This window comes from Pelatocladus sp. BLCC-F211 (assembly GCF_041928655.1).
Taxonomy (GTDB): Bacteria; Cyanobacteriota; Cyanobacteriia; order Cyanobacteriales; family Nostocaceae; genus Pelatocladus.
The window spans coordinates 1-115,343 of record NZ_JBHFLM010000123.1; the positions used below are offsets into that span (position 1 = coordinate 1).

The window sequence follows — 115,343 nt, forward strand, 5'->3', positions numbered from 1 at the left end:
GTTACTCTGCGATCAGCCGCGCAGGGCGCGTCTACGTTCCTCAAACGCCAGGTGCTACAACTCTTGGGACCCCCGCAACGCACTGGCTCCCCAACCTACGCTAGTTTTAGTTTTTAGCCTTAACTGAACCGTATTGACTTAACATGGTTTGATTTATTACTACCGACTTACTTAAATATGAATATTTTAATCTAAATCATAAGTGATTAATAGCACATTGTATTTTTTGATTTAAATGAAGATTAATATTTCTAGGTATTTACGGATAGATTTCTAAGAAAAAATTAAACATTATGTTAATTAATGGTTTTAAGATAAAAAACATAGACAGTGTAGGCAACCTTCCCAAATTTTTGTTTCAATATTGTTTGATTTTTTGTTTGTCTAACTGATAGGTTTTTATCCCAAACTTCAATTTTTACAATCATTGGATGTTAATAATACCATCCTTTGTATTGGTTAGTTTTTAGTTTTGTATGTCTGCAAAATTTAATTGCATACCCCAGATAAAGCTTAGTTATACTATCAGCTTTGTTTAGTTTGTGTATCAGGAAAAAGCAGATACTGTGTAGATATATACATGCTACCAAATAATCATCTAATTTGATTTCAAGATACGTATTTAAACGCCTCTAAAAACATATAGCGCGGTTGATTGCAGATACAACCGCCCTTTGTAAACTTTAAGGATGAATTTTAGTCATCACTAGAGGCTTAAACTTGTTGTCTGAGAAATTAAATAAGTTTGCTATAGATATTTGGTAACAAAGTAAATTGTACTCATAGTTAGTACATACCAGTATTTCCTTCAATTTTTATACGCATATTGACTTATGGGGTCAAGTTGATCTGGTGTTTACTTGACTTGCAGAGTTTTTATGAATCAATTTACTTTACCTGAATTGTACTGCCCATTTCCATCTCAAATTAATAAGCATGTTGATGTTCTGGAAGATTATGCTCTCGAATGGGTGTTGCGCTTTAATCTTCTGGCAAATGAATCAAGTTATCAGCGCTTCTCTAAGTCAAAATTTTTTTTGCTAGCCGCAGGTGCTTACCCATATTGTGATTTGGAAGAATTGAAAATAGGAAACGACTGGTTAAGCTGGGTGTTTATTTGGGATGACCAATGTGATATATCAGAGCTAAAAAAACAACCAGAAGTACTCAAGCTTTTTCAGAAGAGATTTATTGAGATATTGAAAGGAAGAAAACTAACAAGCCAGGATATACCCATGAGCCATGCCTTAGCTGATTTACGAGAGCGGACGTTTCAAAGAGCAAGCGATAAATGGTTCAATTACTTTCTTCATTGCTTTATACAATACTGCCACGGTTGTGTAGAGGAAGCAACTATCCGTGCTCAGGGTATTGTGCCTGATATTGATACTTATATGATGTGCAGGAGATTAAGTGTAGGGGGGTATCTTTTTCTCACAGTCAGTGAATTCTGCAACAAGTTTATTCTCTGTAATGATTTACGAAGAAATGAAATCGTAAAAAGCTTACAAATAATGACAATTGATATTCTTGCTTGGTGTAATGATATTTTTTCAACTTTTAGGGAATTAAACAGCGGTGATGTTCACAATTTAGTATTAGTACAGCATTATCTACATCAAATACCTTTACAAACAGCCATTGAACGTGCAGCTAATATGCATGATGAAAAAGTAAAAGCCTTGATGTTTTTAGAATCGTCTATGTCATCTTTTGGACAAGAACTAGATATTGATTTGGCAAAATATATATCAATAATGCATGATTGGATTCAAAGCAACTGTCATTGGTCTTCTCTCACTAATCGTTACGAAAATACAGAAAAACTGGAGTTAGCGAACTATTAATTTATGTTGAAATTGAAATTTTTTACAAATTCATAATCTGATCTGTTCTGTAAGTTTTCTTACTTCTGAGACATCCTCTGAGCATAATTTTATTTTTGAGATGAAAAAGCAAACTCAACTGCCAAATACTCTCACAACTCCCTCTTTTATACAAAAACTTCAGTGGATTGCTGATCCAGTCAAATATATGGAAAATGCTGCACAGCAATATCCTGATATTTTTACCGCTAGAGTTGTTGGTTTTGGAGATACTATAGTATTCGTAAATCATCCGCAGGGAATCCAAGAAATATTCGCGAACGATAGAAAAAAGTTTGCAACTGTGGGTGAGATAAATAAAATTATGCAACCTTTTTTAGGAGACTATTCGCTGCTTATGCTGGATGGCGATCACCACAAAAGTCAGCGACAACTTTTAATGCCTCCTTTTCATGGGGAACGGATACGGGCTTATGGTGAGTTAATCAATAATCTTACCAAAAAAGTATTTAGTAAGTTACAGAAAGATTTACCCTTTTCGGCTCGTAACGTCATGCAGGAAATATCCCTGCTAGTCATCCTACAGGCTATCTTTGGCTTGTATGAGGGGGAACGTTGTCAAAAACTTCAGCATTTGCTGTCGTTATTTTTGGATGCTTTTCGATCTCCTATTATTTCTAGTATCTTCTTTTTCTCTTTTCTACAAAAAGATTTGGGAGCTTGGAGTCCTTGGGGAAATTTTTTGCGTCAAAGAGAACAAATCAATGAGCTACTCTACGCAGAAATAGCTGAACGGCGGGAGCATCCTGAAAAAGATCGCATTGATATTCTCTCATTACTAATGTCAGCTCGAGATGAAACAGGTAAACCAATAACAGACCAACAGTTGCGTGATGAGTTGATAACCCTTATTCTTGCGGGATATGAGACCACGGCATCAGCAATGGCGTGGGGATTATACTGGATTCACCATTTACCTGAAACACGTGAAAAACTGCTTCAAGAACTGGATAGCCTGGGTGATTCACCAGATTCTATGAGTATTTTCCGACTGCCTTATCTAACAGCTGTTTGTAATGAAACATTACGGATTTGCCCCGTAGTAATGTTTTCTTTTCCCAAGATAGTACAAGAAAACGTGAAAATATTGGGGTATCAATTAGAGTCTGGTACAGCAGTAGTCAGTTCTATTTATCTCACCCATCATCGGAAGGATTTATATCCACAACCTAAACAGTTTAAACCAGAACGTTTTCTTGAACGCCAGTTTTCTCCTTATGAATTTCTGCCTTTTGGTGGTGGTGTTCGTCGCTGTCTTGGCGAAGCATTGGCTTTATTTGAAATGAAGCTAGTATTAGCAACAATTTTGTCACGCTATCAACTGGCGCTCGTAGATAATCAACCTGAAAGACTTCAACGTCGAGGTTTTACTCTTGCGCCTGCTAGAGGAGTCAAGATGATGATTACAGGACAGCGTACAGATCGAGAATCTCTAATGACCATGGCAACTACATCCGCCCTGTAAATATAATCTTCTTTACTGTTGCATTGGAATCTCAATCACAAATTCAGTTCCCTCTCCTAGCGTAGAATAACAGACCAAATTACCCTTGTGTTTGTCTACAATAATTTGATAACTAATTGACAACCCTAATCCTGTACCACTTCCAACCGGTTTAGTAGTAAAGAATGGGTCAAAAATTTTCTGTTGCACTTCAGAATTTATGCCAAGGCCGTTATCAGCAATCCGAATTCTCAGAGTATGATCGTCTGCTACCTCAGTACGAATATGAATTGTAGGAATTAGAATTTGTTGGTTTTGGCTATTTCCTATTGCCCATTTCTGATTTCCATCATCCAATGCATCGATCGCATTACTCAAGATATTCATAAACACCTGATTTAACTGACCAGCATAACAAGTGACCTCTGGCAGTTCTCCATATTCTTTGATGACTTGTATCTCAGGACGATCATTATTTGCTTTAAGTTTGTGTTGCAAGATCATCAAAGTATTGTCGATGCCCTGATGGATATCTACAGGTTTCATATCGGCTTCATCTAAGCGAGAGAAGTTGCGTAGACCCAAAACAATATTGCGGATACGCGACGTTCCTACTTTCATAGAATCCAAAACTTTTGGCAAGTCTTGCACCAAGAAATCTAGGTCTATTTCTCCAGCTTTTTCAGCAACTTGAGCAGAGATATGGGGATATTCTTGCTGATAAATAGCAATCAACTCTAACAAATCTTGTACGTACTCTTGTGCATGAGTAATATTGCCATGAATAAAGTTGATGGGGTTATTGATTTCATGAGCAATCCCCGCTACCATTTGCCCCAAGCTAGACATTTTTTCACTTTGAATCAGCTGAGTTTGGGCGTTTTGCAAATCCACTATTGCTTGTTTTAAGCGTTGATTATTCTCGTTTAGTTCCTGTGTTCTGCGTTCAACTTTTTCTTCTAAAGTATGGCTATATTCCTCCAAGCTTTCTTTTGCTTGTGCCAAATTATTGTAGAGGATAGCATTCTCTAGAGAGATTGCGGCTTGGGTAGTAATTATTTGTAGAAGTTCTAGGCGATCGCGTGTAAATGCTCCTGTTGTCAAATTATTTTCTAGATACAAAATGCCAATAAATTTGCCCTGATTAATAATTGGAATACATAACAAGCTTTTGGGTCGCTCACGAAGAATATAGCGATCATTTGCTAGAAAATCTTCCAATTTTGCATCATCAACAACAAATCTTTCCTTTGTACGTTTGACATAATTAATCAAATTAATTGGAAGATCATAGCTACAAGAAAGGCTAATTGTAGGAAATTCTGTGTAAGTAGATGTCAAACTGGAATTAGAACTCATAACAGTAACAGTTAAGTCCAAGTCATCACCTGGATTTAGCATTAAAGCACATTTAGAAGCTCCTGCATTTTCCATTACTACTTTCATTAAAGTAGATAATAACTGCTCTAGTTCAATTTCTCCAGAAAGTGCTTGTGATGCTTTAATCACAGATGTCAAATCTAAAGAATCAGAAACACTTGTACCAGAGCTAATTAAAGTCTGATTACTGCTTTGAGTGGATAAAGTTGTGTGATGAGAAGAAGTACTTTTTTCACTAATGTATGGACTTAGTTTGTCTTGCTGAATAATCGGAGCAAGTAATTGGGGATAACGTTTGATCAAATCTTCAACTTTGGCTTTTGCTCCCCAGCGCATATAGCAATAATAGGCATCAGTGAGGTAGGTTTTAGCAATCTTCTGTTTTCCCCATTCTAAATAAAATCTAGCAGCAAGTTCGTTAGCAAGAGCTTCTTCATTGATATATTTATGTTCTTTGGCAAGAGCAATAGCACGATCATAAGAGTCAATTGCTTCAAGATATTCACCCAAAACCCGATGCTGTTCTGCCTCTACTAGATAAAATTTATGTAGATAATTCATTGGAGCATAATGCCCCCATTTCTGCATTTTTGTCTGATTAACTTTTATTCTATCGAGAATCCATTGTTGCTCCGGTTGGTTTGCGCCAGGATACACTGCTAGCTGAGTCAAGGAATCATAAAAATAGAAAAGAGGAACAACTAGCTGTCCTGTACCACACTCTAAATACTTTTCTACCTGGATAGAATTTTCAACTGCTTGAGAAAAATTCTGAAATATGTAACATAAATGTAATTTACTGAAATATAAATATAAAATTCCGACTCCGTCCTTGGCTTCAAGATGAATCGGCAGCATTTTTTCCTCGTCGTAAACTTCACCGATTAAACAACAGGGATTTTCAACAGTTTTTAGCAAGTTCAAGATAGTCTGCCGATAAATCGCGTTCCAGTTAAATACTGTTTTTTGCTTGATTTGAGAGATGGCATCACTGTAAGTTACCAGGTCTTGCTCAAGTGCTGTAAGTTCTTTACCAATGAAATATGAAAAGTAAGAGTAAGCGTTAAGACAATAGGCCGCAAATTCCAAATCTCCTGTTTCTAGACCCACAGAGTAACCTTCCAGTAAAGGTTTTAAACATTCCCTAGTCTGTTCTTTCCAATGCTGAATAGCTGTATTAGATATCAGCATGATCTTAGATTTAAGTTTTTTAATGTTGAACTTAACTAACAGACTTGAAGCCAGTTCCCCAAATTGATAACCAGACTCAATATCTCCCATTACTCCACAAAGTATTAACCCATAAGTGACATAGGCATAGGTAGAAAAGGGAGCATTGCCATATTTCACTGATAAATTAATCTGTTTAAGAGTCATCAGTAGAAATAGTTCAGGAACGACTTGATAGGTAAGACCCACTGCACTGGATAAAATACGCAAAATTGCCAGTGGTTGAATTTCTGTCATTTCAGGCAGGTCAATTAAATCTTCAATCCGCTTATCAGCTAGATTTAATGCTGTTTCTACCATTACTAGCTGGACATCAGATTGAGTAGCATTATCTGGAAATTCTACTCCCAATTTTTTCAAAACAGTTAACGCAGTATTAACTGCTTCCAATGGTTTGTTTTGCGCTCCATAGGCTTTAATTTTGACTTCATAAACTTTCACTTTTTCCAGCAGTGTTTTAGCTTGTGCTAAAACTATCTGGATAAATTGCTCCATCTTTTCAAAGTCACCAGCCAAGTATGCTACTTCTGCTGCTGTTTCATATAAAGATAGAGTCAGATCATATTTTCTTTCCCAGCTATTATCTTTTAATAATTCGATACCAGTAGTTAAATATTTTATTGCGGTTGCATATGCTGTGGATGCTAAAGCCCTACGTCCAGCAATTAAATTCATAGCAGCGAGTTCATCACTTTCCACCTGGTTGGTGATTAAATCTAGCGCTATATTGAACTGATTGACTAGAGCAAAAATATTTTCTTCTCTATCTTGAAGTGGAAATTTTTTCAATAACAGCTTTCCTATTTTGAGATGAATTGATTTTTTCTTCTCTTCAGGAATTAGTGAATAAGCAGCTTGTTGAACTCGATCATGGACAAATTTATATTTTGGTAATTGATTTTTGTTAATTGCTAATTGAGTCGATTGCCTAACATCATCTATTATTAATGATTTATCAGTATCTTCAATAAATAACTTGTACTCTTCAGTTTCAGGTATAACCAATCCTTCGTGTAAAGACGTCCATAGATCGGAAGCAGTGTCTATTGCATTCTTTTCATATACAATTGATAGTGTTTTAAGGTCAAATTGATTACCAATACACGCTGCTAATTTCAGCACTTCTTGGCTATGTCTCGGCAATTTTTCTAGTTGCATAGCCATAAACTCTACAACGTCATCTGTAAGTGACAACGTCATGATCTTTGAAAGATTATATTGCCAGTAACCAACATCAAAATGAAATTTAATTAGTTGTTCTGCATGTAAAGACTTCAGAAATTGATTGGTAAAGAATGGATTACCTTTAGTTTTGGCAAACACCATTTGAGTCAGAGGAATAGCCATTGCTTCAGTACAGTGCAGAGTATCAGCAATCAAGCGATTTAAATCACTCTGATTTAATGATTTTAGTGTAATGGTATGAATAATACCTCTAGTTTTTTCAATTTCGTTGAGTGTTAAATAGAGCGGATGTGTTCTAGAAACTTCATTATCTCGATATGCACCAATCAGCAATATACTTCCTTCATTAGTGCCTATTTCTTTTGATTCAAAGTCTTGTGTATCCTCTGACTTAGGTGAATACAAAACAGGAGAATGAATTGAAGTTGTCAGTAATTGGAGAAATTTTAAAGATGCAGCATCTGCCCATTGCAAGTCGTCCAAAAATATAACTAAGGGATGCTCTTTACTAGTAAAGACCTGAATAAATCTTTGAAATGATAAATTAAAACGATTTTCAGCAGCATTGCTAGACAGTTCGTCAACTGGAGGTTGCTTGCCAATTATTTGTTCTAGTTGAGGAATAACATTAATAATGACTTGAGCCTGATCCCCCAAAGCTGACAATATCTTCGCTTTCCATTGTTGAATTTCAACATCAGATTCTAACAACAATTGCCTGATTACATCTTGAAAAGCTTCTACCCATCCAGAAAAAGGAATATCGCGTTGAAACTGGTCAAATTTTCCTTTGATGAAGTAGCTACGCTGACGGACAATGGGTTTATGAACTTCGTTAACAACAGCAGTTTTACCCACACCAGGATCACCAACAACTAATATCATCTCTGCCTTTCTAGCAGAGGAAAAAGTCGCAATATCTTCAAAAGCAGCAAGTAAAACTTCCACTTCTCGTTGACGACCGTAGAGTTTTTCGGGAATGAGAAAACAGTTTGATATATCTCTAGTAGCTAATTCAAAGGAATCTATTTTATTAGTCTCTTGCCGCTGTTGTTTACATATTTCTAAGTCGTACTTTAAACCTAAAGCACTCTGATAGCGGTCTTCAGCATTTTTTGCCATTAGCTTGCTGATAATTTCAGACAAGATTGGTGGAATCTTAGAATTAATTTGGTTGGCTTTTGGTGCTTCTTTGGCAATATGAGAGTAAACTAACTCCATCGAGTCAGCAGCTATGAAGGGTAACTGTCCTGTGAGGAGTTCAAAGAAGGTGACACCGAGGGAATAAAAGTCGGTGCGGTAGTCAATCCCCCGATTCATTCGTCCAGTTTGTTCTGGAGAAATATAAGATAGCGTACCTTCTAAAACATTGGGATTGGTAAGACATTGAATCTCTCTTGGCAAAAGAGAGGCAATACTGAAATCAATTATTTTGATCTCTTTTGTGATGGGATTGATCAAAATATTGGCAGGTTTGATGTCTTTATGAATAACACGTTGACGATGTAATTGGTCAAGGATAGAAGCAATTTGAATGCCAATCTCAAGGAAATCAGTTAGAGGTAATTCAAAGTTATTAATATTGACAACCGTAGATATTTCTACGCTGTTTTTGCCTAGCCAATGTTGAAGCGAAATTCCGCCAAAATCTTCCATCACAATGGCATAGCCGTTGTGGTAATTTTCTAAACTATAAGTTTTAACTATGCCCGAAAAATTAAGTTTTTTAGTAATTATATATTGATTGCGAAATTGAGCAATTTCATTGAGGCTAGGGTACTCATTTCGCATCACTTTGATGATGACAGGCTGTTGATCTTGTTCTCTAATACCACGATAAACAATAGTTCTACTACCTAAGTAGATTTGCTCAGTAATGCAATAGCCAGGAAAGGAAATAACTCTATCTAATGGTAATAACATTTTTTAGTTGATTCTGATGATAGGACCCATAAATTTAGTATTCCCACTGGTCTATTACTGCTATCATCTACTTTCATCAAATCATGTATATTTTGTGCAATATATTAAGGAAACTCAGACATCGATTATACATATACAAAATTAAAAATTCTATATATGAATAATAATTATTCAAGCAAAAAAGCCTGCTTAGGCAGGCTAGTGGCTCTAAATAGGAGCATAAAAGTTCAATTAATACTACTTAATTTTCTGTTTTACAAAGGTTACAACCTGAGCTAATTGTTTCTTCAAAGCATCTATTTCCGCTTGCATTTTGACAATTTTTTCATTTAACGCCTGAATCTCATTAGCTGAGGAAGTAATGCTGAGATCAGGACTTGCTGTTACATTGTTTTCAGCAGTAGATGCTGCTACTGGTGTCTGTTCTGGACGCGGCTGTTTAGCTTTTGTCATGGCTGACTTAATTGCGCCAATAAGTTGCTTTTGATCAAAAGGCTTACCGAGAAATTCAAAATTTTCAAATGGTTCTGAGATTTTCTCTGTAACCTCTTCCTTGCGACCAGACATGATCACCAGAGGAATTTTCCTGAGATCGGGTTGAGATTGAATCTGCTGAAAAACTTCCCAGCCACTCATTTTTGGCAACAGGAAATCCAACATAATCAAGCTGAGTTTTTCCTGGCGGATTAAATTCAGTCCTTCTAGACCGTCTTTTGCTTCCAATACATCGAAGTTACCCGGAGGTAACATTTCTCGTACTTTTACCCGGACAACTGTAGTGTCATCGATAACTAGAACTTTGTTACTTACCACGACTGCTTGCTCTAACAGAAACTTTAGGTTTTGATAGTGTTTTTACTGCCTTACGGCTCTGAGTTCTCCCACTATACTCAATATTTATCTTGATTGGGGGATAGTATTTTCATGGAGAAGTATTGACTTTTCAAAGTGTTTTAACTAACTTCGGCTGTTGTGATTTGTAATTTGTGTCATGGTGATAAAAGTAGACTTTTTGCAGAAATCGGGAAAGGGGGAAAGGGTAACGCTTAAAGGGATAAAAACTTCCTTTCTTCATTTACCCTTTATCTTTGCCCCGATTTAACTAAACCTCCTGAATTTTTTGGATGTCATGACCTCATCTAGAACAAATCAACTCAAGTCTGAAATTGCTGCTATGCCAACGTGGTTACGTCGCCCAATTGGCAAAGCTAGTGAACTCTCGACGGTACAACGCATTATCAAGCAGCGTCAGATTCATACTATTTGTGAAGAAGGACGTTGTCCGAATCGAGGGGAGTGTTACGCCCAAAAAACTGCGACTTTTTTACTTATGGGGCCAACTTGCACTAGGTCTTGTGCTTTTTGTCAAGTAGATAAAGGTCATGCACCTATGCCTCTAGACCCAGAGGAACCGAAAAAGGTGGCAGAAGCTGTGCAACTATTGGGACTACGTTATGTAGTGCTGACTTCTGTAGCCCGTGATGATTTACCTGATCAAGGCGCTGGTTGGTTTGTGAAAACAATGGAAGCGATTCACCAAGTCAAGCCAGAGACTCAAATTGAGGTGTTGACTCCAGATTTTTATGGAGAACAGCAACGTATAGCTGCGATCGCCAACAAAAAGCCAGCTTGTTATAACCATAATATCGAGACAGTACGACGGTTAACTGGGCCAGTACGCCGAGGCGCAAAGTACGATCGCTCGCTTTTAGTTTTACAAATTGTCAAAGAAATCGACCCCACTATCCCCACCAAATCCGGTTTGATGCTAGGACACGGAGAAACTGTCCAAGAAATCATCGAAACCATGACAGAACTGCGCCAAGTCGGATGCGATCGCTTGACAATTGGGCAGTATATGCGTCCTTCATTAGAACATTTACCAGTGCAAAAATACTGGACACCAACAGAATTTGACGAATTGGGTGCGATCGCCAAACAAATGGGATTTAGCCACGTTCGTTCCGGTCCTCTGGTTCGTAGTTCCTATCATGCTGGGGAAGAAGAGTAGGGCATCGGGTATTGGGCATTGGTCATGAATCAGTTAACAGTCTAATTTTGATAACTGATAACTGATAACTGATAACTGATAACTGATAACTGATAAGTCCCCCTTGTCTCCCGATCCCCTTTCCCCTTTCCCCGATCTACCCAAAATCACGAAAATATTTTTAACGAAAGTGGCAAATAGGGACATCTGTTTGGTATTTCTGAAGAAGTCCTTAAGTTAGGAGTTCATCCGATGGCTAAAGCAGATACTACAGCAGATTTACCCGTAGCTAAATCAACAGCAGCTAAACCCCCCTACCCATTTCGTACGGGTTGGGCGTTGGCGCTTTTAGCTCTCAATCTCCTTGTAGCTGCCTATTACTTCCATATCATTGAATAATTAAGCGGCTCAACTGGGAAAGGGGATCGGGGATCGGGGAAAGGGAGACAAGGGAGACACGGGGACACGGGGAATATTTTTGATAAATTCTCCCCTCCCTTGTCTTTTACTCTCCCTTGTCACCGCGTCTCTTCCCAATCCCCAATCCCCAATCCCCAATCCCCAAATCAGATCGTGCCTCGGAACAAACCTTTGGGACGAATGAGCAGCACTAAAATCATAATTAACAGGGCTACACCTTGTTTATACTGAGAACCAAGCAAAGGTGTACTTACTTCTTGGACAATGCCGATAATAAAAGCAGCAGCGATCGCACCGTAAGGATTACCAATTCCGCCGAGAATTACTGAAGCAAACAAAGGTAATATTAAAAACCAACCCATGTTAGGTCGTACAGCTTCACTTAGCCCTAACATGCTTCCACCTAAAGAAGTCAAGCTACCTGCTATCACCCAAGTCCACAATACAACCTGGTCAACATTGATACCAGAAACTCGTGCTAAGTCAATATCATCAGCAACGGCTCGCATTGCTTTACCGATTTTCGTATTTTGTAGGAGGTAATGCAGAGCCAAAATGACTAATATTGCTAAAACAACCACCAACAGCTTGACTTGAGGTATCTTGATTCCCCAAAAGTCTAAAGCTTGAGCAATTGGTACATTGTATTTTTGATTGCTACCACCCCAGAAAAAGATAATGCCATTGCGAAGGAATAGAGCTAGCCCAATGGAAATAATAATAAAGGTGGTGGAAGTAGCCCGAATCGAACGCATTCTTGACCACAGCAATTTTTCTGACAATAGCATAGCAGCAACAGTCCCTACTGCTGCTAGTATCATTGACAGCCAAATATTTATGCCAGTGGAATTGACAAGCAATGTTAAATAAGCACCGAGAGTGAGAAAGTCACCATGGGCAAAATTGGACAACCGTAAAATCCCATAAGTGAGAGTAAGTCCGACTGCACCCAAAGCGATAATACTGCCTACCGAGATCCCGTTGACGATTAATTGAATTAGTTGTGCATTCATAGCGTTATTTTTGTTTTAAGCAATTACAGCATAAAAGTTTCATCAAAAAAATCTTGTATTGCTTTCAAACTCGACATTTCCAGTTTTAGTCTGTAAATATAAAAAGAGGAGTGCGTTAATATACATAGCATCCTATTTGCACAAAAGTGCAAAGCTAAACTTCTTAAGCGGTCTAGTTGACCATGCAGCAGTATTCAAGCTTACCAGAACCAAACTCACAAGTAGATGCAACACCAACAGTTTTGACAACTATCCAACAACTGCAAGCTGAGTTGTGGCTGGAACACAGCTTAAGTCGGTTACAAAATCGCCTCAATGATTGTCTGGTAAGTCTGACTAGCAATCAACAAACAGTGGCTGGAGAAGCAGAAATATTTCAAACTGTGGTTAACGAACTAAATAGTGTTTTGAATAACACTAAGGTAGCGATCGCACTTGTAGAAACACAAAAAAATGTTGGCAAAGTTTGTTTTGTTCCGACTTCAACCTCTCGACATTCATCATCATTAGTGATACAAGGGACGCAGAAAAAGAAAAAAAAACTCCGTTTGAAATTAGCAGAAGAAATAGACATTGATGATTTGCAGTTGCTTGCACAACAAGAACCACCCGGTGCTTGGCAATTAACCAATAATATTGATGGCGTAATTGGTTGGTTAATTATTGCTAGAACACCTGTAGAGTCTGATAATAATTCATTCCAAGACGCTTGTGTACAAATCACACCACAACTGCTGACACGCGCTGCTCAACAATGCGTTACTACCATAACCCAATTGCGGAAAGTACAATCTTTACAACGCCACTGTCAACAATTAGAAACTATTAATCAAGAACTAGAACGTACTAATCAACTTAAAAATCAATTTTTAGCAAACACCAGTCACGAAATCCGCACTCCTCTAAGTTCAATTACTGGTTTTACCCACCTACTTATAGCCCAAGGGTATGAACCATCCAAAGAACGTCATCAAGAATATTTAGGCATTATTCAATCTAGTAGTAAGCACCTGTTGGCTTTGATTAACGATATTTTGGATTTGTCTAAAATTGAAGCCAATCAATTAGAAATGCAATGGGAACAAGTTGATTTGCCAATATTATGTCGCAATGTTTTAATTCTCCTGAAAGAAAAAGCTACGAATAAAGGTTTAAAACTATCACTCGAATTAGATCCTAATGTTAATACCTTATTAGCTGATTCCTTGCGACTCAAGCAAATGCTGCTTAACTTGTTGTTTAATGCCGTTAAATTTACCACTAATGGCAGCGTTGGTTTACAAGTTAAACTCAACAATTCTTGGATATATTTTACAGTTTGGGATACTGGTATTGGCATCTCTCAAGAACACCAAGCAGAACTTTTTCAACCTTATTTTCAAATTTATAACAGCGTAGTTAGTCGAAACGAAGGGACTGGTTTAGGATTGGTAGTAACTAGAAAACTCGCTGAACTTCACGGTGGTAGGGTAGAAGTAGAATCAGAACTAGGTTCTGGTTCTCGATTTACGATTGTACTACCCCTCAAACAGCAGGAGAGCGGGGGAGTGGAGGAAATAGAGGAAGACACGGAGATTGAAAGACGCGGTGACGCGGAGAATTCTTCTGTCCCCGTGTCACCGCGTCCCGGCGTCCCCGCGTCCTCTTCTGACTCTCCAAATATTTTGTTAGTAGAAGATAACTCACACAATGCCCGATTAATACAAATTTATCTGCAAAAATTGGGTTATCAGATCAATTTGGTCAATAACGCAGAGCAAATGTGGAAAATATTAGACCAAAACCAGCAAAAGCCAGCCGTAATTTTATTAGATATTAAACTACCAGATGAGAATGGTCTAGCAATCATACAAAAGTTGCGAGAACATCAGCAGTATCGAACCATTCCGATAATTGTGCAAACTGCAATGGCGATGAAAGGCGATCGCGAAATTTGTCTAGCAGCAGGAGTCAATGAATATATTTCTAAACCGATAGATTTGCCATTGTTAGGAAATTTGGTATTAAAATATATATGAACCTGGGCAAGGTATTGGCGGATGATGCACAGTTCTACTTGAATCTTTTGAAAAGGTGGGAGATTAGGGATTTTCAATCGGAATTGCGATCGCAAACTCTGTTCCTTTGCCCAGTTCTGACTTACAAGTCAAGGTTCCACCATGCTTTTCCACAACAATTTGACGGGCAATAGATAATCCTAATCCCGTTCCTTTACCCACAAGCTTAGTTGTAAATAAATGATCAAAGATTTTTTGTTGCACTTCCTCTGACATTCCCGCCCCATTATCTTTAATCCGAATTAAGACAGAATTTTCCTCTACATCCAGAGTAGTCTGAATTGTAATTTGATTGGGATTTGCCTGGAGATCACTAAAATTACGCCCTTGATTGGACTCCTCTAGAGCATCAATAGCATTAGAGAGTAGATTCATAAATACCTGATTGAGTTGTCCAGGAAAGCATTTGACTAGCGGTAAATCACCATAATCTCTCACTACTTCAATTGCGGGATGAGCATCTGACGCTTTCAAGCGGTGTTTGAGAATTAGGATAGTGCTATCGATACCTTCATGGATATTAAAGGGAATCTGGCGATCGCTATCTGTTCTAGAAAAAGTTCGTAAGCTGATACTAATATTTAAAATGCGATCGCTACCGTCTTGCATTGAGGAAATCAGTTTGGGTAAATCCTCTCGGATATACTCAAGGTCAATCGCTTGAATTTCCTTATGAATTTCCACAACCGGGTTGGGATAGTGCTGCTGATAGAGGTCGATGAGATTAAACAAATCCTGAATATAATCCTGCGCTGGTTGCAAGTTTCCTGCAATAAAGCCAACAGGATTGTTAATTTCATGACCAACACCAGCAACGAGATTCCCTAATGTTGACATTTTCTCGCTCTGTACCAACTGTAGCTGCATCTGTTTCAGGTTTTCAAGCGAGTGTTCTAGCTGTTGAGCATACTCTTGAGACTGCTGATAAAGACTAGCATTTTCTAAGGAGATAGCAGCTTGGGAGCAGAGTAGGTTAAGAACGGTGAGGCGATCGCTTGTAAATGCCCCTGTAATCAGATTATTTTCTAAGTAAAGGATACCAATCAATTTCCCTTGTCTGAGAATCGGATTACACAATACGCTCTTGGGTTGCTGTCGGATAATGTAAGGATCAGAGGCAAAAGCAGTCTCCGCCGTTGCATCATCCATTACTAGAGTTTCCCCAGTGCGTTTGACATAGTTGAGAAGGGTAACGGGAACCTCTTGACTGGATTCAACTGGGAGAGATTGCAGGACTGTAGGGACGGATTCATTAACCGAAGAGTCCTGATCTGAAAATTTCATTAAACCTGTCCCTATTGCTTCTATCACCAAATTGTCATCTTTAACTAAAATCAGAACACATTTTTCGGCTCCTGCGTTTTCAATCACCACTTCCATCAAAGCAGAGAGCAACTTGTCAAGCTGAATTTCGCTAGAAAGGTTTTGAGAAGCTTTGATGACAGTTGTCAAGTCCAAAGCTTCTGAAATGCTTGTACTGCCTGAAATGATGGTTTGAACAGTCCTATGGGTAGATAAGGAACTGCTATCTAAAGTAGCGAGGGTGGTTGTGGGATTGAAGCGTATTTTTTCCCGTTGTAGAATGGGAGCAAGTGATTCAGGATAGCGTTTTTCTAAATCTTTAACTTTTGCCTTGGCTTCCCAGCGAGCATAACCGTAGTAGGCATCTGTGAGATATGGTTGGGCAATTTTCTCCTTGCCCCATTCCAGGTAAAATTTAGCTGCCAGCTCATTACTAAGAGCTTCTTCTTGGATGTATTTATTTTCTTTGGCGACCGCAATAGCACGATCATAATAGTCTATTGCTTCCAGATATTCGCCGATAACTCGATGCCGTTCTGCCTCTACAAGGTGGAATTTGTGCAGAAAATTCATCGGAGCATGATGCGCCCAAATCTGCATTTTCCCCTGGTTAGCAGCTACCTTTTCTAATATTAATTTCTGCGATTCATTGCTGACATGAGCATACCGGGAAAGCTGTACCAAAGAATCATAGAAATAAAAAACAGCAACAAGGATTGTACCAGTGGCTCCTGATAAATATTTTTCTGCCATTTCTGCATTTTCAGCAGCTTCAGCGAATTCCCCAAATAAATAAGATAATATAAATTTATTAAAATATAAGTGAAATATGCCGGTAATATCGTTAGTTTGTGTTAAAAACGGCAGCAATTTCTGCTCATTACATGATTCACCAATTAAATAACCGGGATTTTCCGAACCACTCATCAAGTTGAGAACTGTTTGTCGATAGGTTTCGTTATAGCTGAGGCTTGTTGCTAGCTTCAATTGCCTGAGAGCATCGCTATATGTAACCATTTCTCCTTCGAGTTCTTCCAGTTTCCTACCCATGAGATATAAGTTGTAGCAGTAGCAGTAAGCACAATAGCCAGCAAATTCTAAAGCTCCTGCTTCCAGCAATCCAGAATATAGTTCTCGTAAAGACGCTTGTAAGTTCTCCCTGACATTTTCCTGCCAATGTATGACGCAAGCATGGACTATAAATGATGCTCGGTATGTGAATTCTTTCGCAGCATGGAATTGCTCCGACAGTTTCAAAGCGAGTTTACCAAATTGATAACCCATCTCAATATCCGTCATCCCGCCACAGAGAATTGCAGCGTAATACGCATAGGCAACGGTAGATGCGGCAATATTACCGTGTTTAACTGATAAATTGACCTGTTTGTATACAATCAGTGGTAACAATTCCGGAATGCCATTATAGGCAGCACCAGCGACCATTGATAAAATTCTCATGGCTGCGAGATGAATAGGATGTTGCATCTCTGGCAGGTTGATCAAGTCTTCGATGTGTTTTCCCGCCAAATTTGCTCTGACTTCTGCCAATTCCATCTGAAGATCCGACTGTGTAGGCTGTTCTGGAATTTCTATCCCCAAGAGTTTTAGAACAGCAAGTCCAGTTTTCACCGCTTCCAGTAGTTTGTTTTGGGCTGCATAAGCTTGGATTTGGATGTCATACACTTTCACTTTTTCTAAAAGAGTTGTGGCTTGTTGCAGCACCACTTGTGACAATCGCTCCATCTCCTCAAAGTTCCCACTGAGGTGCGCCGCCTCTGCTGCATCCTCATAGAGAGCTAAAGTTAGGTTATATTGACTTTGCCAGCTATCTACTGCTAGTAATTCTCTTCCCACTGTGAAATACTCAACCGCTGCACCGTAAGCAGTTGCAGCCTTCGCTTTCCGTCCAGCCAGCAGATTTAACTGAGCAAGTTCGTCTCGTTGAGTTTGATGGCTGATTAACCCCATCCCCATATTCAATTGATTGACAATCTCAAAAATATTCTCTTCTCGTTCTGCTTTAGGAGTATTGCTCAACAGCAGTTGCCCAATTCTGAGGTGAGTGGATTGTTTTCTATCTTCGGGAATCAGACAATAGGCAGCTTGCTGAACTCGGTCATGGAGAAATTTATAATTTGGTAATTGGGAATTGGTAATTGGGAATTGAGTAGATTCTTCGCCGTTACCTATTACCGACGACTCATGATTATTTGACTGAAAGAACTTGTAAACTTCACTCGTAGGAATAATCAGTCCTTCTTGCAAAGCTTTCCATAAATCTGTCGCTGTCTCAGAAAGGGATTTTTCATAGACAATTGCGAGATTTTTCAAGTCAAAAGAGTTACCAATACAGGCAGCAAGTTTTAACACTTCCTGAGTAGCAAAAGGCAACTTCTGTAACTGAAGCGCCATAAACTCTACCACATCATCACTGAGAGCCAGCGCCTTTACTTGAGCGATGTCACATTGCCAAGAACCCGCCTCGAAGTCAAACCAAAGTAGCGCATCTTCATAGAAAGACTTGAGTAATTGATTAGTAAAAAAGGGATTGCCTTTAGTTTTTTGATCTACCAGTTCAGTCAGAGGCAAAGCAATATTGAGAGAACAATTAAGAGTATCTGCAATCAGATGGTTTAAATCAGATTGCTTGAGGGGAGTGAGAGTTATAGTATTAATAGTTACTGAAGCTTTCCTAATCTCCTCCAAAATCAATATCAAAGGATGGGTTGGCTTGACATCGTTATCCCGATATGCACCAATGAGTAACAGATAGCGGTTATCTGCCTCACTCATTAATAGCTGCATCAACTTCAAAGAAGCCGAATCTGCCCATTGCAAATCATCCAGAAACATCACCAAGGGATGCTCTTTTGTAGTAAAGACTTGGATGAATTTTTCAAACAGCAAATTAAAGCGATTTTGAGCAGCATTACCAGACAGTTCTGGAACTGGCGGCTGTTGACCGATAATTCTTTCTAATTCGGGAATGACTTCGATAATGACCTGAGCATTTTCCCCCAAAGCCGACAGAATTTTAGTTTGCCACTGTTCAATTTGAGCATCACTTTCAGCGAGCAATTGTCCCATCAAATCGCGGAAAGCTTGCACAAAGGCTGAAAAAGGAATGTTGCGTTGGAATTGGTCAAATTTACCCTTGATAAAGTAACCCCGCTGCCGCACGATGGGTTTGTGAACTTCGTTGACAACAGCAGTTTTGCCAATTCCAGAGAACCCGGCTACCATCATCATTTCGGTGTTTCCCTGTGCCACGCGATCGAATGCGGCGAGCAAGGTTTTTACTTCTGCTGTACGACCATAGAGTTTTTCTGGAATAATAAAACGGTCAGAAATATCCCGACTGCCTAACTCGAAGGAATTTATTTTCCCAGTTTGTTGCCACTGGTGTAAGCAGGTTGTCAGGTCATGTTTTAGCCCCAAAGCACTTTGATAGCGTTCTTCCGCATTTTTTGCCATCAGTTTGCTGATCATGTCAGACAAGACTGGGGGAATGTCAGCGTTGATGCTGTGGACAGAAGGTGGTTGCTGGGCAATATGACAGTGAACCAACTCCATCGGATCGTCCGAATAGAAGGGTAACTGTGCCGTTAAAAGTTCAAAGAAGGTAACTCCTAACGAATAGAAATCACTGCGATAGTCAATACCCCGGTTCAAGCGTCCGGTTTGTTCGGGAGACAGATAAGCGAGAGTACCTTCGAGGACATTGGGACTGGTAAGAACTTGTGTTTCTCTGGGTAGTAATGAGGCGATGCTAAAGTCGATGAGTCTGACCTCAAGGGTGGTACAGTTAATCAGGATGTTAGCGGGTTTAATGTCTTTGTGAATGACTCGGCTGCGATACAATCCTTCTAAGGAGGAGACGATTTGCAGGGCAATGTGAAAAAACTCACTCAATGATTCAGCATTTCCCCCCATTCCCCGATCTCCCCATCTTCCCAACTCATCCTGGAGGGAGATACCACCAAAGTCTTCCATGACTAAAGCATAACCGTTGCGGTAGTTTTCTAGGCTGTAGGTTTTGATAATTCCAGGAAGATTGAGATTTTTGGTAATGGTGTACTGATTGCGAAATTGTACAAGTTCTTTGAAACTGGGATACTCACTCCGCAGGAGTTTAATCACAACGGGTTCTTCGTCTAAGATGCGCTGTCCTCGATAAACCAGGGTTTTTGTGCTTTCGTAAATTGGTTCGGTGATGCGATAGCCTGGAAGTGTAATCGTGCTGGTAGTGTACATAAAAAAGCTGGTTAACTGAAGAATCTGAAGACCCTTAAAACATAGAATTCCCTGATATTTGCACAATCTAACAAATTGGTGTCAACCAAACTCAGTACCATAGAAGTCAAACACCAATGTTAGCAAGCACCCTGACTGATTAAGATGGTTTACGACGCATAAATATACGTACTCGCCCAAAATACTAGTTTGTCAAATTTAAATTGATGGATCACAAAGTTCGTAGTCAGGACTTTAGTCTTAAAATATTAAGCACGCGCATTGCTGACTACAAACCCTCAAAACTAGCTTGACAGACCAATACTAAGAGCGTTAAATACATTATCCCAGAGCCAATAAAATGCACGTAAGCTTATGCGGCTATTAACGGTTGCTCAATCTTGTGCCTTTGTGCATACGCCAATAGTTCATTCATTGATTCTGTGAAAGCTACAAACAATATATCGACTATCTCAAGTAGCTCTTGACGAGTCTCATCTGTCAGTTGTATGTCTTCAAAAAAATGCACCACATCATGTGTATTGAGATTGTGTTTATTTTCCATGTCTACATGATGTCCCCCAAAATATCGGTATTGTTTTTTGGTAATTGGTTGAAGTTCCTTAATAACTTGTTCTGTCATAAAGAAAAAAACATTTGCTGCCGCTTCTGCTACCTCTATTGCTACTAGCCTTTTCCAAGGATCTGATTTGAAAATATATCGCTCCATTCGAGGGCAAACCTGGCGTGTTTTTTTGGTTTCATCACCCCAAATAAATCTCAAAGCATCAGTGAAACTAAGTGATTTGTCTAGCCCTAGTTTTTGAATGTCTTCCAGAAGCCACTGCCAGTGGTTTTGTTCTTCATAAGTGTGTTGATTGATTAATGCTTGAATTGTGTTACTGGTTGGTTCTTCTCTAAAAACATATGTGCATAGCTCTCCAAAACCCATAACTAAAGGAGAAAGACAGGGAGCAAAAACCAGTCTTTGTCGTGGGTCTATGCTTTTGTCTTGCAGAAATTCAAATAATGGTAATTGAGCAAATTCTTGTTTTCTCTTTTCAATTAATGCAAATATTTCTTTCATCTGAATCTACCTGTCTATTATTCATTAATTCACTTGATTTTGTGACCAGTATTATCTTTGTTTATTTAAGCCAATACTGGTCAACTCATTACCAGAAATATATGCCTGTTGAGTCTGGATTTGCATCGGAACATTCAACTATTTTTCATTCAATAGCAAGATGAACTATTGATGAAAATTAATATTCGCCTACTTGAATACATGGAAATAGAGAATATCTGTTAGATTTTTGATAAAAGTTATTCTAAAATCATGGAGTACAGATTCAATATCAACCGTTCGTCTATACTCATCCGTAGATATTAAGAGACTTCCAAAAAAAAATATATACTTTTAATAATTACAGCTTCAAACCCCGTAACAATGTCTAGCCTGGGGAAATGGGAAGATAGAACGGTGGGGGCTTGTAAAATGTAATTAGTAGGGTGCTGTAGTGTTTAGTTAGATTAACAAATGATGCTGACAGAAAAATTTGAGCAACTAAAAGCAATATTTGCACAGATGCAGCAAGCTTTAATTGCTTACTCTGGTGGTGTTGATAGTACTTTGGTTGCTAAGGTTGCTTATGATGTCTTAGGCGATCGCGCTTTGGCTGTAACAGCTGTTTCACCGAGTCTGTTACCTGAAGAATTGGAAGATGCCAAAATTCAAGCAGCAACAATTGGGATTCCCCATCAAATCATCGTCACACACGAGATGGAAAATCCTAATTACACTTCCAATCCTGTTAACCGTTGTTATTTCTGCAAAAGTGAATTGCACGATACCCTCAAACCCTTAGCTGTGGAAATGGGTTATCCCTACGTGATCGATGGGGTAAATGCTGATGATTTACATGATTATCGCCCAGGAATTCAAGCAGCAAAAGAAAGAGGTGCGCGATCGCCTCTTGCAGAAGTTGGTATCACCAAAGCCGAAGTCCGACAACTTTCTCAACAACTCGGTTTACCTTGGTGGGATAAACCCGCCCAACCTTGTCTGAGTTCCCGTTTTCCCTATGGTGAGGAAATCACTGTAGCGAAATTACAACGTGTAGGTAGGGCAGAAATTTATCTACGTAAGTTGGGATGGAAAAATTTAAGGGTACGTTCAGAAGGCGATACTGCCAGAATTGAATTATCACCAGAACAAATCAAAGACTTTGTGTTAAATACAGATTTAAAAACAGTAGTTTCTACATTTCAAGAGTTGGGTTTTATCTACGTAACTCTAGATTTAGAAGGTTATAGCAGTGGCAAATTAAATCGAGTTTTAAATTCGCAACAAGCCTTGACTAACGCCGCACAGTAAATTGACTTAGCAAAGCAGTTTATGAAACTTTGTTCAGCAATAGTTTAATTGGGGCTTGCTTGTCCAAAATAATTAAAGATGAAGAAAATTTATTACACAATGTTTGAAGCCGGAAAATTTCTATGATTATCGGGATAAAATAGGTGTAAATGTTTCATTGGGAGAGCGAGCTATGGATAAAAGTTCGCCTCGTTATGTTTATAAATTAGTCGGCATCAAAAATCGACGAGAATTTTTAAAGTATATGGCAGGCAGCGCGATCGCCTCAGTAGCGATGGGATATCTATTTCCTAAAGCCAGCTATAGCCGTGAGGTAGACCTGGAAACTCTTTGCTCCTTATACCCTGATAATTCTAGGTGTGAAAATTATCTTCCAGGATTTACAGCACTCGACAACAAAGGCCATCCAATTGCGGCTAATGAAATTCTAACCAACGCGACACCAGGAATCCCATTTCCAGTCAAAGGCTTGCCAGATGGCAGCGTTGATTATTTAGTGATTAATACTGGTTCTGAAATTGCTAAATACGCCATCAAACCAATTTGCACTCATTTAGGATGTACAGTCAAGTGGCATCCAGAGAAAAACCACTTTATTTGTCCTTGTCATGGCTCTCAGTACGATAATTTGGGTCGAGTGGTTCATGGGCCAGCTAGGTATTCTTTGCCACTGATTACTGTAGTTGTGAAGCAAAACCAAGTTCGTTTGGTTAATCAAAAACCTGCAACAGATCCTCGCCCTACTATTAATTCTTAACAGGGTTAAATAGTAAACAATAACGCCGTGTGCAACGGCTGTAATTGAGAAAACCCCAACTTAGGCTTTGGGAAGAGAAGAAATTGTTTTCCAAGCTAAAGTTGGCAAAGAAATTGAATACTGAAGAGTTGATCATTAAAGTTTTATTTGCCGTGGATTATTGATTTTATGAAATCAGTAATAGATAAGTTCATAGAGAGCTTCCCAATTTTGCCAAAAGCTGTGAAATAAATTTCCGACTTGTTAGCAATACCACTTTTTGATATGCGTTTGGGCTAAAAAATGTTAGGAAAAAGTATTAATTCCAAATCGTTGTTAGTCAATAGTTGCCTTTTTATTTCTAGCACGTTGACTCTAAGTTTTTTTCTACCTAGTTTCCTCCTAGTTTCGCCTGCTGTAGCAATCCGGCTAAACAATGGACAGGTAGCTTTTAACAATTCTCCCCGTTTAATTCGATCTGCTGCTAGCTTTATCAGTTCCAATACACCTGCAACTTATCAATTTACTATCAGTGTTCCTAAAGATGCTGGAGAGTCTTTGGAAGCAGTCACAATTATGCAGCAGCCAAATGTAGAGAAAATCTCATTTGATCTAAATCAAAACCGTGCCTTTAAAGGTAAAAGTTTTGCTGGTGGTCCAGCGTTACATTTGGCTAACATTGGTGGTCCGAAACCACGTAGTAACAAGGTGACAGTTGTATTTAACCCACCTGTCGCCCCTGGTAATACGGTAACGGTTGAACTCCGAGCCAAGCATAATCCCAAATTTGGAGTGTATCTATTTGGTGTTACCGCTTATCCTGCGGGAGAAAAGGGTATTGGGCAGTTCTTAGGTTACGGTCGCCTACACTTTTACAAGTAGAGTTTTTTTATGCTGCTTTTGTGCCAATACGCTTTAGTTACAGCCAAAAACATTAAATTGGTTTTTGTGTGATCGCAAAAAAGCTAGTTCTGTTTCCCTCAAAAGAACTAGCTTTGCACTTTCTTTATGCATCTTAAATTGCTGACCTGTTCAGGGTACAATTTTTTAACCGAACTTACCGCTCACGTATTCCTTAGTGGCTTCTTGTTGAGGATTTTGGAAAATTGCCTCGGTGCGGTCAAATTCTACCAAATAGCCAGTCCGACCACCTTTTTCTGATGTCTGGACGTTGAAAAAGGCTGTCATATCCGACACACGGGAAGCTTGTTGCATGTTGTGAGTTACAATCACCACGGTATAGCGTTGTTTAAGTTCGTGGATTAGTTCTTCAACTTGCAGGGTAGAAATAGGGTCAAGCGCCGAACAAGGTTCATCCATTAAGATGACATCTGGTTGAACAGCGATCGCACGAGCAATACACAAACGCTGTTGTTGACCACCAGACAAAGATAAACCACTTTGCTTGAGTTTGTCTTTCACATCTTCCCACAAAGCAGCTTGTTTGAGCGATCGCTCGACCAATTCATCCATGTCTCCTTTGTAACCGTTGAGTCTCGGTCCAAAAGCAATATTGTCATAAATCGATTTTGGGAAAGGGTTTGGTCTTTGAAACACCATTCCGATTTTACGGCGCACTTCTACAGGGTCAACCTGGGGTGCATAGAGGTTTTCGCCATAGTAAAAAACTTTACCTTCTGCCCGAAATGATTCAATGAGATCATTGAGGCGGTTGTAACATCTAAGTAAAGTACTTTTACCACATCCAGATGGACCAATAAAGGCTGTAACGCGATTCTTGTGAACATCCATCCAGACATCACGTACTGCTAAAAAGCTACCGTAATAGATATTAAGACCCTCGGCCCGTAAAACAGTATCTGTTTGGTTGGCGGTGCTTACGTTTGTTACCATAAATACTAGAATTGCTAACTTGACTATTTAATAAAGATGTGGTAATAGATGGCATCATGTGTATTTTTTGCGATGAGTTGCCAAACGAGCAATAATACTCGTAAGCAGCACCATCAACACCAAAATTAGAGATGCAGCCCAAGCCATCGCCTGCCAGTTTTTATAAGGAGCGATCGCGAAGTTATAAACTAAAACTGCAAGGGAAGCTGTGGGTTTAAACAAACCATCAAACCAATACTGAGAAAATAAAGCGGTGAATAATAGTGGTGCGGTTTCACCTGCGGCTCGTGCGATCGCTAGTGTTGAACCTGTAACAATTGCTGGTAAAGCTGCTGGTAAAATTACCCACACTACTTTTTGATAGTTTGTTGCTCCTAAACCAGTTGCAGCTTGGCGCAAATCATCTGATACCAATTGTAAGGCTTCGTCTGTAGTCTTTACAATTATAGGCAGCATCAATACTGACAGCGCTACTCCTCCAGCAAAAGCGGAAAACGAGCCAATGGTCACTACCACAATACCGTAAGCAAACACCCCCGCAATAATTGAAGGGACACCACTGAGAATATTTGTAGAAAAGCGCACCCAACGAGCAATTTTCCCAGAGCTAAACTCAGTCAAATAAACAGCAGCCAGAACACCTATGGGGATGCTAATCAAAGCACCAATGCCTACCATGATGATTGTACCAATGATGGCATTACCAAAACCCCCTCCTGGCGCCAATGGTGGTGGTGGTAATTCCGTAAACAAACTTGGTCGCAGACTAGCAAAGCCTTGAATGATGACGTAAGAAAGTACTGCGATTAAAGGTATTAATGCCAATATTCCGCATATAAATGCGATGGCTGTCATCACAGTGTTGAATATCGTTCGGGGTGACGACGAACGAGCCAGACTACTGCGGAGCGATCCACTTTGAGATTTGTCTGTATAAGCCATTTTTCAACACACTTCAAAACACAAAAATGCTAAAGTCTACAGTCGATTGACTCGCATGACTATGAACTCAGCCAAAACATTTACTATCAGAGTTAAAACAAACAGAATCAAAGCAGCGTACATCAGAGCAGATATTTGCAGACCGCTTGCTTCAGCAAATTGGTTTGCGAGTAAAGAAGAAATGGTGTTAGCTGGTGCAAACAATGAAGGGCTAATTCTGTTCGAGTTACCAATCAACATTGTTACAGCCATTGTTTCTCCCATGGCCCGACCTAAAGCCAGCATTACGGCGCTGACGATTCCAGAGAAAGCAGTAGGTAAAATTACTTTGAACAGTGCTTCCCAACGGGTTGCTCCCAGTCCTAGAGCTGCTTGACGCAAACTAGAGGGTACAGAAATTAACGCATCGCGAGAAATTGCTGTAATAATTGGCAAAGTCATAATACCTAAGATGATTCCCGCCGGAAACATTGATGGGCCTGTGGGAACAGTACTAAAAATTGGTAGCCAACCAAAGGAACTATGAAGCCATTTTCCCAGAGCAGTAAGGGGAGGAATCAAGACAAAAATTCCCCAGATACCATACACTACACTGGGAATTGCTGCTAAAAGTTCTACCAGAAACACCAAGACTGTACGTACAGATAATGGTAGCCAATTTTCGCTTAAAAGTATAGCCGTGCCAACTCCAATAGGTACAGCTAGTAATAGACCGATAAATGCGCTAACTAATGTTCCGTAAATTTGCGGCAGTACACCGTATACATTATTAACAGGATTCCAGGTACTTGCTGTTAAAAAGCGGACTAAACCAAATTCTTTGATCGCAGGTATAGACTCAATACCAACCTGTATGGCTATCCACAACAAAATAGCAGCGATCGCCAGAGCAAATATTCGTGTTATCCAAATAAAGCCTTTATCTAGGGACTTTTCAAATTCAGAACGTGGTTTAACTGTAAACTTGTTACCTTGGGCAGATGTATTCATGAATGACTTTACCCGTCAACGGTTCAAAAAGTGAGAGCGAACCATGCTAGTTATTAGTGATTAGTCACTTGTCATTGATTTAAGTATTTGGACAAAATTAAATTCGTTTGTGGAGACTTTTAACAGATAATAGGGAACTCTTGACAGTACAACAATCTGTGTAATTAATTCTGTCTAAGTACTGATCACAAATGACAAATGACTAAATATTATTTACTGGCGCTGGCATCATTGCTTGAACCTACGGCAATTTTATAGTCAGGGCTAATCGCATCCGCAGCCGCAGCTACTTTTTGAACTACATTTGCAGGTAGAGGAACGTAACCCAACTCCTTAGCATTTTTCTGACCTTCTGTCAAGCCGTATTCAACCATTGCTTCAATCGCTTTGGCTTTTGCTGGTTCAGGATATTTTTTGTGAACCAAGAGCCAAGTGTAGGTGACGACGGGATAAGAAGCATCTCCTTCTGGATCTGTGATGAAGGCGCGGAGATTTTCGGGTAAAGTAACTGCTTCTAGGGTTTTCGCTGCTGATTCATCATTGGGAACAACAAATTTACCTGCTTTATTTTCCAAAGCAGCAAACTTGAGATTATTTTGTTTGGCGTAGCCATACTCTATGTAACCAATCGAGCCTGGAGTTTGTGTGATTTGAGCAGTCACACCTTCGTTACCTTTAGCACCAACCCCTACAGGCCAGTTGACAGTTTTACCGTCACCTACTTTACTCTTCCATTCTGGGCTAACGGCGCTGAGGTGTTTTGTAAATACACCTGTAGTACCACTACCGTCAGAACGATAAATTACTGTAATTGGTTCGTTAGGAAGCTTTGCACCTGGGTTCGCAGCAGTGATTTTCGGATCGTTCCAAGACTTGATTTTGCCTAGAAGAATATCAGTGTAAACTGCTCGTGGAAGCTTTAAGTCTGGAACATCTGCTAAGTTGTAAGCTAGCACAATGCTACCAGCAGTCATGGGTAACATGAGGACGCCTTTATCAGCCGCCACTTTTTGGATTTCTTCATCCTTCATTGCGACGTCGCTGGCGCCAAAGTCTACAGTACCTTGAGTAAATTGCTCAACCCCAGCACCGCTACCAACAGACTGATAGTTAACTTGCAGATCAGGATACTTTTTGTTTAAATCAAAAAACCAACGACTGTACAGTGGTGCTGGAAAAGTTGCACCGGCTCCAGTCAAAGATACTTTTCCACCAAGATCCAATTTTGCAGGACTCGAAGCAGTTGTATCAGTCGCAGCACCAGGAGTTGCATCACCAGTGGAAGTGTTGTTTTGAGCTTCCTGTCCACCGCAAGCAGCTAGGCTAACTGTTAATGCTAATACCGAAATAGTTCTCGTTAGGCGAGATTTATGAATTACTGACGTACGGGAAAGCATGGATTTATGATGTTTGATCTTAATTTTTCCAGCTAAACCCCTATGATGATATAGCTTTTTGGTAAAGAGAAGGTTAAAGACCCAAGGATTATGTCGTTTCAGGCTATTGGCTACTAGCTTTAAATCAAAGCGCGATCGCTTGGTTAAACTATAATCATAATTTCTCAAAAAAAGGATAAAATATAGCATTTACAGAAAAATGAGCAATAATCCCAAGCAGGGTCAATCCAAAATCCATAGACGCACAAAGTGCGCCTACCAAAGGTAGGCGCGTTAGCGACAGGCGTGCAAGTAGCCACTCCGTGTCTACTCGACAGAGTAATCCAAAATCCAAAATCGAATAACCTATTATTAGTTATTTTGCTTTTACATGAGAATTTGCACGAGTGTATTGTAAATGTTAGCCGCGTCCAATCAGTTGTTATGGTCTATGATTGGCTTACTGCTAACTATGGGTGGTACCTTCCTAGAAGCAAATATTACCACCTTACCTTGGAGTTGGAGTAAGCACGGAATTCATACTTTTTCCTTGGGTGTCACTTTTCAAATCGGCGGTGTGCTACTTGTTGGATGTTTAGGCGGCAAAAATGCTGGCGCCATTTCACAAATAGCGTATTTGGTGATGGGGCTAACTTTATTACCCGTATTTGCTAGTGGCGGTGGTCTTGGCTATGTTAAGCTATCACAGTTTGGTTATTTACTAGGCTTTATTCCAGGAGCTTGGATTTGTGGCTTTTTTGCCTTTAAAGCCAGACCTCGACTGGAAGCACTAGCATTTAGTTGTATTTGTGGCTTGTTAACTGTTCACGTCTGCGGTATTAGTTATTTGATTCTCAGCTATGTTTTACAGTTACAAGGCACAGAAAATCTGACCCTGATGCAAGCAATCCTCAGATATTCTTGGTTTGCACTACCAGGACAACTAGCTGTGATTTGTGCTGTCACTGTCATAGCGTATGTGCTACGTCACTTAATGTTTTATTAGTCATTGGTCAAGTGTCATTGGTCAAAACTAATGACTAATAATTCTTGACTCAGTAAGTCGGCGGGAATAAACATAAATTATGTTACTAAAAGTAACCATGTCTAAAAGCTTTATCAATGACCAATTACAAATGACCAATGACCAATGACAAATAACAATCCCAACTAGTTAGCTTTATCTGTGCCGACTTACTTATTTTGCCATGCGTTTTAAAAATAAATTCTTCTGGATTACTGGCTTTATCGCTTTTTTTTTAGACCAAATCACAAAATATTGGGTGGTACAAACCTTTAGCTTGAAACAAACATTGCCACTGTTACCTGGTATATTTCACTTAACATATGTGACTAATACTGGTGCAGCTTTTAGCTTGCTATCAGGAAAAGTAGAGTGGTTACGCTGGCTATCTTTGGGAGTGAGTTTAGCACTAATAGCTTTGGCATGGTTGGGCCCAAACTTAAACCGTTGGGAGCAATGGGGTTATGGTTTAATATTGGGTGGCGCTATGGGTAATGGTATAGACCGCTTTGCTTTAGGTTATGTTGTTGATTTCCTAGACTTTCGACTGATTAACTTTCCTGTTTTTAATCTGGCAGATGTGTTTATTAATATTGGTATTGTTTGTTTGTTGATTGCCACTTTTCAAAAAACGCCAACCTCTAGTCGCAGGTAAATTTTATCAAAAAAGGGTGTAGGAGAAATACATTGGTTGCGATCGCACCTCATTTTCATTTCCTCCTCCACACGACACACATCCCAAAATACACAAACAAGAGGCTATGTAGAATAGCCTCTTGTTGTCTTAAAAAAGCGGCAAATTTTTAAACACGTCAAAAACTAAGAAACCTGTATCAGAATCATCTCATAAACAAGGTGAAGCCTGATCTTTATGATTATTGACCAGTACCAGTACCATTATGGTGCTGGAGTTGTGGTGCTATCCGGTGCTGGAGTTACGCTATCCGGTGCTGGAGTGATCTGAGTTGGATTGCTAGAGTCAGATGGTGAAGTTGTATTATCCGGAGTTGTGCTGTTCGGTGCTGGAGTTATGCTGTCCGGTGCCGGAGTTGTGCTGTCCGGTGCTGGAGTTATGCTGTCCGGTGCCGGAGTTGTGCTGTCCGGTGCTGGAGTTGTGCTGTCCGGTGCTGGAGTTGTGGTGCTATCCGGAGTTGTGCTGTCCGGTGCTGGAGTTGTGGTGCTATCCGGAGTTGTGCTGTCCGGAGTTGTGGTGCTATCCGGTGCTGGAGTTGTGCCTTCAGGAGCCGGAGTTGTACTCTCAGGAGCCGGAGTTGTACTATCCGGTGTTGTAGTGCCGCTCGATGCTCCCTGACAACGGGAATTTAATGGAAAATATTCACACAGAATCTTCTTCCCCTCTGGTGAAAGTTTAATTTCTGGGGGTGAGGTTGTGGTTTCTTGATTCTGTTGGCTTAGTTCAGGAAATTTGGTGATTTGGGCAGCAGCAATATTGCTGGTTAATGCCACAGTCAGGGCCGCGCCTGTCAGGGTAATAAATTTCCCCTTCATATTACTTAACCTCAACACCTTCAAAGAATACTCGGCCCATTAAATCAAACAATAGGTTTTATAAAATCTTCCTAAAAGTAGATGTTTTTTGAACATTTATATGTATTCTGTTTTTGGGATGTAAAAATTAAATCATTGCAATAATAAAATTTTTAGTAGAAATAAATACTACAAACCCAAGCTCAAATTGTTGACATCCAAGCAAATAGGCTATTTAAAGATAAAACCGAGTAGAACCAAGAGGAAAGTTCTTGACTACATCAACATGTAAAAAAACTAACGTTTAAAGTCATATTGATATATATTATCTTGATGTCAATAAAAATCGGGAACCACTCTGTGCTGCTAACGTCCTTGTAACGTTATGAGTACAATGGTGGAATACAAACATCAAGATGGCAGTTCGCCGATTTTTCAGTAATATCCGTGGTTTCTTTAGCCGATGAGTTCCCCCCAACCCCCTCAAAAGCCACAAACATTGCTTGGTCAGATAACGCAAGCAGTACAAACAATTCAAGCTCGGGTTGATTTTTCCAAACTAGCACTTAAGCCTAATGCCAGAGTACCAGAACTCTGGGTGCAGGATGCAGGGGCGGATAAGGCAGAAGTGTATCCGCTATTGGGCGATCGCTATATGCTAGGTCGCAGTTCCAAATCCTGCGATATCGTCGTCCGCAACCCGGTTGTCAGCCAAATTCACTTGTCACTGTCGCGGGATTCTACTCAACGGCAACCTATTTTTGTCATCAAAGATGAAAATTCCACAAATGGCATTTATCGTGGCAAGCGTCGGCTCACATCCCTAGAATTGCGTCATGGTGATGTCCTCACCTTGGGACCGCCAGAACTGGCTGCTTCAGTGAAGCTACAATACGTTGATCCACCCCCTTGGTATGTCAAAGCCGCAACTTGGACTGCTTACGGGATTGGTGGTGTTAGCGCTCTGACAGTGCTAGTGATTGGTGCTGAATCGCTAAGATTTCGTGTTAGACCTCTACCTAACCCAACTCGCGCTCCTGTGGTTGTATATGCAGGTGATGGGGAAACACCGCTACGTGAGCCAAGGAATACTGCTCATGTAGACATGAAAGGACTCAAAGATTTCGGGCCGTATTTGCCGTCGGCGGTAGTTGCTTCTGAAGATAGCCGTTACTACTGGCATTTTGGCGTAGATCCCTATGGGATTCTCCGAGCCGTCCTGATCAATACTCGCAGTGGTGATGTACAACAAGGTGCTAGTACAGTTACCCAGCAAGTCGCTCGCAGTTTGTTCCGTGATTATGTAGGTAGACAAGATTCTCTTGGCCGCAAAGTACGAGAGGCGATCGTTTCTCTAAAATTAGAAACCTTTTACAGCAAAGACCAGATTTTATTGACTTATTTAAACCGAGTATTTTTAGGGGCTGATACTTCTGGGTTTGAAGATGCTGCACGGTATTACTTTGATAAGTCAGCCAAAGAATTAACATTGGCTGAATCTGCGACTTTAGTGGGTATTTTGCCTGGACCTAACAGTTTTAATTTCTGTGGCGATAATCAAAGTAGAACACGCATTATAGAGTATCGTAACCGCGTTCTACGGCGGATGCTTGAAGCGGGTAAAATCAAGCAAGATGATTATAATCGAGCCAGACGATCGCCTGTAGATGTCAGCCCGAAAGTCTGTCAACAGCAAGCAAAAACTATCGCGCCGTATTTCTACAGCTACATTTTCCAAGAACTGGAATCCATCTTGGGAAAAGACTTAGCGGGTGAAGGTAACTTTATTATCGAAACTCAGCTAGACATCGGGATGCAACAACAGGCTGAAGCTTCGTTGCGTAACTATGTTAACAACGCTGGGAGCAATTTTAACTTTTCCGAAGGAGCAATAGTTACCCTAGATTCCAGTACTGGCGGTATCCGAGCAATGGTAGGTGGTACAGATTATAGAACTAGCCAGTTCAATCGGGCTTATCAGGCTAAAAGACAACCTGGTTCCACCTTTAAAGTCTTTGCTTACGCCGCAGCCATCGAACAAGGAATTTCACCCGCTACAAGTTATTCCTGCTCTCCCTTAAATTGGCAGGGTTTTACCTATAAACCTTGTCGAGCAGGTTCTGATGTGAGTTTAAGTATTGCTACTGGACTTGCCCAATCTGAAAACCCTATCGCCCTACGAGTTGCTAGACAAATTGGGCTAAATAGAGTACTAGAGATGGCAAAGCGTTTGGGAGTCAAATCAAATTTAGATCCAGTACCAGGATTAGTGTTAGGACAAAGCGAAGTCAATGTTTTGGAAATGACTGGTGCTTTTGGGGCTATAAGTAATCGCGGTGTCTGGAACCGTCCCCATGCAATTAGCCGTATTTTAGATAGTAGTGATTGTCGCGATCGCAAAGATTTAAAAACTTGCCGTGTAATTTACGCCTTTGATAAGGATGCCGAAGCTAACAAAAGCGTACTGCGAAACGATATCGCCGATACTATGAATCGCTTACTCCGAGGAGTAGTCACAAATGGTACTGGTGGCCGCGCTGCGATCGGTGATTTCGCAGTATCTGGGAAAACTGGTACAACCAACAGCAATGTTGACTTATGGTTTATTGGTTATATTTCTAGTCGCCAACTAGTAACTGGTATTTGGCTAGGCAACGACAACAATTCCCCGACATCTGGTAGTAGCGCTCAAGCTGCCCAATTGTGGGGGAATTATATGGGTAGAGTCGTTAGATAGAGATCGGGGATCGGAGGGCGGGAGACAAGGGAGACAAGGGAGACAAGGGAGACAAGGGAGATAAGGGAGCAGGGAGCAGGGAGCAGGAAGAATAACTAATCCCCGATCCCCGATCCCCGATTCCCGATCCCCGATCCCCGATCCCCAACTCACTGATACCCTTGCCAAGGTGTAATTTCTAACTTCCCAGTTGGCTGAAAGATGACTTGGAAATGAGCCAGAGGTTCTTTATTTATTGACACTGATTGATTTGAGGAGTTAGATGACTGGAACATTTGTGGCAGGGGTGTTTCTCGAAAGTAATCAAAGGCTACTTGGTTGAGTGGTTCATAATCAGTAATAAGGCCATCTTTGTTGACTGCCACACGATACTTTAAATCGATGGTATAGCTGGGTTTACCATGCCAATTTTGGCGAATACCATCATACAGTTGTTGATTTAACTGTTTAACTTGATTAGCATCAGAAATTTTAGCTCCGATGACATCCGGTTTGGTGGTGTAACCACGCCAAGGACTAACTTGCAGTACGCCATCTCTAGTGAAGACGACTCGATATTGAGCGATTGGTTCGTTGGTAATTGGAGGGCGAACAGCAGGATTGTAAATTAAATTTGGTAGAGGAGTTTGATTTACTGCTTGATTTGCCTCTGGATTGACAGCTTTGTAACCAACGATCGCGCCATCTGCTGCTACACCTACACGAAAGACTAAATCTTCCTTCAGTCCTTGGCGATTTTTCCAGTTGGGGTGAATTTGGTTATAAACTTGCCGATTTAAGGCACGTAACTGAGACGCATCTGTGATTTCAGGAACACTAGTTAAAAGTGCTTCTAAATTTTGATTAACTACAGATGTTGAATTCGGTGTGGAGTTAGCAACAGTTGTAGAAGTGGGTGTAGGAGTAAATTCGGGAGTTGCTGCAATCTGTTCATTAACAGCTGGAGTCGGGGTAAATTCGGGGGTCGCTGCTATTTGTGGATTGACAGTTGGAGTCGGGGTAAATTCGGGGGTCGCTGCTATTTGTGCATTCACACCGGAGGTGGGATTTGTCGCTATTAGTTGATTGGCATTTGGCGAAGGAGTATTAGTCGCTTCTGGATTAGCAGCTGGTGTTGACGGAGTGACACTTAAGGCGGTTGAGTCAGATTGTTGCTGTGTAGTTGTTTGTGGTGGAGGGGGAGGTGGTATCATGGCAAAAGCGATCGCCGCAGCTGCCAAACTAGTTACCCCGACACTAGCTGGTACTACCTGCTTAACCAAACCTTCACTACCAGAGCCATAACGTCTCGGAACTGGTTGTAATTCTAACGATAGCTCCGGTAAAGTTTGGGTATCAGCAAAAAATTGATCAACGGCTTCTACCAAATCAAATAACTGTACTGTATTTAAATCTATTTGAACTGGCTGCTTGCCATCATGAACATAATTAGGCTGTAATATTTGCCCATTAGGAATTTCTGAATGTACAATCAATCGATGTCGATTGTACTCCAGCTTTTGCATTTGCACCAATTCAGAATCAAAATTGTGCGCTTGGGGGTGAGAAACGCTACTCAAAAATTCTTGAGCATAAGCACTAACCGCTCTCACCAAACTTTCAAAAAATTCCCTACCACCCGATAGTGGTTGACCATAACCTGATAAATAACATTCTGCATTTACCAATATCGATAGTGCTGGGCGCAGTTCCTGAAATTGTGCAGCCCTTGTAGCATCACTTAAACCCTCTAGAACTAACGTGCAATTTGGTAAACTATACTTACGTTGAATATTCATTCCACTTCACCGTCAAAAAGACTAATCCAGAAGCGCTGCATTCCAGCCGTACCTGTACAAAATAGTAATTTACCCAGCAAATCTATAGCCAACTCATCTAATTTTTCATCTGAATTTAATGCCATGACTCCAGAACGGCGTGGATTCATCCGGCTTTTAAAATGTGCTCTAAACCGTTCTAGGTAATTAGACAATCGTAAATTTTGTTCGAGTGGAATCTGCTTTTCATCCAGTTGCTGGTATATCATGAGCAACTGACGAATTACAACTGTCAAGCGCCGTGCTAAATAACAAGCAATTACCACTAAGGCTTTGGCCTCCGTAATTGTCAAAGAGCGGCGGATATGCGCTCTTCTGAGGGGATTAGTGCTACGCATTCGCCACAAATTCACCCTGTCTTTAATAATTCCTTTCAATTCCAACTCTTGTGCAAATGACAAAATGGCTTCTGAACTACCAAGTTCTAAAGCTTCAATGGCCAATAAAATCAAGTCTATTTGCACCCTAGTTTTACGGGGGCAAGAAGCCTGTCCCTCAATAGCAGGATCAGGTAGAGTATCCAAAATCATCGGCGGTGACTGGGGAATAGGGCTGTTATATGGCGTTAAACTAGCGGAGACATTCATTATAAATACCTTGTGCAGCTGCAACAGAGTCGGTAAAACTAATTTAAGATATATAGCCAAATTGGCATGTGTTTGGTTGTGATCAGGGCATAGTCGCTCGATATATACATTAACTTACCCCTTCTATTTAAAGTTTTCCGCATACACAAAATGCAAGTTTTCCAAGCACAATTGTTTCTTATAGTTTACTTAGTATCATTTAATCCTTAGCTTGGTGTAGTTTCTGGTAATCGTCAATGGATGGTGTTTGTGAATATTTCCAAGCGTACGACATAATAGTGTACGATTTTTCAGGTATCTGCCCTCACTGATCGATGTATTTCCGTCGGCAAAATTGGGCTAATTAAGAAGGTAAAGGAAATCAGTAAGAATAAAGGCTGTGATTTCATGCCAACAAGCATTATTTCCTTCTTCCCTTTTGCCTTCTTACCCACCTTCATCTACGCTATCTTTCTTCACTTATGGATCTAAGGTCTCTGATTCGTGATATTCCAGATTTTCCTAAACCCGGAATTTTATTTCGGGATATCACCACACTACTGCGTGATCCCCAGGGGCTGCGCCACACCATAGACTTGTTTACACAAAGAATTCTAGAAGCCGGACTGAAAGCAGATTACGTCATCGGAATGGAGTCGCGGGGTTTCATGTTTGGTACACCTCTGGCTTATCAATTGGGAGCTGGTTTTATTCCTGTCCGTAAACCGGGCAAATTACCAGCAGCAGTACATTCGATTGAATATGAACTAGAATACGGTACAGATTGTTTGGAAGTACACCAAGATGCTTTGCACCCCCAAAGCCGAGTTTTGATTGTAGACGATTTGATTGCCACAGGTGGAACCGCAGGTGCAACTGCAAAATTAGTAGAAAAAATTGGCTGCGAACTGGTAGGCTTTGGGTTTATTATCGAGCTACGAGATTTACAAGGACGTAAAAATCTGCCAGATGTGCCGATTGTCAGCCTTGTTGAATATTAATAAATAGTCAGTTGTCAAGAGTCAAAAGTCTATTGTCAATTGTTCAGAGTACAGAGAATTTCAAATTGACCCTTGACCCTTGACCCTTGACCATTGACCCTTGACCCTTGACCATTGACCATTGACCATTGACCCTTGACTATTTTCAAATGACTACCACAAGAATTTCCCCAGAAGCATTTAGAGATGGGCTAGTAAGAATAGTTACTAACGAAACATTTCTTTATGTGATTAAAAGATTATTGCAGGCGCTGTTAACTTTGTTTTTGGCGTCGGCTTTGTCGTTTTTTATTATTCAGCTTGCTCCTGGGGATTTCTTATCAACGCTACAGCAAAACCCGAAAATCGATCCAGCGAGAATAGAACAACTCAGGCGACAATTTGGTTTGGATAAGTCATGGCCAGAGCAATTCTTTCTCTGGTTGTGGCGCATTCTCACTAGAGGGGATTTTGGCACGAGTTTTGTTTACCAACGTTCTGTAGCATCACTGATTTGGGAGCGGGTTCCAGCAACTTTATTGTTGGCTATTTCTTCTTTAATTGTGACTTGGGCGATCGCTATTCCTTTGGGTATCGTTGCTGCTGTGAAGCAAAATCGCTTGACAGACCGGATTTTACAAGTGGTTAGCTATGCTGGGCAAGGATTTCCCAGTTTCATCACTGCTTTGTTATTGCTGATTTTTGCTCAATTGACTACTCCCATATTTCCTGTAGGTGGGATGACTAGCATCAATCACACCGATTTGACATGGTTTGGTAGAATCCTCGATGTCGGCTGGCACATGATTTTACCCACCGTCGCTCTTAGTATCACTAGCTTTGCTGGCTTGCAACGCATCACTCGTGGTGAACTACTGGATGTATTACGTCAAGATTACATCCAAACGGCTCGCGCCAAAGGACTACCAGAAAATCGAGTCATTTACGTTCATGCTCTGCGAAACGCCATCAACCCCCTAATTACTTTGTTAGGTTTTGAATTGGCGGGTTTATTAAGTGGCGCATTTATTGCCGAATTTTTCTTTAATTGGCCTGGTTTAGGAAGATTGACTTTGCAAGCAGTGCAAAATCAAGATTTATATTTACTAATGGCAAGTTTGGTCATGGGTGCGGTGTTATTAATAGTTGGTAATTTAATAGCAGATTTGTTACTTAAAGTAGCCGATCCTCGTATTCGTTTAGAAAATTTAAATTAGTTATTTGTTATTAGTCATTTGTCATTTGTAAGAAATAGTAACTATTTATTAATCAATGACCAATGACCAATGACCAATGACCAATGACCAATGACGTTTAATTATGTTTTCCGAAATTTATTATTTGGTAAGGTCGCAAACTGACGGTCGTTATCTGACAGCCCGTCCCAACCCAGAAGATGTGAGTTATCTTTTGATGTTTCGCGAATACTCTGATGCTCTTAGCTATCTCAACACGCACGCTGGAGAATTAGCGAATCGTTTTGGTGTAGAATCTATTCCTGGATTGCAGCTCAAAGCTTTGCTCAAACGTTGGGGTTTTGGCGGTGTGGCTATGGTTTCTGATCCGTTATTACCAAAAATTGAATTTTTACAGATATGAAAGCAGTCCCAATTTGGTGCAGGTATTTTGAATTGTTTTATCTTCCTTGTCTCTTGTAATTCTTACAGGACTATAAATGTCAAACCAGAGTATAGATTTTGACAAAAACCCACCAGTTACAAGCAATGAATATGACAACATGGCGCGAATAGCTCTACCTGGCTATGATGCCATGCATACAATGGTGTTATCTTGTTTGCGATCGCACTTAGCAAAAAAAGCAAATCTGTTGATTGTCGGTGCTGGTACGGGGATGGAGTTAGTCAAGCTTGCTCAGGGTAATCAAAACTGGCACATGCTAGGTGTAGATCCATCTGCTGATATGCTGGCTGTTGCCCAAGAAAAAATTCAGCAGCAGGGATTATCTGAGCAAGTCATCCTATTTCGGGGATACACCTACGATTTACCGACTCATCCTTTATATGATGCGGCAACTTCTATTTTAGTGATGCATTTTATTCCAGATGATGGCAGTAAACTGGCTTTTTTGCAAAGTATCGCCCAACGTTTGCAATCATCAGCAGCTTTCATCTTAGTAGACGTGTTTGGTGAAAAAAACACTCGTGAATTTGAGCGGACTGTTTCTTTTCTCAAAGAATATTGGCAAGAAATGAAAGTACCGCCAGAAAAGATCGCGGCATTGCTAGAATCACTGAACACGGGTGTTTATCCGATTCCAGAAGCTAGAGTATTAGAGTTGTTACAGCAAGCTGGTTTTGGAGATGTAATGAGATTTTATACAGGACTTTGGGTTGGTGGTTGGGTGGCGATTAAAAAATAAAGCTTGGTGTCTTTGTGTCTTGGTGTTTCAATAATTAATTATTTTTTTTCACCACATAGACGCGCTAGCGGCTACTTGCAGAAGTCGCTACGCGCCTACCGGAACGGTAGGCACAAAGACACAAAGAAATTTTCATTTTCCTGATTTACTTACTCTCCGTAGTGACCGCCAGTGATTTTCCCGCGGAAGACAATGTATTGATAGAGATTGTAAAACAACATTACGGGGATCAGCGCACCAATGAAAATAATCATAAAAACCAGCGCACTCGGATCAGCAGCAGCTTCATAAATGGTGATTTCAGTCGGAATGATATAGGGAAAGACAACCATTGCTAACCCTATAAATGTCAGCAAAAACAGCAGAATTGTCCAGATCAAAGGCGCTCTTTCTTCTTTGCGAAATAAGCTTCTAATTAATAGTGAAATCAACAAAACTCCCAACACCGGAATCACAGCAAATATGTACACCTGCGGCCGATGGAACAAACGCTCTCTGGCGTAATCGTAAAATATCGGAGTGCCAATTGTAATCAAAATGGCTCCGATGAGAGTTGTCACAGCTGCAATCTTCGCAGTTTTATAGTGGGCTTCCTGTAATTCGCCTGTGGTTTTCCATACTAAATAAGTAGAACCAATTAGGACGTAGCCTTGAATCAGAGTCAAAGCAACCAGTACAGTTTGCCAACTCAACCAATCCCAAGTTGTACCGATAAAATGGCCTGTTTGGTCTACCTTAATTGCTTTGAGTACACCACCAAGGGCAAATCCTTGACCCAAGGCTGCGAGAAAACTTCCAGCACCAAAGGCAAAGTTCCAAAATAATTTTCGTTTGGCTTGTTCGCGAAATTCAAAGGCGACAGCACGAAAAATCAGCCCAAATACCATCAACAAAATGGGAATGTAAAGGGCATTTAATATCGTGGCATAAGCAAGGGGAAATGCCCCAAACAAACTACCACCCATCAAAACTAACCAAGTTTCGTTCGCATCCCAAATATTACTCAAGCTAGTCATTAAGATCCCACGGCGTTCTTCGTTGGAAGCAGTCAGAGATAAAATTCCGACTCCCAAGTCAAACCCATCCAGCATGACATAGAGAAACAGGAAAAGAGCTAAGATACCGAACCATACCTGCGGTAAAAAATAACTTAGTGTCTCCATCTAGACCTCCTATTGCTGTGCTTCCACAGGACGTTCATCTGGGATAAATTCTCCGGGAGTAGTTTCGACTGCGGGTTGGTTTTCTACACCTGGTATGGGTAAATCTAGTCTTGGTCCTCTACGGATAATCCGACTACCGAAGTATAAAACGGTGAAAAATAAAAGGCTGTAGACGGTTGCAAACCCAATTAAAGATGTTAAAACATTGCTTGCAGGCAAATTCGAGGCAGCATCAGCAGTGCGAATCAGTCCGTAGACAGTCCACGGTTGTCTACCTACACAACGAACTATCCAACCTGACTCTACCGCTATATATCCTAAAGGAGCAGCAAAAATCCAACCCAGCATTAACAGGCGTTGTTGAGCGATATTTTCGGGTGAGAGTTTACCGCGTAGCCACTGAAGAGTGCTAATTAGCATTAATCCTGCTAAGAAGAAGCCAATAGCAATCATGATCCGGAAAGAGTAATAAATTAATCCAATGAGATGTGGTCTATCTGCTGGTTGCCATTCTTTTAAACCACGCACAGGTTGAGAAAGTTTTTGTTTGAATTCTAAAATATAGCCCAAGGCATTGGGAACGATGATTTCCCAGTCATTTTTCTCGGCTTGTTCATTGGGTAAAGCCACCAAACTCCAATCTGCTGGTTGTCCAGCTGGGGTTGTATGCCATTGTGCTTCCATTGCTGCTAATTTAGAGGGCTGGTAGTGGTATACTTGCTCACCACTCAAATGTCCCACGTATATTTGTAATGGTGTGACTGCGATCGCAGTTGCTAAGGCAATTTTAAAAGCCTTGGCAAAAAAGGCGCTTTGGCGATTATTGAAAATATACCAAGCACTAATCCCACCAATCACAAACAGTGAAGTTTCTAGTGTGCCAAGAAACATATGTGACACACTCACTGCCATAAACGGATTGAAAATACCTTGAAAGTAATCATGGACGACAAACTTACCGTTGACCATTTCTCCACCCGCAGGAGTTTGCAACCAGGAATTAGCTGCCAAAATCCAGAATGTTGATAAGTTAGCACCAACGGCAACCAAAATAGTAGAGATCAAGTGAATGATCGGGTGAACACGTTCCCAGCCAAACACCATTATTCCTAAAAAAGCAGCTTCTAGCATAAATGCCCAAGAAGCTTCAAAGCCGATGACACTACCAAAAAAATTACCAATCGCTTCCGATAACGGCGCCCAGTTTGTCCCAAACTGAAACTCCATCGGGATACCAGTAGCTACACCAATACCAAAGTTTAAAATATAGAGTTTTGACCAAAAACGAGCATGGTAGTAGTAATCTGGGTTACGAGTCTTTAACCATACTCCCTCTACAATCACTAGATAAATTGCCATACCTGTAGTTAGTACAGGCCAAAGCATGTGAAATATGGCTGTCAAAGCAAACTGCATCCGCGACAGCGTCACGGTATTAGAGAGAAATTCCATAAGTCCTTCCTTTCACTGGTTGAACAACTATGTGTCAGGATTGTCACCCACTACATAAGCAGTGATTACTCGTAACTGTGACAATCCTTTACAAAGTTTTAACGTATGACTTGATGTCGTGAGAGTAAAAGGTAGGCGATCGCAAATATTTCACAACGCTAACTCAGTGACGAATGTATAATTTTCGGAAAGTCAATCTTTATACTCAATATCCATGCCCAACAATCTTGTATACATCATCATGGATAGCTGCCGATATGACAGCTATGCAGCTGCTGCAACACCCAATATTGATTTGCTAGGAAAAGCAGAGTGTCGCTATAGCTATGCATCTTGGACTTCTCCTTCTCACTACACTATGCTGATGGGCATGATTCCACATCAAAGCCCACGCGGTGTATTTGCTTCAGAAGTGTACAAGCAGGAGTTTGTCAAATGGGTGGATCGTTTGAATATCCCAAACCTGTCTTTTAAAACTTTTGTTCCTTACTTATCTTTACCGAAAGTTTTACAAGACAATGGCTATAAAACAATCGCTAGAGTTTCCATGCCTGTTCTCAATCAATTTACCAATATTAACAAGTATTTTGATGACTATAAATTAATGCCAAGTCATACTGATTTTCCATCCATGATTCAGGAAATGGAATTTCCTGATGATCAACCTCGTTTTTACTTTTTCAATTTAGGCGAAACCCATTATCCCTATATGTTAAAGGGGGATGATCTGCCCCGAATATCTGGTGTGCATGGAGTCTTTAAACATATTGATGAGTTTTTATTGGTTGGTAATCAATCAGAAGAAAAGAAGTTTTTTGAACCAGAGGAAATGACTCGCTTACACAAGCAACAAATTAATTGTGTAGAGTATGTAGATAAATTCATTGGTGAATTATTTCATAAATGTCCTGACAATACACACATTATTATTACCGCTGATCACGGCGAATTATTTGGAGAAGATGGTTATTTTGGACACGGGCCAATTATGCATTCTAAATGTTTTGAAGTTCCATTTTTGGAAGGAAGAAGACCATAATCTGAATGTCAAAGTTTACCTATAGGATTAAAATTCAAATTAGTTTCAAAAACATCTACTATTTTTTTATATCTAAATAGAGTTTGTAGGAATTGATTGTCTTGAATTAAGTACCAGCATGATTAGTTGTGTTGTAGTTTAGTACTTGCATTGACCTGCAATGCGAATGTATCGACCTGCAATGTTAATGCATCGGCTTGCAATGCGAATGTATCGGCTTGCAATGTTAATGCATCGGCTTGCAATGCGAATGTATCGACCTGCAATGCGAATGTATCGACCTGCAATGCGAATGTATCGACCTGCAATGCGAATGTATCGACCTGCAATGCGAATGTATCGACCTGCAATGCGAATGCATCGGCTCTAGATGATTTTCTGATTTTTATCCTGTGCTGTTATTCAGATGTTGGAAAATTATTAAGAATCAAATGTTACACAGTCCCTGAAGTAACTGTGTATATCTTGAAACTCTTTCCTCTGTGGAATCAATTCCGTTTTTTAAAATCCAAAATCGGATGACTCAGGTGCGAATTTTTAATCCAGAACCAAACCCCGGATTAAGTGAAGCGAATTTTCGTAAAATTTGCAAAAACGGCTTTGGAGATGGGAATAATGCTTATGCTCATTCTATGGCTTGGTTTAATGGACACTTATATGTAGGGACAACACGCGCCAATTTTTGTCTGATCCGTCATAGTATGCCACAGGTGAAGATAGACGTTTGGCCTGTTGAATGTCCTCATAAAGTTTATTCGCCAGAATTTGAACGAACTTGGGCGCGAGCAGAAATCTGGCGCTACAACCCAGTAATCAAACATTGGGAACGGGTTTTTCAGGCTCCAATGACTTTCGGTAAAGAAGGGGATGAGTTCAGTCGTGACCTTGGCTACCGTGGGATGGCAGTTTTTCAAGGCAAATCAGACCCAGAACCAGCATTATATGTCAGCACCTGGTCAAGGTCTCGCGCCAATGGCCCGCTGATCATGCGTACTGAAGACGGTAAAAATTTTGAGATTGTCTCACAACCTGGATTAGTGGGTTTACCAATTACCAGTTTGCGCTTACTTATTCCCTTCAAAGGACGTTTATTTACTGCTCCCACCGGTGCTGCGGGAGGAAACCCTAATACTTCTGGAGTCACTCAAGTTTATGAAAGTAGCGATCCCGCCAAAGGAGAGTGGTATGCTGCAAGCGATCGCAGTTTTGGAGATCCTGACAATCGCACGATTTTCGAGTTACGCCCCTTCGGAGATTATCTCTATGCTGGAACTGTAAATAACAAGGGTTTCCAAATCTGGCGTACCAAAGCAGAAGGAAAGCCTCCCTATAATTGGACTAACGTGATCTCTAACGGTGCAGGTCGTGGTAGTCTTAACCAAATTGCTGCCAGCATGATGGTTTTTAAAGATGCCTTATATGTGGGTACTGGCATTCAAAATGGCGGTTACGATCACCTCAACAAAATAGGCCCTGCTGGTGCTGAAATTATCAGGATTCACCATGATGGTTCTTGGGATGTGATTATGGGAGACATCCGCAACGATGGTAAATGTCCTCTCAGTGGATTAGCAGCCGGATTCAATAGTCTATGTAATGGCTATCTTTGGAGAATGGGAGTACATGATGGCTGGCTGTACACAGGGACTATGGATTGGAGTGATATTATGCGTTATGTCTCCTTAGAAGGTAGACCAGAGAAAACAGTCCGAATGCTAAATCGAGTTGGTTTAGAAGAAATCGTCAAGCATCAAGGTGGTTTTGAAGTATGGCGCAGCTTTGATGGCGAAAACTGGCTACCAGTGACTCGACAAGGATTTGGCAATGTCTATAATTTTGGAGTCCGTAACTTCATTTCGACTCCACATGGTCTATTCATCGGGACAACCAATCCTTTTGGTCCACGTGTAGCAGTCCAAAAAGATGGAAAGTGGATATATGTAGATAATCCTGATGGTGGATTGGAAGTCTGGCAAGGGAGTTTTGATTGGGACTTATAGAGGTTAAACAAAAAACCAGGAAATTATACTCATATCGGAGATTGAAGACTACCGATTAAATGTAGAAATTGCTATATACAAAGATAAGCTTCCCAGTACAATTACACTTCCATAGAAACTTGAAACTATTACTTCACCGCAAGCCCATAAGAAATACTTTCTTTTTATCACTGAAATCATCAATGTCAAGACAGATAATAGAAATGACAATGTGTAAGCTTGATGCCAGCGAGTGCTTAAACCAAAAGCTTGTAGAGCGCTGAGAACAATAAAATAACAGGGAATTCCAAGGATGAGCAAACGCAATGCTAGTTTGTTTTGAGGAGCAGCATCTGCAATAAAAAAGTAACCAAAAAGCGCTACAACTCCATAGATATGAGAGCATAGACCAGCGAGGACGAGGTTCATGATTTGAATCGACGAGATTGTCATAGGTTTTTATGAACCATTGCAATTTCAACCGAAGACATAATAACTTGAATTAAGTCTGAAAAAATGAGTTGACATACTTGTATTCTTGGCTTTATTTAGACTAATTTAAAACAATTAGATGTATAGTTTTCTCTTTTGTCTTTTGAGTAGAATATGAAAATAAAAATATCTGACCTTAATATTCCTGAAGCTAACGACTACATTGAAGAATTGTCTCAAACTGAACAACTCAGTGTAAAAGGTGGATTACTTCCCTTACTCATTGGGGTTGCTCTTCTTCTATATTCACCAAATGCCTATTAGATAAGGCCTCATTCATCCTTAAATGGGAGAAGTGCAAACCAGTCTGAACGCCTGGTTAGTAACATCCTTTGAGAATCTCCGTGGCTTGAGCCGCGGAGATTGTTAATTCAATTACAGCTTCTGATAAACCCACAAAATAACCGTCTTCGACCTCTTCTGAGAGTGCCATTAGTGTCATTATTCTGTGTATTACCAGTAGAATCAATCACGCTTTCGGTGGCGTTATTGTAACGAGATTGTTGATTTTGAGGAAATCTATAATAATCTTCACTCCTGATGGGTTGGGGATTATTACTGTAAGTGAGCCTCATGACTAATTTGCCATCAGTCGAATTAACTGTTGTTTCTTGTTCACTACTATTACTAGTCTTACCAAAAACTACTTGTTTGCCATTTTGATTACCATTAAATGAATAATCGGCTAATGCATCAAATATACGGTAAACCCCAAAGTAATCCAGTCCGTTGACTCTACCGTTGTTTCCAGAAGTCAAAGGCACAAAATGATCTGCGGTTAGCTGGCAATTTTGAGAACTTACAGACTGTAAGATCATATAACCTTTTTGAGGCACGTTAATAGTCTTAAATAAATCGATCGCCATGCGATGGTCATTGATCTTATCATCTTGGTAGACCTGAACCAGCAGATTCGTCTGTTTCGGAAAACGTTTCATTTGCTGCTGGGTAATCTCAAAGGAATACCAAGGAGCCATGATATAAATAAATGCTGCTTTACTTCCCCATCGTTTTTCTACTAATCCCTTATAAGCCATTGCGGGAGTTGCACCGCCACCAAAAGAATGTCCCACAAAACCTACTTTTGTTAAATCCATAAATTTGCCATATTTAGCAGTGGCGGCTGCAAATCCACTCCAAAGTAAGGTATATCTTTGGGAGTGAGTTGCTCGCAAAGTCTTATATGGAGAATAAACTACTACATAACCCCGACTAACAATATGTTCTATAAGCTTTGCGTAGTATTGCGGAGAAGTTGCACCATAAGCATGAGAAAAAAATATTACTGGAGCAGGTGATAAGCTATTAGCAGGATGAAATACATAAACTTTTTCTCTTGGCCATTGGGGATGAACGAAAGTTTTTGTAATTACGCGACGAGAACCATCGCTACCATACCCTGTTGTGATCGGTAAGACAGCATTAGCACATTCTCTATCTGTGACTTGAGCGATCGCAGATCCTGAGTTAGATTTATTACCAGTATTTTTCAATATACTTTTTTGCAGAGTTCCGAATGAACAAGCACAAAGATTCGGACACATAAAGAAAATTATGAATACAAGTGGGGCTAAGTAGCGAATCATCCAAAGATTACTCCAACTGTCTGTGCAAACATAGGCAAACTAAAGTTATGTAAAGCTTCTAAACTGAAAAATTTATGCAATCTTTATTACTCTCAAAAAAGCTTTAGCGAAATTTTGTTTAATTCAGTATAAACTTTAGCATTGAACAGCAAGTTTTATCTTCTGCTCTAAATTAAACAGTATAAAGCAACAGACGATCTTGCAGTAGCATCATTTAAGTGTTTTGAAATTTGGTGCGATCGCTTTTATAAAATGTTGCATTGACAAGTTAGGTGTCAAGCTTTTGAAATATATCTGGCTAGACTGCTGTATACATACTGAGTGAAAAGTTTTTACTCAGACATATCAGTTAAACCATTAAATATTTTTAACAAGTTTAAAGGGTTTCATCAATAATCTACCGCAGGATAGGCAACTATCAAATTATTTTTATTTGGCAGTTGATAGTATATGCCAATTAATAAATAGCCTCTGTCAACAGAGGATTTTACAGGGGTGTAGCTACATATAGACCTAAAAATTGACAGAATCCAAACCAGAAATGAAAATTAAAAATGCGTTAGTTTTTGTAAGTGTATTACTACTCTTATCTCCTTATCATCCAGCCTTTAGTTCCACTAAAAACCATAAATATTCACTAGAAAAAGCGAAGCAATCACAGAATAATACGAATGTTGTTGCGGGTAAGGTTACTAATCTTCAGAGTTCCTCAGAACGAATGATTTCCTACAGACATCAAGAACGGATGTGGTTCACTGAAGATGGCGGAATGCATTTAATAATTAATGAGGGTAATAATTCTACAAATAGTAGCTTAGTGCTTTATTCTAGCTTTGACTATGGTGCTACATGGAAAGCTATGAACACAATCAGTAATACGAATGAAGAGTCAACTCCTGATGGATTTTTGTATAACAGTAACCTATTTTTAACTTATAGTTCCTCTACGGGTAAAATATACTTTTCCATCCTCCGCTACGATGCCACAAATAAGACTTGGCAAACCGTCAAAACAAACTTAGCCTATGAAGACGCTAATTATATTGCTAGCAATGCAACTCTAGCAGTAGATAAGAATAATCGCTTCTGGATTGCTTTTATTCGACAGAATTTAACTACAAATCAGTTTGAAATAAAAACTTTACATAGCACAACTAATGGTGCATCATGGCAAGATACTGGACTAACTCTCGGAACAGTAGATTCTTCGAGAGCAAAAAGCGCAAAGCTGGTCAGATTATCAGATAGGATGGGTGTTGTTTATACAAATCAAGATACGATTAACTGGGCATATCGGATGAATGACTGGTCATTGACTACACCTTGGTCAGAACAGCTGTTATTTCAGCATCAACCAGGCTCTGATAGAGACCCTTATGCTAGTCATTTCAACGTAGTTGTTGATCAACTCGAAAATATCCATGTCCCCACACGAGATCAAGGACAGTTATTATATCTAAGATTTGATGGGCAAAATCAAAGCTGGGATACTCCAAGAGTACTGACAGATGATTCTTCGGTTGCTTATGTGCAAGCAACTGTATCAGGTGATAATAGATTATTGATCTCATATAACCAACAGAGTTTTGTGAAAGTATTGCAAAGCTCCGATTATGGTAAAACTTTCCCTACTAGTACATTATTAGTACACCCAACACAAGAATCTCTTAACACATCAGCAGACTTTACACGTCCAAGAATTGAAGCACCAGCAAGAGTAGGGTCTTGGCTTCCTGTTCTTCAACAATTTGTGATGGATGGCAAACAAAGATTACTCTACTATAATTTGAAACTAGACACTACATCTCAAGCTTTGAATCATAATATTCCTACTGAGAACTTGAAGCTTTCTAGAGAACCAGTAGTACCAAATTAAATTTGCATTGATGTCCGTACCTCCACCTCTATTTATTCTGGGTTCCCCACGTTCTTTTACGTCTTTGATTTGCGCTATGCTAGGTCAGCATCCCGAAGCTTATGGGATGCCAGAACTAAATTTATTCATTACCGAAGCTCTGGAACAACTGTTAGATAGATTGAAGGGGGTACGTCAGTTTCAGATGCATGGTTTGTTGCGTACTGTAGCCCAACTCTATGCAGGCGAGCAAACTATTCTATCAGTAGAAATGGCGCGGCGTTGGGTATTAACCAGGCTGCATTGGACTACAGGGGAAGTATATCTAGAACTGAGCCGTAAAGTAGCACCACTACGCATTGTAGATAAAAGTCCAGCATATTCAACTGACTTAGATATTCTCAACCGGATGCGCCACTATTTTCCCAATGCTTATTATTTGCATCTTGTGCGTCATCCCAGAACTCAAGGAAAATCCATCATGAATATTGCTGATGGGTTAATGGCTATACTTGCTAATTCTATTGACTATTCTACAGATCCACCCACTGTTGATCCTCAAGTTTCGTGGTACAAAATGCAGTGCAATATTCTGGAGTTTTTAAGTACTATTCCTGTTCAGCAACAAATGCGTTTGCGAGGAGAAGATATGTTAAGTGATCCTCGTTCACATTTTGAACAACTATGCAAATGGTTAAATCTTTCCTGGGATGATTCAATCTATCAGGTCATGTTGCATCCTGAAAACTCTCCTTATGCTTGCTTGGGTCCCTACGGCGCTCAATTAGGTAATGACCCCAACTTTCTCAAATCACCTGGTTATCGCGCTTCTACTATCAAACCCAGCCATCTTGAGGGAGCTTTACCTTGGCGTCCAGATAATCAAGGCTTTACCCCTGAAGTGATCAAGATGGCTCAAGAATTGGGATATGATTGACCTCTCCCCGCCATAAATGGACGGGGATTCTAAACTGTTGCTACAAGGGAGGCGTTGCATCCGTCCCTTTCCGCTTTTTAGTTTTGGTTTCCCAGATACGAAATCTGGTAGGCACGGTCAAAAATGCCCTACAGACCTTGATAAGGCTTAAACCTAATTGTGTCTCTACTTTCCGCATTATGTTTGCGGCTCCGTTCAAATCAGCGTTGATGAGCTTGCCAGAACCAGTGCGATACATACCACGTTTAACTCGTTTTCCTGATGGCTTCCACGTTTCGGGTTTTTCGCCGTAGATTGGTAGAAAATCACCATCTAGAAAACTAGCCTTGCTGGTGTAGGATTCTTCGGTCTCAACGAACTTGATACCGTAGTTCTTGCACAGTTGCTTAACTCGCTCTTTAAGCTTTGCTGTTGGTATTTGAACAAAAGATTGAGTTGTTTTACCAAGTGTCGCTTCTTGTCTTTGACCTTGGTTCCATCCAAAAACAACTGTACCGATTTGATTTCCAATGCAGTGATGAACAACTATTTTCGCTGCTTTGTTCACTGCGTCTCTCATTTGTCGGTTACGCTTTTCTGTTATATGGGCTAACTGTTCATTCCAGTAGCCTTGTGGCTTACCTTCCTTGAGGACACTGACACGCTTGTTGTACCACTGGTTAAGCGATTTAACTTTGCGTCCATCAATAATAAGATTTGTCCCTACATTAGAAACGCAACTTAACCAATTATTGATACCAGGGTCAATGGCTAGTGCATATTGATGATTTAAATTTAATTCTGGTGTTGATTCTTGCTTATAGACAAATTCAGCATAAAAACATTGATTGCGTGGTAGTATTCGCAATTCCTTAATATCCTCAAACTGCAAGTTAGAAGGCATTGGGATTGTGAAACTATCAAGTTTAAACCATCTTTTTACGGTTGTTCCAAGTGGAATCTTGATACTATCACCAACTAACCTTAAAGCCTGTTTCGGATACGTTACCAAAGCATATCCCGCACCTTTGCGGTATTTAGGCAACCTTGGTTGAAAGTGCAATTCACCCAAGATGAACTTCTTGTCTAATTCTTTGAAAGATTTGAACGATTCAGCAACAGACCTCAATATTTGTTGTGCCGCCTGAGAATGCAAAACCTGATAGTGTTTGTTAGTCTTGTACTCCTTTTCAAGGTCATATTTACCAATTAACTTGCCAGTCTTGAAATAGAATTGACGAGCATAGTAGATGCCGCAGTTAGTCAGTTTATGAGACTCTGAACAAATGAACTCAAGCACTGCTTTTAATTCAATATCAGGATTGATTAGGTTTTGTTGACATCCATACATTTATTTCACCTCCTTGATATATACTAACGTTAAACACTAACATTAATTAATCTGCTTTATTGTTGGGAGTTTATAAACACCATTTAACGTGAGTTCGATAAATATTATTAGAATAATATTTATCGAACTCACGTTCATTTAAGATTGCTACAGTCAAAATCCTGACAACTAAATCAATCTAAATTTCAGATTCAACTAATCCCACAGGACAAGCTACATTTGTTCCTCCTAAACCGCAATAGCCACCAGGGTTTTTACCCAAGTATTGCTGATGGTAGTCTTCAGCGTAGTAAAATTCTGGCGCATTGAGGATTTCTGTAGTGATGTTACCGTAACCTGCGCTACTGAGGGCTTTTTGATACTGCTCCCGCGAAGCTTCAGCTAGCTTTTTTTGTTCCTCAGAGTATACATAAATTCCAGAGCGATACTGTGTACCGACATCGTTACCTTGACGCATTCCTTGGGTGGGATCATGGTTTTCCCAAAAGGTTTTGAGTAAATCGGTGTAACTAATCATTTTGGGATCATAAACAACCAACACTACTTCGTTGTGACCAGTCATGCCGCTACAAACTTCTTTATAGGTGGGGTTGGGAGTGATACCAGCAGCGTAACCAACTGCGGTAGTATAAACACCAGGAAGTTGCCAAAACTTACGTTCTGCGCCCCAAAAACATCCCATCCCAAAAATTGCCATTTCCATACCTTCTGGAAATGGAGGCTGGATAGGATTACCTAACACATAGTGACGGTTATTTACTTGCATCGATTCAGCCCGTCCTGGCAAAGCTTCCTGATGACTAGGCAATGTTAATTTTTTACCAAATCCAAATAGCACCATTGACTTTTACTCTAATATGTGAGATTTATTTTTACTTTACTTAATATTTTAAAGATTATAGCGATCGCCTGCATGATGTTACTACTACAAGTTTTACAACAACCAACTGTGAGAAATGCGATCGCTATTAGTTTAGGAGCTATAGCAGGCGCTTTGAGCCGCTACTATTTAACAGTGTGGTTTACCCAACGTTTTGGTATAAGTTTCCCCTATGGCACATTTGTGATTAATCTTAGTGGCTGCTTTTTTATGGGATTTTTCGCTACCCTAGCTTTGTATAAAGCAGATATTATCTCTCCAGAAGTGCGTTTATTGGTAGCAACAGGATTTTTAGGAGCCTACACAACCTTCTCAACTTATGGGCTAGATACTATTAACCTATTAAATAGTGGTAATTTGGCCAAAACAGTTTTTTATTGGGCTGGTAGTGCAATCTTGGGAATTATCAGCATCCAACTAGGGGTGATTTTGGCTAGATTTTGGAGATAAAATATTTAAGTATTTATTTGTTCTTTTTGAATAACAACAGATTCAGAGAAGAAATTATCAAGATTATTCAGTATAGGTATTAATAGCAAAAGCATCACAGCAGAAAACATATCGCCACCCCAACTATCATGTAACCAATGAAAAGCTGCTTCGTTACCTGTACCATGAAAATAGGTGAGTAAAGTATTGCGAATAATATTGCCGCTAACACTAATCAACATTGCTATCAATAAAAATGAAACTGTCTTACGGCGAGACGATAAATTACCAGTCCAATAAAGTAGCATTAAGCCAACATAGAGAGTAGTAAATAACATTTTTAGCCCCGCACAATATGGAGCTACTTCTACAATTCTTCCTCCCACATATATATTGATATCATCGACAGTGACTGTCATTCCAAATTGATTTAGAATAAAACCCGCAGTACCAGCAATAAAACTTTGTAAAGGGAAGGTATAGGGAGCAAGTAAATAGGGTAGTAGTGTTGGTGTTGCCAGAAAAACTAATAGCAAAGGAAACTTTTGTAACTTGAAGCCAGAAATACCTTTCAACCATAAGCACAATCCTGTAAGTATAGCTGGGAAGGAAAGATTAACCCATTCGCTAATACCGCTAAGATAAAAAATTCCTCCTATTAATAATAGGACAGCACCCAAGGGATGCTGATGGTTTGGTAGTCTTTGCCATAGTTTACGCTTGAGCCAAGCTATATATACGGCAAAAGGTAAGCCAATCATCCCGTGACTAAAATATTCGTGTTCTGTACTAATATTTTTATGCAACCAACCATCCAGCCAATATAGTAATAAAGGTGCATAAAGCAGTCCTAAAATACCTATAATGGCTAAACTAAGCAACTTCGGTGAAATTTTATCTTGAAATGAACGTTGATTGAGCATAAATTTTAGTCATTGGTCATTGGTTATTTTATCTATCTACCTTTTAAGCAAATAGCAAACTTTCATCAGGAGAATTAACTTTTAAAATCTGGGCGAGCGCATCCGTAATTTTCTGAGTTTTGCTGTTGCTTAAACCGGGATACATGGGTAACGATAAGATTTTATTTGCTAGCATTTCCGCTTGAGGAAAATCACCTTTTTGATAGCCTAAATTTGAGAATCCTGGTTGCAGATGACAAGGAATTGGATAATGAATTCCTGTTTGAATTCCCATAGCTGTAAGTTGTTCTTGAATGACACAACGCTCTACAGCGCAAGACTCACAAACTTTAATCACATACAGGTGATATACATGGCCTTCATCACTGTGATTTTGGATGGGGATAATACCTTTTGTAGCGAAGGGTGCTAGTTCTGCATCATAATTTTTGGCAACGTTAAGGCGATCGCGATTCCAATTTTGGAGATATGGTAATTTTTGTTGCAGTACAGCAGCTTGGATAGTATCTAAGCGGCTATTGGTTCCAATTTCTGTGTGGAAATACTTGCGGGATGCACCATAATTTCGCAACCGTACCATTTTTTCAGCTACTTCTTGATCTCGCGTTAAAAGTATTCCCCCATCTCCAAATGCTCCTAAATTTTTGCTGGGATAAAAACTAAAAGCAGCTGCTATACCTACTGAACCAGCGCGATATCCTTCTCGTTCAGCTAAATGTGCTTGAGCAGCGTCTTCAAAAATGAGGATTTTGTAGGTATCAGCCAAGTCTAATAACTGTTTTGGTGATACCATTTGACCATAAAGATGTACGGGAATAATTGCTTTTGTTTTTGATGTAATTGCTTTTGCTGCTGCCTCTAAATCAATTAAAGCTGTATGGCGATCGCAATCTACTAAAATTGGTTTTGCTCCTGTACGTAACACACCAATCAGTGTTGCAACAAAAGTATTCGCTGGCAAAATTACCTCATCACCAGCACCGATATTACAAGCTTGTAAACCGAGAGCGATCGCATCAGTTCCAGATGCAACACCAATTCCATATTTTGTACCAGAAGCAACAGCAAAAGCTGCTTCAAAATCAGAAAGTGTTTTTCCTAAAACAAAATCTCCCTGTTCTAATACTGCTTGAATTGCCTGCTGCAATTGATTTTTAATTGGTTGGTGTTGTAAATTAAGGTCTACAAAAGGGATTGTTATTGGTATATTCATTTTCAGTAACACTCAAAAAATTTTCCAAATCAAATAGTTATTCTTTAACAGAGGTATTTTTCTTTCTCGTTCTCTATTCTCGTTAGTGTTATGTTACCCATGTAGAATCGGATACTAACGGAGAAAATAGGGATTAGGGATTTAAGGTGTCAGTTTGAAATCTGTCTTATAGATTCTTAAGAATTTATGTCATCTTGTTGAGTCAGGAATTTATAACGGTAAGTTAAGAGAATATCCAGCCGTGTGTGGCATGGAAAAAATTGTCAATCAGTTGTTATTGCAGACCAGTGCAAAGTCATTCCAACCCAGAATTTAACCATGGTGCCACAGTGGATCGTAATCGCGGTTTGCAAAAAGTACTTGAGCGCCTGATCGCAACAATGGAGCGAGACGCGCTAATCATAGAAACAACAAACCGTCTCAGAGAAACGCTTCAAGTCGATCGCGTGGTTTTGTATTACTTTTACTATCAGTGGCACGGACAAGTGACTTTTGAAGCTTTGAGTTCTGATGAATTTTCTATCTTAGGTTCAACAGGACCTGATGGTTGTTTTAATGATGAGTATGCTGCACTGTATTTGGCAGGACGAGTCAGAGCAATTCCCGACATTGAATCAGAAGCGATCGCTACTTGTCACCGAGATTTTCTGCGCCAATTGCAGGTTCGTGCCAACCTAGTTGTACCTATCTTGACTGCCAAAGGATTATGGGGACTATTAGTAGCACATCACTGTCAAGCACCTCGTCAGTGGTTACAATCAGATATTCAACTGATGCAAACAGAGGCGCAAATTTTGGCAGCAGCACCTTGTATTCAGCAGAGTTAGAGATTCAGGAAGGGGTTTTCTCTTCTGATTTCTGCATTCTGCCATCTGCCTTTTACATTCTCACTTGTTCTTGGGAATGGTATGTATGAATTATGTTAGGATAAGTGCTTAGTCAGGAATTTAACCTTATACTATCGAATTTGGTATATATTAAATAGCTTGATGAAAGTTAAATATTAAGCTGATACATAAGTATATTTTACAAGATTACTTATGCCTAATATACCTTTATGGCAAAAAATATTACTTGGTGCTTTGGGACTGATATTACTTACTTTTAGCGGTGTCAAAACCAGTGAATTATTTGCTAACTCTAAAACTCCTGAGCCTAAACCGACGACTACTTTCTCTCCAGTTCCTCCTATTAGTCCTTCGCCAGATCAAAAGGATTTTGGAATTCATGTATGGACGGGAGAAAATCGAGAGTCAGTAGCTGATGTAGAAGTCGAGTTTTCACTTTCCGTTGGATCGTCTGTCACTAGTAAAACTGGAACTGATGGATATGCCAGTATTCAGATTCCTAGTAAACTTAACGTACAACGAGTTATTCTTCGGAAGAAAGGGTTCAACACTGCCACATACACTATCAATCCAATTATTAATAATGGCAAGACTATAGAGTATGAGTTAAAACCTGATCTCCGACAGTCGTTGGTATCTCCACCTTTACCTAGCCCCACCTCCTATATATCACCATCTCCTTTGCCCAATCCTTCTTCCAAATCTCAGTCTTCTTACCAAAAATCACCACCTCCGTTACCTACTCCCTCCCCCACATTTACATCCCCTCCTTCCCAAGTCCCTTACTCTAAAGAAAAAGAATTGAAGTCATCCTACAAAAAAGCTGAACTTGCATTGCTTGACGGCTACACAATAGAAATTTTTTTTTAAATGAACCTGGAGGATTGAAAGATATAGCCTCTACTATTAAGAGTGGACTTGAGAGTAGTGCTTTGAAGTCTAAAGTGAACCTGCGTCCAGGAAGCGTCTCAAGCTTGAGAAATGCTGGCGGTTGTCTTCCAGACAACTTTGAAATTCGGTATGATTATGGTCAAGAGAAAATAGCAGCTAATGTATTGAAGCGCATTCTTGAAGGTATAATTCCAACTCAAACTTTTGTTTTAGACGAAGCCAATGGTCCCAACATTCACCCACATACTCCAAACTATATCTCGGTTTGGCTTGGTCCCATTGAAGATAACAGTTGTCAGTCCGAAGAAGAAATTGTAGAAGAAGTAGTCGTAGAAGAATAATAAAAGGTGTTCCATAATGGCGGCATGAATCCAGATGTAGAGACGTAGCACTGCTACGTCTCTACGTCTGTTATTATTCACCGCAGTTTTGCCCAATTTGAGTGATCGTGTTGTCAGCTACAGTTCGATTCTTGAGAATCAGGCGAAAATTGAAATAATATTTAGTTTTACATATGCAGCTTTTCTGCACATCATGCTGCTAATTCATGAAACCTCGAATAATTGTCTGTGGTTTAGGACGCACTGGATATAAAGTTTTTCGTTTGCTGAGACAACAAGGGGCCTTAGTCATCGGCATTCATCATAAACCAGTTCCAGGCGAGAGAGCAGGAGATGTCATTGTCGGCGATCTGCACGCAGCTAGCACCCTTAAAGCAGCTGGGATTCAGCAGGCGCACACCTTGGTGATCGCTGGAGGTGACGATGCACTCAACTTGCGAATTATGATGCAAGCGCGGGTACTAAATCCGCGCATTCGGATTATCAATCGCTTTTTTAACACCAGTTTAGGAGAACGGCTGGATCATGCGGTTCCAGAACATTTAACTATGAGTGTTGCGGGATTAGCAGCACCCGTATTTACTTTTGCGGCGTTGGGAAGTGAAGCAATCGGACAAATCAAGCTGTTTCAGCAAACTTGGCCGATTCACGAAGAATATATAGATGAAGATCATCCGTGGCGCGATCGCAAACTCAGCGAATTGTGGAACGATCAGACACGGATGCTGATTTACTATATGCCAGCAGAAGGTGAAGTAGATTTAGTATCGGCGGTGGTTACAGGGCATAAATTAAAAGTAGGCGATCGCTTAATTGTGGGAACTCAACCCCGCGTGCGTAGCATTCGGAGATCAATGATTGCCAAACTGCTGAAAGTGTTTACCAGTTTGCGACAGTTTCAGAAACATGCTCAAGCGGTGGTAATGATGTCTTTGGTGCTGCTGGTGATTATTGCGATCGCTACACTCATCTACACTTCCACCGAAAGAAGTGTTTCTATTGTTGATGCTCTTTATTTTGCCGTCGGTATGATTACGGGGGCGGGCGGTAATGATAAAGTTGTCGAACAGGCTCCCACGAGTGTGAGATTATTTACCGTATTGATGATGCTGGTAGGAGCTGCGGTAATTGGTCTTTTCTATGCCTTACTTAACGATTTTGTCTTGGGTAGTCGCTTCAAACAATTTTTAGATGCAGCCAGAATTCCCCATCGTCATCATTATATTGTCTGTGGTTTGGGAGGAATTGGGATTAAAATTGTTCAGCAACTCCACAGTAGTGGACATGAAGTTATAGTTATTGAGCGCGATACCAACAACAGATTTGTCAACACAGCGCGAGGATTGGGTATTCCCGTCATTCATGGTGATGGTAGCTTTGCCGAAATTCTCAAAGTGAGTAATTTAGAGAATGCATCTGCACTCATTGCTGTCACCAACGACGACGCCACAAACATGGAAATTGCTCTCAAAGCCAAAGCCATCACGGCCAAAGTACCAGTGATTGTCCATTACGCCGATCCAGATTTTGCCCGCATGGCGCAACAAGTATTTGACTTTGAAGCTGTTCTTAGTCCCGCAGAACTCGCCGCTCCCGCTTTTGCTGCTGCTGCTTTAGGCGGACGCATCCTTGGTAATGGAATCACCGCCGATAGTCTGTGGGTAGCCTTTGCAACATTAATTACACCCTCTCATCCCTTTTGTGGGCAACGGGTGAAAGATGCAGCGATGGACGCGGACTTTGTGCCATTGTACGTGGAGACAAATAACCAAGAAATTCACGGTTGGGATTTACTGGAAATTAACCTCAGTGCTAGCGATATTTTATACTTAACAATGCCAGCGAATCGTTTGCATCAGTTGTGGCGTTATACACCTTCACAGGTGATGGCGAGTTGAAAATTTTTGTTTTCAAATTTACAACACAAATTCCTCTGTAACTACAGCATTTTGATAGCTGACTTCAACTTTAAATTGCTGACCTGGTGCTTCACTAAATTCTAACTGAATAGCGTTATCAGCTTGCCTTGCAGTAACTTCCTGACTTATAGAGTCAGGGGTGTTGGGATGAAGAGTAATTTTCAATTTCAAACCAGATGGTAGATATTGTGCGTCATGAGGAAGAATTTGTACAAGCACACTTTGTTCTAAGTTTTCTTCTTTTTTGAGATTAACAATTAAGGCTAAGGATTTATTTTGCAGCAGTAGCCCAAAATCAAATAATTTAGTCTGTGAAATCGGAAAATTATTTGACTCCTTACGACTTCTAACATAACCCCAAGTTAAGTTATTGGGAATTGCATTCTCTATAGAATCTGTAGGTTGCCAACCTTCTTCAAAGATTCTATCCCACCATTTACCCAGGTTGACTAATGCTTTACCTACTTTAGTTTTCGCCTGAGTGAAAGTCTCTTGAACTGTGTTATTACTTGTGACTGCTACGGGTAATTTAATTGCAGATGGTGACAAGAAACGAGTATACACCAAGAGGTTATTTAACTCTGGATCAAACAAAGACAGTGGTAACTGATAACTACCATCTGGCTGAGATTGAAAATTTGGTGTTTGAGAATCTTTAAATAGTTCGTCATAACGTAAAAACCCGTGAATATTTAATTTTTCTTCTTCTTCTAATACCTCTAGTAAGACATAGAAATGAGCAGCATTTTCAGTTGAGGAGAAAAGTTTAGTTGGTACAAGTACAAAATCGAAAATTAAGTTATCTACGGTAATTAAGCAGAGGCGAAATTCACCTATTTTGATATAAAAAACATCATCAATTGCATTAGCACTATTGTCTGTTTTTATTTTTATATTTGGACTTCGCTCTTTCACATACTTTGTAAAACCTAGTTGTGCTAGGGCGTGTAAATATATTTGCCATGGGCTGATATCGCTGAATTGGCTAACATTAGCCTCACTGATGACTCGCGCTTCATCAAAATCTTCTGGTTCTAGCCAAACAGTCTTTGGTGACAACTTTATTCTAAGTTTTTGTTTATCCAGTATCAAGCCAACCTCAGAAAAGCTAAACTTAATTATATTGAGGAAGACGAATCCAGTGGAGTTTTAGGCAAAGGAGCCGAATCATTGAAAGCTGACTACACTGGTCTCAAAAAAGCCAATTTTAAGGAAAAAGAACCTACTGGAAACTGCGATCGCATTTACTACGCACATCTCATTGAAGCTAATCTCATTGAAGCTAATCTCAGTGGAGCCGACCTCAGAGGAGCCGACCTCAGTGAAGCTGACCTCAGAAAAACTAAAAATTTAACTCCAAAGCAAGTTTATGCTGCCAAGAATTGGCGACAAGCCAAATATGACGCAGATTTTCAGGTTTTATTGCAAAAATAAGAACGAGTAGTTTACTTTTGAGCGCCTATCCCGTTACACAAAGTGCGATCGCTTATAACCCTTGGTGAGAGTTTACGACTGCTGCAATAACTTGGTTAACCCTTCTTCCCGACCGGATCGCATAACTTCATATCCTCTTTATTTACATCAGGATTATTGCTGAGATAAATACGTATCAAATCACACCCTTGTATCAGCAATTCATCTAAATCAAAATTCCACAAAATGACTGTACCGTCGCTGGATGCAGAAGCCATTGTTTTACCATTAGGTGAGAAACTGACATCATTAAGCCAGGAAGTATACCCTGTAAGGGTTTTGATTTCTCGACCAGTTGTGACATCCCAGAGTTTGACTGTTTTATCCCTGGATGCAGAAGCGACAGTTTGACCATCTTTGGAGAAACTGACGCCTGTAATTTCGTCAGTATGTCCTTTTAGGGTTTTGATGACTTCACCAGTTGTGAAATTCCACAATTTCACTGTGCGATCGCTAGATGCAGAAGCGAGTATCTTGCCATCGTTGGAGAAACTCACATCATAAATCCAGGTTGTATGTCCTTCAAGAGTTTTGATTTCTTGACCAGTTGTGACATTCCAAAGTTTGATTGTTTTATCCCTGGATGCAGAAGCGAGTATTTGACCATTGGGCGAGAAACTCACACTCAAAACTTTGTCAGTATGTCCTTCAAGGGTTTTGATTTCTTGACCAGTTGTGACATCCCACAACTTGACTGTTTTGTCGCTAGATGCAGAAGCGAGTATCTTACGATCATTGGAAAAACTCACACCTCGAACCTGGGAAGTATGTCCTATAAGGGTTTTGATTTCTTGACCAGTGATTACATTCCACAGTTTGATTGTCTTGTCTTCAGATGCAGAAGCAAGCATCTTACCATCGTTGAAGAAACTCACGCTTGTAACTTCGCCACTATGCCCTTTCAGGGTTTTAACTTCTTTAGCAGTTGTGACATCCCAGAATTTGATTGTCTTGTCGCCCGATGCAGAGGCAATCATCTTACCATCGTTGGAGAAAGTCAAACCCCAAACCTGAGAATCATGCTTTTTAAGGGTTTTAACTTCTCTAACAGTTGTGAGATCCCAGAGTTTGGCTGTTTGATCCCTGGATGCAGAAGCGAGTATTTGACCATTCGGCGAGAAAGTTACACCATTCAGTTCGTCAGTATGTCCTTTAAGGGTTTTGATTTCTTGGCCAGTTGTGACATCCCACAGTTTGACTGTTTTGTCGCTAGATGCAGAAGCGAGTATTTGACCATTCGGTGAGAAACTCACGTCATAAACCCAGGAACTATGTCCTGTAAGGGTTTTGATTTCTTTACCAGTTGTGACATCCCAGAGTTTGACTGTCTTGTCTTCGGATGCAGAAGCGAGTATTTTGCCATCGTTGGAGAAACTTACGCTCAAAACTTGGGAATTATGGCCTTTAAGAGTGTTGATTTCTTTACCAGTTGTGACATCCCAGAGTTTTACTGTTTTGTCTTCAGATGCAGAAGCAAGTATTTCACCATTGGGTGAAAAAATCACACCCTGAACTTCAAAAGTGTGTCCTTTAAGAGTTTTGATTACTTGACCAGTTGTGACATCCCAGATTTTGATTGTTTTGTCGCCGGATGCAGAGGCGAGTATTTTACCATCGGGTGAGAAACTGACGCCCCAAACCCAGGAAGTGTGACCTGTAAGGGTTTTGACTACTTCACCAGTTGCGACATTCCACAGTTTGATTGTTTTGTCGCCGGATGCAGAGGCGAGTATCTTACCATCGTTGGAAAAACTCACGTTTGTAACTTCGCCAGTATGCTCTGTAAGGGTTTTGATTACTTGACCAGTTGTGACATTCCACAGTTTGACTGTCTTGTCCCAGGATGTAGAGGCGAGTATTTGACCATCGGGTGAGAAACTCACACCCCAAACCCAGTATCCATGTCCTTTGAGGGTTTTCACTTGATAGTTGTATACTATATCCTGCAATGTAGATACAACCTGCATCTGGGTTTCTGGTACTATCCAAGGTTGCCAAATACTCTTTTTTACTAGTTTTCCAGCTTTAATTGCATCTGTTAACGCCGCTTCATGGTCATTTTGATTAAAGTATTTTTCTGAGGTGAAATTTAATTTACTCGCTTCTGTGTCGGTTCTGCGAATTTCGCTAAGTCCAGCAAAAAATGAGGCGATCGCCAAACCAGCAGTTAACCCCAAAATAGTTAATTGATTTCTGCGCTTTTTTTCCTTTTTTTGCTTATTTTGCTTTTCTGCACTGGCTTTAATAAACTTCTTTTCTTCGAGTGTCAGTTCATCAATGCGATCGATGTACCATTTGAGTGCCACACTTAACGGCGTTTCCTGCAATAATCTCCCAGAATCGTACCTATGATCTTGCCATTCTCGGACATTTGGCTTTAATCTTTCTTGCCAAGTGCGAAACTCCCGATTATCTTTAATCCACTCCCGTAAGGTTCCCCATTCTCTAATTAACGCTTCGTGAATGATCTCTACCGTCTCTTCTTTGTTTTCGCTACTCTCATCACAACCAGTCACCAGCAAACGCGCATCAGCTAATTGTTGCACTAAATCCCAATTTACGTCCCCCACTTCCGGGCGAGTCGCCACACGTCGGGTATCCTCTGTACCTTCCCCAGGACGCACTAACTGAATAAATATTTTTTCGGCACGTTTTCGATCATCCTGACTCAGTTTACATAACACTGTATCGGCGTAGTTAGCCAAAGCTTTCTCCAAACCACCAATTTTTTGATAAGCTTCGTGGGTGAGAAACCATTTTCTAGGGTTTTGCCAAAGCTGCGTCAGGGTAAACTCAAGTAAAGGTAAACGTCCCGGTTCATTACCCAAATCTTTAATTAAAGTCTCAGTCAACCCCTCTTCAAATTCCACCTTCATTTTTTGTGCTGGTTTTTCCACAGCACAACTCAACTCCTCCCGATTCATCGGACCAAGATTATAAATTCCTTTCTGTAAAGCATCGCTAAAAGGACGGTAAGATAAGGCATAGCCATAAAAATCCGCCCGCAGCGTCATAACCAAGGTAAATCTAGGATCGTAGTCGATCGCGTAAATTAATGCATCTAAAAAAGGCTGGCGTTCTTCTTGTGGTGCGAGGGTGTAAAGTTCTTCAAATTGGTCGGCGATGAGTACTATGTGTTTAGCCTTCCCATCCCCCTCCCTGCTTGCGGGGAGAAGGTTAGGGGGTGGGGTAATTCCGCGTGAGGTGATAATATCATTTATAAGCTGGGCTAATTTTGTCTCATCATGCCGTAAGTCCACTTCTAAAACCAATTGCTCTAATCTGCGTTGGATATCTGTTGAATTTTCTCCTTGTAGTGGTGCTGGGGAATGGAAATAATTATTTAGTGCGATCGCTAAATTCCCAAGAGGATTATTCCCTGGACGAAAAGAAATAATCTCGACATTCCCAACTTTTCGTAACCGATGAACCAACCCTGCAAACACCACAGAAGACTTCCCACTCCCAGAAGCACCAACCACACTCACCAAAGATTTACTTTTAACTGCTGCTACCAACTCATCAATAAACTTCTCCCGTCCAAAGAAAAAGGGCGCGTCTTCTTCCCCAAACGCAGACAAACCCTGATAAGGAGACTTAGGTAACTTACCAGATAATCCGCCCAAATCTTCCCAATTGGGAGGGAGTTCTAGTGTATTTTTGCAAATAATCGGTAAACAACTCACCCCAGGAAGCGGCTTTTCTGACTCAGACAAACCTGTCAGTTCTTGTAATTTACCCCTTGCTTTGAATACAGCCGTAAATAAAGAATCTCCACCAGCATAAGAAGAAAGAAAAAAGTTGAGAAACTTGTGCGCGATTTTATCCGGTACTGGTTCCCGCCAAACGATAACGTAGGGTAAATTTAAATCTGCCAATCGTTGTGCTAAACCCAAACCATCACAGGAATTAAAAATTGCTAATTTTAAACCTTTACTAATTGCTGATTTTAAAGTTTGAGGAATTTCTTCTAAATCTAAATTCTCCTTGGGATTAAGAGCAATTATACCTTTTTTGCCGTGTTCTTGAGATTCGCTGTGTCCAGCAAAAAATAAAATATCACAAGGTTCATCCCAGAGTTTATGAAGTGTTTCACGCTTTGGTTCTTTCAAAAACAGAGTTTCTGCACCTCGTTTCTCTAAATCGATAATTAATTCTTCATCAGTTGAAGTATCAAGATTGCTACTATCTCCAAAGATACTGATAATTTTAATTCTTCTGAAAGTTTCAGAATTTGGTTTTGTTGCAGATACAAATATTTTTTGCGGAGAATCTTTAAAGCAAAGTGCTGCTTCTGGTGAAGAATGTTCCCCAAATAAATTACATTCTTGCCAAGGTATACGATGTAAGATATTCTTTGTCGGTTCTGATGTCACCCCGTGCGTATTGACAACTAAACGAATATCAGCATGAGGATGTGAGATAATGACTGGTTCTAACTGTGACTTAATTGGTAGTAGCCATTGATTTAATTTTGACCGTAAAGACTTGGCGTATTCAGAACAGACATCTGTGGAAACATTTGTAACTTGGTTTTTTTTAAAACCTCTGCTGTCAGGTTGAACTAACAAGTCGTAGATTTTTTTCCAATGTTCATAGCTATTTGGAATTTCTTGGGCTGGGGGTAATTGGGTTTCTAGTTGAGATATGCTAGTTCTAGTAGCAAAAGCATCTATCTGAAGTTGGATTTTACTAAATCCTTGCTCAAAATCACCATTACCAAATTTCAGATTCACCCATACTTCCATAAGCTACCAGGCTCAATTATGGGAACATCTCACTTTTGTACATATAGTCTGAACTACAAACTAAAGTTGCTACTTTTCGGATTCTTTCCCAAATTTTTTTACAAAACTAAGATTCTCCCGTGGTTAATGGTTCCATATACTACTTCGGCAAGCGACTATACAATATGCTACTAAGTTTCTTCGTGAGATTCCGGAAATAGATTACTGTGTGTAGAAGTATGTAGTGATGAAGTGAGGATGTTTACACAAAAAACGGGTTTTAATCATATGGTTAAAACCCGGTTTCTTCGCTAGAATTGCAAAATTTTTCAAAATACTTTCATCAATACTAGTTGCGTTATTGGGTTTCCATCCACGCAATACACTTGTGCATTTGTTCTTTCATAGTTTCTGCATCTGTGTGATATCTCCGTCCATGACCTGGAAGCACCCACTCAAAAGTATAATTAGCCAACTTCCGCATTGATTTAATTAATTCTGACCAAGAGTAAAAACAATAATTACGGAAAGCAATTAACCGGTTAATATCATCATCCCAAGCCAGATGATCGCCAGTAAAGAGAAACTTATTTTTGTATAGCAAGACAGTGTGTCCTTTACTATGTCCAGGAACTGGGATAATTAATAAATCAGGAGCTAATTGAAAAGGTTCTGAACCAGTCAATTGAATTTCGACATCACGAGTACCTCGATTAATATCATCTTTATGTAGAATACGTTCACACCCAAAATGTTCTGTATACTTTTGATGATCTGCCACATCATCTATGTGAGTTAGGAACATATAACGTATTCCTCCCATTTCTTCTAAACGCTTGACTAGAGGCGGTGTAAAGCGAGGAGAATCTACTAGAACATTACCTTCTGGTAGTTGAATAAAGTAGCCAGTTCCACCATAGGATTTTTCTGAATGATAGCCACAATCGTAGACATTTTCTTCTACAGGAATCGGAAAACTTAGCTGAACAATTTTGATATCTTGAGGTTTCTCAACAGTACCAATTGAACTAGTAGGACAAGATAAAAGTGCTTGCAATGCTTTTAATCTTTCTTTGTCGTTCGTTGGTTGCTGATAAACTGCTGACATTCCCTCAGCTTCAGTAAATACTTCTGGAGCCATCCAACGACAGGTATCACAGTCGATACAAGTGGTATCGACATAAAAGTCACCACTAATATTTTGCGGACGACGCAGATTTAAATTAGCCATATTAAGTCAGTTAATTTATAGAAAGGGTAATTAAGCATGTATGACTACACTAACAAATGCGATCGCCATCTAGCGATCGCTCTCCAAATTTGTTTCCAAGCTGTGTGTTCTTAAACAATTTTCATCTCTAGTATTCATCTCACCATTTCAACTAAATATCAAGAATAACCATCGCCTTCCAACCATCGTTTATTTTTTCTAGATGAAACTGATGTAACGTGACAGCTTTTACATCTACTAATTGTTGATGGCGTTGAGGGTCAAGTTTTTCTCCTTGGAGTACAGCAGTGAGGTGGTATTTACCATCTTTCTCATCAATATTAATTTGCTGTGTTTGCAACAAAAGTTGTTCGCTATCTTTGTAATAAACAAGTTCTTGCAAGAAATTAAATAGTAAGAGGTCTAATTCATCATTATCCAAGCTGATATTTCGTGTTTCTTTTGGTTCTATTGCATCCAAATTTTCAACCATAGTATTAATTGTGGCATTACCTGCGGACTCGAAAAGCTTTTGCAAATCTTCTCCCCAAGCACAAAAAGCAATATCAGCAGTGGCAATATCTTCCAAAAATTCGTAACGCATAAAATTTTCAAGTTTAATTTTCTTTGTGTTTTATTTAATATTATTTATATTTCACAAAATTTTAATTTGTTAACAATTTCTGATTTTTTCAAGCTTGTTTTTTTACCAATAAATACTAATTCTGTGGCTTCTTGTGTAAATAACTCTAATTCCCAACGACCAGCTACAAAATTAAATAAATATATCCCATCATCAAAGCGGATAAACCCTTTGGCTCGATAAACTTCAGTTGCCAAATTATCAGCAAATTCCTCAAAAACCTGGCGATTAAAAATAGCAGATGATCTATAAATAAATGATTCAAATTCTATCTGATGAACGTGGTGTGGTGGAGCTTGTACTCTTTCTCGACTAATACCGAATAGCAAATCTGGAGCTACCAGACCCCTTACAGTATGCACAATCGAAGCAGTTTCATTAATCGAATTTAACTTTTTCTCAATGGCTTGCAATTCACTTGCAGAAACTAAATCAATCTTGTTTAAAAGAATGATGTCCGCTGCTTCAATTTGAATTCGGATTGTGTGACCAACGGAGGGATATTTAATCATTGCATCGGCATCAATAACTGTAATCACTCCATCGAGTCGTACTCTCTGTAAACTTTCTTGAATATCAAAAACTAAAGCATCTGGTTCTGCAACTCCGGTAGTTTCCACTACGATGTAATCGGGGTCAACGTTATTAATAATTTCATTCACAGCGGCTTCAAATTCCCCCAACAGCGAACAGCAAACACAACCACCACCCAAATCTGCCATTTGAACGTTTTTACCTTGGATGATTTTGGTATCAATCGCTATTTCGCCAAATTCGTTCATCAAAATGGCAATTTTTTTGGGAAAAGTGTTAAGGATATGACGCAGCAGCGTTGTTTTACCGCTTCCCAACGGCCCAGTAATTACTGTTAATGGTGTACGTACTACCATAAGAATCTAAAATCTAAAATTCTATTACCCCTTGATATTTCCAATTGGTGTCAACCTTGCTACCCGCTTACTAATTCCTGCTAACTCAACCGCTTCAATGACATCATCAATATTTTTGTAGGCTCCACCCGCTTCTTCTGCTAATCCTGAATAGGAGGTACTGCGGACATAAATACCTCGGCTTTCCATCTCTTGTTTGAGTTTTTCACCGCGATAGATTTTTCGTGCTTTCGTTCGACTCATTGTGCGTCCGCTACCGTGAGCAGTGCTGAAGAAAGTTTGCTCACCACTGGGTACACCCACTAATAAATAAGAGCCAGTTTCCATACTGCCACCAATAATTACTGGCTGACCAATGTTTTTATACCGTTCAGGTACATCTGCCATCCCAGGAGCAAAAGCACGAGTTGCACCTTTACGATGGACAAGTAGCGATCGCTCTTTGCCATCAATAATATGATGTTCTAATTTGGCTGTATTGTGGGCGACATCATATACCATGTGCATACCTAAATCTTCTGGCGATCGCCCCAAAATTTCTGCAAACACTTCCCGAATCCGGTGTAAAATCACTTGACGATTAACAAACGACATATTAATGCCGCATTTCATCGCTGCAAAATAAGCTTGTCCTTCAGGAGAATCAAAAGGCGCGCAGGCTAATTCTCGATCCAAAATTTTGATCCCATACTTACTTTCCATCACCTTTAGGAAAGTTTGTAGATAGTCAGTTGCTACCTGATGACCAAATCCTCGACTTCCACAGTGAAACATCACCACCACTTGATTAGGAATAGTAATTCCCAGACTCCGGGCTAATTCCTGATCATAAATATTCTCTGGTCGGGCAACTTGAATTTCCAAATAGTGGTTTCCAGATCCCAAAGTTCCGATTTGGTTGAAACCTCTATCAATCGCTTTTTCACTGATTTTGCTAGCATCAGCACCCTGAATGCACCCGTTTTCTTCTATCAATTCCAAGTCTTCTTTCCAACCGTAATCATTACGGATGCACCATCGTGCGCCTTCCTCCACTACTTTACGAAACTCATTCCGGGAAAGTTTCACAAATCCAGTGCTTCCCACCCCAGCCGGAACCCTTTCGTACAGCCTGTCTACTAACTTTTTAATATAGGGTTTAACTTCATCGTAGGTTAAATTTGTTACCATCAAGCGCATACCGCAATTGATATCAAAACCGATACCACCAGGAGAAATCACACCCCCTGTTTCTACATCCATCGCCGCCACACCCCCAATCGGAAAACCATAACCAAAGTGTCCGTCGGGCATACACAAAGCATATTTAGTTATACCTGGAAGTGTAGCAACATTAGTAACTTGGTCATAAACTGCGTCGTCCAATTCCTGAATTAACTTTTCTGTTCCATAGATACGCGCCGGAACGCGCATTCCCTGTTTGTAGGAAACTGGAATTTCCCAGATAGTGTCAGAAATTCTTTTTAAATCTTCGATCATTGCCATCTAAAGCACTCCCGCGCTTTTTTCGGTGTTTGCTCTCAGTAAAAATTTGTTGCCACAAAATCCCATCGGTTCGTGGCGGGAGCCTCAAAATATGCTGATAAACTTTTGCATATATAGATTCGATGATAAAGTTTCTGTTTGGTTAAAACCTCTGTCTAGAGAAATGTGTAACTCTTCGGAGCGGGAACAGTTTCCTGTTCCTTCTTCCCCGTTCCCTTTTAAAGCAAAAAAACAATGCCATGCACAACAACCAATACGAACAACAATACAAACAAAAAGTAATTGATTTTTTCAACAGCAGAACTAGTTACGACAATGATTACACCATTCGTCGCGCTCTGCCTTTATTAGAGTTAGTTAAATTAAAACAGGGACAAAAAGTATTAGATATGGCAACTGGTACAGGTATCATTGCCATATCTGCTGCTCAAATTGTTGGCTCAGAAGGCAAAGTAATTGGAGTAGATTTTTCTTCAGTAATGCTTAAGCAAGCTCAACATAAAATAGATGAATTAGGCTTACAAAATATAGAATTAATTGCAGCCGATGCAGAGTATATAGACTTTGATGATGAAAGTTTTGATGTAATTATTTGTTCTACAGCAATAGTTTACTTTACAGATATTTCTGCTGCTCTACGCAAATGGTATCGTTTTCTCAAAAAAGGTGGTATTGTTGGTTTTTCTGCTTGCTCTCAGGAATCATGTGAAGCACCACTCATCATTAAAGTTTGTGACAAACATGGTATTTCACTGACAAACATTAACGAGCCAACAGGAACTCCCCAGAAGTGTCAAAATTTGCTCCGAAAAGCTGGTTTTCAAGATATTCAAGTTAAAAGCGAACAATTTGGTTTTTATCGCAGTCTTGAGAAAGCTCAAGAATGGAATGGAGGATGGTTTCATCCTAGAGAAAATCCCTTATTACAGCTTTCTGTAGAGCAAATGCAAGAATTACAAACAGAGTATCGTCAGCAAATAAACGCAATGGCAACTGAGCAAGGTGTTTGGTATGAAAATCTGACTATTTTCGCAACTGGTCGTAAATGATTAATTGGATTAACACGATCAATCTTGCACCAATAGATACATGTTTTAACATCCCAATTGATTCAAAAAAACAGTTAATAACTTTATTTTTCAAGTTAAAAATTTCAATTTTTTAGATAGCTGGTTGCTAGCCAGATATTGAGAACTACTTTTGACAGATATAGGTTCTATCTTTGGACATATGAATGTCCGATAAGCAATACCTAAATTAGGGTACTAAGGTTATCGCTTACCTGATTTTGTAATTGAGTCTCATAGGATGTGTGAGAAGTGAAAATTTAATCACAATTGACATTAATAAGTCGTAGTTCAGCACTTTTCAAACATTCTTGAAATCACAACAATTACCATTACTTAATTCCCAGGAGAAAGCCATGATTATTTCTGATCTGAATCACATTGAATCTGTTGAATCTAGTCAAATTATTGGTGGTAGAGACGACAAAGGCAAAGACAGAGACAAAGACAAAGACAAATACAAATGCTATAGATGTTACGATTGTTACAAGGACTAAAAATTGACAACTTCCACTAGTTTGTAGTATCAGGAAGCGAAGCCTTCAAACCCTCGTTATCAGGTTTAACCTGGTAACGAGAATAATTGTATTTAACTGAAACATTAATGTATTTGTACATACATTATTCCCCAAAGCTGGATTTTCAAATTGAATAATTTGGATAATTTGTATAACTTCTTTTACTTTTATAAACAAAGTTAATGGATAATTATATTAGTATCAGCCCTATTAAATCTAGCTAGAGGATTCAAGATGAGTATTTTACGTCAAATGGCGTTGAGTGCTTTTTTTGCTCTTTTCTTAGCAGCTATTCTTGGTGTCGTGAAGAATCAGCCTTCTTTGGTGGCTTCGGCGGGTATAGCTGCTGGTGTATGTGGACGCGCTCTTTCTGCAATTAAATAAATAAAAACCGGGTTTTGAGAAAAACCCGGTCTAATTCCAGTTATCTACCTTTCAGTTCACCAAATGCAACTGACTCACCACAAAACTAATTGCATGATGGGTAAGAGGAAGACTATCAATTACCATACCCAGACACAACAGCATCATGTAAGAAATGGAGTAGAGAAATAATCCTCTAGCTAAATTACGATCGCTTGGATTATGCAACAATTGCCAAGCTTTGTAAATGAATACTCCGCCTAAATATAGCGCGATCGCACCATAAACAAATCCTGTTTGCTGCAAAGGATAAATTAGCATCAGTGTGGCTACGACTGTGATTAAGGTATACCACCAAATCTGACGCACAGTCGCCGGATTCCCGGCAACCACTGGTAGCATTGGTACGCCGACTTTTGCGTAATCCTCACTAATCATCAAAGCTAAAGCCCAGAAATGAGGCGGTGTCCATAAAAAGACAATTCCAAATAATAACCACGCTGTCCAGCTTAAACTACCAGTAACAGCTGCCCAACCTACCAGTGTCGGAATAGCTCCTGCGGCTCCACCAATGACGATATTGAGGGTGCTATGACGCTTTAGCCAATGAGTATAAACTAAAACATAGAAAACTATACCAACCATTGCTAGCTCGGCAGCTAGCAAGTTGGCAAATACTGACAATAGGCTAAAGGAAATAACAGCTAGAGCGATCGCAAAAATTAGAGCATCACGTGACTGTATCCTACCAGAAGGGATGGGACGATGACGGGTGCGCTCCATCTCATAATCTATATCCCGGTCATAAATACAGTTAATTGTCTGGGCGCTAGCAGCGGCTAAAGTGCCACCAAACAAAGTTACTAGCAACAGCAGTGGATCTACCTGTCCCTTGGCTGCGATCCACATACTGCCAGCTGTGGTAATTAACAGCAATGGGATAATTCTGGGTTTGGTTAGTTGGTAATAGCTTTGCAGAACCTGTAAAAATGATTCATGCTGCTTCGAGACATTAGTCTCAATCATCTTGGCACTAATTCCTTAATGTTCAATAATTTGTATGCTGTTGCTATTAGAATTCACTGTTAACTGATTTAACTTGGAAGTGGATTGGCAGTCTCAGTATTTGTGTCAGCGTTCATACTGCGGCTTACTGCCCAATCGCGTAATGACAGAACAGTGAAAACCACCAAAATACCTAGTAAACTTGCCCCTATAGCTTGGTGAGAGACAGTTAATGGTTCGACTTGGAGATGTAATCGAAAAGTCGCAAATCCTACAATCAGTTGTAAAAGCAATAATCCACCAGCCATATTTGCTAGTTTGCGTAGGGCTGGGTTGAGTGCTGGTGTACGCCAAGCCATAAATACCAGTACCAATATAGCCACTGTCGGTGGGATCAAGCCGAAGATGTGACTATACATCACATTACAAAGTTCGTAACCTCCAAAACATTGGTGTAGCGCCCAGCGAGAACCGACTAAAGCGCCGAGAAGACTCTGTACGTAAATCAAAATAGTGGCAATTAAACCTACCCAAGGCAATTTACCAACAGTTCCGGTGGCTTGGTAGGGAGTAAGTGCAGTACCAATCACCAATAGAGTACAGAAAAATACTAAAGCTGTTCCCAAGTGAGCAGTCACTATATCAAACCGCAACAGTTCAGTAACAGTGAGTCCACCTAACACGCCTTGGAAGATAATTAAAAATAGAGCAAATGTGGATGCCCAAGGTAGCCACTTGGGTAAAGAGCGACGATTCCACCAAGATACACCCACAAGTGCGATCGCGCTGATCCCAATTAATGATGCATCCAATCTATGAAACCATTCCAGAAACACCTGGAAATTCATTTGCTTGGTCGGTACTAGTTTACCGTAGCACAAAGGCCAGTCTGGACAAGCTAATCCTGCATTCATGACGCGGGTGGCGCTGCCAATCGCCATCAAAATCAAAGTGGCTACACACATTCTCCACACCCAGCGTCGAATTCGCTCCTTGGGATTTTGCTGCTGTTCTACGGCCTCTACATTTTGTTGTTTCAGAACAAATTCGCTCATGAAAGATACCTTTGAGTTGCTCTTCGTGAGCCACAAAATTTCAAACGTTTACCAGCCGATTTGGACTTTATAGAGATTGTCCATACCATCCATTTACAGCCTTGGGGATTTTGGATGATCGATAGAGGAGTTGTGACTTGGTTGAAACGTCGTTCCCAAAATCTAAAATCCAAAATCCAAAATCTAAAATTCACATCTCCACCCTAGCTTATGAAAATTGGGGTGAAAGTTCGGCTCTCACTTAATACTTTGAAGCAGCTTGGTTACTTTGCGCCTAAGCTTTAGGTATTTTTCAAGTTGTTGACAATAGACTGCTAGAGATACTTCTAGCTTAAAAAAATTTTTCTCTGAATTTGCATCTAACCTCCGACATATCCAACCAATACATTCTGTTGATGATCGAAAAATCAGCTTAAAAATTAATAATGATTTTACTTTCTAGGACTCTATCTCCTGTAGGCTGGACTACCGTAGTAAGTGAGCAGTTCCGTCTAAGTAGTAAAGTCATCAACTTTATCAACCGTGAAAATTCCAAGTTCAATCTGGACATTACTTATTGGCATCGTGCTGACACTAGTCAGCCTCTGGTATGGTCAAAATCATGGTCTATTACCTACCCAGGCTTCCGAGGAAGCTGTTTTAGTGGATGGCCTGTTCAATGCAATGATGATCGTATCTACAGGTATATTTTTAATCGTAGAAGGTGTTTTAATATACGCCGCCTTTAAATATCGCCGACGTGCAGGTGACGATACAGATGGTTCGCCAGTGCATGGCAATGTACCACTAGAGATTCTCTGGACAGCGATCCCCGCGATTATTGTTATCGGTATCTCTGTTTACAGTTTCGACGTCTACAATGAGATGGGTGGCTTTGATCCCCATGCCATTCACGACGCACCCATGACCCCCCAAGCAATGAAAATGCCAGGAGCGGCGATCGCAGCAACCTTGACCGATACACCTGGGAGTGATCAACCCAACCTCAATCAGCAAAAATCTGATCAGGCAATGCAAGATCCAGCCACCGCAGTAGTTCGGAATGCTGACCAAATTCCCCAAAAGCAGGATGCTCCTGGTGTCGGCATTGTTGCTCCCACAATTGGTGCTAGTCGAGAAAACCAAGGCAGACCACCGGAACTTGTGATTAATGTCACAGGTTTGCAGTATGCCTTCATTTTTACCTACCCAGATACAGGAATTACTTCTGGTGAATTGCACGTTCCTATTGGCCGGGAAGTGAAACTAAATATGACAGCTAATGACGTCATCCATGCTTTTTGGGTACCAGAATTTCGCCTCAAGCAAGATGTGATCCCCGGTAGGCAAACAGAAATTCGGTTTACACCCAAGACAGAAGGCGATTATGCTGTAATCTGTGCAGAACTATGTGGTCCTTACCACGGCGCAATGAGGACACAAGTCATAGTAGAAAAACCAGAAGCCTTTGAAAAATGGGTACAAGAACAGCAGGTTGCTAGTGCCGAAACTCTCAATCAAGCAATTGCTGTGAACCCTAGCGAACTATCCCCAGCTGAATATCTCGCCCCATACACTCAAGACATGGGAATTCAGCCAGAGATGTTACATCAAATTCACAAATAGTCAAGAGTCCATTGTCAAGAGTCAAAAGTAATGACAATTGACAATTGACCATTGACCATTGACTAAAAAACTTATGACACAAGCACAGATACAACAAACAGCTAATATCCCTGCTGAGGCAGACGAACCAGGGATTAGAAAATGGTGGGAATACTTTACCTTTAACACTGACCACAAAGTCATTGGTATTCAATACCTAGTCAGCACTTTCATCTTCTACTGTATTGGTGGGGTAATGGCTGATTTGGTACGTACCGAACTCCGTACTCCAGAAGTAGATTTTGTCACTCCCGAAGTCTACAACAGCTTGTTTACGCTGCACGCCACAATCATGATTTTCTTGTGGATTGTGCCTGCGGGTGCAGGTTTTGCCAACTACGTGATGCCACTGATGATTGGGGCAAAAGATATGGCATTCCCTCGCCTCAATGCTCTAGCTTTCTGGATGATTCCCCCAGCAGGTGTAATGCTGATCGCCAGTTTAGCCATAGGTGATGCTCCAGATGCAGGTTGGACTTCTTACCCTCCTCTGAGTTTGGTAACAGGCCAGGTGGGTGAGGGAATCTGGATTATGAGTATCCTGCTGTTGGGTACATCGTCAATTTTAGGGGCGATTAATTTCCTCGTCACTCTCCTGAAAATGCGTACCCCTGGGATGGGTTTCCATCAAATGCCCTTGTTCTGCTGGGCAATGTTGGCAACTTCAGCCTTAGTACTGTTGTCTACACCTGTGCTAGCAGCAGGCTTAATTTTGCTGGCTTTTGATTTATTTGCAGGTACAACATTTTTTAATCCCACTGGTGGTGGTGATCCAGTAGTATACCAGCACATGTTTTGGTTTTACTCTCACCCAGCAGTTTACATCATGATTTTGCCCTTCTTTGGGGTGATTTCTGAGGTGATCCCCGTTCACTCCCGTAAACCGATTTTTGGTTATAAAGCGATCGCCTACTCTTCTTTGGCAATTAGCTTTCTGGGTTTAATTGTGTGGGCGCACCACATGTTTACCAGTGGTATCCCCGGTTGGTTGCGGATGTTTTTCATGATCACGACGATGATCATCGCCGTACCTACGGGTATTAAAATTTTCAGTTGGTTAGGAACCATGTGGGGTGGTAAACTCCGCGTTGATCGTACCGCTTTACTGTTTGCGATCGGCTTTGTGGGAACTTTTGTGATTGGTGGTATCAGTGGCGTCATGCTGGCAGCAGTGCCTTTTGATATCCACGTTCACGACACCTATTTTGTAGTCGCCCACCTGCATTACGTTCTGTTTGGTGGTAGTGTTTTGGGTATCTATGCCGCTTTCTACCACTGGTTCCCAAAAATGACGGGACGAATGTTAAACGAATTTTGGGGTCAGGTTCATTTTGCTTTTACGATCATTGGTCTGAATATGACCTTCTTACCCATGCACAAACTCGGATTAATGGGTATGAACCGCCGTATTGCCCAGTATGATCCCAAATTTGCCTTGATCAACGAAATCTGCACCTACGGTTCTTACATACTCGCAGTTTCGACTTTACCTTTTATTGTCAATGTGATTTGGAGTTGGATGTATGGCCCCAAGGCTGGTAACAATCCTTGGAAAGCTCTAACTTTGGAGTGGATGACTGCATCACCACCAGCATTTGAGAATTTTGACAAACCCCCTGTATTGGCTACTGGCCCCTACGACTACGGTTTGGAAAAAGCTCAAGAAGGCGTACCTTTATCTAGTTCCGATCCAGTTTTGTCAGCAGGTCTAAACTCAGTTTTACGCGCCAATCCCGACGAACCCTATCCATCGATCGCAGCTGAAAAAGGCGAAATCTAAGTTTAATAATGAATTATGAATGATGAATCCTGAATTCATTCTTCATAATTCATAATTCACAATTCATAATTTAAAAAAGATTCATGAGTCAAACTATTGACCCAGCAAAAACAGCCCTAAATTATCACCACGCAGCAGAAACTGCTCATCACGAAGAACATCATGACTATCGTCTGTTTGGACTAATTGTATTTCTAGTCGCCGAAGGGATGATTTTCATGGGCTTGTTCGGAGCCTATTTAGCTTTTCGTTCGACATTACCTGCTTGGCCACCGGAAGGTACTCCAGAATTAGAACTATTGCTTCCCGGTATCAACACCATAAATCTAATTGCTAGCAGTTTTGTCATTCATAATGCTGATACCGCTATTAAAAAGAATGATGTCCGCGGTATGCAAATGTGGTTTGCAATTACCGCGATTATGGGGATCATTTTCTTGGCGGGACAAATGTATGAATACTTCCACCTGGAATTTGGTCTGACAACTAATTTGTTCGCCAGTGCATTTTATGTTTTGACTGGTTTCCACGGTTTGCACGTGACGATTGGTGTTTTAGCAATTTTGGCAGTGTTGTGGCGATCGCGCAAAAAAGAACACTACAGTAGTGAAAAGCACTTTGGGATTGAAGCTGCTGAAATTTATTGGCACTTCGTAGACGTAATTTGGATTATCCTATTCGGATTATTGTATATACTGTGAGTATTACTTTTTACTCCATAATTTGATGACATTAACCCCCGATTGGGGGTTTTTTTATTTAGTCCCGCATGTCTTTCTCTAACAATGTCCCATCTACAGAGTCCATCACTTGAAATCCTAAGTTGATTTCATCTATCGCATTTGTGGAATTGATGTTCAAAATTAAAGTTTTTTGGGAACTATATAATTACAGGTCTTTCGTCTATGGTAAATCGTGATCAATCAAAAACTTTACGGAAAGATTCTTAAGAACCTTCAACTTTACCGGGAAGTACAAGAAATTGGCTTCGACTACATCGTTAACCCAGTAAGTGGTGAACTACATCGTGTTAATCTTAATGGGTTTTGGGGTTCTCATAAAATTCAATATTCAAACTTGGACAATTTCATAGGTATTGTGAATTTGGGAGTCTTACCAATTCACAATTTACACAATGGAACAGAAATTCCAATTTTTGATTTAAATACTGGTGATTATATTGGAACCTTTGTTCTCAATAAATGCGGGCATTGCTTTCCAGATTAATTAATAAGGAGTTGTTTACGAACTTATATATGAAAGTACTCAAAAACATTCAAGCTTTACTTAAAGTATTAACTGAATCTGACATTGTTAATGATGCTGTAACTTTAAGTCAATATATATGGAATCACTTTACGAAGGACTATGATTCCAGCTACTCTGACAATAATCCGGATGTAATTGCCAAAACGCTGCACAGAATGAATAATGGTTCTGCTCCTCGAATTGCATTAGTTGGTATGACATCAGCTGGAAAGTCTAGTTTAATAAATGCACTTTTTGGTCAATCAATCGCGGAAGTTAGGCGAACTGCTGACACCACAAGTTGCGTTATTAAAGCAGAATTCCCTAGTGGTTTAATTATTTATGATACACCTGGAATTGGAGGTAATGAGGAGTTTGGATATGAAAACATTACTAGGTTATTTTTAGGAATATCTCAAGAAGAAGATGGGAAAGAATTTGAATTTGTACCCTTTCAAGAGACATTAAATGAAATAGTTGAATTGTCTACTGAACAATTGAGACAATCGCCACTATTAGATGCAGTGATATTAGTAATCAATATATCACGTACTCTAAATAAATATGAAAAGAAGGCATTTAAGTCTTTCTTTTTTGAGCTTAAAGATCGGTATCATGGACGTATTATCGTAGCTGGTACTCATATTGACGAACTAAATAAACTCACTAACCAGGAGAAACTAGAACAGCTAGAGAGTTATAACAGAATTTTTGACAATAAGATAATCCCAATTTCATCTATTTCTGGAGAAGGATTGGCAGAAATGGTTATTAATCTCTTTCGTATAATGCCTCACAAAGTTTCACCCGCAAAGCTCCAGGAATCATTAACAAATATTAGAAAGTTAAATCGTCTTCAGTTTGTAATTGCTGAATCAAGTAATTTACTAGCAGAAATCATATTACTCAGAGGAGATCAAGAAGATGATATTAAGGCATCATATTTATGGCTGTTTGCACTCATATGCAAACAATACTCTGTTGACGAAGAAACATGGTTAAAGTGTAATGGAGATGCTTTTAAAATAGGAGATAAGGCTAAACAAAAAGGAACTGAACTACGCAAAATTACCTATATTCCTAAGAACTTTTTGCACATAATACAATCATTTTTTGGAAAGAAATTTGAAAGAGAGGTTTTAATACATAAACGTATAGGAGTAGATGGACTTCGAGAACTAATGCCAGGTGTGTACAAGCTTTTATATGGATTTGCTGAGATTGATAGTCTGGAACTATCCAATGAGGCAATCCAATTGAAAATAAATAATAAAGCTATAAAAATTAAATATCTTGTACAAGAAAATAAAGTAGAAGAGATTGCTGACCAAATTGCAGAAATATTAGAAGAACTACTCGCTGTCTACGTAAAATAGTTTAAACTGTCCTGTGCAATGCATACGGTAAAATGGCTCATCTAGTGTAAGGATATTTTCAGCTATTTGGCATAAAGTGACAGTTTCTCTAGCTTTCAGCAACAATCAAATCAACGCCATCACTCCAGCAGGCGAACCGGAACCATCTTTTAATCTCAAAATCCCAATTACCAAAGTTGCGCCTTTGGGCGGTAATTGATCTAAATTCGTGAGATTTTCTAGAACAATACGTGGTTTCTCTAACACTAGACAGTTAGTGGTAAAAGTAGTATCTTGCCCAGGATCTACGCCATGTGTATCAATTCCGACTCCAGCAATGTGACGCTCATGCAATAGAAACTCAGTTGCATCACTACTAAAACCAGGAAAATGCATCTTTCCTTGAGAATCTGGGTTCAGAAAAGCTGTGCGATCGCACCACTTTTCCTGCCATCCTGTGTATAATAAAATTACACTTCCACTAGTAATTTCCCCGTATTGCTCTTCCCACTCCAAAATATCAGCAACATTGAGAGTATAGTCCGGGTTAATTTTTACTTGCTCTTGGATATTAATAACTACCGCAGGTATAACTAGCGATTCTGCCGGATATTGATCAATGCCAACACCAGCATGATCAAAACTTTTTGGAGCATTAATATGAGTAGCGCTGTGTTCACCTAAAGAAAAGCGTCGCAGATAATACCCATCTTTTTCTATTTCTGCAACAGTCTCAAATTCCACCGGAGGATCACCCTCCCACTGAGGAATATCGGTGTTTATAACATGACTCAAATGAATGACTCGTGAATAAGTGATAATTTTTGATTGAGAAAACAAATAACTATCTTCTCCCCCATCTCCCCCTTGTCCCCCTTGTCCCCACCCCCAGATCAACCTCCCCAACGTCGCTTCCATTACTGCATTAGTCTGCCCGGTAACTGTAAACACCAAGGCTTCGCGGTATACTCTTTGTGCAGGATGATGTAAATAATTGGCAGCACCACTAGAAACGGTAACGGCTGCATGAGCAATGCGTGTTGCTAAATCAATTGTCCAGGCTCGTAATTGTAGTTTTTCTGACAGTTGTACATTAGTATTTTTCTGTGCCTGACGAATTGCAGTGCGACAGTAGTTTAGTTCTTGTTGAAAAGCGGTCAAAGCATGAGCGATCGCAGGCAATGATTTTGTCTCTACGGCGGACTCTATAATATCTAAACCAGCTAAAGCGCAACCTGTAGCTAAAAAAGTGGCACGCAGGACATTATTTTGATCGCTTTCATGAATCCATCCGGCTGGTTTAATCGAAACTACGTACTCTTCAGGTAAAAAGTAATTAGTCAAATTAGCAGCGACAGTATTAGTTGATGTCATTGCTGCTAGTTGTGCTGGCGAAGTAAATGTGATTTTGCTTCCTAAATTTTGCTGAGTTTCCTGAAAAGGAACAACACCGAAAACAGCACAGCCATCGGGAAGTGTAGCAGCAATAATAAAATCATCAAATATTCCCCATCCAGTTACCCAAGGTACGACTCCATCTAATTGATATCCTCCTGGGACTGGTTTCGCTACCGTTAATGGTTCGCCTACACGTCGCAACTGCGAAAAACCAATACCGAGTAAAACTTCACCCTTACTTATACGGGGTAAATATTTCTGCTTCAAACTAAAATTACTGCTAGCAACTAGCATTGCAGTAGCACTTTGGTGTTGGGTTTGCAAAAAAGCTAAAGCGCCAGAGTACCGTGCTACGAGTTCCTGAAATTTACTAAAAGTGTCTTCACTAACTCCTTTACCACCCCAATCATGGGGAATACGTAACGCCAGCAAACCCAAATCTCCAAGTCCTTGCAGCGCCTGCATGAGTGTATTGGGATCGCTATCTATCTCATTAGCTTTGGCTGCAACTAAGTTGAGCAAATAAGAATGGGCTATTTCTAAAACAGAATGATTTTCCTGTGGTAACACTTGGCGATCGCAATCCATTAGCTTTTGCTAGTTTAGCAAAAATACACCACTCGGTTCCTGATCCCCAATCCCAAAAAAGAATCCCTCCAAATCCTGTAAACCACAGATTTTAGAGGGTTCAAATGTTGCAGCAAAAAGTGAATTAGTAATAGGGTAGCAGCTTATAATTTATTTTTTGACTCAGCTTTAATTAAATTTACGTAAAAAATCCTAAATAACTTGCGTATAACAAGACAATTACTTAAGTAAAAATACTACTTAAGTAACTGTAAAAATACGCAAGAGTTAAACTGATCCTAAATCTTGTTTGAAATCTCCTATTATGTAGGACAATGTATATTAGGGGATCATAGGGGATCAACCGCTTATGTCACCTAAAATTAACAATTAAATATTAAAAATCTGTGTTTTAGAACTTATCAGCTTATTTAGTTGGGTAAGAGTCATTTCAACAAGTTCACTGTTGACTGATTTTGTATTCTGACTGTTGCTGCGGAATGAGAACTATGAACTCAGCACTTAGTTCTAGTGTTTAAATACACCTAGTTTTTCCTTGATTTTTTAAAAATATCAGTGTAGCTAAATTTAAAATTTTATATACGTGTATTTACTTGCGAACTGAATTTAGTTGCTTTATACCTCAAAACTAATTTGACAGACTACTACTCGATACCTTTTCGAGTTAATTTTGATTTATGACGATTTATTTTTATTAAATAGACTTGTTTATGAACCATTCTTCGCAGCCTGGACAAGAATCTTCTGCGATCTGGTCTAACCTGCTCCAACAATTACTAGAACGTCAGTCTTTATCTCGCCCTCAAGCAGCAGAGTTGATGCAAGGATGGCTAAGTGAGGCTATTCCCCCGGAATTATCGGGAGCGATCTTAGCTGCACTACATTGCAAAGGCGTATCTGCTGAGGAATTAGCGGGAATGGCTGGAGTTTTGCAATCTCAGTCTCTTAGAGGACAAGGGGGACAAGGAGGACATGGGGGACAAGGAGGAATTTCTCTTTCCCAATCCCCTTTCCCCGATCTCCTCATCGACACCTGCGGTACTGGAGGAGATGGAGCATCAACATTTAATATCTCTACAGCTGTTGCTTTTGTGGCTGCTGCGAGTGGTATACCTGTTGCGAAACATGGTAATCGTTCGGCATCCAGTCGTGTCGGTAGTGCGGATGTGTTAGAGGCTTTGGGTATAAATCTGAGCTGTTCTGGTGAGAAAGTAGAAGCAGCAGTCAAAGAAGTGGGAATTACCTTTTTGTTTGCTCCTGGTTGGCATCCAGCCCTCAAGTCAGTTGCTGCGTTGCGGCGGAGTCTCAAGGTGCGGACAGTATTTAATTTACTTGGGCCTTTGGTGAATCCTTTACGTCCCACAGGGCAAGTGATTGGGGTATTTGATCCCAAATTATTAGCAACAATTGCTCAAGCCTTACAGCTACTGGGTACACAAAAAGCGATCGCAGTACACGGACGAGAAAAATTGGATGAAGCTGGTTTAGGTGATATTACTGATTTGGCTGTATTATCGGCAAATGAAGTAACATTAACTACAGTAAATCCGCAGGAACTGGGGTTAACCCCTGCTCATCTCACAGCACTCGTGGGTGGTGATGTCCAAGAAAATGCGGATATCTTGAAGGCGGTGCTACAAGGTAAGGGGACACAAGCACAGCAGGATGTAGTAGTATTAAATACTGCGTTAGCGCTGCAAGTGGGTGGAGCAATCCCATTATTGGATCACGCTCAAGGTATACAATTGGCTAGGGATATACTTCAGAGTGGTGCGGCTTGGACGAAGTTGGAACAGTTAGTTGAGTTTCTACAGGATTGAGTTGCCCAGAGTAAGATGGTGGGCGAAATTCTATCACATCACGCTTGATGGTGATCTCGTAGTCACCAAAAAAATCGTGTCCCAAAAGTCCTGTTTCTAATTCTGTTCCAGCGATCGCCACCGGAATTTTTTTGACGCTCACCCCGCCAACTTCCATGGAATTTACATAACCAACGGGAAATTCCACCGCTTTTGCACTGGCTGTATTCGCTTTCGCTCTCCCAAAAGGTACTATCCCCAAGGCATTTGCCATACCTTGGGTAATGACTGTACCACTTGCTCCCGTATCCAAAATCATCTCAAATTGTTGATTGCCATTAAAAGTAACATCAATTATTGGTGTCCCCCCAACTCGTCGTTTAATCGGGGCGACAAACACCACAGGTTCATTGCGCTGCTGTGTAGTGGGTGCTACAAATACCTGTTGTTGGTTGTTAGTTGTTGGTTGTTTGGTTTTTTGGAGAATTGCTGGTTTAGCAGAAGGTTGAGGAACAACAAGCACTATCCTGGAAGGTTGTTGTTGTACTTGTGTTGTTACTTTTGGCGATGGTTCCTTGCGAGAAAAGGCTTGCTGTCGAGCGTATTTAATCCGGCGTTGATATTGGATGATGTTGTCTTGAGCGCTGGGAAAGAAAGTACTTTGCCGATCTACTTGTTTCATCAACGCGATCGCATCTTCATACTGACTAACTACTAAATTCCAATCTTCTGTTGATTGAGCAGATTGACTGATAGTATCAGCACTAGCTGCTTTATCCAACCCTAACTCAAAAGTATCGGATTGCATTTCAGAAGCTTGGTATTGCTGTGGTTGTGGACTTATTGCTGGTAATGGTGTATTCTCACCAGAAGCGAGCGGACTATTTTCTACTGCTTCTGGTTGTTGTTCCTCATGATCCACAACAACCTGTTTGTCTTCACGACAAGCAACAGCAAAAATCGCCAGTGTGGTGGAAAGAAATATTAGCGTGGCTTGGGATAACAAAGACTGAAGCATAATTGTTTAGAACGCATACCTTCCCCTACACCCACGATACTTTGGAATAATGCTTATATCAGAATTCAATAAAAGATGCACTATATCTTTAATTTAAAGAGAATGCCGTTGCCGATAAAATATATTCCGGGATCATTTGGTCTGTGGCTATTGTACCGCAAGCAGACAAATCAATTCAAATGATAAATTTATGAGATAATTATCCTTCGCTGTGGACTGGTCATTGGTCATTGGTCATGAGTTTTTCTCCCTTGTCCCGATCCCTGTTGCCCCTTATCCCCAGAGGGGGCCCCACCTGCCCCTTATCCCCAAAGGGGACCCCTACCTGCCCCAATCCCCGATCCCCAATCCCCAATCACTTTTTCGACTTAATAGCCTATGGCATTATTTGACACAATACCTGCCTTACTTGTTCTTGCCGACGGAACCACTTATCGCGGTTGGTCTTTTGGTGCTACAGGCACTGCTATCGGGGAAGTGGTATTTAACACCGGTATGACAGGATATCAAGAAGTCCTGACAGATCCTAGTTACTGTGGTCAGATAGTAGTTTTTACTTATCCAGAATTGGGTAACACAGGTGTAAATCCAGAGGATGAAGAATCAGATCGACCCTATGTGCGGGGAGCGATCGCGCGCAATATTTGTACCCGACCGAGTAACTGGCGATCCTCGCAATCTTTACCAGACTACCTCAAACAGCACCAAATACCAGGTATTTACGGCATAGACACTCGTGCCTTAACCCGCAAAATCCGCATTTTTGGAGCCATGAATGGTGGCATTTCTACAGAAATTTTAGACGAAGCAGAACTGCTAGAACGGGTATTAGCAGCTCCTGCAATGAATGGATTAAATCTTGTCCGTGAAGTAACTACCCAAACGGCATACGAATGGTCACAAACCACTGATCCAGTTTGGGAGTTTAACCCAGAAGCAAAAACTAATTCTGAAGAAACTTTCACCGTTGTGGCTCTAGATTTTGGCATCAAACGTAATATCTTGCGTCGTCTAGCAAGTTACGGATGTCGAGTTATTGTTGTTCCAGCCCACACCCCAATAGAGGAAATTCTCAAATATAATCCAGATGGGATTTTTCTCTCTAATGGTCCTGGTGATCCCGCAACTGTCACCGAAGGTATTGAGACTGCCAAAGCTTTACTGTCATCTCAAAAACCAATGTTTGGCATTTGCATGGGACATCAAATTTTGGGTCATGCACTGGGAGCAGAAACCTATAAACTAAAATTTGGGCATCGTGGCTTGAATCAGCCAGCAGGTTTAGAAAAACGGGTGGAAATTACCAGTCAAAACCACAGTTTTGCTATTAACCCAGATACCCTACCTCAGACAACTGTAGAAATCAGCCACCTAAACTTGAACGATCGCACTGTTGCTGGATTACGTCACAAGAATCTACCGATATTTTCTGTGCAGTATCACCCAGAGGCTTCTCCTGGTCCTCACGACGCTGATTACCTGTTTGAGAATTTCGTGCAAGCAATGCGCGCAGCTCGTCAAACAGCAAACAGTTCTAATGAGGTAAAAATAAAGTAAAAATGGAGAAAGTGCGAGATTGGGAACAACAGACAGTCAACAGTCAACAGTGAACAGTAAACAGTAAACAGTGAGCAGACAAAGGAAACTGATAACTGATAACTGTACAGACGCGATGAATCGCGTCTCTAGCTAACTGATCACTGATCCCTAATCCCCAATGTAGACAACATCTACCAAAACCATCTATACTTGAGCGTTCATTATGAATATGAGGAGGGAATTATTGCTGAACCACTAAACCTAACCGTTAGCCTGAGAGGTACTCGTGAAGTCCGGGATAACTGTCAGCTATTCCGCCTCACAGGTTTGTTAGACGCGTTTTCGGAACCGACGTTCCGCAAAGTATTAGGAAGCAAGATTGACGAGGGTCCCAAGCACATTATTCTGGATCTCTCACAAATCGACTTTGTTGATAGTTCCGGCTTGGGTGCTTTGGTGCAACTAGCCAAGCAGGCGCAAAATGCTGAAGGTACTTTGCAGATCGTCACTAATGCTCGCGTCACTCAAACAGTCAAGCTTGTCCGTTTAGAAAAGTTTTTGATGCTGCAAAAATCAGTTGATGAAGCTTTAGAAAACGTCAAGAACCCTTCTTGATAGCTTGACTGTGCTGATAAAATTAGCTATCCGATGTTCAATCTGGATAGCTTAATTTTTGTGTTTGCTGAGAAGTTAGGTTGGTTTTTGAGTGTTAGTTGTTGATTGTTGGTGTTTAACTCTTGACAAATGACAAATGACAAGTGACAATCCCAAAAAAACTATAAAGAATGAAAATTAGGTACTTCACAATCTCAAAGTTCATTCTAATCTTAAATAAAGCTGGTCTATTGGGAGAACAGTGATCTGCTAAAACAAATGCACCATCCCCAACCTCCCAAATATAGTCTTCAAGGAATAATGAGCTTGTGAAATCAAAGGAGGAAAACTTATTGAATGAACAAGGTGAATCTGGGGTGTTAGATTCGTCTTGTTGGCAATTGATGCGAGCAACTATAGAAAATTTATTCCCACAGCACATTGACCAAGCACAACTACAACAACTTTCTCCTGTTGCTTTAGCATATCTAGGAGATGCAGTATACGAACTTTATGTTAGGATGTATTATCTGCTGCCGCCGCAGCGAAGCGAAAATTACCATCGTTTGGTAGTGGCGCAGGTCAGGGCAGAAAAGCAGGCACTGCATTTGCGATCGCTTATTCCTCATCTGCGGCACAGCGAATTAGAAATAGTCCGACGGGGCCGTAATGCCGCCACAGGACGTCCTAAACGGCTAAACCCGGAAATATATCAACAAGCAACTAGCCTAGAGACTTTAATCGGCTATCTATATCTTACTGATTACCTACGTTTAACTGAACTATTGCAACAACTGCAATTAGAAAAGTAGTAAGAAAAACAACCTCATAAAATTAGAATTGCTTATTATTTATGCTTCGATATATGGTGTGAGGTTATGAGTTTAGACTGACTATGACAGCTTGTGGACACCGAAAAAGGTCGTCATCGCTAGATTCAAGCAAAAAAGTTTTATGGTTTTTAAGTTTTTCAATATCGGATGCCCACTCCTACGCATAACCCAAACAATCCCATGGCAAACAACACGAAAAAGATTATCACTTCTGGTGAAAGAAATCGGGGACAAACCCTAAAATTAAAAAGCAAGCGCGTTGTTCCTAATATTGTTCGCACTTCCACTAAAAAAGTGGATATACCAAACCAGAAACAACAACCACAATATAAACTACAAGAGAATGCACAAGAGAATGTACAAGATAATGATAGTGACCTGATCTATGGTCGCTATCCAGTCTTGAGTGCATTGGAAAGTCAACGCTTGCTGAACCGGATTTGGATTACTTCCCGCCTGCGCTACGATCATCGCTTTCACTCTTTGATTTCGCAAGCCAAGGACAATGGCACGATCATTGATGAGGTAGAACCCAAGCGCTTAGACCAAATTACTAACCGGGGAAATCACCAAGGTATAGCAGCACAAATTGCTCCCTATACCTACATAGAATTTCACGAGTTGCTCGAAAACGCCAAAACTGTAACCAATCCAGTCATAGTTGCTGCTGATGGGATCACTGATCCCCATAACTTAGGGGCAATTATTCGGACAGCAGAAGCAATCGGTGCTCAAGGATTGATTATCCCGCAACGACGAGCATCTGGGATCACTTCCACAGTCATGAAAGTAGCAGCAGGTGCTTTAGAACATTTTCCAGTTGCGAGAGTAGTTAATCTGCACCGTGCTTTGGAAGAAATGAAAACTGCCGGCTTCTGGATTTACGGGACTGCTTGTGAGGGTAGCGAACCAATACAAACAGTGGATTTTAATGGTGCGATCGTTTTAGTAGTTGGATCTGAAGGAGAAGGTCTAAGTTTGTTGACACAACGTTGCTGTGATGTTTTAGTGTCAATCCCTTTACAGGGTAAGACTCCTAGCCTGAATGCATCAGTTGCAGCGGGGATGGCTTTGTATGAAATTTATCGCCAACGCTGGGAAAAAAATACGCTACATTTCGATAAACTACAAAAAACCACTTGGAAAAACAGTGGTAACAGAGTATAAAGAAATGTAAAGCACACAACTACAACAAACCTTTAAGACCCAATACAACGTTAATAAACTGGCGCAAACCATGAAAACTATTTGGGAACAATCTAGGGAATTTTTCGCTAATGCATTCGATACTTTGGGATTGGCTTGGTGGATAGAAATTGTTACACAGAATCCCAAATGTACATACTACTTTGGACCGTTTTTAAGCTCAACAGAAGCAAAAGCAGCTGTTAAAGGTTACGTAGAAGATTTGGAACAGGAAGGCGCACAAGGAATAGCTATAGATGTAAAACGCTGTAAACCAGATGTATTGACAATTGCTGAAGACTTGGGGGAATTGATTGACCGCAAAGTACAGCCTGTCTTTAGCGGTCAAGTATAAATAAGGCTGCTCAAGAGTCAAGTGTCAATTGTCAATTAACATAAGTCAAAAACTTTTGACCATTGACCATTGACTAATGATTCTTGACTGTTTCTGGATGGGCCTCCAACCAATGATCAATATCGCTCAATACCTGATTGGGAACTTCCCACGGGAAAAGGTGAGCAGTATTGGCGTAACACTGCCACTGGCAATTTGGGAAGTGTCGGGCTGTTTCTATACTAGAATCGGGTGTGATGTGGCGATCTTGAGAACCTGCCATCACTAGAGCAGGACAGTGAATTTGCTCAAGGTCAGCAAGGCGGTTGTAACCTGCTTTGATTGCCGTGTAAAGAGCGCGAGTTGCAGACGCTGAGGTTTGTAAATAAGCCGACACAGCATCCTTGGCTATGTATTTGTAGGTAGTGGGGGTATGTTGTTGAATGAGGTAGCGAAATAGCGATCGCTTGCCAAATGTCTCAATATTCCACTCCCAGCCCGGTTTGATTAAATTCAAAATAGAAGTGACTCCGGTATAGAAATTATCCTGCCAAGTTATCGGTGGATGGTTTCCCCTCGGTCGAGCAGCAGTTGCTACCAAAATTAACCCAGTCACGCGCTCAGATAACCGGAGTGCCAATTCCATAGCCAAAATGCCACCTAGCGACCACCCCAATATCAAGCATTTTTCTATCTGCAAGCGGTCTATCAGGCTCTCTAAGTCATTTAAATGGTCACTCATGACAAAATTGCCATTAAACCGACTTTTGCCATAGCCACGGAGGTCTGGGGCAACAGTTTGGAAGCGTTGAGAGAGGTGATTGGTAAAAACAGAAAGGCTAGAACCGGAACCAGGATGACCATGTAAACAGAGAATGGGGAACCCCTGACCTTGAATTTGGACGTTCAGGGATATGGCTGGGGAATTTTGGAAAACAGAGCGATCGCCCATGATTCTTAGCCTTTGTTTTTATAAGAATGTTGGTTGAAAATCCTTCGCCTTGAGGCAAGGGATGAAAACCACTTGCACCCTTGAGGGTGCAAGTGGTAATCTCATTAATGTGGTAGGGTAATCAACCACATTAAAAACCCGGTTGCTGCCTAACAAGCAGACGCTGTACCTTGACAACTGAAGATATGGGGTTCTATTCCGCAGTTTTAGTTTCCACCCTGGAATAGGTAAAATCTTTAAGGGAACTAAACGATCAGCTTTTTGCTTCAACTACAAGCAAGTAAAAACAAATTTTGTAGAAATACAACTACCGTCGGGCAGACGGAAAGTCAAAGCTTGGGGAGAGAACCACCTCTGGGTTAGATAACGCAAGGCATCTAGTTTAAGTGGACTCGTGGAACCAAGAATCTCTGTGGCTTTTAGCCCAGAGAGTGTCAAACAGATTTTTCCATATACCCTCCAGCATAATTAATAACGCACATTTGCCTGTATGTGGAGTGAATCCCAAAAGCCACCCCTGCAACTTTAAAATTTGGGTTAAAAATATTTATGCGATGACCGCGATCGCTCACTCCATCATCAATAATTAGCTGCATGACAATATCTTGGGCTGTGTGCGAACCGTAGCTAATGTTCTCACCAGCAGTAATTTTCCAACTTCCATAGCGATTCAGACGTGTAAAGGGATCACTTCCATCACTTCCATCATGACCTGTTGCACCTTTGGCACCTTGGTCTTTAACATGATCCCTAGCTGCTAGAGACATACCTTTAGATGCACTCAAAGCACCCACAGGACGAACTGAGTTGAGATAGGCGATCGCTTCATCAACAGCTGCTACACCTTCTTGAGTTTGTAAATAGACATTTTGAGAAATTCGGACTTGATTACCTACAAAGCGGCTTCTGTAATTTTTGAGTACAGCTATATAACTTTTAGGATCAGTCCTCGCCTTGTTCATTTCCACAATTACTTGTTGTTCCAATGGCGAAAGATAATCTCCCCGCCTTTGGGTATTAGAAATTGCAACAGGAGTTTTTATAGCTATAAAATCAGGCTGAAGCACTTGATTTGCAGAACAGCCTGTAATTATGGGAATAGAGGTAAAAATCCAAGATAGTAGCCGATGCATTAATAACCTCAGTACTTGGCAGCGATGAGTCAATATATTTTGAGATTCACAGCAATAGAAAAACTTTCCGGAGTAACTGCCAAGAAGTGATAAGCTACGCAGTTGATGACGACTACTTAGCATTCGCTAAAATATTTTCCAGGTCAGATATCTGTACAGCACCAGAAACTTTTTCACTGCTAATAATAAAAGATGGTGTACCAGAAAGCCCTAATTTTTGAGCTAATTGTATATCTTTTTCAATGGCAGTATTAGCAATTTCTCTATCTTGGTTAAATTTTGCTAAATTTAAATTCAGTTTTTTAGCGATATTTACATATAAAGATTCACCTAGCTTATCTTGATTAGTAAATAACTCATCTTGATATTCCCAAAACTTATCCTGTTGTTGTGCTGCCCAAGCTGCTTTTGCAGCTGGCATCGCTTCAGCATGTATTGGAGTTAAAGGATAGTGTTTGTAAACAAATTTAATATCTTTTTGATGCTTTGCTAGCAGTTTTTTTAAAGTTTGATGAGCTTCAGCACAATAGGGACATTGAAAATCAGAAAACTCTACCAATATAGTTTTTGATTCATTTGAGCCAATTGTCGGAGAATCAGCAATTACTGCTTGAGGATTGGTTTTTAAATCCTCTAAAAATCCTTGTCGTACTTTATCTAATTTCTGTTCTTTTTGCTGTTGATAAGCTTGAACAGATTCGATAATTACTTCTGGGTGCTTACGGATAATTTCTAAGACTTGTTCTTCGAGTTGGGGGTTAACACGGGTAGCAGCTTGCGCTGGTAATGACCAAGCAAGAACCAGACAGAATAAACATAATACTATCAAACTACGGGAATATCGCATAATTTGCTCAACATCAGGTAAGAATTTACTCATAAACTCATTCATTGTGGATGAAATTTTTACATTCTAGTATCTCCTGACATGGGTAAGAGCGATCGCATTTACCAATGACAAATGACCAATGACCAATGACGACCCTAACTAGACGCGAAATTACCCTGCGGGAACGCTAAAAGCGAACGCGTCTCTACATTTGTGCCGACTACTTAACTGCGTCAACTAATTCGATAATTTTCTCAAACCGAAAGTTTTCAGCTAAATCGGTGAGGAAATTACTCAGCAAAGATTTACCAGCAGGAATTTGCTTAACTAACTCTATAATCAAATCATCACTGCATTGCGCTGCGGCATAATGCATCTGTGTTAACCACTCACTTGGCATTTCTGATAATAGAGCAACCAGATCAAGGGAATTTAAAATAGTCTCTGTATTTGTTTCGTTTTGTGATATGTCTTCTTGATTCTCTTCATGAAAAAGATATCTCACCCTCAGATATTGGGCGAGTTTTTCTAGTAATAATTCTTCACGAAAGGGTTTATTAATAAAATCATCACACCCAGCTGAGATCATCGCCTGTCGTTGTTCCTCAAAAGCATTAGCTGTGAGGGCGATAATGACGGTATGCGAAGAAGACCTGGTGATCGGAAGATGCGCTGACACATTTATGTCCCCCATGTCCCCCATGTCTCCGTGTCCTTGCACCGCATCTGTTTCCCTCCCTTTAATTTCCCTAGTGGCTTCGTAACCATCCATGATCGGCATTCGCATATCCATGAAAATGAGATTAGGTTTCCAGGATTCCCAAACAGAGATGGCTTCCTGACCATTTGTAGCTTCCTTAACAGAAAAGCCTATAGATCCTAGTAATTTTACGAGTAGCAAACGACTATCATTAGCGTCATCAACTACCAAAATACGGTATTCCGGTTCACCAGGTGCTAAACCAATCACTTTCTGAGAAACAGAAGCAGTGGTTTGAATTTCATCAACATAAGCGATCGCAATCGGAATATAAAAGGAAAATACACTTCCTACCCCCACAGTACTACTGACGTTGATCTCGCCTCCCATCAGCTGCACGTATTTGCGGCTAATTGCTAAACCCAACCCGGTTCCCTGCTGTGATTTTCTACCTGTTTCAGTTTGTCCAAAAGCTTGAAAAAGTAAGTCAATTTCTTCTGCTACAATACCAGGCCCGGTGTCGATGACTTCAAAGCAGAGAACGGGTGTGTTGTGATGAGGTGGTAGGGTGAAATCTTGATCCCCATCTCTGAGCAAAACCCGTAGTTTCACACTACCAGTCTCAGTAAATTTAATGGCATTTCCTAAGACATTGAGTAAAACTTGTCGTAGTTTACTAGAGTCGGTTCTCACGTATCTGGGAATTTCGGGTCCATATTTAAATACCAATTCTAAGCCTTTAGCTACAGCACGCATGTGCAACATTTCTTGGAGATTGTCCAACAGACAAATTAAATCGAAGCTAGACAAATTTAATGTGGTTCTACCGGCTTCGATTTTAGACATTTCCAGAATGTCGTTAATTAAATTGAGCAGGTGTTCGCCAGCACGATTGATAATTCCCAGGTTCTGTTTGTTTTCACTGGAGAGAGTTCTGTCACGAGTCATGACTTGAGTAAAGCCAAGGATTGCATTCAGTGGGGTGCGTAATTCATGGCTCATGTTGGCAAGAAATTCACTTTTGGCACGGTTTGCAGCATCAGCAGCGATCACAGCTTTTTGGAGTGCGCTTGATTGTTGTTGAGTCTGCGCTAGTAATTCTGCTTGCTGCAAAGCAACTCCCAATTGATTGCCAATTTGCACGACAATGTTAATTTCTCCTTTTTTCCAGTGGCGGCAACTAGAATTTTGATAACTAGCTAGTAGCCCCCAAAGTTGATTCCCACAAAATATCGGCACTGTTATGTAGGCCCTGACTTGAAAGCGTTCTAACAGATTAATGTAACAGGGATCAAAACCAGCCGTATAAATATCTGGTACACACAGGAAACTTCCACCTCTGGTGTATGCACCGCCTTGGGTTTGTTGGAGATAGGTATCAACTACTTGGTTATCTCCACTACTGAGAGTTCTGACTGTACAGCGTTCGTTTTGGATAGTAGTTTCTGTGAGTTCGGATTCATCTTGGTGTTGTTCGATGAGCGATACCCAACCACTTCCGACTGACTCGGCGACAAATTCCCCACTCCAGTCAGAGTTAAAGCGATACACCACGACGCGATCGCAGTTCAGTACTTGCCGCAATTCTTGAGTCGTCGCAGTAAAAATTGTTGCCAAATCCAATGTTTGGCGCATTCTCTGAATCACTTGGGTGATGGCTTTTTCTCTGTCTGCACTTTCACGCAAGGCATCTTCGGCAAGTTTAAGTTCAGTGATATCTGTGACTGTGCCAATGTAGCCTTTAAATTCACCATCATCTCCAAATTCTGGTAAGGCTTGACCTATAACCCAAATCACCGTACCGTTGGGATGTACAAAACGATACTCTGAATAAAAAGACTTTTTCGCTGATATCGTTGCTTGCCATTGGGCAAAGACGCGATCGCGATCATCAACATGTATAATTTCATGCCAATATTTATTCACATCAGCTTTGGCAGCAAGCCCGGTGATATCGCTAAAACGCTGATTCACATAAAGATACTTGCCCTCATGATCAGTGTGAAAAATGCCTACAGGTGAGGCTTCTGCTAAAGTTTGGTAACGACGTTGACTTTCTTGCAAAGCTAGTTCAGTGTGTTTACGATCTGTGATTTCTATCACCACTGTACCCACACCACAAGGGCGGATGTCTTCTCCAAAAATGGGGAAGTAAGAAGTCAAAAAATGCCGTATAATATCTAACTCCGAAGGTAATGGAGCGCTCACTTCTATATTAAGAATGGGTTTCGCAGTTTGCAGGACTTGTTGACAAATTGGTACTACAAAAGGAGCTACTTCGGGTACCATCTGCCAAATAGTCTTGCCTATATGCTCGCTTTGGGAATGACCATTAATATTTGCTAGCAGTTCGTTGATCTGCACAAATCGCAATTGATCATCTAATATATTCATGCCTACAGGAGCGCAGGAAAAAAAAGCATTGAGGTGTTCTTCCCGTAAGGCTAATTCCCTTTCTAGGATTTTACGTTCGGTGATGTCTTTGTGTGTACCCGTCATCCGTAGCGGTTCGCCCGATTCGTCACGCTCAAATACCTGAGCGCGAGACTGTATCCATTTCCACTCACCGGATTTAGTACGCAGGCGAAATTCTACTTCGTAGGCGGGACTTTCACCACGCAAATAGGCATCTAGTTCTAATTTAATTGGCTCTACATCATCTGGATGCAGCAGTTGAGCAAAAGCACGGGAATCATCTGAAATTTCCTGTGGTTCGTATCCCAGCATTTTCTTCCATCGCCAGTCGCGATAGACTTTACCAGCTTTGATATTCCAATCCCATAACCCTAAATCGCTCCCTGCTAGTGCTAGTTGTAGACGTTCTTCGCTTTGACGATGGGCTGCTTCTACTTGTTTACGTTGAATGAGCGCCCCTAATTGAGCTGCGACAGCACCCACTAAATAAAGCAAACGGCGATCCAAAGCATGGGAGCTACTTTTAAAAAAGGTCAAAACAGCGACTACTTGATTACCAGCTAATATTGGAACAGCAAAACCAGCTTTTAATCCGATTGGCGATCGCGCAGATACCCAAGAAGCGTCTTCACCAGTAGTAGTGTCTCCTTCTATGGACAATTCTACAAAAGCTGAATCTTTCACTTCAGAAAAATCTTCTATCCATTCTGGCTTTTGTTTGCGCCAAACTCGCCTCAGTAGTCCCATCCCTTTTTCAAGTCTGATCACCTGGCTGTACTGGCAAAATTCGTCTAAGTTATTGTGGCGTCCATACCAACCTAATCTATATTCCAAAGTAGTATTATTCTCAGTAGGTATCCAAGCCTCGCCAAAATTCCAATTGATAGTTGTACAAATGAGGCGCAGGACGAGGGCTAAAGCATTGTCTACATCTACAGCGCGACTGATGGCTTGGGTTGTCAGCAACAGCAAACGGCTTTCATTTTCAGCTTGCTTGCGCTCTGTAATATCATGAGCTGTACCAAGTAAATATTGTTGTCCGTCAATTTCAATTAGTTCAGCACTAAACAGTGTCGTCTTTAACTCTCCGGTAGCAGTACGGAACTCAATTTCATGATTGCGAATTGCTTTTGTATGGTGCAGAACTTGGGTAAGCATGGCACATTCTTCTTGATTCGCCCAGATATTTAATTCTTGATAGTTGCGATCAATGATCTGCGAACGAGAATAGCCAAAAAATCTACAAAAGCTATCGTTAACTTCAATGTAGCGGACTTCTGGAAAAGTGGTCAGGGCTATGGGATCGGGAGATGAGCGAAAGGCTGAGGCTAGTTTGACTTCAGAATGTCGTAAAGCTGCTTCGGCGTTGAGGCGATCGCGAATTTCTTGCTCTAATTCTATCCGGGCTTGTTTTTCCTGTTCTAGTAGTTTGGCTTGGGCGATCGCAATTCCCAATTGAGCAGCAATTGATTCTAATAGTTCAATTTCTTCTAGACTCCAGTTGCGATAGCGATCGCACTGATGTAAACAAACCATGCCATTTGCTTGCCCGTTATAAGAAGTGCGGACTGCGAGTATAGACTTAATATTATATTCCCGACATAACTCTTGAGCATTTTCTAACAGTGGATCGGTATAAACATTATTAGCTGCAATAGCTTGATCTTGAGCCAATAATTGTTGAGCGTGGGGATTCCCATTTACAGGTATATTGTAATCGCTGAGGGAGGTACACTCAGGAGCCAAAAATTCTTCTAATATGGGGATTTGAGGAGTCGGCAAGTCTACGTAAGTATGAATGAGTGTACGACTAACACCGAAAGCCTCACCTATTTGTTTAATCGCAGTTTTGATAATAATTTGTGTGTCTAATTCAGAACGAATTTTATCGGTAATTTGTCTCAGAAGATTACTACGTTCTAATTGCTTTTGTAATTCTAAATCTGATTTATATCGTTCGTAGGCTATAGAAATAGCTCCTGCGGCTGCTTGCAAAAAAGCTACTTCCGAAGCTTCCCAAAGGTGTGATTCTACACAGTTATCAAAGCCAAGAAAACCTAAAAACTCTCCTTTAGCAATAATTGGCAAAATTAAAATTGAAAGTATACCTTGTGGTTCTAAAATTGCCCGTTCTGATGGGGGTAATTCTGCAACGATACCAGAAACAATTTTGCCCTTTGGTAGTAAAGTAGCCCAGCGAGGAAAATATTCCTGATATGATAAGTTTTGCAGAATCGGGTTATCAATTTCCGGCTGAATACCCTCACTACACCATTCAGTCCGTTGACTCATGAGCAAGTTACCATCATCTCCATGATGATTTTCAAACATGTAGACACGACTTGCTTTAGAAGCAGTCCCAAGAATTGGCATAATATCCTGATAGCATTTGTCGCTGCCATCAAACGACAATAACCGATGCTGTACTTCTAAAAGCGCTGTGAGATACTGTTCACGCAATTTTCGGGCTGCTTCAATGCGTTGACATTCTTGCATTTCCAACAGCAACTGTTCATTTTGTTGTTTAAGTTGCTGTTGGAGTTTTTGGATAATAATTTGATTTTCTACACGTACTAAAACTTCTTCTACTTGAAAGGGTTTAGTAATGTAATCGACAGCGCCAATTTTAAAACCTTTAACCTTGTCAAAAATATCATTATAGACACTGATAAAAATTACCGGAATATGAGAAGTTGTTTTATCTGCTTTAAGTTGTTGACAAACTTCATATCCATCAATATCTGGCATTTTTATATCAAGCAAAATTAGATCCGGTAAAGCCAATTTTGCAACTTCTAATACCATCGAACCTGTAATTAAACTCCGCACAGCATAGCCGTATTGGGACAAAGTAGCAGATAAAGCTTGTAAATGTTCCCAGCAGTCATCAACTACGAGAATGTTTCCTTTGCTTTTTTGTTGTGAATTGCTGCTACTCATAATTGGTTTTTAACTGACGTAGTTTAGAAACGCCACCAGGTTTTTTGTAAGTGACTGAGAATACCTATTGCGATCGCTACCATTAACAAGAGTAAAATAATTCCTCCAGGCAGAAAAGTCAGTACACCAAATCCCCTTAATACCCAAATGGCAATTGTAATACCAAGAATTACACCAACAAGCTGGGTTAATCTGCGATTTAATTTAGAAGAAGATTGACTCATATCAATGACTATTAACTCAACAACTGAATTATTAATTATGAAGTATGAAGTGTGAAATTTTTCATTTTTCAGCCGATGCTGCTTGATACGGAGTAGCTAATTGCACCAAGTCCTACACGCAGACCATAGTTAGTGGCTTCCCGTCAGGGACATCCTTCAGACTTCAGCCTTCATCTTAATTTTGGTAATTTTATCCATGAATAAGCAACACTTTGGACGAATGTATGGCAGACTTTGATTAATTTAAGTAAAAGTACTTAAATTAATCTGTGATTAGAATCACTTAAAATTGATGAAAATTTGACATAATCACCGGGATAAAAAGTATTTCCGGAAATTATATATATTGATTTGGAACTAGAATTGGTCGAATATACTCAATCAATTGAGATGATTACAACTTTAAACCAGAATTTGTGTAAAAGTCGAGTTCAGGAAAAAAGGAAGCTGCAAGCTAGCACTAGCTCACCTTTAATTTTTTCCAAAAACGATTGACTTTATTGAGGAGTGAGTGAAACATTATGTCTGCATCTTATATTTCAGACTCATTTACCAAAGGCTTACCAATGACTTGGAGTCAAGACAAGCAACAGAAGATCATACAGGGTGAAATTTTTACAGAAATGGGATCACATACGTCATGGGGCGGTTGTGTCACTGCTTGGATGTATTTACCATTAGTGCGATCGCAAGTCTTTTCACAAATCACAGATTACCCTCGTTGGGTACAGTATTTTCCCGATATAACTAAAAGTGAGGTTTTGCATAAACGAGGTGAAGTCAAGCGTCTGTATCAAGCGGCACAAAAAGCCTTCTTGTTTTTCACAGCACATGTGGAAATTTACTTAAGCGTCATAGAAGAATTAGGACAGAGAGTGCAATTTCGACTAGAGAAAGGTACTTTTAACGACTTCAGCGCCGAGTTACACTTACAAGATTATGCCAATGGCACTTTGCTAACTTATACGGTAAAAGCGACTCCTAACATCCCCATCCCATCTATTTTTATTCAACAAGCAATGAATTTTGAATTGCCTGCAAATATGCGTAAAATGCGACAAGTTATTTGTACTTCTCAGTAATATCAATGACACAGGCACAAGAAATATTAGACTTTTGGTTTGGTAAGGCCAATCAACCCAGTTACGGTAAACCGCAAGATTTTTGGTTTAGTAAGAAACCAGAAGTTGATGAAGAATTGCGAACTAGGTTTGCTAAAGATTATCACAAAGCAGCAGAGGGTTACTTAGACGACTGGATAGAATTTCCGGAATCTTGTCTAGCACTAATTTTACTGCTAGACCAGTTCCCTCGTAATATGTTTCGTGATACTCCAGAAGCTTTTGCTACTGACTGGGAAGCACTTTCAACAGCTCATCATGCTGTTGCTCAAGGCTACGATCAAAAATTGCTACCTGTACACCGTTGGTTTATTTATTTACCTTTTGAACACAGTGAAAACTTAGAACATCAGCGTCAAGCAGTAAAATTATTTCAACAACTAAGTGACGATCCTGATAGCGCTATTTGTATTGAGTATGCAATTCGTCATATGGAAGTGATTGAACGTTTTGGGCGTTTTCCCCACCGAAATGCAATTTTAGGAAGAACCTCAACCGCAGACGAAAAGGAGTTTTTGAAGCAATCTAGTGCGTGGTTTTAGCTGAATACGGTTCTGATCAAACCAAAACGTGATCACGAAATCATACAGTTCAGTTAAGATTTTGAGTTCTGGGAAAAAGGGTTGTAGGGGTAGGTGTTTGCTTTGAATGTTTTGAGGGGAGTCCCCTTACGGAAGAGCTACGATTGTTATTTTCCCTTACCCCTTAACCTTTTCCCCAACTTCTGCAAGAAATCTATTTGGTGGCGTTTGCTGTGCTATTTGCTGGACTTGTGCAATGTCTAAATTTTTCCGTAAATACGCTGATTCTCTAATTCCCTCTTCAGATAAATTCAGCAAAAACACTGTTACGCAAAATTACGGCTCTGATCAAAACTTAAATTATCCAGTTTTATTAGGGTAAATTTATGACAAACCCTGCAAGGACGGTAATCCGAGTCAATCTGGAGATGGCAAAAGGAGTCGCTCTGGAGTGGGAGCAAGCTTCATACGAGGAACTTAGTGCATATTGCTTGGAGATTTTGAGGGAGATAGGATGTCCCTGTATCGAACTCCCAGAAAACTTGCAAACTCGTGATCAACAGCTCAATTTCATCACAGGATTTGCATCCTACGCTTTTGGGGAGGTGCTAAATGTCCAAACCACTAATTGAAGATATTTTTGATGAGCCAGAACAGGTAAAAGAGATTACATCACCTGCAACCGATGAGGATTTATTGAAGTTAATCCAAAAGTTTTCAGGGTTTGAAACCCCCACTAAGGTTGTCTTACAGGCTATAGCTATTGCTACTTACGATTGTGCATCTGCTTTTCGCTACGCTGATAACTATTTGAACATTCTCAAAAATAAAAAGCAAAGGAAAAAGTTAGTTCTGCAAGAGTCTACACCTGAATTTTACATTAATCCCAAATACGTGGATTTTCGGAATTAGATTTTATATTGGTTATTTATTAGCCTTTAGCGTTTGATCGCAAAAGTTTTGATAGGTTTGTAGCAAGCAATGCGCGTGCTTGAATAATGAGAGGGCTAAAGTCCTGACTACAAACGTATTTACCTTCTTAATTAATGCGATTGTCCACTAGTCTTTTTCTTTTTCTGGAAACTTGCGTTCTCTGACTTCAAAACTATAATCTTGCACAGCTTGAGTTATCGTTTCGCGCAAGTTTGCATACATTTTCGCAAAGGGCGGCTGTTTTTCCGAGAGTCCGAGTACATCAGATGTGACTAATACCTGTCCATCACAATGGATACCTGCACCAATTCCAACCGTAGGAATACTGAGTTTTTGGGTAATTTCAAATGCTAAGTCACTGGGGATATGCTCTAAAACTATAGAAAACACACCCGCTTGTTCAAGAGCGATCGCTTCTTGTAAAATTCGTTCCCTATCTGTCTCGGTTTTTCCCTGTTGGCGCAAACCGATTTGATGGAATGATTGTGGCGTCAAACCCACATGGCCCATCACCGGAATTCCGGCTTGCACCAGATGAGCAATAGTGTCTACCATCGCCGGATAGCCACCTTCGAGTTTGACAGCTTGTCCCCCCGCCTCTTTCAGTGCCAGTCCAGCAGAGTGCATAGCTTGTCGAACACTTTCTTGATACGTCAAAAATGGTAAATCTACGACCATCAAAGCATGTTTCACCCCACGTCGTACAGCTTTGGCATGGTGGAGTGTTTCTTCTAGGGTAAGAGGTAGTGTTGTCTCATACCCCAACACTACTGACATCGAATCACCCACCAAGATTAAATCTACACCAGCAGCATCTAAAAGTTGGGCGATCGCATAATCCCAAGCAGTCAACGCCACAATTTGACGTCCCTGTTGTTTGTATTGAATTAATTGTCGGGTAGTGATTGCCATTTTGGATTAGGGGATTGGGGATCGGGGATTGGGGATTGGGGATTGGGGACAAGGGGGACAAGGGGGACAAGGGGAGCCACTGCGCCCTTGCGGGTTAAGAGCGTTGTAGCACGTGGCGTGGACAAGGGAGAACTTCTCCCGATCCCCGATCCCTGATCCCCTATCCCTACTTCACTGCGCGAGTAAAAGCAAGATGGGGCTTTGCAGTTGTCATTTTTGGCATTAACCAAGCTAAACCCTCGGTCGTACCAATCCACAATTTATTACCAACATCGGGAGCAAGGGCAAGTACACGACTAGAAGGAAGTCCAGGAACTTCATCTAGTACAGCACCAGTATTTGGATTCAATCGTAGCAAACCATTGTTGGTACCGACCCACACACTCCCATCTTTTGCAAAACGTATTGATTTCACGTCACGTCCCCGCAAACGAGTGACTGACCGCAATATAGCACCAGTTTTTGGATTAATCACTAGCAAATTATTTGGCATTCCTGCCCAAATTAAACCATCAGGACTTGTAGCTAAAGCTTGTACTGTTGTACCTGGTAAATTATCAATTCGCTTCATAATAAAAGCATTAGCGGTATTAACTCGTACTACTCCATCCAGTGTCCCTACCCAAAGTTGACCTTCTACGTCTAAAGTTAAGGCGTTAGCACTAACACCAGGTAAATTTTTTAACGTAGTCATAATTAAGCCTTGGTCGGGACTAATTAACGATAAGCCATTGTCTGTCCCCACCCATAAATAACCCCGTTTGTCAACTAACAAAGATAAAACTCGCTTGGAAGGCAAAAATAAATTTTGGGCTGTAATTTCGTTACTGTGGGGGTCTACTCGCTTTAATCCTTCATAGGTTCCTACCCATAAACGCCCGACTTTATCTTGGGCTAAAGCGGCAATAGCAATGTTTGGTAAACTGACACGAGCTAATATTTTGCCTGTATTGGGGTCAATTCGAGATAATCCGCGCCAAGAAGCTACCCAGAGATTGCCAGTATAATCTGCTTGCAATGCACTGACACGATAATCAGTTTCTTGGACGTTTTCAATTAAATTTCGATCATCAGGTAAGGGATCTACTCTTCCCGGTGGCGCGCTTGCTGGGTAAGAAGGAGTGAGTTCAGACGGATCAACATTCAGAATTTTGGGTGTGGGAGTATGATTATTTTCTGTTGGATTTGCGAGAACTACAGTATCCAAACTTGGCAGGGCTAATAAACCCAATAAGATATAACTTATTGCTATACCACTACGTTTGCAAACAGCGATCGCATTTGTTTTGGAGACAGTCTCTTTCATCACTTCACACTGAAAGGCTTAAGGATAAGTTCAGTGTTCCCCAGCAGGATGAACAGTTATCAGTTAACATTACAAGCTGCGTTGATATTTATCTGAGTATCGCTTTTTTGGCATTTTGCTTTTTTGGCATTTTATTGTTGCGATCGCATGGCCTTATTATCCGGCTATTTGTCACCTTGACAGGGCTACCCCTCCCCCATTCCCCCAAATTGGGGGAATGGGGGAGGGGAGTCAATCCAAAATTCATAGACGCGACAGCGGCTTCATAATTGTTCCTCCAGCACGAGTACGTCTTTGATAGCGTTGTTTAATCAGGTCACTACAGACCCACGAACGGTCTTCTAAACTCCAGTTATATGGTTTTCTGATGTAGTGATCGCTGCTAGAAATATTTTCTAAATAACTATAAATGATTCATAATTAAATAAAAATTGATCCTTTATTTTTAAAGGTCTTATAACAATTCCCAAAAATTTCACTACACATGAATAATGTTTGGAAAGGCACACAGCCGTGCGCCTCTAAAATTGAAATATGTAGTCACCTTTTTGAGAATTGAGCTTACTTTTTACTTTTTACTTTCTAAATGTGGTCTGAATTAACAAAAGCGATCGCTAACATCAATATTCCTGCTGATTGGCTCGGCATCAGAGTAGTCAAAGAAACATTCTTTCACCGTGCTGTCCGTGATGGCTTACCCCAACGCCACGGTAAATCTGCCACCACAGGAGCCATGCTGGAAGTCATGATTAACGGCTGTATGGGCTATGCAGCGACTAATTCTCTCCAACTGACAAGTTTACAAAACGCTGCCGAAAAAGCGTATCAACAAGCACTTGCAGCTAAACAGTGGTGGATACATCCGTTCCAAGCCGCTAGCGAACGTCCCAAAGTAGTTGGTGAATACGTTTCGCCATTTATTGAACCACTAGATGCTCTAGGTGCAGGGGAAATCAACAATTTGCTCGTCCGTATTTGCCAAAACCTCAAAGTTTCCGAACAAATCGTCAAAACTACAGCTGGTGCGAATACAGGCGAACGAGAAACATGGTTTGTCAGCAGCAACGGCTCAGAAGTTTATCAAAAATTTCTGTTTCTTAGTACCCATTATGGAGCGATCGCCCAAGATGGCGCGATCATCCAGCAGCGCACCAATAACGGCTGGGAAGCCAATTATTTCCAAGGAGGTATGGAATTACTCGAACCCGATCATCTTTGGCAAAAAGTGCAGCACATCGGAGAGGGCGCAGTAGAACTTTTAACAGCAGCAGAATGTCCAACCACACGCACTAATTTAGTGTTAGCCCCAGACCAAATGATGCTACAAATTCATGAAAGTGTGGGACATCCCCTAGAATTAGACCGAATTTTAGGTGATGAGCGCAACTACGCTGGTGGTAGCTTTGTCAACAAAAATGATTTTGGGGTTTTGGTGTATGGTTCTCCCCTGATGAATATCACTTTTGACCCCACTGTACCCGGCGAATCAGCTAGTTATGGTTACGATGACACTGGTGCTGTCGCCACACGAGAATATTTAATCAAGGAAGGTGTGCTATTGCGAGGTTTAGGTAGTTTAGAAAGCCAAAAAAGAGCAGGTATCCCAGGAGTAGCCTGTGCGCGTGCTTGTTCTTGGAATCGACCCGCGATTGATCGCATGGCAAACTTAAATTTAGAACCAGGTAAAGCTTCCTTTGACGAAATAATTGCTGACATCGAACACGGCGTTTACATGGAAGCTAATCGTTCTTGGTCAATAGACGATCGCCGCTATAAATTTCAATTTGGTTGTGAGTACGCTAAATTAATTGAAAACGGAAAATTAACCAAAACCTTGCGTAATCCTAACTATCGAGCTACAACACCAGAATTTTGGCACAGCTTAACCAAAGTTGGAAACTCCTCAACCTGGGAAATGTACGGTACTCCCTACTGTGGTAAAGGAGAACCAAACCAAGCTATTTGGGTAGGACATGGTTCACCCGTTTGTCTATTTACCAACGTCGAAGTATTCGGCGGCGATACGTAAGATGGGGGTGTAAGAGTATAAGGGTTTAAGGGTGTAAGAATTTATAAAACGATGATTATTCCGTTAGTTTTATAGTCATCACTCATTGCTTTATAAAAAACCTACACTTATCAGCTCCCTTGTCCACGCCACGTGCTACAACGCTCTTAACCCGCAAGGGCGCAGTGGCTCCCCTTGTCTCCCTTGTCTCCCTTGTCCCCTCAACCCCCAATCCCCATCATGAACAACCAGGAACTCACTGCTTTAGAAATCAGCTTTAACCAACTGATCGATACTTTGTTGCTGAAAAAAGTAGCAACTGAAGAATTTACTGTCAGATTAAATAGCGAACGCAGTCAATTTACTCGCTTTAATCATGCCAAAGTTAGACAAACTGGTATAGTTGCTGATGGCTGGATTGACCTAAGTTTAATCCAAGACCAACGCAGTAGTTTTAGACAAATTCCTTTTACTGGAAATTGGGAAATAGATTGGGAAGTCACATACCAAGCTCTGCAAGAACTACGCGCAGAACTACATTTTCTACTTTTAGATCCTTATTTAGTATTGCCATCAGGAATTAATACTAGTCGAGAAGTATATTCTGGTAATTTATTGACTGAAGAAGCAGTAGTATCAAATGTTTTAGAATCAGTCACAGAATTAGATTTTACAGGTTTGTATGCTGGCGGATCTGTAGTTAATGCCTATGCTGATTCTCAGGGACAAAAACACTGGTTTGCTACTGATTCTTTTACCCTAGATTACTCTATATTTGACACTGAAGGACAAGCGGTTAAAGGTATATTTGCAGGTAGTGATTGGCATCAAAAAGCTTATATCAATAAAATTCAAGAAGCAAAAAAGCAACTAGAATTATTGGCTCGTCCAGTTAAGCAATTACCACGCGGACAATATAGAACTTATTTTGCCCCAGACGCAGTTGACAATTTATTAATGATGCTTTCTTGGGGTGCTACTAGTGAAGCTGATCTACAACAAGGAAATAGTGCTTTAGCTGCTCTTTCGCGTCAAGAAAAACAACTTTCTGCTAAGTTTAATCTCAAAGAAAACTTTCGACGGGGAACAGTACCGCGTTTTAATGAATGGGGAGAAATGACAGCCCTGGAATTACCAATAATTACTCAAGGAGTATTAGTAAATACCTTGATAAATTCTCGTACCGCCAAAGAATATCAAAAAACTCCTAACGGTGCTAATAGTCATGAATCTTTGCGATCGCCAGAAATAAGTCCGGGTAATTTAGAATTTGACCAAATTCTGCCAAGTTTGGATACAGGATTATATGTATCAAACTTACATTATTTAAATTGGAGCGATCGCCCCACGGGTAGAATCACAGGTATGACCCGCTATGCCTGTTTTTGGGTGGAAAATGGCGAAATCATCGCACCAATAGAGAATCTGCGGTTTGACGATAGTCTTTATCGCTTCTGGGGTGAAAATTTACTCGATTTTACCAATTTTCAAGAATTTATCCCCGAAGTCGGAACCTATGAAGGTCGGCAACTGGGAGGTAGTATGGTTCCTGGGATGTTGGTGGAAGATTTTACGTATACTTTGTAAGATGATAATGTGTATCAACCATTTCACAAAAATTATCGTTTGATGTCAACATTAAAATATGAGTTTCACACAAAGCAATTAAGGTTGTTGAAGATGATAGAGAATGTTGAGTTTCTGTAATGGTGCAAACCTGTAGGTGTTTTACACGGAAACTCAAATTTTATGCCTGAAAGACTTACCTGTTCTGGATTTGAGCTATTCACATCAAAACAGAGGTTCGCGCAATGTCTAAAACTCTTACCAGTAAAGCATTTGAGCCAATTTTTTCCAAGCCACTCTTGACAGTGCGATCGCTCAAACGATATATTTACTCTAGGTCTGCACCACTGAACCTTGAAAACCAAATACAGCAAGGCTTCTAGATTGAGCAGTTGCAACTTACACAAATCCCTATTAGGGATTGAAACCCAGGTTCCTCCCAATATTATTAACCCCTGGGAGGATGGTTGCAACTTACACAAATCCCTATTAGGGATTGAAACGTGCCGTGACCAAGGCTTGGCTGCATGAAATAGCGTTGCAACTTACACAAATCCCTATTAGGGATTGAAACTGGCAACCAGTAATCAGTAAATCCGCTACTAGGAAGTTGCAACTTACACAAATCCCTATTAGGGATTGAAACAATGATGGTCTGTGTACCCCGCACGTTAAGATTATGTTGCAACTTACACAAATCCCTATTAGGGATTGAAACGGGCTTTCGACGGTGGTTCCGAGTTGGTGACTTGTTGCAACTTACACAAATCCCTATTAGGGATTGAAACGAAACGATATTCCAAGCACCCGACTGCGAAACCGATTGAAGTTGCAACTTACACAAATCCCTATTAGGGATTGAAACTAATCATAATAAAGTCTCCTTATTTGACAAAAGAAAAGTAAAGTTGCAACTTACACAAATCCCTATTAGGGATTGAAACAGCAGTTCATTAGTGAAGATGAAATTGTAAGAATTGTTGCAACTTACACAAATCCCTATTAGGGATTGAAACTCTGCTGTACCCTTTCTGTTTGCACCAATCATCTGTTGCAACTTACACAAATCCCTATTAGGGATTGAAACCTTCAGCAGTACCTTTATATATTCCACCTATAGCAGTTGCAACTTACACAAATCCCTATTAGGGATTGAAACTTGCTCTTTACCATACCTGAGATATAAAGATGAGGTTGCAACTTACACAAATCCCTATTAGGGATTGAAACATATATTTGTAGACAGTGGTGGCGACACCATATAGTTGCAACTTACACAAATCCCTATTAGGGATTGAAACAATTTCTGATAATTTACCAGTAACTTTGAGTGGAGGTTGCAACTTACACAAATCCCTATTAGGGATTGAAACGCGCTAGACGTTGGCTCAAAGAGGGGAAAGCCCGCGGTTGCAACTTACACAAATCCCTATTAGGGATTGAAACAGCGGAAATACTATTAATATCGCTAACTCTAGATTGTTGCAACTTACACAAATCCCTATTAGGGATTGAAACTTATGCTCGTAGAGTATTTGAGCAAACGATCGCAAGTTGCAACTTACACAAATCCCTATTAGGGATTGAAACTTGGTGCAAGCTCCCAGCCTCCAGTGAGTAATGGTGTTGCAACTTACACAAATCCCTATTAGGGATTGAAACGTAGGAATAGCACCCTTTCCTTTTTTGTTTTTTCGTTGCAACTTACACAAATCCCTATTAGGGATTGAAACCTCACTCATCTAGTACAAATAGAAGATGACTATGAGTTGCAACTTACACAAATCCCTATTAGGGATTGAAACCAAGTAATCCCCAGTCTCTAGGCGTTGCTGCATTGTTGCAACTTACACAAATCCCTATTAGGGATTGAAACCTTATGATTATTGTTGTTTAAATAAGTTAAATACAGTTGCAACTTACACAAATCCCTATTAGGGATTGAAACAGATACTCCATTAAGTACTATAAGAGATAAATTTCCGTTGCAACTTACACAAATCCCTATTAGGGATTGAAACGAACCCTATCATTTTGTACAAGATAAGCCTTTTGTTGCAACTTACACAAATCCCTATTAGGGATTGAAACCAACCACTTTCCTTGATTGATGTAATTAATAAATTACTAATTCCTACCAACTTCTTAAACTCTTTGTGTTCTTTGTGTCCTACCCTGCGGGAAGCCGCTGACGCGTCTATGTGGTTCGTTAACAAAAATCCTTACCAATGACGAATGACGAATGACAAAGGACAACCCCAACTAGTTAGCTTTATTTGTGGTGACTTAACTTATAACACTCCCTTAGAACTGGGGATCGTCCCTGCACGACGGGGATCAATTTCTACCGCCATCCGCATTGCTCTGGCAAAAGCCTTAAATGTCGCCTCTATAATGTGATGAGAATTGATCCCGTCTAACTGGCGAATGTGCAGCGTCATTTGACTATTACCTGCTAACGCCACAAAAAACTCTCGTACTAGCTGAGTGTCATAAGTTCCGACTCGCTGAGTGGGAATTTGCAAACCATAGCTGAGATGAGGACGACCCGAAAAATCCAGTGCTACCTGAATTAATGCTTCATCTAGAGGCGCAAGAAAATTACCAAAACGGACAATACCTTTCTTGTCGCCTAATACTTTGCTGATAGCTTGTCCCAAAGTTATAGCAACATCTTCGTTAGTGTGATGGTCATCAATATGCAAGTCTCCCGTTGCTTGGATATCCAAGTCAATCAATCCGTGGGAGGCGATTTGATGCAGCATATGATCTAAAAAAGGAATACCAGTAGCTGCATTGCAAACTCCTGTGCCATCTAAATTAATCGTAACGTGGACATCAGTTTCCCCCGTGGTACGACGTACAGAAGCAATACGAGGAGTTTGTGTCAGATTGCTGGGTGAAGATAGAGTTTGGCGATCGCTTATTTGCATAGGAATTGGGGATCGGGGATTGGGGATCGGGGATCGGGGATCGGGGATCGGGGATCGGGGATTGGGCATGAATCAGTTAACAGTTAACAGTGAACTGTTAGCAGTTTAATTTTGATAACTGATAACTGATAACTGATAACTGATTAGTTGTCCTCTCTTACTACATTCCCATAATTTCATATCCTGCATCAACATACAGGACTTGTCCTGTAATTCCACTTGCCAAGTCGCTACACAAGAATGCTGCTGCATTACCTACCTCAGTCTGTGTAACGGTGCGCCGTAAGGGGGCTACTTTCTCGACATGGTGAATCATATCTAAAATACCGCCAACGGCACTAGAAGCCAAAGTACGAATTGGGCCGGCGGAGATCGCATTGACGCGGATATTAGCAGAGCCTAGTTCTGATGCTAAATAACGTACGCTTGCTTCTAATCCGGCTTTAGCAACTCCCATGACATTATAGTTGGGGATTGCTCTGATAGAACCTAAATAAGTCAGAGTTACTATGCTTCCTCCTGAAGTCATTAAAGGTTTAGCTGCACCAGCTAGTTGCACTAAAGAATAGGTGCTGACTTCTAAAGCTGTACGAAATCCTTCACGCGAGGTTTGGCTAAAGTCTCCACTCAAATCATCTTTTTGGGCAAAAGCGAGACAATGAATCAGAATATCTAAGCTACCCCACTTATCCTGGATTGTTTCAAAGGTAGACTTAATTTCCTCGTCATTTTGAACATTACAAGGCAAAAACAGAGTAGGATTGAGTGGTTCGACCAATTCTGCGACTTTCTTTTCCATTTTGCCTTTTTCGTCGCTTAAATAGGTAATGCCAAGGTTAGCTCCGGCTTTGTGCAATTGTTGAGCAATCCCCCAAGCAATAGAACGGTTATTAGCAATGCCTGTAACAAGGGCATTTTTTCCAGTCAGATCCAGCATAGAAATCATTGATGTGATGTTTCACTAGGAGCATACATGAATCTGAGCTTGGTTTGTCTTCGTTTGATCAATTTGATTTTTGAGCGACTAGTTAGGGTGGATGTAAGAGAAGAGACTTCATCTAGCTTTAACCACAATCGGATACAAACAGCTAATTTGAAAGATAGATGATTAAAAAGACTTTTAAGCAGAGTAAAGGTTTTAGAAAAAGGTATTTTTCTCTTGAGAGTAACTAAATTTATTAGTGGTTTATTTTGCACCCACACTATCCTATATTTTCACATCCGTATTTTCTAGACCTAAAGTGCCAAAATTGCTTTTTACCATCAATGTACCATTTAATGTTTTAATAAAGTCTCTATGAAACCTTCTTTTTTCTTCAAAAACTTATTGTCTACAATTTTGGAAGTACCTAACAAAAAGTACTAGATCCCTGCACTAGAAATTTTGTATCATGTTGAACAAACATCAATTGAACAAAAGGGTTAAGTATAGGACTGTACAAAAGGGTTGACAATGTTTTATTGAATTGTCGAGTGTATTCTTAGGAAATCCATATTCATTTTTCCGGCGTTGGGTAGGGGAAGGGAGATGATCGTGACACAAGATAAAGCCCTAGCAAATGTTTTTCGTCAAATGGCGACTGGAGCGTTTCCGCCAGTGGTGGAATCGTTCGAGCGCAACAAGACGATCTTTTTCCCCGGCGATCCTGCTGAAAGAGTTTACTTTCTTTTAAAAGGTGCAGTTAAACTCTCCAGGGTGTATGAAGCAGGAGAAGAAATAACCGTAGCACTTCTGCGGGAAAATAGTGTATTTGGGGTTTTGTCCCTACTAACGGGAAATAAGTCAGACCGTTTTTATCATGCAGTTGCTTTTACGCCTGTGGAATTGCTCTCAGCACCCATTGAACAGGTAGAACAAGCACTCAAGGAAAATCCAGAACTATCGATGTTGATGCTGCGGGGTTTATCTTCGCGCATTCTTCAGACAGAGATGATGATTGAAACCCTCGCTCACCGAGATATGGGTTCAAGATTAATAAGTTTCTTATTAATTCTCTGTCGAGATTTTGGTCTTCCTTGTGCAGATGGAATCACAATTGATCTCAAGCTATCTCATCAGGCGATCGCTGAAGCAATTGGTTCGACTCGCGTTACTGTCACTAGGTTACTAGGCGATTTGCGCGAAAAGAAGATGATTTCCATACACAAGAAAAAAATTACAGTCCACAAACCCGTGACATTAAGTCGGCAATTCACTTAATTGCATTTGGGAAGCGGAATTAAAAAATTATAGACACTCTTGTAAAAATAGGTAATGGGTAATGGGTAATGGGTAATATGGTAAATTTTCTTGTTTTTTCCCTTTTAATCCTTTCCCCTTAACCCTTTTCCCTGAACCTAGTAATTTATCAACCTGCAATTCGCCACAGAAAATGCCTGAAAGTAGTAGGCTGTATCTGGAAGGATCTCTTCGGTAAATACAAACAGATGGCCACCGGGTACATCCTCATTATTGCAATCTTAGTTTTGGGAGGCGTTATTGCCACCGTCGGCGATCGCATTGGGACGCGGGTTGGCAAAAAACGGCTCTCACTTTTCAACCTCAGACCGAAAAATACAGCTGTATTAGTAACAATTTTGACCGGGTTGGGCATTTCCGCATCAACCCTGGGCATTTTATTTTTAGCTGATGATGGCTTGCGTAAGGGAGTTTTTGAGTTACAAGATATTCAAAAAGACCTTAGGCGGAAACGCGTACAACTGGAGACTACAACCCAGCAACTTAATACAACCAAGACAGAACTAGATCAAGCCCGAAAAGAACAAACCAAAGCTCAAGAGGATTTGCAAGAAATTAACAAATCTTTACAAGCAGTCAACGCTAAACAACAGCAAACGCAAGCCCAGCTTAACCGTACGATTAATCAACAAGCACGCACTAAAAGCCAGCTTGCAGGCACTCAAAAACAATTGAGTCAAGTAGCAACTCAATATGAAAAAGCTATAGCTCAGTTGCAAAACGTTTATCAAGAAAGAAACAGACAGCTAGAGGAAATTAAACGACTCAAAGCAGAACGCCAAAAACTTTATGAACAAGCTAAACAGGCGGTTGCTGAAGCCCAAGCAGCCATTGACAAACGCGATCGCGAACTAGCCAAGCGTCAAGAAATGATTCAAAATCGGGATCAGACAATTGCGAAACTAGATGCGATCATTCAAAAGCGTAATCTCGAAATTACAGCACGGGAGCAAATTATTGCCCAACGAGAAACCCGCCTCAAACAACTGGAAACACAACAGGATTTTCTGGAACAGGAAGTCGCAAGACTAGAAAAGTACTACCAGTCTTATCGCGACTTACGTTTAGGGAAACTGGCCTTAGTTCGAGGTCAAGTTCTGGCTGCTGGAGTAGTCCGCGTCGAACAACCTGCGGCTGCTCGTCAAGCAGTAATCCAGCTATTAAAGGAAGCAAATAGAAACGCCAGTACAAAGTTAAGTGAACCTGGAATTAATACTCTCCCAGGTGTGCAGGTACTACGCGTCACCGGAGAACAGGTTGAACAGTTAAGTAATCAGATTAAAGATGGTCGAGATTACGTGGTGCGGATTTTCTGTGCAGGTAACTACGTCAGAGGAGAAAAACCAATCGAATTTTTTGCAGATGCAGCACTCAATCAAATCGTGTTCTCTGGAGGTGAAGTACTAGCTACAACGACGGCTGATCCCAAAACCATGACATCCTATCAACTGCGACAGCGCTTAGAACTGTTAATTTCTGCTTCCCAATTTCGCGCTCGTAGTGCTGGAATTTTAGAAGATATTCAAATCGATGGGACTTTTTTGCGTTTTATTGCCGATTTACGACAATATGACCAATCAATAGACATTAAAGCTATTGCCGCAAAAGATACATATACCGCCGGGCCGTTGAAAGTAAAATTGGTGGCAATTAAAAATGGACAAGTGATTTTTAGTACTTAATTTTGTTAGTAGTTATTGGTTAGTAGCAGATCACTAATACATTAACCAATAACTACTAACTAATAACTATTATTTAAAATCATCTTTAAAATATGAATTTAAGTGAATTTACACCAACTCAACCAGTAATTTTAGGGTTTGATCCCGGTAAAGATAAATGTGGTTTAGCAGTGATGGGGCTGGATCGAAAGCTACATTATCATCAGGTTATACCTTCTGGTGAAGCGATCGCCAATATTGAAACTCTGCGCCAGAGATTTCCTATTTCTTTAATGGTGATGGGTGATCAAACCACAGCCAAACGCTGGAAACAGCAACTACAACAAGAATTGTCAGAGCAGTTAAATATTATCTTGGTCGATGAACGCTACACCAGTTTAGAAGCACGCGATCGCTATTGGCAAATGTTCCCACCAAAAGGAATCACCAAACTGTTACCACAAGGAATGCGAACACCTCCAAGACCAATCGATGACATAGTTGCCATTCTCCTGATTGAAAGATATCTAAGTCGTCTTACAGAATCGGCAAAATGAATTATGAATGATCAAAAATTTCATAATTCATCATTCATCATTCATAATTCTTAGTCAAAGTTCTGCCCGAATAGTAAAAGCATAGTCTCCTCCTGGTTCAAGTTGGTAATCTTTTTGCTCTAAAAAACGACCAAGAGGTTCTTTGATTAAGGCACGACCTTGTGATGGTTTGACAGACAATTCTCCTCGGCGGAAGTGCCATTGAAACTGCCACTCAAAATCTCCTGCTCTTACTTCTCCTTCCAGTAGGCCCTGTTGCCAAGATTGACGGATAATCCTCACATGGGCTGTTGTTTGGGGTAAACGTTTAGCACTCACGTTGCTTGATGTCAAGTATTGATAAAAGCTGATCAGTTATAGCTTTACATTTACACAAAATACATCAAATATACCTATAGAAGTAAATAGGGGTTGCTGAAAAATTCAGAAGGCAGAAGTACAAAGGCACTTAACACACCCTACAAAACTTACTATCCCCCTTCCAATCCCTTGATGAAGAAAAAATAAATAAACCTTGAGCAATTTCTTGGTAGCCCTGATGACGCGCTATCATCGGTTATTGGCATGTTAAAAATGTGTATCCCTAAACATCCATGACCGCTTCTTACTCTGCATCCCAGCCAAACGCCGGCAACAATGCGAACACATTTATTACTGACCATCGACTGGTGGATCGCACTAAGCTGACTCAAATGTTTCAGCATTATGTCGAGACAAAAGAGAAGTATCCCCATGCGGTTTTGCTGTATCGAGTGGGAGACTTTTTTGAATGCTATTTTGAAGATGCTGTAATTCTGGCGCAGGAATTAGAACTTTACCTCACCAGCAAACCAGTAGGAGAAGTGGGAAGGGTATCAATGAGTGGTGTTCCGCACCACGCTTGGGAACGCCACGCTACTCTGTTGGTAGAAAAAGGGTATGCAGTGGTGATTTGTGATCAAGTCGAAGATGCTTCGGAAGCTGTTGGTAGATTGGTACGGCGCGAAGTAACGCGGATTATCACTCCTGGGACTTTGTTAGAAGAAGGAATGCTGAAAGCCAGTCGCAATAATTACCTCGCGGCTGTGGTAATTGCTGGCGAACATTGGGGTTTGGCTTATGCAGATATTTCTACCGGGGAATTCTTAACTACCCAAGGTAGCATTAGTGAACATTTGACGCAAGAATTAATGCGCTTGCAGCCGGCGGAGGTATTAGTTCCGACGAATGCGCCTGATTTGGGAAGTTTATTACGACCGGGAGAGAAGTCGGAGCATTTACCAGAATGTTTACCACCAGCGTTTTGTTATGCACTGCGATCGCAACTACCTTTTTCAGTTGGCGAAGCGAGATCCAGATTATTGCAGAAATTTAAAGTGCGATCGCTCGAAGGTTTGGGTTGCGAACACCTCCCCCTCGCAGTCCGGGCGGCTGGTGGTCTTTTAGAATACCTAGAAGATACACAAAAAGAAAGTTCTGTACCCCTACAACCACTGAGAACTTACACAATTACTGATTATCTGATTGTAGACCATCAAACTCGGCGCAACCTGGAAATTACGCAAACTGTCCGTGATGGTAGTTTTCACGGTTCTTTACTTTGGGCTTTGGATAGAACTTCTACGGCGATGGGTAGTCGGGCTTTACGACGCTGGTTGTTACAACCACTACTTGAGATCAAAGGTATCCAAGCACGGCAAGATACAATTCAAGAATTGCTAGAAAATACGCCTCTACGCCAAGATTTACGGCAGTTATTACGGCAAATTTACGATTTGGAACGTTTGACGGGAAGGGCTGGTTCTGGTACAGCAAATGCTAAAGATTTGGTAGCTTTGGCTGATTCTGTGTCCAAGTTGCCGGAATTAGCGCTGTTAGTGATGGATGCTGCGTCTCTCTTCCTGAAAGCCTTGCAGAAAGTTCCCCCTGGTTTGGAGGAGTTAGGGCAAAAAATCCGTAGTTATATTGTGGAGTCACCACCAATACATATTAAAGAAGGTGGATTGATTCGTCAGGGAGTTAATCCTCAGTTGGATGAAAGACGGAGTTTGGTGGA

General features: G+C 40.5%; 91 protein-coding genes and 1 CRISPR repeat array (1 of these 92 running past the window's edge). Of the genes, 51 read left to right on the forward strand and 40 right to left on the reverse strand.

The genetic code is table 11. The annotated features are described in order from the left end of the window. Nucleotides 1–878 precede the first annotated feature (878 nt). Both ACE1AT_RS14720 and ACE1AT_RS14725 read left to right on the forward strand, forming a co-directional pair. Nucleotides 879–1,847 (forward strand): terpene synthase, encoded by a 969-nt coding sequence (locus ACE1AT_RS14720; RefSeq protein ID WP_374869527.1) that lies wholly within the window; start codon nt 879–881, stop codon nt 1,845–1,847. A 100-nt stretch (nt 1,848–1,947) separates the two neighbouring features. Then, complete coding sequence (locus ACE1AT_RS14725) at nt 1,948–3,351, forward strand: cytochrome P450 (protein ID WP_374869528.1); 1,404 nt, start codon at nt 1,948–1,950, stop codon at nt 3,349–3,351. A 12-nt stretch (nt 3,352–3,363) separates the two neighbouring features. On the opposite strand, the gene ACE1AT_RS14730 is transcribed toward ACE1AT_RS14725, so the two are convergent. Next, the gene (locus ACE1AT_RS14730; RefSeq protein WP_374869529.1) at nt 3,364–9,048 is read right to left on the reverse strand and encodes an AAA family ATPase; all 5,685 of its coding nucleotides are present in this window, start codon (nt 9,046–9,048) and stop codon (nt 3,364–3,366) included. 237 nt (nt 9,049–9,285) lie between these two features. Beyond that, nucleotides 9,286–9,861 carry a PleD family two-component system response regulator gene (locus tag ACE1AT_RS14735; RefSeq protein WP_374869531.1) on the reverse strand — a complete coding sequence of 192 codons (576 nt, stop codon included), beginning with the start codon at nt 9,859–9,861 and terminating at the stop codon, nt 9,286–9,288. A 316-nt stretch (nt 9,862–10,177) separates the two neighbouring features. Between ACE1AT_RS14735 and lipA the strand changes: the two genes are divergently transcribed. Next, a complete protein-coding gene (gene lipA / locus ACE1AT_RS14740; RefSeq protein WP_374869533.1) occupies nt 10,178–11,059 on the forward strand; it encodes a lipoyl synthase in 882 nt (293 codons plus the stop codon). 231 nt (nt 11,060–11,290) lie between these two features. Next, nucleotides 11,291–11,437, forward strand: coding sequence for a photosystem I protein PsaX (gene psaX / locus ACE1AT_RS14745; RefSeq protein ID WP_016858731.1), 147 nt, complete (start codon nt 11,291–11,293; stop codon nt 11,435–11,437). Nucleotides 11,438–11,604: 167 nt separating this feature from the next. On the opposite strand, the gene ACE1AT_RS14750 is transcribed toward psaX, so the two are convergent. Next, nucleotides 11,605–12,471 (reverse strand): branched-chain amino acid ABC transporter permease, encoded by an 867-nt coding sequence (locus ACE1AT_RS14750; protein WP_374869535.1) that lies wholly within the window; start codon nt 12,469–12,471, stop codon nt 11,605–11,607. Between the two features lie 182 nt (nt 12,472–12,653). Between ACE1AT_RS14750 and hrmK the strand changes: the two genes are divergently transcribed. Further along, nucleotides 12,654–14,489: a hybrid histidine kinase/response regulator HrmK gene (gene hrmK, locus ACE1AT_RS14755; RefSeq protein WP_374869537.1), complete on the forward strand. Its 1,836-nt coding sequence runs from the start codon at nt 12,654–12,656 to the stop codon at nt 14,487–14,489. Nucleotides 14,490–14,552: 63 nt separating this feature from the next. Here the strand turns inward: hrmK and ACE1AT_RS14760 are convergent, their stop codons facing one another. Both ACE1AT_RS14760 and ACE1AT_RS14765 read right to left on the reverse strand, forming a co-directional pair. Further along, nucleotides 14,553–20,084 carry an AAA family ATPase gene (locus ACE1AT_RS14760; protein ID WP_374869539.1) on the reverse strand — a complete coding sequence of 1,844 codons (5,532 nt, stop codon included), beginning with the start codon at nt 20,082–20,084 and terminating at the stop codon, nt 14,553–14,555. Between the two features lie 352 nt (nt 20,085–20,436). Then, complete coding sequence (locus ACE1AT_RS14765) at nt 20,437–21,150, reverse strand: hypothetical protein (protein WP_374869541.1); 714 nt, start codon at nt 21,148–21,150, stop codon at nt 20,437–20,439. A gap of 453 nt (nt 21,151–21,603) precedes the next feature. On the opposite strand from ACE1AT_RS14765, the gene larE reads away from it, so the two are divergent. From larE to ACE1AT_RS14780, 3 genes are all read left to right on the forward strand, one after another. Continuing rightward, a complete protein-coding gene (gene larE, locus ACE1AT_RS14770) occupies nt 21,604–22,440 on the forward strand; it encodes an ATP-dependent sacrificial sulfur transferase LarE (RefSeq protein ID WP_374869543.1) in 837 nt (278 codons plus the stop codon). A gap of 172 nt (nt 22,441–22,612) precedes the next feature. Next, nucleotides 22,613–23,197, forward strand: a complete 585-nt coding sequence (locus tag ACE1AT_RS14775) for a Rieske 2Fe-2S domain-containing protein (protein WP_374869545.1) — start codon at nt 22,613–22,615, stop codon at nt 23,195–23,197. A gap of 348 nt (nt 23,198–23,545) precedes the next feature. Next, nucleotides 23,546–24,058: a DUF2808 domain-containing protein gene (locus ACE1AT_RS14780; RefSeq protein WP_374869547.1), complete on the forward strand. Its 513-nt coding sequence runs from the start codon at nt 23,546–23,548 to the stop codon at nt 24,056–24,058. Between the two features lie 165 nt (nt 24,059–24,223). On the opposite strand, the gene pstB is transcribed toward ACE1AT_RS14780, so the two are convergent. From pstB to pstS, 4 genes are all read right to left on the reverse strand, one after another. Next, a complete protein-coding gene (gene pstB, locus ACE1AT_RS14785) occupies nt 24,224–25,030 on the reverse strand; it encodes a phosphate ABC transporter ATP-binding protein PstB (RefSeq protein ID WP_374869549.1) in 807 nt (268 codons plus the stop codon). A gap of 54 nt (nt 25,031–25,084) precedes the next feature. Continuing rightward, on the reverse strand, nt 25,085–25,885 hold the full coding sequence (gene pstA / locus ACE1AT_RS14790; RefSeq protein ID WP_374869769.1) for a phosphate ABC transporter permease PstA: 801 nt from the start codon (nt 25,883–25,885) through the stop codon (nt 25,085–25,087). Nucleotides 25,886–26,008: 123 nt separating this feature from the next. After that, nucleotides 26,009–26,962 carry a phosphate ABC transporter permease subunit PstC gene (gene pstC, locus ACE1AT_RS14795; RefSeq protein ID WP_374869551.1) on the reverse strand — a complete coding sequence of 318 codons (954 nt, stop codon included), beginning with the start codon at nt 26,960–26,962 and terminating at the stop codon, nt 26,009–26,011. A 209-nt stretch (nt 26,963–27,171) separates the two neighbouring features. Continuing rightward, a complete protein-coding gene (gene pstS, locus ACE1AT_RS14800; RefSeq protein ID WP_374869553.1) occupies nt 27,172–28,359 on the reverse strand; it encodes a phosphate ABC transporter substrate-binding protein PstS in 1,188 nt (395 codons plus the stop codon). 397 nt (nt 28,360–28,756) lie between these two features. On the opposite strand from pstS, the gene ACE1AT_RS14805 reads away from it, so the two are divergent. Both ACE1AT_RS14805 and lspA read left to right on the forward strand, forming a co-directional pair. Then, nucleotides 28,757–29,344, forward strand: a complete 588-nt coding sequence (locus tag ACE1AT_RS14805) for a biotin transporter BioY (protein ID WP_374869555.1) — start codon at nt 28,757–28,759, stop codon at nt 29,342–29,344. A 202-nt stretch (nt 29,345–29,546) separates the two neighbouring features. After that, nucleotides 29,547–30,017, forward strand: coding sequence for a signal peptidase II (gene lspA, locus ACE1AT_RS14810; RefSeq protein ID WP_374869557.1), 471 nt, complete (start codon nt 29,547–29,549; stop codon nt 30,015–30,017). A gap of 242 nt (nt 30,018–30,259) precedes the next feature. On the opposite strand, the gene ACE1AT_RS14815 is transcribed toward lspA, so the two are convergent. Continuing rightward, nucleotides 30,260–30,871 (reverse strand): hypothetical protein, encoded by a 612-nt coding sequence (locus ACE1AT_RS14815; protein ID WP_374869559.1) that lies wholly within the window; start codon nt 30,869–30,871, stop codon nt 30,260–30,262. A 442-nt stretch (nt 30,872–31,313) separates the two neighbouring features. Here ACE1AT_RS14815 and ACE1AT_RS14820 point away from each other — a divergent pair, with 442 nt between their 5' ends. Further along, a complete protein-coding gene (locus ACE1AT_RS14820) occupies nt 31,314–33,587 on the forward strand; it encodes a transglycosylase domain-containing protein (RefSeq protein WP_374869561.1) in 2,274 nt (757 codons plus the stop codon). Nucleotides 33,588–33,736: 149 nt separating this feature from the next. Here ACE1AT_RS14820 and ACE1AT_RS14825 read toward each other — a convergent pair whose 3' ends face one another. Next, the gene (locus ACE1AT_RS14825) at nt 33,737–35,365 is read right to left on the reverse strand and encodes a DUF4335 domain-containing protein (RefSeq protein WP_374869563.1); all 1,629 of its coding nucleotides are present in this window, start codon (nt 35,363–35,365) and stop codon (nt 33,737–33,739) included. Then, nucleotides 35,362–35,991 carry a DUF3038 domain-containing protein gene (locus tag ACE1AT_RS14830; protein ID WP_026086637.1) on the reverse strand — a complete coding sequence of 210 codons (630 nt, stop codon included), beginning with the start codon at nt 35,989–35,991 and terminating at the stop codon, nt 35,362–35,364. The genes ACE1AT_RS14825 and ACE1AT_RS14830 overlap by 4 nt, the downstream gene beginning before the upstream one ends. A gap of 461 nt (nt 35,992–36,452) precedes the next feature. Between ACE1AT_RS14830 and ACE1AT_RS14835 the strand changes: the two genes are divergently transcribed. From ACE1AT_RS14835 to ACE1AT_RS14850, 4 genes are all read left to right on the forward strand, one after another. After that, complete coding sequence (locus ACE1AT_RS14835; protein WP_374869565.1) at nt 36,453–36,971, forward strand: adenine phosphoribosyltransferase; 519 nt, start codon at nt 36,453–36,455, stop codon at nt 36,969–36,971. 149 nt (nt 36,972–37,120) lie between these two features. After that, nucleotides 37,121–38,167, forward strand: coding sequence for an ABC transporter permease (locus tag ACE1AT_RS14840; protein ID WP_374869567.1), 1,047 nt, complete (start codon nt 37,121–37,123; stop codon nt 38,165–38,167). A 103-nt stretch (nt 38,168–38,270) separates the two neighbouring features. Then, complete coding sequence (locus ACE1AT_RS14845; RefSeq protein WP_374869569.1) at nt 38,271–38,549, forward strand: hypothetical protein; 279 nt, start codon at nt 38,271–38,273, stop codon at nt 38,547–38,549. Between the two features lie 76 nt (nt 38,550–38,625). Then, nucleotides 38,626–39,330, forward strand: a complete 705-nt coding sequence (locus ACE1AT_RS14850; protein ID WP_374869571.1) for a class I SAM-dependent methyltransferase — start codon at nt 38,626–38,628, stop codon at nt 39,328–39,330. A 149-nt stretch (nt 39,331–39,479) separates the two neighbouring features. Here ACE1AT_RS14850 and cydB read toward each other — a convergent pair whose 3' ends face one another. Both cydB and ACE1AT_RS14860 read right to left on the reverse strand, forming a co-directional pair. Beyond that, the gene (gene cydB, locus ACE1AT_RS14855) at nt 39,480–40,493 is read right to left on the reverse strand and encodes a cytochrome d ubiquinol oxidase subunit II (protein WP_374869573.1); all 1,014 of its coding nucleotides are present in this window, start codon (nt 40,491–40,493) and stop codon (nt 39,480–39,482) included. 9 nt (nt 40,494–40,502) lie between these two features. Then, nucleotides 40,503–41,945, reverse strand: coding sequence for a cytochrome ubiquinol oxidase subunit I (locus tag ACE1AT_RS14860; RefSeq protein WP_374869574.1), 1,443 nt, complete (start codon nt 41,943–41,945; stop codon nt 40,503–40,505). 214 nt (nt 41,946–42,159) lie between these two features. Here ACE1AT_RS14860 and ACE1AT_RS14865 point away from each other — a divergent pair, with 214 nt between their 5' ends. From ACE1AT_RS14865 to ACE1AT_RS14875, 3 genes are all read left to right on the forward strand, one after another. Next, nucleotides 42,160–42,984 (forward strand): sulfatase-like hydrolase/transferase, encoded by an 825-nt coding sequence (locus ACE1AT_RS14865; RefSeq protein ID WP_374869576.1) that lies wholly within the window; start codon nt 42,160–42,162, stop codon nt 42,982–42,984. A gap of 166 nt (nt 42,985–43,150) precedes the next feature. Next, nucleotides 43,151–43,354, forward strand: a complete 204-nt coding sequence (locus ACE1AT_RS14870) for a hypothetical protein (RefSeq protein ID WP_374869578.1) — start codon at nt 43,151–43,153, stop codon at nt 43,352–43,354. A gap of 148 nt (nt 43,355–43,502) precedes the next feature. After that, complete coding sequence (locus ACE1AT_RS14875; protein WP_374869580.1) at nt 43,503–44,984, forward strand: hypothetical protein; 1,482 nt, start codon at nt 43,503–43,505, stop codon at nt 44,982–44,984. Nucleotides 44,985–45,032: 48 nt separating this feature from the next. Here the strand turns inward: ACE1AT_RS14875 and ACE1AT_RS14880 are convergent, their stop codons facing one another. Further along, nucleotides 45,033–45,392: a hypothetical protein gene (locus ACE1AT_RS14880; protein ID WP_374869582.1), complete on the reverse strand. Its 360-nt coding sequence runs from the start codon at nt 45,390–45,392 to the stop codon at nt 45,033–45,035. 177 nt (nt 45,393–45,569) lie between these two features. On the opposite strand from ACE1AT_RS14880, the gene ACE1AT_RS14885 reads away from it, so the two are divergent. Further along, nucleotides 45,570–45,719, forward strand: coding sequence for a hypothetical protein (locus ACE1AT_RS14885; RefSeq protein ID WP_374869584.1), 150 nt, complete (start codon nt 45,570–45,572; stop codon nt 45,717–45,719). A gap of 107 nt (nt 45,720–45,826) precedes the next feature. Here the strand turns inward: ACE1AT_RS14885 and ACE1AT_RS14890 are convergent, their stop codons facing one another. Next, complete coding sequence (locus tag ACE1AT_RS14890) at nt 45,827–46,948, reverse strand: hypothetical protein (protein ID WP_374869586.1); 1,122 nt, start codon at nt 46,946–46,948, stop codon at nt 45,827–45,829. 634 nt (nt 46,949–47,582) lie between these two features. On the opposite strand from ACE1AT_RS14890, the gene ACE1AT_RS14895 reads away from it, so the two are divergent. Both ACE1AT_RS14895 and ACE1AT_RS14900 read left to right on the forward strand, forming a co-directional pair. Further along, nucleotides 47,583–48,917, forward strand: coding sequence for an exo-alpha-sialidase (locus ACE1AT_RS14895; RefSeq protein ID WP_374869588.1), 1,335 nt, complete (start codon nt 47,583–47,585; stop codon nt 48,915–48,917). Between the two features lie 10 nt (nt 48,918–48,927). Then, a complete protein-coding gene (locus tag ACE1AT_RS14900) occupies nt 48,928–49,833 on the forward strand; it encodes a sulfotransferase (RefSeq protein WP_374869590.1) in 906 nt (301 codons plus the stop codon). Between the two features lie 40 nt (nt 49,834–49,873). Here ACE1AT_RS14900 and ACE1AT_RS14905 read toward each other — a convergent pair whose 3' ends face one another. Both ACE1AT_RS14905 and msrA read right to left on the reverse strand, forming a co-directional pair. Then, nucleotides 49,874–51,163 (reverse strand): RNA-guided endonuclease InsQ/TnpB family protein, encoded by a 1,290-nt coding sequence (locus ACE1AT_RS14905; protein WP_374869592.1) that lies wholly within the window; start codon nt 51,161–51,163, stop codon nt 49,874–49,876. A 178-nt stretch (nt 51,164–51,341) separates the two neighbouring features. After that, nucleotides 51,342–52,004: a peptide-methionine (S)-S-oxide reductase MsrA gene (gene msrA, locus ACE1AT_RS14910; RefSeq protein WP_374869594.1), complete on the reverse strand. Its 663-nt coding sequence runs from the start codon at nt 52,002–52,004 to the stop codon at nt 51,342–51,344. 75 nt (nt 52,005–52,079) lie between these two features. Here msrA and crcB point away from each other — a divergent pair, with 75 nt between their 5' ends. Then, nucleotides 52,080–52,493 carry a fluoride efflux transporter CrcB gene (crcB, locus tag ACE1AT_RS14915; RefSeq protein ID WP_374869770.1) on the forward strand — a complete coding sequence of 138 codons (414 nt, stop codon included), beginning with the start codon at nt 52,080–52,082 and terminating at the stop codon, nt 52,491–52,493. A 5-nt stretch (nt 52,494–52,498) separates the two neighbouring features. Here crcB and crtB read toward each other — a convergent pair whose 3' ends face one another. Together crtB and ACE1AT_RS14925 are read right to left on the reverse strand one after the other, a co-directional pair. Next, the gene (gene crtB / locus ACE1AT_RS14920) at nt 52,499–53,395 is read right to left on the reverse strand and encodes a cyanoexosortase B (RefSeq protein WP_374869596.1); all 897 of its coding nucleotides are present in this window, start codon (nt 53,393–53,395) and stop codon (nt 52,499–52,501) included. A gap of 43 nt (nt 53,396–53,438) precedes the next feature. After that, nucleotides 53,439–54,608 (reverse strand): DegT/DnrJ/EryC1/StrS family aminotransferase, encoded by a 1,170-nt coding sequence (locus tag ACE1AT_RS14925; protein ID WP_374869598.1) that lies wholly within the window; start codon nt 54,606–54,608, stop codon nt 53,439–53,441. Nucleotides 54,609–54,895: 287 nt separating this feature from the next. Here ACE1AT_RS14925 and ACE1AT_RS14930 point away from each other — a divergent pair, with 287 nt between their 5' ends. The 4 genes from ACE1AT_RS14930 (at nt 54,896) to ACE1AT_RS14945 (ending at nt 58,586) form a co-directional block, all read left to right on the forward strand. Next, entirely contained in the window at nt 54,896–55,435 is a 540-nt protein-coding gene (locus ACE1AT_RS14930) for a GAF domain-containing protein (RefSeq protein ID WP_374869600.1), read from the forward strand. Nucleotides 55,436–55,648: 213 nt separating this feature from the next. Next, a complete protein-coding gene (locus tag ACE1AT_RS14935; protein WP_374869602.1) occupies nt 55,649–56,326 on the forward strand; it encodes a hypothetical protein in 678 nt (225 codons plus the stop codon). 74 nt (nt 56,327–56,400) lie between these two features. Then, nucleotides 56,401–56,688 carry a hypothetical protein gene (locus tag ACE1AT_RS14940; protein WP_374869604.1) on the forward strand — a complete coding sequence of 96 codons (288 nt, stop codon included), beginning with the start codon at nt 56,401–56,403 and terminating at the stop codon, nt 56,686–56,688. A gap of 206 nt (nt 56,689–56,894) precedes the next feature. Then, nucleotides 56,895–58,586, forward strand: coding sequence for a potassium channel family protein (locus tag ACE1AT_RS14945; protein ID WP_374869606.1), 1,692 nt, complete (start codon nt 56,895–56,897; stop codon nt 58,584–58,586). Between the two features lie 18 nt (nt 58,587–58,604). On the opposite strand, the gene ACE1AT_RS14950 is transcribed toward ACE1AT_RS14945, so the two are convergent. Then, nucleotides 58,605–59,666, reverse strand: a complete 1,062-nt coding sequence (locus ACE1AT_RS14950) for a DUF1822 family protein (protein ID WP_374869608.1) — start codon at nt 59,664–59,666, stop codon at nt 58,605–58,607. A gap of 15 nt (nt 59,667–59,681) precedes the next feature. On the opposite strand from ACE1AT_RS14950, the gene ACE1AT_RS14955 reads away from it, so the two are divergent. Then, entirely contained in the window at nt 59,682–60,041 is a 360-nt protein-coding gene (locus ACE1AT_RS14955) for a pentapeptide repeat-containing protein (protein ID WP_374869610.1), read from the forward strand. Between the two features lie 95 nt (nt 60,042–60,136). Here ACE1AT_RS14955 and ACE1AT_RS14960 read toward each other — a convergent pair whose 3' ends face one another. The 5 genes from ACE1AT_RS14960 to ACE1AT_RS14980 form a co-directional block, all read right to left on the reverse strand. Then, complete coding sequence (locus ACE1AT_RS14960; RefSeq protein WP_374869612.1) at nt 60,137–64,816, reverse strand: CHAT domain-containing protein; 4,680 nt, start codon at nt 64,814–64,816, stop codon at nt 60,137–60,139. 349 nt (nt 64,817–65,165) lie between these two features. After that, nucleotides 65,166–66,038 carry an MBL fold metallo-hydrolase gene (locus ACE1AT_RS14965; RefSeq protein ID WP_374869614.1) on the reverse strand — a complete coding sequence of 291 codons (873 nt, stop codon included), beginning with the start codon at nt 66,036–66,038 and terminating at the stop codon, nt 65,166–65,168. 151 nt (nt 66,039–66,189) lie between these two features. After that, nucleotides 66,190–66,621 carry an archease gene (locus ACE1AT_RS14970; RefSeq protein ID WP_374869616.1) on the reverse strand — a complete coding sequence of 144 codons (432 nt, stop codon included), beginning with the start codon at nt 66,619–66,621 and terminating at the stop codon, nt 66,190–66,192. A gap of 44 nt (nt 66,622–66,665) precedes the next feature. Next, a complete protein-coding gene (locus ACE1AT_RS14975; RefSeq protein WP_374869618.1) occupies nt 66,666–67,550 on the reverse strand; it encodes a CobW family GTP-binding protein in 885 nt (294 codons plus the stop codon). Nucleotides 67,551–67,574: 24 nt separating this feature from the next. Next, complete coding sequence (locus ACE1AT_RS14980; RefSeq protein ID WP_374869620.1) at nt 67,575–69,035, reverse strand: RtcB family protein; 1,461 nt, start codon at nt 69,033–69,035, stop codon at nt 67,575–67,577. Between the two features lie 239 nt (nt 69,036–69,274). Between ACE1AT_RS14980 and ACE1AT_RS14985 the strand changes: the two genes are divergently transcribed. From ACE1AT_RS14985 to ACE1AT_RS14995, 3 genes are all read left to right on the forward strand, one after another. Further along, complete coding sequence (locus tag ACE1AT_RS14985) at nt 69,275–70,084, forward strand: class I SAM-dependent methyltransferase (protein ID WP_374869622.1); 810 nt, start codon at nt 69,275–69,277, stop codon at nt 70,082–70,084. 374 nt (nt 70,085–70,458) lie between these two features. Further along, complete coding sequence (locus ACE1AT_RS14990; RefSeq protein ID WP_374869624.1) at nt 70,459–70,599, forward strand: hypothetical protein; 141 nt, start codon at nt 70,459–70,461, stop codon at nt 70,597–70,599. Nucleotides 70,600–70,854: 255 nt separating this feature from the next. Next, a complete protein-coding gene (locus tag ACE1AT_RS14995) occupies nt 70,855–71,004 on the forward strand; it encodes a hypothetical protein (RefSeq protein WP_016858428.1) in 150 nt (49 codons plus the stop codon). Nucleotides 71,005–71,055: 51 nt separating this feature from the next. Here the strand turns inward: ACE1AT_RS14995 and ACE1AT_RS15000 are convergent, their stop codons facing one another. Both ACE1AT_RS15000 and ACE1AT_RS15005 read right to left on the reverse strand, forming a co-directional pair. Then, the gene (locus ACE1AT_RS15000; RefSeq protein WP_374869626.1) at nt 71,056–72,009 is read right to left on the reverse strand and encodes a heme o synthase; all 954 of its coding nucleotides are present in this window, start codon (nt 72,007–72,009) and stop codon (nt 71,056–71,058) included. 68 nt (nt 72,010–72,077) lie between these two features. Beyond that, on the reverse strand, nt 72,078–73,043 hold the full coding sequence (locus ACE1AT_RS15005) for a heme A synthase (protein WP_374869628.1): 966 nt from the start codon (nt 73,041–73,043) through the stop codon (nt 72,078–72,080). Between the two features lie 522 nt (nt 73,044–73,565). On the opposite strand from ACE1AT_RS15005, the gene ACE1AT_RS15010 reads away from it, so the two are divergent. The 4 genes from ACE1AT_RS15010 (at nt 73,566) to ACE1AT_RS15025 (ending at nt 79,091) form a co-directional block, all read left to right on the forward strand. Then, nucleotides 73,566–74,648 carry a cytochrome c oxidase subunit II gene (locus ACE1AT_RS15010; RefSeq protein ID WP_374869630.1) on the forward strand — a complete coding sequence of 361 codons (1,083 nt, stop codon included), beginning with the start codon at nt 73,566–73,568 and terminating at the stop codon, nt 74,646–74,648. A 73-nt stretch (nt 74,649–74,721) separates the two neighbouring features. Further along, entirely contained in the window at nt 74,722–76,467 is a 1,746-nt protein-coding gene (ctaD, locus tag ACE1AT_RS15015) for a cytochrome c oxidase subunit I (RefSeq protein ID WP_374869632.1), read from the forward strand. Between the two features lie 83 nt (nt 76,468–76,550). After that, nucleotides 76,551–77,168, forward strand: coding sequence for a heme-copper oxidase subunit III (locus tag ACE1AT_RS15020; RefSeq protein WP_374869634.1), 618 nt, complete (start codon nt 76,551–76,553; stop codon nt 77,166–77,168). A gap of 555 nt (nt 77,169–77,723) precedes the next feature. Further along, complete coding sequence (locus ACE1AT_RS15025; protein WP_374869636.1) at nt 77,724–79,091, forward strand: GTPase; 1,368 nt, start codon at nt 77,724–77,726, stop codon at nt 79,089–79,091. A 105-nt stretch (nt 79,092–79,196) separates the two neighbouring features. On the opposite strand, the gene ACE1AT_RS15030 is transcribed toward ACE1AT_RS15025, so the two are convergent. Then, nucleotides 79,197–81,056, reverse strand: coding sequence for a cyclase family protein (locus tag ACE1AT_RS15030; protein ID WP_374869638.1), 1,860 nt, complete (start codon nt 81,054–81,056; stop codon nt 79,197–79,199). A gap of 710 nt (nt 81,057–81,766) precedes the next feature. Between ACE1AT_RS15030 and trpD the strand changes: the two genes are divergently transcribed. After that, a complete protein-coding gene (trpD, locus tag ACE1AT_RS15035; RefSeq protein WP_374869640.1) occupies nt 81,767–82,876 on the forward strand; it encodes an anthranilate phosphoribosyltransferase in 1,110 nt (369 codons plus the stop codon). Here the strand turns inward: trpD and ACE1AT_RS15040 are convergent. Then, nucleotides 82,806–83,873 (reverse strand): TIGR02281 family clan AA aspartic protease, encoded by a 1,068-nt coding sequence (locus ACE1AT_RS15040; protein ID WP_374869642.1) that lies wholly within the window; start codon nt 83,871–83,873, stop codon nt 82,806–82,808. The two genes, trpD and ACE1AT_RS15040, sit on opposite strands and share 71 nt — an antisense overlap. 378 nt (nt 83,874–84,251) lie before the next feature. Between ACE1AT_RS15040 and carA the strand changes: the two genes are divergently transcribed. The 5 genes from carA (at nt 84,252) to ACE1AT_RS15065 (ending at nt 88,379) form a co-directional block, all read left to right on the forward strand. After that, on the forward strand, nt 84,252–85,430 hold the full coding sequence (gene carA, locus ACE1AT_RS15045) for a glutamine-hydrolyzing carbamoyl-phosphate synthase small subunit (protein ID WP_374869644.1): 1,179 nt from the start codon (nt 84,252–84,254) through the stop codon (nt 85,428–85,430). 192 nt (nt 85,431–85,622) lie between these two features. Then, on the forward strand, nt 85,623–86,027 hold the full coding sequence (locus tag ACE1AT_RS15050) for an STAS domain-containing protein (RefSeq protein WP_016858418.1): 405 nt from the start codon (nt 85,623–85,625) through the stop codon (nt 86,025–86,027). A gap of 308 nt (nt 86,028–86,335) precedes the next feature. Further along, nucleotides 86,336–86,818, forward strand: a complete 483-nt coding sequence (locus ACE1AT_RS15055; protein ID WP_374869647.1) for a Mini-ribonuclease 3 — start codon at nt 86,336–86,338, stop codon at nt 86,816–86,818. Nucleotides 86,819–87,019: 201 nt separating this feature from the next. Beyond that, nucleotides 87,020–88,006, forward strand: a complete 987-nt coding sequence (gene rlmB / locus ACE1AT_RS15060; protein WP_374869649.1) for a 23S rRNA (guanosine(2251)-2'-O)-methyltransferase RlmB — start codon at nt 87,020–87,022, stop codon at nt 88,004–88,006. Between the two features lie 70 nt (nt 88,007–88,076). Further along, a complete protein-coding gene (locus tag ACE1AT_RS15065) occupies nt 88,077–88,379 on the forward strand; it encodes a DUF1816 domain-containing protein (RefSeq protein ID WP_374869651.1) in 303 nt (100 codons plus the stop codon). Between the two features lie 73 nt (nt 88,380–88,452). Here ACE1AT_RS15065 and ACE1AT_RS15070 read toward each other — a convergent pair whose 3' ends face one another. The 5 genes from ACE1AT_RS15070 to ACE1AT_RS15090 all read right to left on the reverse strand — a co-directional run bounded on the left by ACE1AT_RS15070 (nt 88,453) and on the right by ACE1AT_RS15090 (nt 97,551). Continuing rightward, nucleotides 88,453–89,310, reverse strand: coding sequence for an alpha/beta fold hydrolase (locus tag ACE1AT_RS15070; protein ID WP_374869653.1), 858 nt, complete (start codon nt 89,308–89,310; stop codon nt 88,453–88,455). 434 nt (nt 89,311–89,744) lie between these two features. Beyond that, the gene (locus ACE1AT_RS15075; protein ID WP_374869655.1) at nt 89,745–90,443 is read right to left on the reverse strand and encodes a CAP domain-containing protein; all 699 of its coding nucleotides are present in this window, start codon (nt 90,441–90,443) and stop codon (nt 89,745–89,747) included. A gap of 112 nt (nt 90,444–90,555) precedes the next feature. After that, nucleotides 90,556–91,323 carry a thioredoxin domain-containing protein gene (locus ACE1AT_RS15080; protein WP_374869657.1) on the reverse strand — a complete coding sequence of 256 codons (768 nt, stop codon included), beginning with the start codon at nt 91,321–91,323 and terminating at the stop codon, nt 90,556–90,558. Nucleotides 91,324–91,492: 169 nt separating this feature from the next. Beyond that, entirely contained in the window at nt 91,493–97,327 is a 5,835-nt protein-coding gene (locus ACE1AT_RS15085; RefSeq protein WP_374869659.1) for a PAS domain S-box protein, read from the reverse strand. A 23-nt stretch (nt 97,328–97,350) separates the two neighbouring features. After that, nucleotides 97,351–97,551, reverse strand: coding sequence for a hypothetical protein (locus tag ACE1AT_RS15090; protein ID WP_374869661.1), 201 nt, complete (start codon nt 97,549–97,551; stop codon nt 97,351–97,353). A gap of 521 nt (nt 97,552–98,072) precedes the next feature. Here ACE1AT_RS15090 and ACE1AT_RS15095 point away from each other — a divergent pair. The 4 genes from ACE1AT_RS15095 (at nt 98,073) to ACE1AT_RS15110 (ending at nt 100,105) form a co-directional block, all read left to right on the forward strand. After that, entirely contained in the window at nt 98,073–98,633 is a 561-nt protein-coding gene (locus ACE1AT_RS15095; RefSeq protein WP_374869663.1) for an SRPBCC family protein, read from the forward strand. Between the two features lie 5 nt (nt 98,634–98,638). Next, on the forward strand, nt 98,639–99,214 hold the full coding sequence (locus ACE1AT_RS15100; RefSeq protein ID WP_374869665.1) for a DUF924 family protein: 576 nt from the start codon (nt 98,639–98,641) through the stop codon (nt 99,212–99,214). A 365-nt stretch (nt 99,215–99,579) separates the two neighbouring features. Then, complete coding sequence (locus ACE1AT_RS15105) at nt 99,580–99,825, forward strand: hypothetical protein (RefSeq protein ID WP_374869667.1); 246 nt, start codon at nt 99,580–99,582, stop codon at nt 99,823–99,825. After that, nucleotides 99,806–100,105, forward strand: a complete 300-nt coding sequence (locus tag ACE1AT_RS15110) for a hypothetical protein (protein WP_374869669.1) — start codon at nt 99,806–99,808, stop codon at nt 100,103–100,105. Before ACE1AT_RS15105 ends, ACE1AT_RS15110 begins: the two co-directional genes overlap by 20 nt. Before the next feature lie 147 nt (nt 100,106–100,252). Here the strand turns inward: ACE1AT_RS15110 and panB are convergent, their stop codons facing one another. Together panB and ACE1AT_RS15120 are read right to left on the reverse strand one after the other, a co-directional pair. Then, nucleotides 100,253–101,038 carry a 3-methyl-2-oxobutanoate hydroxymethyltransferase gene (panB, locus tag ACE1AT_RS15115; RefSeq protein WP_374869671.1) on the reverse strand — a complete coding sequence of 262 codons (786 nt, stop codon included), beginning with the start codon at nt 101,036–101,038 and terminating at the stop codon, nt 100,253–100,255. Between the two features lie 166 nt (nt 101,039–101,204). Then, the gene (locus ACE1AT_RS15120) at nt 101,205–102,344 is read right to left on the reverse strand and encodes a two-component regulator propeller domain-containing protein (protein ID WP_374869673.1); all 1,140 of its coding nucleotides are present in this window, start codon (nt 102,342–102,344) and stop codon (nt 101,205–101,207) included. 586 nt (nt 102,345–102,930) lie between these two features. On the opposite strand from ACE1AT_RS15120, the gene ACE1AT_RS15125 reads away from it, so the two are divergent. The 3 genes from ACE1AT_RS15125 (at nt 102,931) to ACE1AT_RS15135 (ending at nt 106,301) form a co-directional block, all read left to right on the forward strand. Then, the gene (locus tag ACE1AT_RS15125; protein ID WP_374869676.1) at nt 102,931–104,373 is read left to right on the forward strand and encodes a TldD/PmbA family protein; all 1,443 of its coding nucleotides are present in this window, start codon (nt 102,931–102,933) and stop codon (nt 104,371–104,373) included. Between the two features lie 219 nt (nt 104,374–104,592). Then, entirely contained in the window at nt 104,593–105,939 is a 1,347-nt protein-coding gene (locus tag ACE1AT_RS15130; RefSeq protein WP_374869678.1) for a TldD/PmbA family protein, read from the forward strand. Between the two features lie 224 nt (nt 105,940–106,163). Beyond that, entirely contained in the window at nt 106,164–106,301 is a 138-nt protein-coding gene (locus tag ACE1AT_RS15135; RefSeq protein WP_374869680.1) for a hypothetical protein, read from the forward strand. An 8-nt stretch (nt 106,302–106,309) separates the two neighbouring features. Beyond that, nucleotides 106,310–108,009: direct repeats of the CRISPR family, unit length 37 nt; unit sequence GTTGCAACTTACACAAATCCCTATTAGGGATTGAAAC. A 200-nt stretch (nt 108,010–108,209) separates the two neighbouring features. On the opposite strand, the gene hisB is transcribed toward ACE1AT_RS15135, so the two are convergent. Together hisB and fabI are read right to left on the reverse strand one after the other, a co-directional pair. After that, nucleotides 108,210–108,851 (reverse strand): imidazoleglycerol-phosphate dehydratase HisB, encoded by a 642-nt coding sequence (gene hisB / locus ACE1AT_RS15140; RefSeq protein ID WP_374869682.1) that lies wholly within the window; start codon nt 108,849–108,851, stop codon nt 108,210–108,212. Between the two features lie 160 nt (nt 108,852–109,011). After that, nucleotides 109,012–109,788 (reverse strand): enoyl-ACP reductase FabI, encoded by a 777-nt coding sequence (fabI, locus tag ACE1AT_RS15145; RefSeq protein ID WP_374869683.1) that lies wholly within the window; start codon nt 109,786–109,788, stop codon nt 109,012–109,014. 591 nt (nt 109,789–110,379) lie between these two features. Between fabI and ntcA the strand changes: the two genes are divergently transcribed. The 3 genes from ntcA (at nt 110,380) to ruvX (ending at nt 113,308) form a co-directional block, all read left to right on the forward strand. After that, a complete protein-coding gene (ntcA, locus tag ACE1AT_RS15150) occupies nt 110,380–111,051 on the forward strand; it encodes a global nitrogen regulator NtcA (protein ID WP_009459526.1) in 672 nt (223 codons plus the stop codon). Between the two features lie 227 nt (nt 111,052–111,278). Continuing rightward, the gene (locus ACE1AT_RS15155) at nt 111,279–112,772 is read left to right on the forward strand and encodes a DUF3084 domain-containing protein (RefSeq protein WP_374869686.1); all 1,494 of its coding nucleotides are present in this window, start codon (nt 111,279–111,281) and stop codon (nt 112,770–112,772) included. 92 nt (nt 112,773–112,864) lie between these two features. Continuing rightward, a complete protein-coding gene (gene ruvX / locus ACE1AT_RS15160; protein ID WP_374869688.1) occupies nt 112,865–113,308 on the forward strand; it encodes a Holliday junction resolvase RuvX in 444 nt (147 codons plus the stop codon). Between the two features lie 54 nt (nt 113,309–113,362). On the opposite strand, the gene ACE1AT_RS15165 is transcribed toward ruvX, so the two are convergent. Next, complete coding sequence (locus ACE1AT_RS15165) at nt 113,363–113,626, reverse strand: DUF3146 family protein (protein ID WP_016860267.1); 264 nt, start codon at nt 113,624–113,626, stop codon at nt 113,363–113,365. A 275-nt stretch (nt 113,627–113,901) separates the two neighbouring features. On the opposite strand from ACE1AT_RS15165, the gene mutS reads away from it, so the two are divergent. Continuing rightward, nucleotides 113,902–115,343: the 5' portion of a DNA mismatch repair protein MutS gene (gene mutS, locus ACE1AT_RS15170; protein ID WP_374869690.1), read on the forward strand. Its footprint extends 1,195 nt past the window's final position; only the first 1,442 of its 2,637 coding nucleotides appear in the window; the start codon lies at nt 113,902–113,904; the stop codon falls past the right edge of the window.

Bases quoted from the DNA above. Each gene is read 5' to 3' on its own strand.
- cydB (WP_374869573.1), bottom strand. From the start codon at position 40,493: ATGGAGACACTAAGTTATTTTTTACCGCAGGTATGGTTCGGTATCTTA.
- ACE1AT_RS14970 (WP_374869616.1), bottom strand. From the start codon at position 66,621: ATGCGTTACGAATTTTTGGAAGATATTGCCACTGCTGATATTGCTTTT.
- ACE1AT_RS15135 (WP_374869680.1), top strand. From the start codon at position 106,164: ATGTCTAAAACTCTTACCAGTAAAGCATTTGAGCCAATTTTTTCCAAG.
- ACE1AT_RS14980 (WP_374869620.1), bottom strand. From the start codon at position 69,035: ATGGCAATGATCGAAGATTTAAAAAGAATTTCTGACACTATCTGGGAA.
- ntcA (WP_009459526.1), top strand. From the start codon at position 110,380: ATGATCGTGACACAAGATAAAGCCCTAGCAAATGTTTTTCGTCAAATG.
- ACE1AT_RS15085 (WP_374869659.1), bottom strand. From the start codon at position 97,327: ATGAGTAGCAGCAATTCACAACAAAAAAGCAAAGGAAACATTCTCGTA.
- ACE1AT_RS14840 (WP_374869567.1), top strand. From the start codon at position 37,121: ATGACTACCACAAGAATTTCCCCAGAAGCATTTAGAGATGGGCTAGTA.
- ACE1AT_RS14935 (WP_374869602.1), top strand. From the start codon at position 55,649: ATGCCTAATATACCTTTATGGCAAAAAATATTACTTGGTGCTTTGGGA.
- ACE1AT_RS15070 (WP_374869653.1), bottom strand. From the start codon at position 89,310: ATGGGCGATCGCTCTGTTTTCCAAAATTCCCCAGCCATATCCCTGAAC.
- crcB (WP_374869770.1), top strand. From the start codon at position 52,080: ATGTTACTACTACAAGTTTTACAACAACCAACTGTGAGAAATGCGATC.
- ACE1AT_RS15000 (WP_374869626.1), bottom strand. From the start codon at position 72,009: ATGATTGAGACTAATGTCTCGAAGCAGCATGAATCATTTTTACAGGTT.
- ACE1AT_RS14975 (WP_374869618.1), bottom strand. From the start codon at position 67,550: ATGGTAGTACGTACACCATTAACAGTAATTACTGGGCCGTTGGGAAGC.
- ACE1AT_RS15025 (WP_374869636.1), top strand. From the start codon at position 77,724: ATGAAAGTACTCAAAAACATTCAAGCTTTACTTAAAGTATTAACTGAA.
- ACE1AT_RS14820 (WP_374869561.1), top strand. From the start codon at position 31,314: ATGAGTTCCCCCCAACCCCCTCAAAAGCCACAAACATTGCTTGGTCAG.
- ACE1AT_RS15155 (WP_374869686.1), top strand. From the start codon at position 111,279: ATGGCCACCGGGTACATCCTCATTATTGCAATCTTAGTTTTGGGAGGC.
- ACE1AT_RS15105 (WP_374869667.1), top strand. From the start codon at position 99,580: ATGACAAACCCTGCAAGGACGGTAATCCGAGTCAATCTGGAGATGGCA.
- larE (WP_374869543.1), top strand. From the start codon at position 21,604: ATGATGCTGACAGAAAAATTTGAGCAACTAAAAGCAATATTTGCACAG.
- pstS (WP_374869553.1), bottom strand. From the start codon at position 28,359: ATGCTTTCCCGTACGTCAGTAATTCATAAATCTCGCCTAACGAGAACT.
- ACE1AT_RS15075 (WP_374869655.1), bottom strand. From the start codon at position 90,443: ATGCATCGGCTACTATCTTGGATTTTTACCTCTATTCCCATAATTACA.
- hisB (WP_374869682.1), bottom strand. From the start codon at position 108,851: ATGCAAATAAGCGATCGCCAAACTCTATCTTCACCCAGCAATCTGACA.
- ACE1AT_RS14945 (WP_374869606.1), top strand. From the start codon at position 56,895: ATGAAACCTCGAATAATTGTCTGTGGTTTAGGACGCACTGGATATAAA.
- ACE1AT_RS14905 (WP_374869592.1), bottom strand. From the start codon at position 51,163: ATGTATGGATGTCAACAAAACCTAATCAATCCTGATATTGAATTAAAA.
- ACE1AT_RS14870 (WP_374869578.1), top strand. From the start codon at position 43,151: ATGTATCGACCTGCAATGTTAATGCATCGGCTTGCAATGCGAATGTAT.
- ACE1AT_RS14895 (WP_374869588.1), top strand. From the start codon at position 47,583: ATGAAAATTAAAAATGCGTTAGTTTTTGTAAGTGTATTACTACTCTTA.
- ACE1AT_RS14925 (WP_374869598.1), bottom strand. From the start codon at position 54,608: ATGAATATACCAATAACAATCCCTTTTGTAGACCTTAATTTACAACAC.
- ACE1AT_RS15095 (WP_374869663.1), top strand. From the start codon at position 98,073: ATGTCTGCATCTTATATTTCAGACTCATTTACCAAAGGCTTACCAATG.
- ACE1AT_RS15065 (WP_374869651.1), top strand. From the start codon at position 88,077: ATGAAAACTATTTGGGAACAATCTAGGGAATTTTTCGCTAATGCATTC.
- rlmB (WP_374869649.1), top strand. From the start codon at position 87,020: ATGGCAAACAACACGAAAAAGATTATCACTTCTGGTGAAAGAAATCGG.
- ACE1AT_RS14965 (WP_374869614.1), bottom strand. From the start codon at position 66,038: ATGGCTAATTTAAATCTGCGTCGTCCGCAAAATATTAGTGGTGACTTT.
- ACE1AT_RS14730 (WP_374869529.1), bottom strand. From the start codon at position 9,048: ATGTTATTACCATTAGATAGAGTTATTTCCTTTCCTGGCTATTGCATT.
- ACE1AT_RS14865 (WP_374869576.1), top strand. From the start codon at position 42,160: ATGCCCAACAATCTTGTATACATCATCATGGATAGCTGCCGATATGAC.
- pstB (WP_374869549.1), bottom strand. From the start codon at position 25,030: ATGGTAACAAACGTAAGCACCGCCAACCAAACAGATACTGTTTTACGG.
- ACE1AT_RS14720 (WP_374869527.1), top strand. From the start codon at position 879: ATGAATCAATTTACTTTACCTGAATTGTACTGCCCATTTCCATCTCAA.
- ACE1AT_RS14900 (WP_374869590.1), top strand. From the start codon at position 48,928: ATGTCCGTACCTCCACCTCTATTTATTCTGGGTTCCCCACGTTCTTTT.
- psaX (WP_016858731.1), top strand. From the start codon at position 11,291: ATGGCTAAAGCAGATACTACAGCAGATTTACCCGTAGCTAAATCAACA.
- ACE1AT_RS14835 (WP_374869565.1), top strand. From the start codon at position 36,453: ATGGATCTAAGGTCTCTGATTCGTGATATTCCAGATTTTCCTAAACCC.
- trpD (WP_374869640.1), top strand. From the start codon at position 81,767: ATGAACCATTCTTCGCAGCCTGGACAAGAATCTTCTGCGATCTGGTCT.
- ACE1AT_RS14995 (WP_016858428.1), top strand. From the start codon at position 70,855: ATGAGTATTTTACGTCAAATGGCGTTGAGTGCTTTTTTTGCTCTTTTC.
- ACE1AT_RS14990 (WP_374869624.1), top strand. From the start codon at position 70,459: ATGATTATTTCTGATCTGAATCACATTGAATCTGTTGAATCTAGTCAA.
- ACE1AT_RS14825 (WP_374869563.1), bottom strand. From the start codon at position 35,365: ATGAATATTCAACGTAAGTATAGTTTACCAAATTGCACGTTAGTTCTA.
- ACE1AT_RS14765 (WP_374869541.1), bottom strand. From the start codon at position 21,150: ATGAAAGAAATATTTGCATTAATTGAAAAGAGAAAACAAGAATTTGCT.
- fabI (WP_374869683.1), bottom strand. From the start codon at position 109,788: ATGCTGGATCTGACTGGAAAAAATGCCCTTGTTACAGGCATTGCTAAT.
- ACE1AT_RS14760 (WP_374869539.1), bottom strand. From the start codon at position 20,084: ATGTACACTACCAGCACGATTACACTTCCAGGCTATCGCATCACCGAA.
- ACE1AT_RS15110 (WP_374869669.1), top strand. From the start codon at position 99,806: ATGTCCAAACCACTAATTGAAGATATTTTTGATGAGCCAGAACAGGTA.
- ACE1AT_RS14985 (WP_374869622.1), top strand. From the start codon at position 69,275: ATGCACAACAACCAATACGAACAACAATACAAACAAAAAGTAATTGAT.
- lipA (WP_374869533.1), top strand. From the start codon at position 10,178: ATGACCTCATCTAGAACAAATCAACTCAAGTCTGAAATTGCTGCTATG.
- ACE1AT_RS15040 (WP_374869642.1), bottom strand. From the start codon at position 83,873: ATGCTTCAGTCTTTGTTATCCCAAGCCACGCTAATATTTCTTTCCACC.
- ctaD (WP_374869632.1), top strand. From the start codon at position 74,722: ATGACACAAGCACAGATACAACAAACAGCTAATATCCCTGCTGAGGCA.
- ACE1AT_RS15020 (WP_374869634.1), top strand. From the start codon at position 76,551: ATGAGTCAAACTATTGACCCAGCAAAAACAGCCCTAAATTATCACCAC.
- ACE1AT_RS15080 (WP_374869657.1), bottom strand. From the start codon at position 91,323: ATGAGTAAATTCTTACCTGATGTTGAGCAAATTATGCGATATTCCCGT.
- ACE1AT_RS14750 (WP_374869535.1), bottom strand. From the start codon at position 12,471: ATGAATGCACAACTAATTCAATTAATCGTCAACGGGATCTCGGTAGGC.
- crtB (WP_374869596.1), bottom strand. From the start codon at position 53,395: ATGCTCAATCAACGTTCATTTCAAGATAAAATTTCACCGAAGTTGCTT.
- ACE1AT_RS14815 (WP_374869559.1), bottom strand. From the start codon at position 30,871: ATGAAGGGGAAATTTATTACCCTGACAGGCGCGGCCCTGACTGTGGCA.
- ACE1AT_RS14775 (WP_374869545.1), top strand. From the start codon at position 22,613: ATGGATAAAAGTTCGCCTCGTTATGTTTATAAATTAGTCGGCATCAAA.
- ACE1AT_RS15090 (WP_374869661.1), bottom strand. From the start codon at position 97,551: ATGAGTCAATCTTCTTCTAAATTAAATCGCAGATTAACCCAGCTTGTT.
- ACE1AT_RS14845 (WP_374869569.1), top strand. From the start codon at position 38,271: ATGTTTTCCGAAATTTATTATTTGGTAAGGTCGCAAACTGACGGTCGT.
- ACE1AT_RS15120 (WP_374869673.1), bottom strand. From the start codon at position 102,344: ATGAAAGAGACTGTCTCCAAAACAAATGCGATCGCTGTTTGCAAACGT.
- pstA (WP_374869769.1), bottom strand. From the start codon at position 25,885: ATGACAGCCATCGCATTTATATGCGGAATATTGGCATTAATACCTTTA.
- ACE1AT_RS15125 (WP_374869676.1), top strand. From the start codon at position 102,931: ATGTGGTCTGAATTAACAAAAGCGATCGCTAACATCAATATTCCTGCT.
- ACE1AT_RS15130 (WP_374869678.1), top strand. From the start codon at position 104,593: ATGAACAACCAGGAACTCACTGCTTTAGAAATCAGCTTTAACCAACTG.
- ACE1AT_RS14725 (WP_374869528.1), top strand. From the start codon at position 1,948: ATGAAAAAGCAAACTCAACTGCCAAATACTCTCACAACTCCCTCTTTT.
- ACE1AT_RS14885 (WP_374869584.1), top strand. From the start codon at position 45,570: ATGAAAATAAAAATATCTGACCTTAATATTCCTGAAGCTAACGACTAC.
- ACE1AT_RS14805 (WP_374869555.1), top strand. From the start codon at position 28,757: ATGTTAGCCGCGTCCAATCAGTTGTTATGGTCTATGATTGGCTTACTG.
- ACE1AT_RS14880 (WP_374869582.1), bottom strand. From the start codon at position 45,392: ATGAACCTCGTCCTCGCTGGTCTATGCTCTCATATCTATGGAGTTGTA.
- ACE1AT_RS15005 (WP_374869628.1), bottom strand. From the start codon at position 73,043: ATGAGCGAATTTGTTCTGAAACAACAAAATGTAGAGGCCGTAGAACAG.
- ACE1AT_RS14830 (WP_026086637.1), bottom strand. From the start codon at position 35,991: ATGAATGTCTCCGCTAGTTTAACGCCATATAACAGCCCTATTCCCCAG.
- carA (WP_374869644.1), top strand. From the start codon at position 84,252: ATGGCATTATTTGACACAATACCTGCCTTACTTGTTCTTGCCGACGGA.
- ACE1AT_RS15030 (WP_374869638.1), bottom strand. From the start codon at position 81,056: ATGGATTGCGATCGCCAAGTGTTACCACAGGAAAATCATTCTGTTTTA.
- ACE1AT_RS14860 (WP_374869574.1), bottom strand. From the start codon at position 41,945: ATGGAATTTCTCTCTAATACCGTGACGCTGTCGCGGATGCAGTTTGCT.
- msrA (WP_374869594.1), bottom strand. From the start codon at position 52,004: ATGGTGCTATTTGGATTTGGTAAAAAATTAACATTGCCTAGTCATCAG.
- ruvX (WP_374869688.1), top strand. From the start codon at position 112,865: ATGAATTTAAGTGAATTTACACCAACTCAACCAGTAATTTTAGGGTTT.
- ACE1AT_RS15100 (WP_374869665.1), top strand. From the start codon at position 98,639: ATGACACAGGCACAAGAAATATTAGACTTTTGGTTTGGTAAGGCCAAT.
- ACE1AT_RS14850 (WP_374869571.1), top strand. From the start codon at position 38,626: ATGTCAAACCAGAGTATAGATTTTGACAAAAACCCACCAGTTACAAGC.
- ACE1AT_RS14875 (WP_374869580.1), top strand. From the start codon at position 43,503: ATGACTCAGGTGCGAATTTTTAATCCAGAACCAAACCCCGGATTAAGT.
- panB (WP_374869671.1), bottom strand. From the start codon at position 101,038: ATGGCAATCACTACCCGACAATTAATTCAATACAAACAACAGGGACGT.
- lspA (WP_374869557.1), top strand. From the start codon at position 29,547: ATGCGTTTTAAAAATAAATTCTTCTGGATTACTGGCTTTATCGCTTTT.
- hrmK (WP_374869537.1), top strand. From the start codon at position 12,654: ATGCAGCAGTATTCAAGCTTACCAGAACCAAACTCACAAGTAGATGCA.
- pstC (WP_374869551.1), bottom strand. From the start codon at position 26,962: ATGAATACATCTGCCCAAGGTAACAAGTTTACAGTTAAACCACGTTCT.